The following is a 114,614-nucleotide window of genomic DNA, read 5'->3' on the forward strand; positions in this document are numbered from 1 at the left end:
CATCGGACATCTCGTCAAAACAATCGAGCCCAACGAATGCAACAACTACTTCGTCAACGCTGGATACGCTTCCGTCAAAACCTGAAACGCTCTAGCCTGCCCGTTCAATCGTTGGCGATGAGCAGCCGTCGATAGACATCGCCAATGGCAGTCGCTTCCTTTTCCAGCGCGAATTCGCTGCGCACGTGACGCACGGCGTTTTCGCCCTGACGAAGCGTCTCCTCCGGATTGGCAAGATAGAAGTCGATAGCCCTGGTCAGCGCTTCACCATCGCCGGCGGGGACGACGGCACCGGTTTCGCCCGGAACGATCAGCTCCGCATAGGCGCCGGCATCCGAGGCGACAACCACGGTGCGGGACGCCATGGCTTCGAGCGGCGTCAAGCCGAAACCCTCGTTGCGGGAAGGGGCGACGTAGAGGGTCGCTCGGCGATACCAGGGCTTGATATCGTCGACTTCGCCGAGAAAACGGATGCGATCGGCAAGGCCGGCGTCGCTCACCAGCTTCACCAATTCATCGCCGAAGCCGCGATGTTCGGCAGTTACCCGGCCGCAGATGACGGCGGTCCAATCCGGATAGCGCGGCAGAAGCTCGATCATCGCCTTGACGAAGAGATCGGTACCTTTCTGATGGCGGACGCGGCCGAAGCAGCCGATGAGATAGGTGCCGGGCAGGCCCGTGGCGGCCATGCGGTCGTCAGGAGTTTCCGGTGGATGAAAGCGATTGAGATCGATGCCGTGCTGGATAACTGTGTGCGGCACATGCAGGAAACTGCCGGAGCGGGTGCTGGTGGCGATGACAGCGTCCATGCGGCGGATGAGCCAGCGCGTATAGCCGGTATGGCGGCGCTGGGCCGCCGAGGTGAACACCAGCTTCAACGGCATGCGCAGAACGGAGCGCAGAAGCAGGCCGACCAGCATCTCGTTGTTGCGGCGGGCATGCCAGACACGCACGCGATGTCGGCGCGGCTTGGTCCAGAGGCCGAAAAGCCTGATCCAGCCGAGCTTGGGCAAATCCGCCGGCAGACCGGGGCCAAGCGTTGCGATGTGATAACCTAGCTCGATCTGCTTGGGGATCAGCTGCACGATCGTGGAGGTAACGCCGGAGAGCCGGCGTTTGAAATTCGTCGCGACGATCTCGATCTCGCGGAGATCGCTCGCATGCGTTGAATCGCGATCGCGCACGGGCTGATTAGCCCCAGGTGACGGAGAGGATTCCGTAAGCCTTGGCGCCGCCGGGTGCATTGACCTCGATGGAATCGCCGACTTCCTTGCCGATCAGGGCGCGGGCGATCGGCGAGGATATGGAAATGCGGCCGGCCTTCACGTCGGCTTCCTGGTCGCCGACGATCTGATAGATCTTCTCTTCCTCGGTGTCCTCGTCGACGAGCTTCACCTTGGCGCCGAACTTGATCTTCGAGCCGGACATCTTGGAGAGGTCGATGACTTCGGCGCGTGCCGTCAGGTCTTCAAGCTCGCCGATGCGGCCTTCATTGTGGCTCTGTGCTTCCTTGGCGGCATGGTACTCGGCATTTTCGGAGAGGTCGCCATGGGCGCGCGCTTCCGCAATTGCCTCGATGATTCTCGGGCGCTCTTCCTGCTGACGCCAGCGCAGTTCTTCCTGCAGCTTGACGAACCCGTTCTGTGTCATCGGTACCTTTTCAACCATTTGCCTTGTCCTTCACTCCCTGCGCTGCTCTTCCGCACACACAAAAGAAAACAGGTTCCGAAGCGGTACTTCGGAACCATGTAGAGCCAATATTTTGTCATCTATAGCAGATTGCGACAGCCGATTTCCAGAAAATTCGATGACTTATGGGAGCCTACTCCACGTCTTCGCATGCCAAGGCCGGGTGCCCGGAAATCGGCCATGAGGCTTCTTCACCGATCATCGCGGTGGCCATTCCGCGCCGCGACGAATGTGATCCGGCTACTGTATCCGCATTCGTCGTGACGGAAATTCGTCCTTAGAAATAGCTCTGCAGCGGCCGCACTTCGAGGTTCCCGGCCTTCAGGGCCTTGATCGCCATGGCGGCGGCTTCGGCGCCGGCCATGGTGGTGTAGTAGGGCACCTTCTGCATCAATGTCGCCCGGCGAAGCGATTTCGAATCCGAGATCGCTTTGTTGCTGTCGGTCGTATTGATGACGAGCTGGACCTGACGGTTGCGGATGGCGTCCTCAATATGCGGGCGGCCTTCCAGCACCTTGTTGATCTTGGTTGCTTCAATGCCATTCTCGGCGAGGAAGCGCTGGGTTCCGCCGGTTGCGAGCACCTTGAAGCCCTGTTCCGTCAGCATGCGGATGGCGGGCAGGACGCGCGGCTTGTCGTCGTCGCGGACCGAGACGAATACTGTCCCGTCGCGCGGCAATTCGACGCCGGCGCCGAGCTGGGACTTGGCGAAGGCCAGAGCAAAATCGGTATCCAGGCCGATGACTTCGCCGGTCGAGCGCATTTCCGGTCCGAGCAGGATGTCGACGCCGGGGAAGCGCGCGAAGGGGAAGACGGCTTCCTTGACGGCGATATGCTTCAGCTTGCGCGGATCGGGCTTTTCGCCATAGGCGGCAAACACCGCATCCAGCTTTTCGCCGGCCATGACGCGGGCGGCGATCTTGGCGATCGGCGCGCCGATGGTCTTGGCGACGAAAGGCACCGTGCGCGAGGCGCGTGGGTTGACTTCGAGCACGTAGACCGTGCCGTCCTTGATGGCGAACTGGACGTTCATCAGACCGCCGACATTCAGCGCCTTGGCCATGGCCTTCGCTTGGCGTTCCAATTCGTCGATCATGGCAGGCGACAGCGTGCGTGGCGGCAGCGAGCAGGCACTGTCGCCGGAGTGGATGCCGGCTTCTTCGATATGTTCCATGATGCCGGCGACGTAGACGTCGGTGCCGTCGGACAGGCAGTCGACGTCGACTTCGATGGCGTTGGCAAGATAGCTGTCGAACAGGAGCGGGTTCTTGCCGAGCAGCGTGTTGATCTGGCCGGTCTTGTCGTTCGGATAGCGCTGCTTAATGTCTTCCGGCACCAGTTCGGGGACCGTGTCGAGAAGATAGGTTTGCAGCATGCCTTCCGAATGAATGATCTGCATGGCGCGGCCGCCGAGAACGTATGATGGGCGCACGACCAGCGGGAAGCCGATTTCCGACGCGACGAGGCGGGCCTGCTCGACCGAATAGGCGATGCCGTTGTTCGGTTGGTTGAGATCGAGCTTCATCAGCAGCTTCTGGAAGCGGTCGCGGTCTTCGGCAAGGTCGATGGCGTCAGGCGCCGTGCCGAGGATCGGAATGCCGTTCTTTTCGAGCGCTTCTGCGAGCTTCAGTGGGGTCTGGCCGCCGAACTGGACGATGACGCCGACAACTTCGCCATTTTCCTGCTCCGCCTTCAGGATTTCGATCACGTCTTCGGCCGTCAGCGGCTCGAAATAGAGACGATCCGAGGTGTCATAGTCGGTCGAGACCGTTTCCGGATTGCAGTTGATCATGATCGCTTCATAGCCGGCATCCTTCAGGGCGAAGGCGGCGTGGCAGCAGCAATAGTCGAACTCGATACCCTGGCCGATACGGTTCGGGCCGCCGCCGAGAATGACGACCTTCTTGCGGTCGGAGACCTGTGCTTCCGAGCGCGCGGTACCGACGAAAGGCGTCTCATAGGTCGAATACATGTAAGCAGTGGGCGACGCAAACTCGGCGGCGCAGGTATCGATGCGCTTGAAGACCGGGCGCACGTTCAGCTTGTTGCGAAGCTCCGCCACTTCCTTCGGCCGCTTGCCGGTCAGCGTTGCGAGACGCGCGTCCGAGAAGCCCATCGCCTTCAGCATGCGCAGATTGGTCGCATCTTCCGGCATGCCATGCTCGCGGATGCGGGCTTCCATGTCGACGATGCTTTTGAACTGCGCGATGAACCAGGGGTCGATCTTGCAGCCTTCGTGCACTTCTTCCGGCGTCAGGCCGAGGCGCAGCGCCTGAGCAACCATGCGCAGACGGTCCGGTGTCGGCGTGCCGATGGCGGCGCGGATGGCGTTGCGGTTTCCTTCACCCTCTTCGGTGCCGGGGATTTCGATCTCGTCAAGGCCGGTCAGGCCGGTTTCGAGGCCGCGCAGCGCCTTCTGCAGCGATTCGGCAAAGGTGCGGCCGATCGCCATGACTTCGCCGACCGACTTCATCGCTGTGGTCAGAACCGGCGAGGCGCCTGGGAACTTCTCGAAGGCAAAACGCGGGATCTTGGTGACGACATAGTCGATCGAGGGCTCGAAGGATGCCGGGGTTGCACCGCCGGTAATGTCGTTTTCCAGTTCGTCGAGCGTATAGCCGATGGCCAGCTTGGCTGCGATCTTGGCGATCGGGAAGCCGGTCGCCTTCGATGCGAGGGCGGAAGAGCGCGACACGCGCGGGTTCATTTCGATGACGACGAGGCGCCCGTCCTTCGGATTGACCGCGAACTGCACGTTCGAGCCGCCGGTTTCGACGCCGATCTCGCGCAGGACCGCGATCGAGGCGTTGCGCATGATCTGATATTCTTTGTCCGTCAGCGTCAGCGCCGGAGCAACCGTGATCGAATCGCCGGTGTGGACGCCCATGGGATCGATGTTTTCGATCGAGCAGATGATGATGCAGTTGTCCGCCGTGTCGCGGACCACTTCCATCTCGAATTCCTTCCAGCCGAGCACAGATTCTTCGACCAGCACTTCGGTGGTCGGGGAGGCATCAAGGCCACCGCCGACGATTTCGAAGAATTCCGAGCGGTTATAGGCAATGCCGCCGCCGGTGCCGCCCAACGTGAACGAAGGACGGATGATGGCGGGCAGGCCGACATGGTCGATCGCCTGGGCGGCGATTGCCATGGCATGGCTCATGTAACGCTGCTTGCGGTCGCTTTCGCCGAGGTTCCACTGGTTTTCCAGTTCGTCGAGCGCCTTGTCGAGCTCGGCACCGGAAAGCTGTGCCTTCAGCTTAGTGCGCTCGGCTTCATGCGTCTTGCGGTCGGTATCCTTGATGTCGGTGGCGTTCGCCAGCATCGAGCGCGGCGTTTCGAGACCGATGCGGGCCATGGCTTCGCGGAAGAGGGCGCGGTCTTCGGCCATGTCGATCGCGGCCGGCTTGGCGCCGATCATCTCGACATTATAGCGGTCGAGCACGCCCATGCGCTTCAGCGACAGCGCTGTGTTGAGCGCGGTCTGGCCGCCCATGGTCGGCAGCAGGGCGTCCGGGCGCTCCTTGGCGATGATCTTGGCGACGACTTCCGGCGTGATCGGCTCGACATAAGTGGCATCCGCCAAGCCCGGGTCGGTCATGATCGTCGCGGGATTGGAGTTGACGAGGATGACGCGGTAGCCTTCCTCCTTCAGCGCCTTGCAGGCCTGTGTACCGGAATAGTCGAATTCGCAAGCTTGGCCGATAACAATCGGTCCTGCGCCGATGATGAGGATCGATTTGATATCTTGGCGCTTCGGCATGGGCTCACATCCGTTTTTTTGTTGCGCGAAAAACCGGCCAGGGTGGGAGATCACCGGCCGGGGGCGCATGGCATGTCTTTTCAGGCTAGAAGCGGCTTATAGGCAAATGTATTTGCAAACGGAACCCCATAAATCGCGGAATCGACAGGAATTCGGCATGCGCTCCTCATGGAGCGGTGAATTAGCAGGCGGTTCCGCTCATCATCACTAGTCCTCTATATAATGAGGGACGAAGCGCGAGGTATCGCGCGTAATGGGCGTATCGTCCTCGCGAATACCGATACCCGCCGGTTGGCCTGCGACGATCCAGGATCCGATCACGGTCCAATCGTCTCCGAAGCGGGGAAGCAGATGCAGTGCCTGCCTTATATATCCCTCTTCTCCGTAGGGGCCCTCGACGTGATACAAACCGCCACCAGCTTCGTAATTGACGAGCGTCACATTCGCGCCCTCGCGGGATAGCAACGGTTTACGGACATAGCGGTCCCCAAGATGGCTGCTGCGCAGATCGTCCTCGAAATAGGCGGGCAGCAAATTTTCGTGGCCGGGGAACATTTCCCACAGCACGGGCAGTAGCCCCTTGTTGGACAGCGTCAGTTTCCAAAGCGGCTCGACTATTCGCGTCGGTGTCAACGGCAGATGGCGACCGAAAGGCTCGCGTACCATGTCTTCTAGCGGATAAAGCTTGAATATGCAGTCGATGCGCTCGTCTTGAAGATCAATTAGCCAATGTTTGTCGTCGACGCCGATATCGGGCATGGCGATCAGCTTTGTCTTGCAGCCAGCCTGTGCAGCGCAATCGACAAGATAGTTCAACGTCACGAGGTCTTCCTCGGATTCCAACATGCCGGCGAAGTGCATGCGCTGCGACGGTCCAGCAAGGACGCGTATCGCGTCGATCAGACGTTCATGCACGGAATTGAACTGGTCGGCTGAGGACGGAAGTTCGCCGCGTTGCTTCATGTCTTCCAGCCAGCGCCATTGGAAGACCGCGCTTTCGAACAGGCTGGTCGGCGTGTCCGCATTGAATTCGAGCAGCTTTGCCGGATCGTTTCCGTCGTAAGAGAGGTCGAATCGGCCGTAGAGATCATGTTCGCGATTGCGCCAGGAGCGTAATATTGCATCGTGGTAGGCGGGCGGAATGGCCATGCGGTGCATCAACTCACCGTCCGAGGCAATTTTCTCGACGGCAGCGTAACACATTTCCAGCAATTCGGCGGAAGGATCCTCCAGCCTCGTCTCTACTTCCTCAAGGGTAAAGGCATAGGCGTGCCGTTCGTCCCAATAGCGTTGGCCATACATGGAATGAATGGTGAAGCCACAAGCCTCGGCGTCGGCCTTCCAATCCAGTCGCTCGTTCATGACGACGCGTTTCATCCGCTCACCCGTTAACCCGAAAGATGGAAGCCGCGAAAGCCCCAGCCGCCACGCTCTACCATGCCGGCCGAGCGCGTCGAACGTTCGGAAGACGACCCCCAGAAACTATGGCCGCCACCGCCGCCACCCGAAGATGACGATTGTATATCGTCGTCCTTTTTCTTTGCTGCATAGTTTGTTTTTCCAAGCAGCATGCCGTTTGCGAGGCTGCGACCGGTCGCCGTTCGAAAGTCGCTGCTTCCACGCGGCTGGTAGAGCGCTTTGGTGCCAAGCGTTCCTGCAGCACTGCCGACGAGATAGCCGGCCAGCAATGGAATGAAGTGGCCCGTACCTGCCTGATGGGCGCCGGTTGTTGGTTGGCACTTGTCGGCACCATACTCCTTCTCGCAGTTCGCCATCGTCTCGTAGGCGGGCGCATTCTGCTTGCGCTCGGTTTCGGCTGCGGCAAACTGGGATCGACATTCGTCGGCAGAAAAGGCTTCGCTCGCGATGCAGGCGTCGGCGTCCTTGTATATTTGTGCGGTATCTTCCTTTTGGCCACAGCCCGTCAACGCTGCTGTTCCCATTAGCAGCAGAGACACACTCATCGATCGCTTCATTAGACCCTCGGCGCCTTCGCGTTCATACCCGGATATTCCGGACGTTGCCCGCACAAGTCTACCAGCCGCCACACACGCAGGTGCGGTTGTCTACATGTGCAAAGATTGCAACGTAAAGAATATGGGCGAGAGAATAATTAGGTGTAAATCGGCCATATTTAAAGAACGTAGACGTGCGTTCTGTTGATTTTTTGACCAAAGGTTGCGACCGCAAAAAGAGGTCTTTCCAATTTTCCTAAGTTTTGGTGACCCCGATATATCCGGGAGAAGGCGGGACTCATTTATCTCTGGCCCACGGGGGGGTACCAGGAGATAGACTATGGATTGGCGGAGCGTCGGCAATCCGACAATTGCTAGCCAAAACGGTGCCGGACTGCATCGGCATAAGGGCGGCTCACGGGCATTTCCATGCCGTCGCGCGTCACGATGAAAAGTTTGCCGTTGTCGCGTTTCAAACCGGCGACATGGTCGGCGGCAATCCAATGGGATCGATGCAGGCGCATGCCCTCGGTATCGCCGATTTCCCTCAGCGCATCGCCGAAGCGCAGCAGGACGAGCTCGCGGCCGCGGCTGGTGACGACCTCGGTATAGTGATCCCGCACGGCAAGCCGTATGAGCGCTCCCCGATTTTCCGGTTTCAGGCGCGACAGGATCGGTGCCTGCGAGGGCAGGTCGCGAATCTCCGATGTCTTTATAGAGGTGGTTGCCGGCTCGTCGTTGCTTGGTCGCTCGGCGGCCACCGCGATTTGCCGATGCATGGTCAGGTAGCTCAAAAAGCAAAAGAGCAGGCAAAGCGGTATCGAAGTCAGCGATTGGCGCAGGCTGCCTGCCACGGTGGGTAAGGTGCCGAAGAATGCCAGATCGATCAGCCCGATGCCGAAGCCGATCGGAAGTGCTGCAATGATCGAGCCCGTCATCATCCGGGCAAACATGCTGGCCACCCGTTTGCGCAGGAGGATTTCGGCGACGACGGAGAAGACGATGGCTATCGACCAGGCCATGGCATGAAGGGCCAGCCAATAGCCGAGCCGAGCGCCCGGCATCAGCCGTGCGAATGTGTCGTAGGGACCGGTCAGGGCAAAGATCAGGACGACCGTGACGAAGGTTGCCCAGAATCGCGGCGAACGCTGGAAGACTTGCAATTCACGAAGCGTGGATTGCAGAAAGGTGTGATCCACGAAATTTTCCCGTTCTTTCGCGCAATTTCAATTGAGAGAACAACAATATCGCGGAAAGGCTCGACAAACTCAACCGGATCCCGCCATGACCTTCGAGCCGCTTCTTCATGCTTCGATCGCAATCCAGATTCACGTTGCGGCAGTCATCCCGGCCGCCGTGCTCGGCGCCTATCTTCTGCTGAAGCCAAAGGGGACTTCGAGGCATCGATTGCTCGGCAAGATATGGCTGAGCCTCATGCTGGTCACGGCGCTATCGAGCTTCTTCATTCACCAGATCAACATGGTCTATGGCTTCAGCCCCATTCATCTACTCTCCCTATTGGTTCTCTTTGGCTGTTGGGGAGCGATCGCCAATGCTCGCAATCACAATATTGGGGCGCATAAGCGCATCGTCAGAAGCCTCTACTTCGGCGGCATCGTCGGTGCGGGGGCGTTTACGTTCCTTCCGGGCCGTATCATGCACATGATGGCCTTCGGCGGCGACGAAATTGTGCCGCTCGTCGTCGTCGCAGCTATTGCGATCGTTCTTCTATGGCTGCTGTCGAAAGAAATATGGCGTCGCCGAGGTTTAACTTGACGTTCTGTCGCTCGCCAACTGGTGTTGCCCGTCTTCCTGGATATATAAGTGCTTTAAGGGACATTGGTTTAAGGCATCGCCAGGAGGTGCAATCATGGATTGGAAGGGGCGTCGGCAATCCGACAATATCGAGGATGAACGCGGCTCATCGCCCATGGGCGGCGGCGGCGGCTTCCGCTTCCCCGGCGGCGGGATAGGCGGCGGCGGTTTGAGCCTGCGCACCATCATCGTTCTGGTGGTGATCTTCCTCGTGCTGAGAGCCATGGGCGTCGATGTCATGGGCCTGCTGCAGCAGAGTGGCGTGCTGGGCGGCGGCTCGGGATATCAGCAGAGCACATCAACCGGGAATAGTGGTCGGCCCGCCAATGACGAGATGAAGCAATTCGTCGCGACTGTTCTTGCCGATACAGAGGATACCTGGACCGGCATTTTCAAATCGATGGGCCAGACCTATACCGATCCGAAGCTCGTGCTGTTCTCGGGCAGCTTCCCTTCGGCTTGTGGACAGGCTTCGGCCGCGACCGGGCCCTTCTATTGCCCGAGCGATCAGAAGGTCTATCTCGATATGGCCTTCTTCCAGCAGATGAAGGATCAATTCGGTGCATCCGGCGATTTCGCTCAGGCCTATGTCATTGCGCATGAGGTCGGCCATCATGTTCAGGATCTGCTCGGCATCCTGCCGAAGTTCAACCAGGCCCGCCGGACCATGAACGAGGTGGATGCCAACAAGATGTCGGTGCGTATTGAGTTGCAGGCCGATTGCTTTGCCGGCATCTGGGGCAAGTTCACACAGCAGAAGGGCATCTTGCAGGCAGGCGACCTTGAGGAGGCACTGAACGCCGCCCAGCAGATCGGCGACGACACGCTGCAAAAGCGCACACAGGGCTATGTCGTTCCGGATAGCTTCAACCACGGTACTTCCGCGCAGCGCATGAAGTGGTTCAAGCAGGGTTTCGATTCCGGCAAGCTCAGTGATTGCGATACGCTGAACAATCCCGTTTGATCTCCTTCGCCCGCTCTCCGGCAGGAAGCGGGCGAAGTGCCAATTCCTTTTCCTTATTTCTCGCTATCCAGATGCGTCAATTGCGCTTCCGGATAGCGCCCGCCCGCGGCGGCGTCCTTTGGCACGGCGCGTTCGATCGCCGCCATATCGGCTTCCGACAACTTCACCGAGAGCGCGCCTAAAGCTTCCGTCAGGCGATCGCGGCGGCGGGCGCCGACAACCGGCACGATGTCCTGGCCTCGGGCCGCGACCCAGGCGATGGCGACCTGGGCGACGCTGGCATCCTTGGCTTCGGCGATCCCTCGCAATGCTTCCACCAATTCCAGGTTCTTTTCGAGATTTCCGGCCTGGAAACGCGGGCTCATGGAGCGGAAATCGCCTTTCTGGGCGTTGTCCTTCTGCCAATGGCCGCTGATGAGGCCACGCGAGAGGACGCCATAGGCCGTGATGCCGATACCGAGTTCGCGGCAGGTCGGCAGGATACTGTCCTCGATGCCGCGCGAGATCAGCGAATATTCGATCTGGAGGTCGACGATCGGATGCACGGCGGCGGCGCGGCGGATGGTCTCAGCACCGACCTCGGACAGGCCGATATGCCTGATGTAGCCGGCCTTGATGAGATCGGCCATGGCACCGACCTGCTCCTCGATCGGCACGTTCGGATCGAGACGCGCCGGGCGGTAGATGTCGATGTGGTCGACTCCGAGACGTTGCAGCGAATAAGCGACGAAATTCGTGATCGCGGCCGGTCGGGCATCATAGCCGAGCCAGCCGCCGGCCGGATCGCGCAATGCACCGAATTTCACGCTGAGCAGGAAATCGTCCCGCTTCAGCCCCTTGATGGCCTCGCCGATCAGCATTTCATTGTGGCCCATGCCGTAGAAGTCGCCGGTATCCAGCAGGTTTATGCCGGCATCGAGAGCGGCATGGATTGTCGCGATGCTCTCGGCGCGGTCGGACGGCCCGTACATGCCGGACATGCCCATGCAGCCGAGGCCGAGGGCGGATACCTGGGGGCCTGTCTTGCCCAATTGGTGGTTTTGCATTGCAGTTCTCCTTCGGTCGGAAGCGCGCTCTCATCTCCAGAGCCATCTACGCAGCTTGTTTTACTCGATCGGCCTTTGTGCGATAATCCGTGTAAATCGAAACGGGCTGTTTGGAATTTCGCACAATGGATGACTTGCCGCTGGCCGATCTTGTCGCCTTCACCGCTGTTGCCCGCGAGCGTAGCTTTCGCGTGGCCGCGCGCAAGCGCGCTGTTTCCGCCTCATCACTGAGCGAGGCGATCCGGCGGCTGGAGGAGCGGCTTGGCGTGCGCCTGCTGAACCGTACCACGCGTAGCGTGACGCCGACCGAAGCGGGTGAGCGGCTGATGGAGCGGCTGACCCCCGCGATGAGCGAGATCGCCGTTGCGCTCGACGACATCAATAGCTTTCGCGACCGTGTGGGCGGGACTTTGCGGCTGAATGTGCCGACAGTCGCTGCCATGGTGGTGATGCCTGATATCGTCAATCGCTTTTTGAAGAACTATCCGGGGATATCGGTCGAAATCGTTGCCGAAGACAGCTTCATCGATGTGCTCGCGGCCGGGTTTGACGCCGGCATTCGCTATGACGAGAGGTTGGAAAAGGATATGATCGCCGTGCCCATCGGGCCACGGCAGCAATCTTATGTGACCGCCGCGGCGCCCGCCTACCTGGCGGCAAACGGTACACCGCGCCACCCGCGCGATATACTCGAGCATCGCTGCATCGGTCATCGGTTCCTCAGCCGCTCCAACGCTCCCTGGGATTTTGAAAAGGATGGCGAAACGATCGTCATTTCGCCTTCAATGGTGATTGCCACGAATTCGATCGATATCGAACGCAGTGCCGCGGTTGCCGGTCTCGGCATCATCAGGACGTTTCGGGAATTCCTCGCGCCGCAGCTTGCGACAGGCGAGCTGGTACCCATTCTCGAAGAATGGGAAACGGCCTTTTCCGGTCCGTTTCTCTATTATGCGAGCCGCCGCCATATGCCGGGTCCGCTCCGGGCCTTCGTCGACTTCCTTAATATCGAGCAGCGACGGACCCGGGAAAAATAAGTGTCATTATAGCCCGCAGATCAAAAAAAGCGGTCGATAAATCGATAAGATTGAAGCGTTCACGGATTGTTTCCGCCAAAATCTTTAGGTATGGGGAACACTCCGGTTTTTCGTTCACGTTCTGTCTCTTCATGGAGGCGGGGCCGCCAAAAGGCAACTCCATGATCGATCAGAAATTTGCACGGCGCGGTCTGTTCCTCGTCTTTCTCATCCTCTTCCTCGATGTCATGGGCATTGCGATCATCATGCCCGTGATGCCGAAATACCTGGAAGAGTTGACGGGTGCCGCAGTCAGCGAAGCTGCCACCGAAGGCGGCTGGCTGCTGCTGGCCTATGCCGCGATGCAGTTCCTGTTCTCGCCGCTGATCGGCAATTTGAGCGATCGGTTCGGACGCCGTCCACTCCTGCTCGCCTCGGTGCTGACATTCGCGATCGACAATTTCATCTGCGCGATCGCGGGTACCTACTGGATGCTGTTCGTCGGCCGTATCCTCGCCGGTATCAGTGGTGCGAGCTTCTCGACCTGCTCGGCCTATATCGCCGACATCAGCAATGACGAGAACCGTGCGAAGAATTTCGGCCTGATCGGCATGGCCTTCGGTGTCGGCTTCGTGCTCGGTCCGGTCATCGGCGGTTTTCTGGGCGAATTCGGTCCGCGGGTGCCGTTCTATGGAGCGGCTGCCCTCGCATTCCTGAATTTCGTCGGAGCCTATTTCCTCCTGCCGGAAACATTGGACGCCAGGCATCGCCGGCCGTTCGAGATCTGGCGGGCCAATCCATTCGGCGCGCTAAGGCAGATACGACGCTATCAGGGCATCGGCTGGGTCTGCGTCGTCATGTTCCTGAACTGGCTGGCGCATGGCGTCTATCCGGCCGTCTGGTCCTTCGTCACCTCCTATCGCTATGATTGGAGCGAGGGGCAGATCGGCTTTTCCCTTGGCGTTTATGGTATCGGCGCGGCCCTCGTCATAGGGCTTGTCCTGCCTCGGCTGGTGCCCATGCTCGGGGAGTGGAAGACCGCATTGCTCGGGCTGGCGTTTTCCTGCCTCGGCCTGATGGGCTATGCTTTCGCGTGGCAAGGCTGGATGGTCTATGGGGTCGTCGTCGCAACGGTCATCGAAAACGTCGCCGATGCGCCCTTACGTTCCATCGCCGCGAGCAAGGTTCCGCCTTCGGCGCAGGGTGAGCTGCAGGGCGCGCTCGGCAGCCTGACGAGTATCACCGCGATCATCGGGCCTCTGCTGTTCCCGTATCTGTTCCGCTATTATACCGCGCCGACGGCGCCCGTGACCTTTGCCGGAGCACCATTCGTCATGGGTGCCATTCTGGTCGCGACAGCGCTCATTGTGCTTCTTACCAAGGTTCGCAAAGATCAGCCGAAGGCGGCCGTGCAATCGCAAGCCGGAGAGGCGGCCTAAAAATTCATCAGATATTTTGATGGTATGATGAATTCTTTAGCATCGTTACCTTGTCGGCTGGCTTTTCCGCCTAAGTTGCGGTATTGCGACAGGCTCGCGCACCCAGGGGTGGGGCGGTTCGCGCGATTCTGGAAATCGAGTTTTCATGATGGATATGCCGCTAGCTGCGCGCCCGTACGCGCACGACAACAATAATTCGTGGTCTGCGCATCTACGTGCCACCCTTGCGCTCGGGATACCGCTGATCGGCGCACAATTGGCGCAGCTTGGCATCAATACCACGGACGTGATGATCGTCGGTCGCCTCGGCGCCGAGCAGCTGGCCGCGATGGTACTCTCAGCGCAGTTCCTGTTCACGATCCTGATTTTCGGTTCGGGCTTTTCCATCGCCGTCGTGCCGCTGGTGGCGCAGGCCTACGGCCAGGGCGATGTCGTGTCCGTGCGACGGGCGCTGCGCATGGGCCTGTGGGTCGTGACCATCTATTGGCTGATGGCACAGCCTGCCTTTCTATATTCCGAGGAGATCCTTCTGGCGGCGGGACAAAAGCCCGATGTGGCAAAGCTGGCCAGCGACTACATCGCCATCGGCCATTTCGCCCTGTTGCCGGGATTGCTCTACAACGTCATTCGCGCCCTCGTGAGTGCTATCGGCCGTGCCGGCGTCATTCTCAATGTGACCATCGCCATGCTTGTCATGAACGCTGTGCTTGCCTATGCCTTGGTGCTCGGTCATTTCGGCATGCCGGCGCTCGGTCTTCATGGTGCGGCCATCGTCTCCGTTGCCGTACAGACGGCCGGCTTCATCTTCATCGTCGGCTATGTTCAGAGCCGGGAAGAAATGCGTCGCTACGAGATCTTCGTCCATCTGTGGCGGCCGGATTGGCATGCCTTGTGGGATGTCGTCCGCCTGGGCTTCCCGATCAGCATCACCGTTCTCGCCGAGGTCAGCCTGTTCACGGCGGCGTCGTTGCTTATGGGGCGGATCGGCACGATCGAGCTTGCTGCCCATGGCATCGCGCTTCAATGGGCATCGATTGCCTTCATGATCCCGCTCGGCCTCAGCCAAGCGGCGACGGTGCGGGTGGGCGTCGCGCACGGGCAAGGCGATCATCTCGGCCTGAAGCGCGCGGCGATCGTCGTGCTCATCGTTTCGAGCTGCATTTCGCTGTGTGGCAGCATCCTGTTCGCCACCTTGCCGGCATGGTTCGGAAGCTGGTTCCTCGACATTACGTCGGCCGATGCCCCGAAAGTGCTTGCCTATGCAACGCCGCTGATCGTGGTCGCCGGCCTGTTCCAGCTCGTCGACGGCTTGCAGGCGATTGCGAGCGGCCTGTTGCGCGGCCTGAAGGATGCGCGCGTGCCGATGATCCTGGCGCTGATCGCCTATTGGCCGATCGGCTTCTTCCTAGCATGGCTGCTGGCCTTCCCGTTCGATTTCGGCGGGATCGGCATATGGCTCGGTTTCCTGCTTGGCCTTGCTTCGGCGGCGGCCATGCTTTGCGCGCGATTCTACATTCTCGTGCGTTCGGAAAGAGAACCCGCATAATATCTGCGGCGGCGATCGTCGAGCGGTAAGACTACTGACAAATACTGTCAGCATGGTCGCGTATATTCCCTTCATACCAATGACGGGAGACGACCATGACACTCAGAGCCAGCGATCGTAACGATGCCGCGCTTTTGCCGCGGGAAGACTCCATCAACGAGGGCACGACAGTGCGCCTTTTTCCGCACGCCAATACATCGTGCCGGCGGCCCGAACCGGCGCAGAAGTCCTATTGGCTGGCGGTGGCTAGCGCAGAGCACGTACGCCACGGACGCGAGCACGGCTTCATGCAGGTGAACCACGGCAAGCAGGGGCCAGTGAAGCGCATCAAGCCGGGCGACGGCATCGTTTATTATTCGCCGTCTGTAAAGATGGGCGAGAAAGACAGCTTTCAGAGCTTTACCGCCATCGGCTTTGTCCGTGAAGGAGAGCCCTACCTTGCGCAGATGGGTTGCGGAAAAGCCTATCGCCGGGATGTCGACTGGCTGGATGCGCCCGAGCAGCCGCTCCGCCCCTTGCTGGGTTGGCTTGATTTCACCCAGGACAAGAACTGGGGCTACAGGCTGAGATTCGGCCTTGTCGCCTTCGGACAGTCGGACTTCGAGTTCCTGGAGGAAATCATGATGAGTGAGCTTGAGGTGGTAAAGCAGCGCCGCCTGCAGGCTTGACCGGGCATGGAGCATTTGGGCGCTTCACATCCCGACGCAAACGAGAAAGGCCTCGGATTGATAGTCAATCCGAGGCCTTTCGCATCATGAATGGTTGTGGAGCAGCTTAGGCGCGCTCGGCCAGTGCAGGCTCGCCCTTCTTCTCGCGTACCAGGTTGATGAAGCGGCGGAAAAGGTAGTGGCTGTCTTGAGGGCCGGGCGAGGCTTCCGGATGGTGCTGCACCGAGAAGACGGGCTTGCCGGAGACACGCAGGCCGCAATTGCTGCCGTCGAAGAGAGAAATATGTGTCTCCTCAATGCCTTCCGGCAGCGAACTCGAGTCGACTGCAAAGCCATGGTTCATCGAGACGATCTCGACCTTGCCTGTCGTGTGGTCCTTGACCGGATGGTTGGCGCCGTGATGGCCCTGGTGCATCTTCGCTGTCTTGGCGCCGAGTGCGAGGCCGAGCATCTGGTGACCGAGGCAGATGCCGAACAGCGGGATTTCCGACTTCAGAAGGTCCTTGATGACGGGCACGGCATATTCGCCTGTCGCGGCCGGATCGCCCGGGCCGTTGGAAAGGAAGATGCCGTCCGGATTGAGGCCGAGTACGTCTTCGGTCGAAGCGGTTGCCGGCAAGACGGTGACCTTGCAATCGAGACCGGCAAAAAGGCGCAGGATGTTGCGCTTGACGCCGTAGTCGAGGCAGGCGATGTGGTACTTGGCTTCGTCGGCGCCCAGCTCGCCATAGCCCTCGTTCCAGACCCACGGGGTCTGCGACCAGTGCGAAGACTGGCCGGATGAGGCGACCTTGGCGAGGTCGAGACCTTCGAGGCCACTCCAGGCCTTCGCATCCGCCTTCAACTGTTCGATGTCGAAGATGCCGTTCGGGTCGTGCGCAATCACGCCGTTCGGCATGCCGTTCTCGCGGATCCAGGCGGTCAGCGCGCGGGTGTCGATGCCGCAGAGGCCGATGATGCCGCGGGCCTTCAGCCATTGGTCGAGATGCTTGGCGGCGCGGTAGTTCGACGGATCGGTGATGTCGGCTTTGAAGATGACGCCGACGGCGCCGTGCCGGGCGGCCGGCGTCAGGTCCTCGATGTCTTCCTCGTTCGTGCCGACATTGCCGATGTGAGGGAAGGTGAAGGTGACGATCTGGCCGAGATAGGAAGGGTCTGTCAGGATTTCCTCGTAACCCGTCAGCGCCGTGTTGAAGCAGACTTCGGCCTGGACCTTGCCGGTCGCGCCGATGCCTTTGCCTTCGATCACGGTGCCATCGGCAAGAACGAGAAGAGCAGTCGGCTTTTCAATGGTCCATGGGGCTGTGGCGGTCATAGTCATCCCGTTTCCGGCGTCGTGCGCGACCTTGAAGAGGCCGTAGGCTTCCGCCATGTTTGTAGCAAGGTACCGCCGGCGGCACTGGCCGCGGCTTGAGATCTTCATATCGATCTAATGTGCAGGTGATGGACATAGCCAAACAAGGCGAGCCGGTCAATGCGCGCTTTTCGTTTCCTGCCGGGGAATTCGTCCTGTTTCGGCCGGTTTGACGCAATTGCATTGATCGGCGCTGATGGTCTATGAGACAGGCAACATGAAATGAGAGGCCGGGCGATCGTCGCCTGCCTGCTTGAGGAGTTACAGACATGATCCGCGAGACCCTTTCCAATGCCCAGAAGGATGCGATGAAGGCAAGGGATACGGCGAAGCTTTCAACCGTGCGTCTTATCCTTGCCGCTATCAAGGACAAGGACATCGCCAATCGTGGCCAGGCCAAGGAGCAGGCAAGCGATGACGAAATCCTCCAGCTGCTTGCCAAGATGATCAAGCAGCGCGAGGAGTCGGTGAAGATCTACGTCGACGGTGGTCGCCCTGAGCTCGCCGACAAGGAACGCGCGGAAATCACCGTCATCCAGGGATTCATGCCGGAGCAGCTCTCCGACGAGAAGGTGCGTGAGATATGCGCCGGCGTCGTTGCGGAACTCGGCGCCCAAGGCTTGAAGGACATGGGCAAGTGCGTGGCGGCTTTGCGCGAGCGCTATGCGGGGCAGATGGACTTCGCGAAGGCTTCGGCTATCCTGAAGGAGTTGTTGAAGTAAAGACCAGTCTCGGCTTCGGCATACGGGCCTGCCGTATGCCGAGGGCTCGCTGCCAGGCGGCGTCCATGATGGCAAACTTTTCGGCCTGATAGTTCCGATATTCCTGAATGAAGCCGCTGGACAGCCACAGCTCGCTTTTTCCCGAGCGGCCTGTCCAGCCAACGCTTCGCATGTTTACGGCTTTGCGCATGAGCCGCTTTGCGTGCGTTCTTGAGATGTGGAAACGGCGACAGATGTCCGTGAACGCGACCGGCCCGACAATTGCTCTTTGTGTTTTCGGATCGATCATACCGACACGCGAGATCAGGTAATCCATGATTTTGCCGCCGGAATTTGCCCAGGTGAACAGATCGAATGTATCGCCTGGATGGCGGACGGCGTCGCTGGCAATGATGCTGACCGAGATTGCAGGCTGCAATGCCGCAACGAGTTCCAGTCTCCCGGCGAGCAGGCTGCTTCGTTTGCCTCCGTCCAATTTGTCGAGCGCCGCCAAGTGAATGCCGAGCCATCTTGCAAGCTGTCTGACGGCTTCTTCTGTCGGCTCCATCGGTCGTACCCGGCGATCTGGCATGACTGTCTGGTAGCGCAGAAAATGATGGTCGAGCATTTCCTGAATGAAGCTCAATGCCGTGTTGTGACTGGCGATTTCGTGCTCGACGACAAAGTCGGCAAAGCGGTTGGCATGGATACCGGGCGGCTTCCCATCTACGCCGCCGTAATATAAAGCGAAGCCGGCGAGGGCCATCAACCAGCGCTGCTGTGAAGAAAAAACGGAGCCTATCCGGCGATTTTCTTCGTAAACCAATACAATTTCTCGGGTATAGTCGAGAAGTATAGCGAAAAAATCAGGATTATCGGCAAGTTCCTTCGCGGATAAAGACATGCAGCCATCCCCCGATGAGCTGAGCAATTCTCTACGCTGTCTTAGGAAATCATCATCTAGATTATTGATATATGAAATATCAATTGTGGCCTTCACGTCAAGATACTGGCCTCATTTGAACTCTAAATGTTCTGCCGCGGAGGTTCGGTGCTTCCGTCATCGGAAAAATTGGGATCGTAAAATTAGAGAAGGCAGGAGCTGGGGGAGCTCCTGCCTTCTTGCGCTTTGCAGCCGTTTGATGACGCAGGGTGGGGCCCAAAAATCAAACGTCTATTGCAAAGGCACTCAGGTGGGGCGGCGCCGGGGGTAGGGATGGTGCCCCACCTGAGTATCCCGTAAAACTTATCTGAGAATCCTGACTTGCTGCGGCAAAGCCAACGCTTGCGGCGTCAATCCGGACATTTGAACTTTAACGCCTGCGGTGAGAGCAGGGATCTTCATATCCACCGGCAGCTGATAATGCGCGCCAGCGTAGAGCACGTTCCGATCGTCAGCGCTGCCGGTCGTCGTTGCCGAGCTATAGGTAGCTGTGGCGAAGATAGCCGCGGCGGCTAGGGGTACGATCAGAACCCGCATTTCCTCTCCTAAACTGAAAGCCCTGTACCTGATGGCTTCCCGTTCGTGGGGCGTCTCGGCATGTCGCGTCGCGAAGCAATTTTCTTCGCCGGCTTGTCTCGCCCCGTGAGAAGAACGCTATTGCGCCGCACATCAACAATCAAATTACAAAAAAATAATGTTTGGCTTACGAACCATGCCGTAAATGCGCCACCAAACAGATGGGTCGCAGGCATCGAGCATTGCAGCTACTGATTGTTCGAGATGCGTCCGACGCACTGTTCCATCCACTTCAAGGTGTGCAAGTCTTTGCTTTTTCGCGTCTTTTCCGCAAAGGCCGATGCTCGTCAGGTCGGCCGAACACTTAATTCCGGCTAAGTGAGGTCAATATCGATCGTGTTTTTGGTGACTCGGAAACGACGCCTCAAGCCGGTGCGCGCGGCCTGATCCTGATAATAACCTCACGAAGTTGTGATCAAGACGATGAAATTGCAATTGCCTGCAAAGGGCTGTGAATACCGTGTGTGCCGGTCGTGTCGTCGTGGCAATGCGCGCCATTCCTGTTTATATGGGATAAGCCAGAGGTAGCCATGCGATTTTCCAATACGTTTCTCGATGAGATTCGCGACCGCGTTCTGATTTCGGACGTGATCGGTCGTCGCGTGAGCTGGGACCGCCGCAAGACCAACGTGCCGCGTGGAGATTTTTGGGCCTGCTGCCCTTTCCATGGCGAGAAGTCGCCGAGTTTCCACTGTGAGGATCGCAAGGGCCGCTATCACTGCTTCGGCTGCGGCGTGACGGGCGATCATTTCCGTTTCCTCACCGAGCTGGAGGGACTGAGCTTTCCCGAGGCGGTGCAGCAGATCGCCGACATGGCGGGCGTCCCCATGCCTGTGGCCGATCCCGTGGAGGCAAAGCGGGAGAAGGAGCGCACGTCGCTGCTCGACGTCATGGAGATGGCGACTCAGTTCTTTCAGGATCAGCTGCAGACTGCCAACGGCGCCCGTGCTCGCGCCTATCTGCGCGATCGTGGTCTGACCGGCCGCACCATCGAGACTTTCCGTCTCGGCTATTCCCCTGACAGCCGCAATGCGCTGAAGGAGTTTCTTGCCGGCAAGGGCGTATTGAAGGAGCAGATGGAAGCCTGCGGCCTGGTCGTGCACGAGAACGTGCCGGTCTCATACGATCGCTTCCGGGATCGCATCATGTTTCCGATCCTGTCGTCGCGCGAGAAGGTGATCGCCTTCGGCGGCCGCGCCATGTCATCGGACGCGCCGGCGAAATATCTCAATTCCAACGAGACCGAGCTCTTCCACAAGGGCAATGTGCTTTATAATTTCACACGCGCGCGCCGCGCTGCCCAGGGTGCCGACGGCGCAGGCACTATCATTGCCGTCGAAGGCTATATGGATGTCATAGCCCTGCATCAGGCGGGCATCGAGAATGCCGTTGCGCCCCTCGGCACGGCGTTGACCGAGAATCAGCTGGATCTCCTGTGGAAAATGACGCCGGAGCCGGTACTCTGCTTTGATGGCGATGGCGCGGGATTTCGCGCCGCCAACCGCGCCGCCGACCTGGCGCTGCCGCATATCAAGCCGGGCCGCACCGTCCGTTTCGCACTGCTGCCCGATGGTAAGGATCCGGACGATCTCGTCCGTCACGACGGTCGTGCGCCTTTCGACAAGGTTCTCGCACAGGCGAAGCCGCTGGCCGATCTGATCTGGGTCAGAGAGGCCGGTAGCGGCACGTTCGAAACGCCTGAGGCGCGGGCGGAACTCGAAGCCCGGCTGAGGCGCATCGTGTCTGTTATCGTGGACGAGGATGTCCGCCGACACTATCAGCAGAATATGCGCGAGCGGTTGAACAGTCTCTTCCAGCCGCAGTTCCAGCGTGGCGGCAATCAGCAGGGGCGAGGCTTTTCCCGTGATGGCAATGGCCGCAATTTCACAGGTCGCGGCGGGCAGCAGGGCCGCGATCGGCCGGTCAGTACGACAGCGTCCGATCGCTTGACGCGTTCGGCCATGATCAAGGGGCATCAGGACATTCCGAGCCTGCGCGAAAGCGTTCTGGCGCTGACCATCGTCAATCATCCGCTGCTGTTGCAGGACGAATATGACGAGATCGCCGCTATCGACTACGAGAGCCGCGAATTGCAGCGTCTCTGGTCGGCGGTTCTCGGGATCGCCGCAGCCATGGCCGCGCCGCAGCTCATCCGCGAGCGGCTGGTCGAGCAGTTGGAGGAGCAGGACTTCGGCTCATTGCTGAAGAATCTCGACCAGCAGGTCCGCAACGCCAGGCTATGGACGGCAACCGAGGAAGCCGCGATGGAAGACGCGCGCGAAGGCTATCGCCAGGCGTTGGCGCTTCACAAGCGTTCCAAGGCACTGCGCTGGCACAAGATCGAATTGGAAGGCGCGATTGCCGAGGCAACGGAAGATAGTGACGGCGAGCTTATCGAGCAGTTGATGCGCGCCTTGCAGGAAGTGCAGCTCGAAGCGGTGCGGCTGGAAAACCAGGAGGCGATCATCGATGGCTTTGGCGTGCTTTCCGGCAGAGTCAAAAGCGCTGCGGGAAAGTAGGGAATAGATGTCACTGCCGGATAGACTGGAACCGCGATTTTCCGCCGATGATGCCTTGTTCGGCGATCGTGCCGGGGCGCCCGCGCCGCTCGATGTGTTGAAGCGTGTCTATGGTTATACCGCGTTTCGCGGCAAGCAGCAGCAGGTGGTCGAGCATGTCGTCTCCGGCGGCGATGCCGTCGTGCTGTTTCCGACCGGGGCCGGCAAGTCGCTGTGTTTCCAGATTCCCGCACTTTGCCGTGACGGTATCGGCATCGTCGTTTCGCCGCTGATCGCCTTGATGCGGGATCAGGTGGAGGCGATGAAACAGCTCGGCATCCGCGCGGCCGCCTTGAATTCATCCCTGTCGCGCGATGAGGCGAGCGATGTCTATCGCGCCGTCTCCAGTGGCACGCTCGACATGCTCTATGTGACGCCCGAGCGCATTCTTACCGATGGCTTCCAGCAGATGATCGCCAGGGCGAAGATCGCGCTGTTTGCGATAGACGAAGCGCATTGCGTGTCTCAATGGGGGCATGATTTCAGGCCGGAATATCGGGATCTGGGCAAGCTTGCGGAACTTTTTCCCCGCGTGCCGCGCATCGCGCTGACGGCGACGGCCGATCCGCATACCCGCGACGATATCATCGAGCGGCTTGCTCTCGGCGGTGCCAAGGTTTTCACCACCAGTTTCGACCGGCCGAATATTGCCTATGAAATTGTCGAGCGCGATCAGCCGCGCCAGCAATTGCTGCGCTTTCTCGATGGCCACCGCGGCGACAGCGGCATCGTCTACTGCCTGTCGCGGGCAAAGGTCGAGGACACGGCTGAATGGCTGAATGGGCAGGGCATCCGGGCGCTCGCCTACCATGCCGGGATGGACCGATCGCTTCGCGATGCCAATCAGGATGCCTTCCTGAAAGAAGAAGACCTTTGCCTTGTCGCGACGGTCGCCTTCGGCATGGGCATCGACAAGCCGAACGTGCGCTATGTCGCCCATCTCGATCTGCCGGGTTCGGTCGAGGCCTATTATCAGGAGACAGGTCGTGCCGGGCGTGACGGCCTACCGTCCGAGGTGTGGATGGCCTACGGCATGGCCGATGTCATCCAGCGGCGGCGCATGATCGATGAGGGCAATGCAGCCGATGAGATCAAGCGCGTGGAGCGAGGAAAGCTCAATGCGCTGCTCGCCATCTGCGAAACTGCCGGCTGCCGGCGACAGGCCATTCTTGCGCATTTCGGCGAGGCGCATGGCGGCCGTTGCGGCAATTGCGATACCTGCCTGAAACCTGTGGAGACCTGGGACGGCACGGAAGCGGCAATCAAGGCGCTGGCGGCGGTCTATCGCACCGGTGAGCGTTTCGGCACCGGTCATGTGATCGATGTGCTGATGGGCACGGTCAATGACAAGACGGAGCGGTTCGGCCATGTCGATATGCCCGTTTTCGGCGCCGGAAAGGATATTCCGTCTCGCACCTGGCAGTCGATCTTCCGGCAATTGCTGGCGAACGGCTTCATCACCGTCGATCATACGGCTTTTGGCGCGATGAAACTCGAAGACCAGGCGAGGGCGGTTTTCAAACGCGAGCGACAGGTCTTCTTTCGCAAGGATCGGCCGGAAGCGGGTCGCCGGAGCAAGAAGGCGGGACGGTCGGAGAAACCGGCACATGGTCTTGCCGGCGAGGCGCAGGCTCTGTTCGATGCGCTGCGCGCCGAGCGGACCAGGATCGCCGAAGAACTGGGCGTGCCGCCCTATGTCGTCTTTCCGGACACGACCCTTATCGCCTTTGCGACGGAGCGGCCGAAGAGCCATAAGGCACTCCTCGGGATTTCGGGCGTTGGGCAGTCGAAGCTCGAACGCTACGGGGATGCGTTTCTCGCAGTGATTTCAGATTTCACCGGCCGGTGACATTTCGCATCTAAATGTGAAATCGAGACAATCTCACGCTACATGCGTACGGTCATGCCACCGTCGACGGTCAAGACATGGCCGTTGACGAAGGAGGCAGCGTCGCTGGCGAGGAACAATGCAGCGCCCGCGATCTCGTCCGGCCGTCCCCAGCGCTGAACCGGGATGCGCTGGCGCACGAAAGGGACCAGTTCCTCATTCGAGGCCATCGCGGCATTCGTTTCCGTCGCGAACCAGCCTGGAGCGATGGCATTGCTGGTGATGCCGTAGGGGCCGAATTCCACCGCCATGCCGCGCATAAGGCCGGTCAGCCCCTGTTTGGCTGCGGGGTAGACGCAGTCGCCAGGCATGACGACTTGGCCGCTGATCGAGGTGACCGAGATCAGCCGCCCATGATTGTGCCGTTTCATCAGGCGGGCGGCATCGCGCGAGAGCGTGATCGAGGCGGCCAGATCCGTGTTGAGGAGGGCGAGAATCGCTTCGTCGTCGAAGTCGGCCAAGGGCCGCCTGTCGCGGGCGCCGACATTGTTGATCAATATGTCGAGCCGGCTATGATTTTTCTCGATATCCGCCATCGCCGCGCGCTGCGCTTCGCGGTCGGCAATGTCGAAAGCTGCTGCTTCCGCGGAGCCGCCAGCTGCTTGAATGGCTTTCACGGCGCTGTCTACCGTTGCGATCGTGCGCCCATTGACGATGACATGCGCTCCCGCGTCGGCAAGTGCTTTCGCCATTTCGAACCCAAGGCCTCGTCCGCCGCCGGTGACGAGCACGACCCGTCCCGCGAGGGAGAATCTGTGAAATATGCTCATTGCTCTCCCTCTATCATGCGATCAAGATCGATCTGCAGCAAGATAATGGACTCAGTCAAGTAATTTTTGCAATAGCAACCGATGAACCCTGCCCAAGAACTTGCGTATATCCGGGTCAGTTTGACAGATAATATCGAACCTGCTCCCTATCGCGCTGACGTCACGGCGCTACGCATTTTTGCCGCTGCTGGATGCAGCAAGGGGCCGAATCCTGTGTTATTTCTTGAATAGTTAGGCACTGTGACCAGCATCGGAATGCGACAATGACCTCAGAATTTCTATCACATCTGCGCAAAGAACTTCTCGGCTTGAAAGAAGCTGGTCTCTACAAGCCCGAGCGCGTCATCACCTCCAAGCAAGCCGGTGAAATCGCTGTCGTCGGCGGCGCCCGCGTGCTCAATTTCTGCGCCAACAATTACCTTGGCCTCGCCGACAACGAGGAGCTTGCCGAGGCGGCAAAAAAGGGGCTCGATCGCTACGGCTACGGCATGGCCTCGGTTCGCTTCATCTGCGGCACGCAGGAAGAGCACAAGCAGCTGGAAGCGCGGATTTCGGCGTTTCTCGGCATGGAGGATACCATCCTCTACTCCTCCTGCTTCGATGCCAATGGCGGGCTGTTCGAGACGCTGCTGTCGGAGGAAGACGCCATTATCTCGGATGCGCTCAACCATGCCTCGATCATCGATGGCGTGCGGCTTTCCAAGGCCAAGCGCTTCCGCTACGCCAACAACGACATGGCGGCGCTGGAGGAAGAGCTGAAGAAGGCCGAAGGCAGCCGCTTCAAGCTGATCGCGACCGACGGCGTCTTCTCCATGGACGGTATCATCGCCAATCTCGGCGGCGTGTGCGATCTGGCCGAGAAATACGGTGCCATGGTCATGGTCGATGACAGCCATGCCGTCGGCTTTGTCGGCGCTCATGGTCGGGGATCGCCGGAGCATTGCGGCGTCGAGGGGCGGATCGATATCATCACCGGCACGCTCGGCAAGGCGCTTGGCGGTGCTTCGGGTGGCTATACCTCGGCCAGAGGCGAAATCGTCGATTGGCTGCGGCAGCGGTCGCGCCCCTATCTCTTTTCCAACACGCTGGCGCCGGTCATCGCCGCTGCCTCGCTGAAAGTCTTCGACCTGATCGACAACGGCGACGCTCTTCGCGATCGTCTCCGTGGCAATGCCGAACTCTTCCGCAGCGAAATGACCAAGCTCGGTTTCACGCTCGCAGGCGCCGATCACCCGATCATCCCTGTCATGCTTGGCGATGCCAAGCTGGCGCAGGAGATGGCGGCGCTGATGCTGCAAAAGGGCGTCTACGTCATCGGCTTTTCCTTCCCCGTCGTACCGAAGGGACAGGCGCGCATCCGCACGCAGATGTCGGCCGCGCACTCGAAGGCTGATGTCGAAAAGGCGATCGCCGCCTTTGCGGAAGCCGGACGAGAACTCGGAATTATTTGAATTGGTTGGAGAGAACCGATCATGTCGAACATGATGAAAGCGCTGGTCAAATCCAAGCCGGAAGTCGGGTTGTGGATGGAGCATGTTCCGGTTCCCGAGGTCGGGCCGAATGATGTCCTGATTCGGGTCAAGAAGTCGGCGATCTGCGGGACCGATGTCCACATTTGGAACTGGGACCAATGGGCGCAGAAGACCATTCCGGTGCCGATGGTCGTTGGGCACGAATTCTGTGGCGAGATCGCCGAGGTCGGTTCGGCGGTGACGAAGTATCACGTCGGCGAGCGCGTCTCCGGCGAGGGGCACATCGTCTGCGGCAAATGCCGCAACTGCCGCGCGGGCAGAGGCCACCTCTGCCGCAACACGCTTGGCGTCGGCGTCAATCGACCCGGCTCCTTCGGCGAATTCGTCTGCATTCCCGAATCCAACGTCGTTCCGATCCCCGACGATATTCCGGATGAAGTCGCCGCGATTTTCGACCCGTTCGGCAACGCGGTGCACACGGCACTTTCCTTCGATCTGGTCGGCGAGGACGTGCTCGTGACGGGCGCAGGCCCGATCGGCATCATGGGTGCCATGGTCGCCAAGCGCTCCGGCGCGCGCAAGGTCGTCATCACCGATATCAATCCCACCCGGCTGGCACTTGCCCGCAAGGTCGGCATCGAGCATGTCGTCGACGCTTCGAAGGAGAACCTCGCCGATGTGATGAAGGCCATCGGCATGACCGAAGGCTTCGACGTCGGTCTGGAAATGTCGGGCGCGGCACCGGCCTTTCGCGATATGATCGACAAGATGAACAATGGCGGCAAGATCGCCATTCTCGGCATCGCGCCGGCCGGCTTCGAGATCGACTGGAACAAAGTCATCTTCAAGATGCTGAACCTGAAAGGCATCTACGGTCGCGAGATGTTCGAGACCTGGTACAAGATGATCGCCTTCGTGCAAGGTGGTCTCGATGTATCGCCCGTCATCACCCATCGTATCGGCATAGATGATTTTCGCGAGGGCTTCGAAGCTATGCGCTCCGGCAACTCCGGCAAGGTGGTCATGGACTGGAATTGACCCCCAACTGTCGCTTTTCTACATCGGTAGCAGGTCTCGATGCAGGAAATGCGAGCGTTTGGTTCGCATGCTCTTGTCATCGCGCGGGGACTTCCTAAATACCGAAAGCAATCGTTTATGGCGCACCGAGCCTGTGGATAAGGCTTTTTCGGGTATTTAACGGGCTTTTTTGCTGGAAAAGCTTGACGAGAACAAAAAATCTAGGAATCACCGTTTGACTTCGGAAAGAACGGTATACTGGATCAAGCGGATCACCTAATAACATGGCCGGAAATCCAAACGCAATCCAGCTTTGCCATCCGGTAGCGGTGATCGTGGTTAATCGGGCATTAAAGGTCATTCCGTTAGGTGTTTGTCGGTGAGTCGAGGCTGGCGCAGGGCGTGCCGGCCAGATTGAAATGTTCTACCGCGTGTAAGTTTGCAGCGTCAGGGAAAGCGACGATATAGAGATGGCAACCAAGGTCAAAGAGAACGAAGAAGCTGAAGTCGAACGCGACGGCACCTCCGACGGCCCGCTTCTCGATCTTTCCGATGACGCGGTCAAGAAGATGATCAAGGCCGCGAAGAAGCGCGGCTATGTGACGATGGACGAGCTCAATGCCGTCCTGCCGTCCGAAGAAGTGACATCGGAACAGATCGAAGACACGATGGCCATGCTTTCAGACATGGGCATCAACGTCATCGAGGACGAGGACGTCGAAGAGGCGGGTGCCCCGTCGAACGACGATGACGATGCCGGTGGCGACGAGGACGGAGAAGGCGGCGAGCTGGCGCCTTCGACGGGTTCGGCGCTCGCCACCGCCAAGAAGAAAGAGCCGACAGACCGCACGGACGACCCGGTGCGCATGTACCTGCGCGAAATGGGTTCAGTCGAGCTGCTGTCGCGCGAAGGCGAAATTGCGATCGCCAAGCGCATCGAGGCCGGCCGCGAAACCATGATCGGTGGCCTCTGTGAAAGCCCGTTGACGTTCCAGGCGCTTATTATCTGGCGCGACGAACTCAACGAAGGCACCACGCTGCTGCGTGAGATCATCGATCTCGAAACCACCTATTCCGGTCCCGAAGCCAAGGCTGCGCCGCAGTTCCAGAGCCCCGAGAAGATCGAAGCCGACCGCAAGGCGGCCGAGGAAAAGGAAAAGGCACGCCGTGGCCGTTCGCCGAATGGCGACGACGACATTACCAATGTCGGCGGCGAAGGCATGCCGATCGAGGAGGAAGAAGAGGACGAGGACGAATCCAGCCTCTCTCTCGCCGCGATGGAAGCCGAGCTGCGTCCGCAGGTCATGCTGACGCTCGACACGATCGCCGAGACCTACAAGAAGCTGCGCAAGCTGCAGGACCAGCAGGTCGAACAGCGCCTGTCGGCCTCGGGCACGTTGTCGTCGGCGCAGGAGCGCCGTTACAAGGAGCTGAAGGACGAGTTGATCAAGTCGGTCAAGTCGCTGTCGCTGAACCAGAACCGCATCGACGCCCTCGTCGAGCAGCTCTATGACATCAACAAGCGCCTCGTGCAGAACGAAGGTCGTCTGTTGCGTCTTGCCGAATCTCATGGCGTCAAGCGCGATAGCTTCCTCGAGCAGTATCAGGGTGCCGAGCTCGATCCGAACTGGATGAAGTCGATCGGCAATCTGGCCGCACGCGGCTGGAAAGAATTCGCCCGGAACGAAAACACGACGATCCGCGACATTCGCCAGGAAATTCAGAATCTTGCGACTGAAACCGGAATCTCTATCTCAGAATTCCGCCGGATCGTGCACATGGTGCAGAAGGGCGAGCGCGAAGCCCGCATCGCCAAGAAGGAAATGGTCGAAGCGAACCTGCGCCTCGTCATCTCCATCGCCAAGAAATACACCAACCGCGGCCTGCAGTTCCTCGACCTCATTCAGGAAGGCAATATCGGCCTGATGAAGGCGGTCGATAAGTTCGAATATCGCCGCGGCTACAAGTTCTCGACCTACGCCACCTGGTGGATCAGGCAGGCGATCACCCGCTCGATCGCCGACCAGGCCCGCACGATCCGTATTCCGGTGCATATGATCGAGACGATCAACAAGATCGTTCGCACCTCGCGCCAGATGCTACACGAGATCGGCCGCGAGCCGACGCCGGAAGAACTGGCCGAAAAGCTCGCCATGCCGCTCGAAAAGGTGCGCAAGGTGCTGAAGATCGCCAAGGAGCCGATTTCGCTCGAAACGCCTGTCGGTGACGAAGAGGATTCGCACCTCGGCGATTTCATCGAGGACAAGAACGCGCTTCTGCCGATCGACGCCGCCATCCAGGCGAACCTGCGCGAGACGACGACCCGCGTTCTGGCATCGCTGACGCCGCGCGAAGAGCGCGTGCTGCGCATGCGCTTCGGCATCGGCATGAACACCGACCACACGCTTGAGGAAGTCGGCCAGCAGTTCTCGGTTACGCGCGAACGTATCCGTCAGATCGAGGCCAAGGCATTGCGCAAGCTCAAGCATCCGAGCCGCAGCCGCAAGCTCAGAAGCTTCCTCGACAGCTAGGGCCGGGCGCAAGCCGGCATCGGCGTTGTTATGAAATCGAACCCGGTTTGCGAAAGCGAGCCGGGTTTTCCATTGATAACGGATCGGGATCAGGGTTCGGGCCATGGCGAACAAGCCGCAGACTATCGAAATGTCTCTGCCGGCACGGCTGCGCGATCTGCTCGCGGGATATGATTGGCGACCGGCCGAGCTCGGCCGCTCCCCGGCCCATGTCTTTCGGCTCGAAGCTGTTGGCCGAGCGCCCATCTATCTCAAGACGGAGATCATTCATCCGCTGGGCGAGCTAGCGGGTGAGGTTTCCAGGCTTCGATGGCTCGCATCGAAGGGACTTGCGTGCCCCGAGGTGATTGCCCACGAGACAGACGGTGGGCGAGAGTGGCTGTTGATGAGTGCGCTTCCGGGCACTGATCTAGTCAGTAATGATCGATTGCCGCCGATCGAAAGAGTGCGGATCTTGGCCGCTGCACTGCGGCGGCTGCACGGACTGGATATTGCTACCTGTCCTTTTGATCATCGCCTGGAGAACAGGATTGCGGATGCAAAAGCGCGGTTGCTCGCAGGCTGTGTGGACGAAGACGATTTCGATGACGCAAGGCTGGGGAGATCGGCGCAGGATCTGTTCCGGGAGCTTGAAGAGCGCAGGCCGAAGACGGAGGATCTGGTGGTGACCCACGGCGATGCCTGCCTCCCGAATTTTGTCGCTCACGAAGGCAGCATCAGTGGCTACATCGATTGCGGCCGCCTCGGCGTTGCCGATCGCCATCAGGATATTGCACTGGCCTGCGGCAGCATCGCGCGCAATTTCGGGGAAGATCTTGTTGCCGACTTTTTGAAGGCATATGGAAACTTTGAGATGCACTCTGAAAAGGCGGCTTACTATCGGCTGCTGGATGAGTTCTTTTGACGATGGATGAATGGATTCTCAGGTCACCCGATCACGCAGGTGTGTTTTTGAGCCATTGCGGATAGAACGGTGGCCTGACAAGTTCGATTTCGGCAATTGCCTCTTTCGTGTCGTGTTGTTGCATACCATATGTCTGCGGGCCGGCGAGGTCCGATCTGTTTGCCGCTAAGGATCGAATGAATCGATGCGCAATTTCCTCTTGATTGCTTTTTCTTCGCGAGTCATCCGCTGAACGATGGAAAAGGTTGCGGAAAAACGGGACAAAGAGATGAGGCCGGGCTTTGTCCTGTCGATCCTCCTGCATGTCCTGTTTGTTGCTATTTTTCTGCTGCCGCTGCTGCCCGCACCGCCACAGGCGAAGCCTGAGCAGAGCGTCAACGTCGAGCTCGTGCCGCAGCAGGAGGAAAAGCAGGAGCTTGCGACAAAGGCGAACGAGAAGCCCGACCAGCCTCCGAAGCCGACGCCTAAGCCCGACGAGAAGCCGCAGCAGCAGACCGCTGAAGCTCAAGAGCAGCCACAGCAGCCCGAGGGAAAAAAGGCGGACGAACAGCCGCCAAAGCAATCCGATCCCAAGGGCAAGGAGCAGGCAGAGAAGCCTGCAGCCAAGCCTGACGACGCCAAGGCCGACAAGCCGGTAGAGCAGGCGAAGCCAGAGCCCAAACCTGATGATCCGGGTGCTGACAAGCCCGTCGATAAGGCAGAACAGCAGCCCTCGGCTACCGAGACGCCTCTTCCTGACATGAAGGGCGATCAGAAGGATCCGACGACCACGCAGCAGGCTGCTGATGCCGCCGAGCAACCGAACGACACACCCCCAACGCCGCCGAACGACGCAGCCGCCGAGCAACAGGCGCGGGCCGCTGCCGATCAGGCTCAGGCGCAAGCACAAGCCGCGCGGGAGGCGCAGGAAGCCCAACAGCAGGCAGAAGCCAAGGATCAGCAGGCAAATGCTGCTCAGTCGCCGGCAAGCGACTCGACCGCCAAGGCATCCTCTGCGGCACCCGATGTGTTGGCGACCAACGAGCCTTCGGATTCGCAGGTGCAGCAACCGCAGGCGCCGTCGGCCGATCCAAATGATCCACAGGCGCAAGCCGATCCGCAGCAGCAGTCTCCCGCCGCGCAGGCAAAGGATGAGGCGAAAGACCCGCCGCAGATCGTCGTTCCCGCGGTCAGGCCATCTCCCGCGCAGCAAAGCGCTGACAGTCAATCTGCTTCGAACAGCCAGGGCAATCCGGCTGAAGGCGGTACAGCATTGGTTGCGGAGCCACCGCGGCCTAAATCTCTCATGCCGAAGCGGGCTGTTCAGGCCAAGAAGCTCTATTCGGGTGCCGAGATGGCCCGCCTTTCGAAGAGTGACTACGACGCTTGGAAGAAACTGCCGCGGCGCGATCGGGTAAAGTATCTCTGCAATTCCGAAGAGAAAATACAGTTTGGTCGTGATTTTCGCGCAGTTGGATACGTCTATGCTAATTCAGCTCTATCGCAGGCGATGCTTTCTGATATCAGCCTATTCGGTGACGGTGCTGCAGTGCAGACTCCCAATGGTTGGCGGAGAGTGGCATTCACTTGCGAGGTGGATAGCGATGCCCTCAAGGTTATAGCTTTTTCTTATACGGACAGGGGCCCCGTTTCGCCAGATCAATTCGACAGGCTGGGTTCTGTTGGAAATTGATGTGGCTCCTTTAGCGCATCCACCTGAAACAATAGTTTATTAGCATCCCCATCGAAATTCGGCCTATTTCATCATACAATTGGCTGTATCTACCTGATTCAATTCTCCTCCCGTCGCATTGTACGATTCCGATGTCCTCGATTACTGCCGATTCAAGTTCCGCAGCCGCCGGCCGCTCCGCCTTGCGTGGCGTCCTCGTGGCGTTCGCGTCTTATGCCGTCTTTGCCTTCAGCGATGCCTCGATCAAGATCCTGCATGGTGTGGTTCCCTCCTATCAGGTGGCCTTCATCGGCGCTCTGTTCGGCTTTGCCGCCGTGCCCTTTCTGAAGCGGCGGGAGGATGGCTGGATCGATATGGTGAAGACGTCGAACCGGCCCCTGTGGCTGTTGCGCTTCATCTGCGGTGCTACGGGCGCGATCTGCTCCGTCGTCGCCTTTACCAAGCTGCCTATGGCGGAAGCCTTTGCGCTGCTCTTCCTGCTGCCGTCCTTCGTTACGATCCTCTCCGTTGTCTTCCTCAAGGAAGATGTGCGCTGGCAGCGCTGGACGGCCGTCATCCTGGGGTTCGTCGGCGTACTCATCGTCTTGCGGCCAGGTTTTCGCGAGCTCTCGATCGGCCATCTCTGCGCCGCGATCGGTGGGCTTGCTGCCGCGATTTCGATCGTCATCAACCGCGCGCTCGGATCGAAAGAGAAGCGTATCTCGCTCTATGGGGCGGGCCTGTTCGGCACGCTGATCGTCAGCGGCTTCCTCATGCTCTCGGAGGTCACCACGCCGACGGCGACGCAGTGGATTTTCCTGGCGAGCTATGGCCTGCTGGGCGCCTTCGGCAACGTGTTGTTGATGAATGCCGCCCGTATGGCGCCGGCCAATCTTGTCGCTCCGCCGCAATACAGCCAGATGCTGTGGGCCATCGTGTTCGGTTATCTGCTGTTCAATGACAGCATCGATACGCCCATGGCCTTCGGCATCGTCCTCATCATCTTTTCCGGCCTGCTGACGCTGGCGCGCGAGCGCAAGCGTGGCACGCCGCTGCCGGCGGCCGTTGCGGGTAATACCCAGACGGCATTGGCGACGGCGCAGGATGAACGGACGGAAGCACCCGGCAGGTGACGCGCATCTGCCGATGGGGCACGCATTGCATGCGATAGCGCCGCCGCGCTAATCTTTGCCGAAGTTTTCGGGGCAGGAAGCCTGTCCGTTTGGAAAAGGATCATCATGAGATCCGGCCAGTTCAGGATATTCCGCTCCCGTGCGGCAGGTATCGAGGTCGTGAAGGCCGAGGCCAGTCACTGTTTTCCCAAGCATACGCATGACCAATTCGGCATCGGCATCATCGAATCCGGCGCGCAGGCGTCGCTCAGCGGGCGCGGAATGGTGCGGGCCGAGGCAGGGGATATCATCAGCGTCAATCCGAACGAAGTGCATGACGGCACGCCCATCGGCGAAAGCCGGGCATGGTCGATGCTCTATTTCGATCCGAGGCTGATCGGCGATCTGCTTGACGATATCGGCGAGGGGAGCCTTGGCGGCGCTGAATTTCCGTCGCCAGTCATTCGCAACGGCCAAGTGGCGTCGTGTTTCAAAACCCTGTTCCCGCTTCTGGCTGGCAACGCCGCGCCACAGGATGCACTGTTGCAGGATGGGTTGTTGTTATCGCTGGTCGCTGCTGTGATGAGCGAGGGAGTGCCGGCGCCGCGCGATACAGCTGTTCCTGCAGCCATCGGTCGTGCGCGCGATCTGATCGAGCATGATCCCGCGGCACCCCTGACGCTTGCCGAACTCGCGGATGCCTGCGGGCTAAGCCATTTCCGGTTTCTGCGGGCTTTCACCAAGGCGACGGGGCTCACACCGCATGCCTATCTGCTGCAGCGTCGCATCCATGAGGCTCGGCGATTGATCGCGGCGGGCACGCCATTGGCCGAGGCGGCCTTTGCCAGCGGCTTTGCGGATCAAAGCCACATGACGCGGCTCTTCGTGCGCAATTTCGGCATATCGCCGGGCGCATACGCAGCAGCGGCCGGCTAGAGCCTCTGCAATTTTGTTCAAGACCGGGCGATGACAACGGGGTTTTCTGCGGCACCAAGCCCGAGATGCAGAAGGAGAAGCCATGTATTTCCGCCATTCGAACGAGATGTGGAGCGAGTTTCCCGAATTGGTTCCCGGCGTTTTGTTTGCCGAAGGGATCAGCGCGGATGCTATCGTTACAGATCGCATCGCCAGCTATCATGCGACCGCCGCGGAGCGATTGGCGCAAGGCTCCGAAAGTGAGATGCCCGAAATTCAGGCCTGGCGGCGCAGCTTTTCAAAAATGGGGTTGAAGCCCACTCAATATCGCTGCGCCTCGGAGGCTCTGCTGCGCCGTTTTCGTCAGGAGGGTTCCTTGCCGCAGTTGCATCCGCTCGTCGACCTCTGCAACGCCGTGTCGATCGCGTTCGCCATTCCCGTCGCTGTTTTCGATCTTGCGAAGATAACAGGTGATCTCGAGGTGCGGCATGCAGGCGGCAGCGAGTCTTACCTCACCTTTTCCGGCGAGACGGAGCATCCGGAGCCTGGAGAGGTGATCTTTGCGGATACTATCGGGCAGGCGCACGCCCGGCGCTGGACCAACCGGCAAAGCGGCCGTTCCGCCGTGCGCGAGGATACCAAGTCCGTGCTGATCGTCGCCGAGGCGCTGCATGACTCGGCAAGCGCCGATGTCCCGCATCTGATCGGCATGATCGCGGCGGAGCTGGCGAGCGTTTGGTCGGTAGAGGCGCGGTCGGGGCTTCTTAGCCGTTCATCACCGCGATTTGATCTGTCGTCCGCGATGAATTTGCAACCTGAGCAAAAACGCGGTTGACAACCGGCGTGTTCGGGCAGAGCAGGGGCTTCGACAGAATTTCGAACGATTGAGAAAACATGTCTCCGCGCAGCCGCGCCGGGAGACGAAGAAAGCCCATGGATACGCTGCAGAATCAAGACCGGCCGGGTGTGCTCGGTCACCCCGGCTACCGTTCTTTTGCGGCGTCGCGCGTTTTTTCTTCGATAGGCTTTCAGTCGGTGACCGTCGCCATGGGCTGGATGATCTATGATCAGACCCATAGCGCCTTTTTCCTCGGCCTGGTCGGCTTCTGCCAGTTTCTTCCCATGGTCATCCTGACCTTCGTCGTCGGCCATGTCGCCGACCGGTTCGACCGGCGCCGCATCGGTCTCGCCTGCCAACTGGTCGAGGCCTTGACCGCTCTCGTGCTGGCCGTGGCGGTCTGGCAGCAGTGGATCGGTCCCGCCGGCATTCTCGCCGCCGTTGCCGTCATGGGTGCGGCCACAGCCTTCGAACGTCCGACAATGGCGGCATTGCTGCCGAATATCGTGCCGCCGTCGTTGCTTCAGGTCGCCATTGCCACCTCGACCTCGATGATGCAGACCGCCTTCATCATCGGCCCGTCGCTCGGCGGCCTGCTTTATGGCGTCAGCCCTGTCGCACCGTTTGCCGTTTCCGCGGTGCTCTACATCATTGCGAGCATCAACGTCATTTCGATACGTGTCGAGCGGCAACAGCCGTCGTCACGGGAGCCGATGACGCTGAGTTCTGTTTTTGCCGGCGTTTCGTTCATCAGAAGCCGGCCTGTGATGCTGGGAACGATCTCGCTCGATCTCTTCGCCGTCCTGCTTGGCGGCGCGACGGCACTCCTCCCGATGTTCGCCCGCGATATCCTGCATGCCGGCCCCTGGGGACTCGGCTTATTGCGCGCCGCCCCGGCGGTCGGTGCATTGGTGATGTCGATCTGGCTGGCTCGGCGACCACTGCAGAGCGATGTCGGCAAGAAGATGCTGTTTGCGGTGCTGATTTTCGGCGTCGCCACCATCGTGTTCGCGCTGTCGAGCAATATCATCCTTTCCGTGGCGGCACTGTTCGTCGTCGGTGCGTCGGATACCGTCAGCGTTGTCGTGCGCAGCTCGCTCGTGCAGCTTCTGACGCCGGATACCATGCGTGGCCGCGTCAATGCCGTGAACTCCCTGTTCATCGGCACATCCAACCAGCTCGGCGAATTCGAGTCCGGCATGCTCGCCAGCGTTCTTGGGCCGGTATTGACCGGCATCGTCGGCGGCGTCGGCACCATAGCCGTGGTGCTGCTGTGGATGCGGATCTTTCCGGATCTGACCAAGGTCAAGACGCTCAGGGGCTAGGTGCTCCGATAATCGGACTGATCTGCCGCGCCGTTGTGCAATCCCACATCCCGCAGCAGATGTTCGTTTGCTACGCAAAGCGTATCGCGTTTGCCATTCATTTTTATCGGCGGCTTTCTTTCACGACGACGCCAGCGGATTGATCGAGCCAGGTGCTCGGCAATCCGATGCCTCCAACCATATACATGAGATTTTCTCATCTATTGCAAACCCGGTGGCTTCCCTAGATAGGACAGATGCACTGGAAACCTTGTCGTGTATAATGAAGCCTCCGATGATTAAACATGCGAGATTTTCATGGGAAAGAGGCCGCTTCCACCCCTGTCGGTGCTGCAGGCATTTTGCGCGATCGTCGAAACCGGCGGCTTTGGTCGCGCGGCTGATAGAATCGGCCAGACGCAGACCGCCGTCAGCCATCAACTTGCGCAGCTGGAGGGGTGGATCGGAGGCAGACTGTTCGATCGGGGCCGGGCCGGGGCGAGGCTGACGCCGTTGGGCGCGCGCCTGCATCCCGCAATTGCGGGGACGATCTCCGAGCTGGAGACGGCGCTCTATCAGGCGAGGGCGAGCGTCTCGGTTCGCAGCGTTGCCGTTTTCGTCTCGCCGGAGTTTTCAAGCCAATGGCTCGCTTCGCGACTGCCGGATTTCTGCCAGCGGCATCCGGATATCGAATTGAAGATGGCAGTCGGTTATCAGCGCCCGGATTTCAAGCCCGGCGGCGCCGATCTGGCGATCTGGCTCGGACGTGCCGAAGCCGGACTTATCGAGGAGGAATTGCTGACGGATGAGGAATTCGTCGTCAGTTCGCCGGCGCTTTCCAAACAATTGCCGCCGCGTAACGCCATAAGGGCCGCCCCGCTGCTGCGCTATACCGGCATGCGCCACACGATATTGGACTGGCAGCGCTGGTATGAGCAGATCACCGGCGGGAGCGGCGAGGCAGATACGCAGTTTGATATTGTGGCTGCTGTGGAGGATGGGCTTCTGTTCGAGAGCTTTGCGGATATGCTTGACGCATGCCGGGAAGGGCGCGGTTTCGCCCTCGTTCGCAGCTCGCTTGTCGCGCGTGACATCGCCGACGGTAAACTGGTGCGGTGTTTTATCGAGGCCCAGCCCGCCGCAGTCAGCTACAATCTTGTCTATCCGCAGAATGCCCTGCAAAATCCATCGGCGGCGTTGTTTCGTAACTGGCTGCTTTCGCAAGTCCGTTCGGTCGCCTGAGCCGGGGACAACGCGGTCCCGTGTCAATCGCGCAACCTTATCAGACCCGCTTCCGTGGCGGCAAAGCCGAGCTTTCGATAAAAGCCGGTGAGATGCGGTTCGAAATCGACATGAAGCCACTCGGCGCCGCGTTGTCTGGCCAGCATCTTGGCCCTCTCGACCAGGTTGATCGCGACGCCCCGCCGGCGGAATTCGGGATCGACGCAGGTGTCGAGAATAAAGGCGTGGATGCCGCCATCCCAGGCGACATTGACGAAGCCCACCAGTCTCATGCCTGCGAACGCGCCGACATGAGCGAGGCTTCTTGCGAGGATCGGCGAGAAATTGCGTGAGGAAGGATCGTTCCACGCGTTCGCCCAGAGCGCGTTGAGCGCTTCGTTTCCGGGATTTGGGTCATCCCTGTATTCTATGTCCATAGGCATCTCTGAGGCGGACGCTCGATTGGGCAATGGTCGGAAAAACTGCGCGCCCTATGTCGGATATAGTCGTGGCCGATCGTCATTCTAACGTGAGCATAGAACAGAGGAGGCTGACATGTCCTATGTGGATGGTTTTATCGTTGCCGTGCCGAAAGACAAGATGGAGGCATACAAGGTGCTGGCGCGCATGGCCGGCGAGGTCTGGAAGGAATATGGGGCTCTCAGCTATGTCGAGGCCTTCGGAGACGATGTGCCCTATGGCGAACTGACATCCTTCCCCCGCGCGGTGCAGGCAGCCGAGGATGAGGTCGTCGTCTTTTCGTGGATCACCTATGAATCCCGGCAGAGCCGAGACGAAATACTGGAAAAGGTCATGGCCGACCCACGCTTGAAGAATGGGATGGAGAACATGCCGTTCGATGGCAAACGCATGATCTACGGCGGCTTCAACATCTTCCTCGAGATGTAGCCTGTCGGCCGCCGGACTTGACTTTCCGGCTGTTGCGGCCGACCTGATGCGGATCGCTGCCATTCTTGCCGGAAGAAGCCATGCCGCAAACCGTTATCACGCTGTCCACCCGTGGCCAGGGACTTTACGAATTCACCGACCCCGCGGCGGATTTCGTCCGTGCGTCTGCGTCGGGTAGCGGCGAAGGGCTTTTGACTGTCTTTGTGCGCCACACATCCTGCTCGTTGCTGATCCAGGAAAATGCCGACCCCGATGTGAAGACCGACCTCAATGCGTTTTTCCGCCGGCTGGTGCCGCCGTCCTCCGATCCCTCTATGCGCTGGATCGTGCATACGACGGAGGGACCTGATGATATGCCCGCGCATATCAAGGCGGCGCTGACCCAGGTGTCGATCGGCATTCCCGTGATGAACGGCCGTCTGACGCTTGGTACTTGGCAGGGCATCTATCTCTTCGAGCATCGCGACCGGCCGCACCGGCGCGAGGTCGTGCTGCATCTTTCCGCCTGAGCTGCCGCGATTTTCGCGTCAGCCGATCGGTAGCCGCCATGAATACAACCTGAATGGTCAATTCGCGTTCGGTTCAGCTTGGCTGACATAACGTGAGTTCAATCCCAAGGGCATCGAGCCGGATATCGGGATTGCAACGATCCGCAGCAAGGATTTGAAGGAGAAACACCCATGACCAATCTTTTCGCCAAGGCAGGCATCGCAGCTCTCATCGCACTCGGCGGCATTTCCGCAACGGCCGCCACCGCATCGGCCAATGATTTCCATCCCGGCATCCAGCAGGTGCGTTACGATCACCACCGCGGCCGTGCGTGCTCGCCGGTGCTAGCAGTTCGCAAGGCCCGCGACATGGGTCTGCACCGCGCCCGTATCAACAACGTCACGCCGCGCCGGGTTGTCGTCGAAGGCTTCGGCCGCCGTGGCCATGATCGTGTCGTTTTCGCCAATGTGCCCGGTTGCCCGTTGATCCGCCGTTAACGGCAGCCAGGTGGGAAAGGCCGCGTTTTCCACATCTATTCGATAGTTTCGAAGTCGCCTCCGCTCGGGAGGCGGCTTTATTTTTTTACATTGTGCTATGATGAGGCATCTGGCGTCGTTTTAGCGTTCATTGTACCTGATTAGCGGATGAACGGCTGATTCTGAGCTTGTTCAGCATCGCGCCGTTACTTCTCGGGCACTCGCTCAGCACATGTTGCAGGCATGAGGGGGAAGCCCTTTGCTCTATGGAGGACACAATGAGACAATTGCTGGCAAAGTTGGGGGTAGCCGTCGCCATCGCAGTTACCGCGCTGTCGGTCACGGCGGATTTTGCCGCCGCACAGGGGGTGGATATCTATGTCGGCCCCGGCCGTCATCGGCCGCCTCCGCCGGAATACGACAATCCGCCGCCGCGCTTCGACCGCCGTCGTGGCTGCGATCCGCGTGAAGCGTTGGATGTCGCCCGCAGTTATGGCCTGCGCCGTGCCCGCGTCGTGGATGTGACGCCGCGTCGCGTCATCGTCGATGGCTTCGGTCGTCGCGGTCCGGATACGATGATGTTTGCCAATGTTCGCGGCTGCCCGATGCTGGGCCGCTGATCGGAAAAGCGGGCGCATATTGCGCCTGCCATTCCATATTTGACCTTTTCGCCTTTTGGCGGGGGCCGCGGAACCGCCCTTTGCTCGATTCTGATGAAGCCGAGCGAAGGGCGGTTCTGTTTTCAACTACTGCTGGATCGCGTAGGTGATGCTGACCGAAGCATTGTACTCGTTCTCGCCGGTTGCGACGGGAACGGCCTTGTCCATCGGGGCCGCGGCCATTGCCTGGCGCATATATGGCTGAGGCGGAGCGGCAATGCCGCCTTCGTGGATCGCGATGACCCGGCCGAGCTTGACGCCGGCGGCATCCGTCAAGGTCTTTGCCTTGGCGGCAGCATCGGCCACTGCCTTCTTGCGGGCTTCCTCAAGCGCGGCATCCGGCTTGTCGTTGGTGAACTGGATGTCGCCGCCCTGGTTGATGCCGAGCTTGATCGCCTGGTCGAGCAGCGCACCGAGCTTGGAAAGATCGCGCACGCGAACGGTGAGGCCGTTCGTCACCTGGTAGCCGTTTAGAACCGGCGGCTGCGCACGGCCGTCCTTGTCGTTCGGATAGGTATATTGCGGCTGAATGGAAAAACCTGACGTCTGAAGGTCACGCTCGGCGATGCCGATATCCTTCAGCGTTGCAAGCACAGCGCCCATAGCCTTGTTGTTCAGGTCGAGCGCGTCCTGAGCGGCCTTCGCCTGCTGAACGACCGCCAGCGTGATCACGGCCATATCCGGCGCGACTGCCGCATGTCCCTCACCGGTGACGGTGATGACGGCTTCGTGCGGCTTTGCATCCTCTGCGAAGGCGCCGGCGGCGGGCACGAAGAAGGCAGCGCTGACAAGAGCGGCAAAAACAAAATCTCTGGTTTTCGTCAGTGGCATGGTTCGTTCCTTGGTTGGTGTTTCCTCGGGATTCGCTTTTGCGGATTGATTGTGAAGGTATTGCGGCAGTCCCTTGTGGGAAAAGAGAAATTGGGCTAGAGCCAAGTCGGCTTCCGGGGAACCATTGCTCCGGCGCTGTAAGCGCGACGATTTTCTCTCGTGCCGGGCCTGTAGCTCAATGGTTAGAGCCGGCGGCTCATAACCGCTTGGTTGGGGGTTCGAGTCCCTCCGGGCCCACCATTTTATTGTCGCGCGCCATCAACGTCTGAACTCCCCGCCATCAACGTCTGAACCCTTTGGCCGAAAAAAAGACCGCCGCGGATTGATCCAGGGCGGTCCAGAGAGTGCTTCGCAAAGCGAATTTGGAGAAATTCCGGCTAATTCACGAAGATGTGATAGTCCTTACGGGCGGCGCGCTCGGCACAGGTTAGGACCTATGTCAACTCCTTGAAATTTTTGCCGAAATGTGCATGCAAGCCGCGTGCGAGCGGCTTCGAACAGCGCGTTTTGCAAGCCCGCGGAATCCGCATTCGAGGGAATGGAAAGCGGCGACTGACGGGAAATCCAAGACGCCGAATCCGGGCGGGGACTTAAAATAGCTTTCGAAGAGTCTACGCCGCTGGGGTGGTGAATTCCAAGCGCCCTCGACCCGGCTTTCGTCCGCACTCGCCCTCCATGTCAATAATTCCGTCATGAGTTTGACCTGGCGGCACCGAAGCAAAGCATTGCCGCAAACGAAGAACTCGCATTGCGCCACCTGCCTCGATGTCATGAATTTCCAGCGCCCAATAAAAACCGACTTCGAACCTTTTCCGGCGAACCCCACGGCACCCGGTACTGACGTATGCAGACAAACGCCATCCTTGCACCTGCTATTATTTCCCGCGCCACCGTCACCGGCCGACCACTGCCGTCGACGTCTTCCGAAAAGAGGTGACATCGGCGATTGAAGTCTTCCCCGAAGACTCCAGGTGCCGCCTCCGAGACAATGGGTGCTAGTTGGGCTGGTATGGATGGCGGCGCGTGTAAGAACCGCGGAGCAGCGACGCATCAGATATAAATGCGAGGCCAATTGCGACATGGCCCAGATGATCACCTGACCGACGTATTGACCTGTCTGTTGTGAAAATAAAGACTTCCGAACCGCGTCACCCGCGACGGTGAGAACGAAAGCAAGAATCTCGATGAAGAGCATATTGAAGGACCTCGGCAACACGAATCTGAAACGCGGCCTTGGGGTGGCCAGCGGCGCTCAGGCTATTCGTGCGACTGTCTTTGGGGTCCGTCTTTCCATAGGAACAAACATAGAACAAACTTAAAGGTTGTCTAGAGGGCTCACAATGATTTTTTTCCGAGAGGGTGTCGTCTGCACGATTAAAAATCGAAGACACCCGGTCACGGCGTAAGTCATGGATGGATTTTGTAACAGCTAGGGCTATCCGGGTGACTTTCGCGACCGTGCCATAAAAAAATTTTTGTCGGCTCGCCTTATAGACCCACGGCGGTCACTTCATGGGTGAGGGGAGGGTTGCCAACTTTTGGACGCCCGGCTTCAATAGATGGGTGATCAACGTGACCAAGGAGACATTCATGCAAGATCGCGTGCGACCTTACAACGACGGGCCGCCTTTTTAGGGGCGGCCCGTCGTAGAAATCCAAAGTGTTCCTGACTCGCTGTCGGGACTGCGGAGCAGAACGAAAACCAACCAAAAACCCAAAACGTTAGCAGTTTTGAGCTTTGCGGGTTGCCCCAGTTCTGTCAACGGATTTCTGCGCCGGCTCGACCCTTTTCTCGAAATTTCTGCAGTCTTCTAGGCCTGGCCCGGTTGACTCTTCGCGTTCGTCCGGTACAAACCATGAACGAAACGATGAGTTATGCCGTTTCGCCACACGGGACCGAACCCATGACCCACGGACTGCAGATAGCCACGCGAATATGACTGCCTTCGGCAGTTCGTAGTCGTTTGCTTGCAGTTCGGGCGGTTCGCCACCTCTCCGAACTTTGACCTCCTGGAACGCGCCAAGCCCGTGCGTCCCTCTTCCCCAATGTTCATCGTAGCCCGCTCGGCCAGCCGCCGGCGGCAAAGGAGAAGTGCGCCATGTTTTTCATCGACTCCACCATTACCACAGCGCGTCCGATCAGGGTTGCCGAACTGGACTCTCTCGGAGGTGAATGCATCTCGATCGCCGATCTGATGCGCGAATGGCAAGGACATTTGTTCGAGGACGATCAGTCCATCGACATCTGAAGCATTTAGCCAATTTCGAACCTGCTCCGCCGGTCGTGAAGATCAGCGACGGCGGAGCCATGTCTGGAGACATGAAATGAACGAACTCGAACTCATGAAGTTTTTCGGCTTCGGCGACGACCACGTTCCCCTCGTCAAGGTGGCGAAAAGCCAGAAGCGCCAGGAAATCCCGGTTACGTTTCCAACACACAAGGCGGCCCAGAAGTCGATCAGGGCGCGCTCCGCGCTTATGCGGGATGCGCTCATCCACTTCGAGACGAACCCCGACGTCGTAAGGATCAGCGCATATCCGATCCAGATCGAGTACGAGGTGAGTGATCGGTATGGGCCTGTCGAATCCTTGAAGCACATCCCGATGGTTGGGGTCTGGAGCAAACAGAAGCAGGCTTCCTATTTCGACATCATCCCCGTTGCGATCCAAAGCGAGCAGAAGTGGATCGCTTCGAGAACTCAAAGGCTCAAGAGCGAGTTCTGGGAGCAGTACCGCGCGACCTACGCGGTCTTGGACGAGGACATCCTCCATATCCAGCCGCGTATGATGAACCTGGCGACCATCTACTATCACGCATATCGCCACGAAGAGGCCGCTGTCATTCAAGTTCGCCGAGCGTTGGCGACGCTCCCCGAACGCACGACCATCCAGTCCGTCATCGACGTCGCGGCTTTGCCTCAAAGGGTCCATGTCTTCTACGAGGAGGACGGAAGTATCGCGCAGCGCCGGGTCCTTAGTGAAGTGGAGCGGGCCTTCTCGGCCGTAATGTGGCTCGCCGTCCAGGGCGAGCTGAAGGTCGATATCTCCGCACCCATTTCGCCGGCGTCCTTCGTGACGAAAACCTTTCGCGCAACCGATGCACAGGAAAGGGCTGCCTAATGTTCATGCAAAACAAGAGCGAGTTCCTGACGAGTGGGGCGCTCATCCCCGCATCCAGTTTCTCGGAGCTAGACATTCCGCCTCATCCAATCGGGGGAGGTAACCACCAGGCCCAGCGATATAATTTCGGTTTGGGGTCGCAGTTTATGATCTTCGACCCCGACAGACACAGAGTGGCCAACTGTGCGGTTCTCTCACGCAATTCGTATGGCGTGGGCGGCGAGAAGTTCATGGTCCAAAACACGGACACGAATGAAACTGCCTTTCTCTCGGATTGGCAGATCAGCATCCTCGAACGTGAGTGGCGGCTTGTTCCTATCAACTCCGCGGCGAAGCGCGAAACGAGCGGGCAGTCGCGCCCCAAGATCAGGAACTACCTATCCATCCCGCCAGAAAGGAGAAAGGAGGCGATCCGGCGATGGTGGTACGCCCGCAAGCTCGTGCTCGCTCGCAACGCGGGTAACGTTCGACTGACCAAGAAGATGGTCCTCAAAGTCGCTGAAGAACACGCCAGGGAAAAAGGGCATGCCAAGGTCCCCTGTTACAACTCATTACAAGCCTGGCTGAAAAAGTACGATTCTAATCCCTTCAACCGCATCCTGGCGCTGGCGTTCGAGCACTCGAGCGGCAATACAGTCAGGAAGTTCGATCCCCGTGTCGAAGACATCCTCGACGACTGCGTGCAGTGGGGCTGGGAGCTTCCGGCCGGGACGGCTCTCAACGTCGAAGCGCAGTTCAAACTTGAACTGGCCAAGCGGGAGAATCGCAAGCTTATCGCAGAGATCACGCTTCCCGACGGTACCCTTAACGTTCCGAGTTTCCGCACGATCGAGCGGCGTTTCGCGGCTCCGGACCGATACTCGAAGGACCTCTGGCGTTATGGCGTCGAACATGCGCGCCGAAAGCACACCCTCCATACCCACAGGCAGTTGCCGGATCATAGTCTCAGTGTGGTCGAGGTGGACTACACGACCGCGGATGTCTGCGTCTACGACGCTGAACATCTGTGCCTGTTCGGACGACCGAGCGTGTTGTTTTTCGTCTCGAAGAAGAGCGGCTGCATTCTCGGCTTTGCCGTTCACTTCGACAACCAGAGCTACGAGGCATTCCTGTACGGGATGCGGATGGCACTCTATCCGAAGGACATGAGCCGATTCCCTGGTGCTGAGTGGAACCAGTACGGCGACTTCATGGCGATGCCCTCAGACAACGCCACCTTTCTCAGGGGCGAGGACATCACCCGTGCCGCCGAGGAAATTGGCTTCCAAATCATCGAGACCCTGCCGGGCGAGCCAACCGGAAAAGGCTTGGTTGAGCGTATGTTCCGTACGCTCAACACACAGGTCCTTCACGTTCTACCCGGCACGACGATGTCGAACGTTCAGCGCCGCAAGATGTTCGACGAGTCGAAAGGTCTGGGCCTGCCGTTCATTAGCCTCCAGCAACTGGAGGACTTCATCACGCTCTGGATCGTCCAATATCATCGCACGCCCAGGCGCGGCATCGGCATTACGCCTCGCCTGAAGGCCATCCCTCAGGATGTGTGGGACGCCGACCTCGATAAGATGCCGCCGCGCGACCCTATTGATCCCGAAATCTTCGTCTCGCTTGGCGGGCATCGCGAATTGGTCACGATCCAGAATGACGGTGTTACCTGCGAGCACATTACCTGGTATTCGCCAGACCTGCTCGAGATCACGGCCCATCCCGACCATCGTCCCGGCAAGAAGTACGAGTTGACGATGGACACGTCGGACCTTTCGAACGCGTTCATCACCAATCCGTACCGCCCAGATCGCTCCATCAGGCTCCGCCCGAACGGACGTTGCGCCCGTTATGCGGACGGCCTTAGGCTCTTCGTGCACCGAAAAATTGTTGAACATCACAACAAGATGTTCAAGCGACGACCCATCACGATCGAGTCGCTGGAGCTTTCAGAGCGGACCTATCCCGAGGAACTCGCCAAGTTGCTCGACAAGAAGAAGCTTCAGCGTACGGCGCAGGAACTGGCGAAGTTCCAAAGCCAGGTTACCAGGAAGCTCAAGCGCAGCGCGATCGTGAACTCTCTCGAAAGTGCAGCCGCCAGTGCGGACCACATCGATTTCGCCGCCCCGTTCACGCCGGCACCCGCCCGTTCGAAGTCTCCAAACAACCCCGGTCGCGGGCGTAACGGAACTCCGAAGAAGGTTGTCACCCAAACGGCAGACGGTGAAATCATCGAACACGATCCGCTTGAGGTCGCCGTGGCCGAACACAGGCGTCGCGGAACGCCCCGCACCGAACCCTCGGGTCCGGTTTCCGAGACCCCCAAGCCCGTTGAATCTCCCGTGATCACACCGGCCGACAGACGTGCTTCCCTCCGCGATCGCCTTGCCAAGAAAGGATTCACCGAATGATCATCCTTCCCGATTTCCACGAAGTTTCCTACGCCAACGACGACAAGGCGCGCGAGGAGATGCTGCGACTTCCTCCGGCGGACCGCCAGCGGTTGGCAGAAAACCTTCTCTATCGTTACCCGCGTTTCAACGAAACATATCACAGGCTCAGCAGACTTTGCCGACCCGGCCCCCAAGCCGCGCCGATCACGGGACAGATTGCCGGGTTCCTCGGAAATTCCCGAGCAGGCAAAAGCTTTATGTTGAAGGCCCTGCTGCGCGAAAACAGACCTTTCCGTCCAGACGAGAACGCTGGATACGTCTTTCCGATGGCCTATATCCCCGTCATGGAACGCTGGGGTGCGCCAGATGCGGCCTCAGCTCTCTTCCTCGCCACCGGAGCGTCGTCTGTACCCTATATCGGCGGGAAGTCGCTGGAATCCAAATGCGTGCGACGAGTTGCTACCCACGGCACGCATACCGTCGTCTTTGATGACGCTCATTACATTTTTTCGGCTCCGCCCGCAAAGCGACGGTCCATTCTTTCTCTGATCAAGGCTCTGGCCGACAGCGGCGCTTGTTCGGTTTGGTTGGCAGGCCTTTACACAATCGAGGCTTGTATGCTGGACGAGTCCCAGCATCTTAATCGCGGTTCCTTTCCGACCGCCCATCTTGCCGAACACGACCTGTCCATCCCGGACGAGCAGGACGACTACCTCGGGTTCCTGATGGGTATCTCCAACAGGCTACCGTTCATGGAGAACTCCATGTTGGACCGGGAGGAGTGGGAGCAGGAGTGGAAAATGGTCGCGAACGGATCGGTCGGCCTGACCATGAACATCGTGATCGACGCAGCGCGCCAGGCGATCAACGATGGGTCCCCTTGCATCCAAACCCATCACCTCCGCGAGGCTTGCTTCATGCGCAAGCGTATCGGCGACCTCACCTATCCCTTCGAAAAGGCGGCGTGACATGGTGTTCATCCAGACCTTTGTTTTTTCGCGATGGGATGCCGCTCCGGCAGAGGACGAACCCGCTCACGGTTTCTTCATGCGGTTGGCCGAGCTGGAAGGCTCGGTCAGCATGACGACCTTCGCCAACTGGAACGACCTGGAAGTGAACCGGGTTGCGACCAACCAGCTTATGGAGACGTTAGAACGGCATCCGATGCCGCCGCAATGGTTCGAGCGGTTGCGCTTCAACACGCCACTTCGCGACGGCGACGGCTATATCCTCCGTGGACATAGGCTGCCTTACCATCAGATTCGCTTCGGGCCGCGGCGCTGGTGTCCTGGCTGCATCCACGAGTCCCCCCACCACCGAGGATGGTGGGAGGTCGAATCCATCCGTCATTGCCCGATCCACGGTGTCGAATTGGAGACACGCGACGAAGGTGGGACGCTTGTGCCTTGGTCGTGGCTTGGCTTCGGATATTCCCGCGACGGCTACGCGCTGGGTCGCCAGCTTCCCAGCCGAGACGACGCTGCCCCGTTTGCCTGTTATCTTCTCGGCCGCTTCGGCTGGCTCGAGCCGACCAGCGCGCCGCTGCTCGACGCCATCAGCATTCCCGACGTCATCGATTACTGCGAGTTCGTCGGCCGATTTCTCGAAAATCCACCTGTGAGGAAACACCCCGCAATCGGCCAACAGTCTGCGGACATCGGATTCCGTGCCTTATGCGGTGATAGGGGAGACTTGGCCGAAGCATTCCGAGCCTGGCACCGCAGGTATCGTAGCGGCTACAAGGCGCGGGGTGTGATGCCGCATTTCAGCTGGGGCTATCCCAAGCTCTCCTTTCTTTCGAAAAGTCTTAGAGCGACGGTTCAGCGTGCATTCCAAGAGGCTGCCGTCTTCGAGGCGGAGGGATATGATAGGCGTGTCAGGGACGAAGACTTTGACGTCGAGTTTATGCCGCGGCGGGAGATTGCGAAGAAGCTCAACATCGAGCCACGCGCGGTCGAGCTTCTGGCGCGCGAGATCGGTGTCCTTCAGAAGGCGAGGGAGCGCCGCACCGTTGCGGCGGATGCCCTGGATACCATCGCCGAATATAAAAAACGGCTTATCGGAATCCGTGAGGTTGCAAAGCGGCTAGGTGTTCATCAGGACGCGATCCGTCATCTGGTTCATGCGGGCTACCTGACGGTCTTTACGGGATTGAACCCCGGACGGCGAGCAGGCGGACGGTATTCGCCTGAGCAAGTGGATGCCGTTCTCAAACGGATCGACGAATTACCTGTCACCGGCTCGCCCGCATATGGCCTGACACTCCACACCTATCGGATGCGCAATGGACTCGTCCCAGGTGAGGTGGCTGTCGCCTGTCTGAAGGGGGACATCGTGATCTGCGAGAAACGCAGCGACGTCCCCGGATTCAAGCGGCTCATGGTCCACACGGACGCTAAACGGAAACGGCATTCGTTCACTCGTTCTGATGAGACGATGACCATGGGCGAGGCCCAGGCAATCCTGAACCTGACGTACGAAACCGTGTTCATCCTGGTGAAGCAGGGCCATCTCGTGGAGGTGGAGCGCAGTCCCCGTCAGGTCCTGATTTCCCGCTCTGCAGTCGAGACCTTCGCGGCCGGTCATGCCAAGGCATCCGATTTCGGTCATGGCATCGGTGTCTCCGGTCATGCGGTCACCTGGAGGATGCAGCGAGAAGGCGTCCAGCCCGTCGTCAAGTTCGTGAAGGGCGGCAAGCATGTTGACACTGTTTTCAGACGCAGTGACGTGATGCGGGTTTACGGGCTTGCAAACGATCCAACGGCTTTGGAGGACGCCAGGGTTGATCGTTTCTGGGAAATCATCGTTCCAGAGGCGGCCAAGGTTTGCCCATACCTGACCTTCCCGCCGAAGCTACCACCGTCGGGGCAAAGGGTATGGAATTCGAGCAGGGGTATGTCGGCGCACTTTCAATATGATCCGAGCCTCGGCGAAATCCACATCAAACTGAGCGCCAGGGGCGAACGACGGAATTTCTGGTTCGACCTCAATACGGAGGATTATGTCGTCTCAATAAAGGAAATGCTCGGCGTCTTCGACCAGATCGTGAAGGAGGCCACGGAGCGGCAAAATGCGAAGACACGGGAATGGTGGTCAAGACGGAAGGGGTAAGGTGATAGAGAGCATCATCACCGCAAGCGCAAAGCAACGATTGAGAAATGCGAGGACACTTGGTTTTTCGATCGTTGAGTGCCTAGATCGCGCGAAGAACAGGGAAATCAACTTTAACGGAAAAATTTGAAGCCTTCTTACACGTGACCCTTGAATTCCTGTCTGTATGTGCTCAAACAGCGCTCGGGTCTGCAATTGGGAGGAGATTCGATGGTCGATAAGGTTCTTCAAGTCGCCATTCACGATTTGCGGCGCAAGGGCGTTGGCGATTTCGAAATAATTCTCGGAAAGGCCCAGCTTAAAATCTCCGAAACCGTGGAGCGCGTGGTCAATGAACTCCATGCACTCTATGCTAGCAAGGCGACCAAAGCGCACGGGAAGTTTTCTGACCAGGTCGTGAATTATCCGGCTCAGACCTTTATTGGGGACTTCCAAAAGAGCGGATACAAGGATTTTGCCGACCTCACTAAAAAGCTCATGGACACCCTGGCGTTTCAGGCGAAGCAAAAGGCTGGCGCGACGGGCGGCCACGTCCTGTTCGCGCACATCGAGAAGGACAATCAGGTCTTCCTCATGGTGGCGATCATAAATGACAAGCTAAGTGCCGCACTGACCAACGATCTGGATATGGCCGACATCACACATCTCGATCTCGATGGCTTCCGTTTTGCCGGTCGGGTCAACATCTCCGCATGGCTTGCCGATGCGGACAGGTACATTGGCTTCCTGAAAGGGAAGGGGGATGTCGCCGAGTACTTCAAGGAATTCCTTGGCTGCGACACGACCGTCCAAGACAAGGAAGACACGAAAAAGCTTATCGGCATCCTTGAAGCCTTCGCCGATCCGGCAAAAGGAAAGGTCAAGGACAAGCAGGCTTTCTTGCGGAAGGCATTTGATATTTGCGAGCGCCATGTTCGCGATGGTGTGCCCCTGGATTTCGACGCGTTCTCCAACGAGCTTTTCCCCGATGATCCCAAGACGCTAGCCGCGGCGCTTGGGCAGGATCAGGCGCTCGGTGACGGCTTCGTCCCGAACAAACGGTCGCTACGAGCACTTGTCAGGTTTAGAGCAAAGACGCCACAATGGACCATGGAGTTCGAACGCAGCGCTTTGAACGACGGCAAGATCGTCTACGACAACGAAAAGAAGACGATTACATTCAAAGACCTGCCGCAGGAGCTTATCGAGGAACTCGATCGCGATCGGGAGTAGAATGGCACGAATCACGTTCGATCAACTGATTCCGATCTATCGGAATACGGCGTTCGAACCCGCCGGCGACGGCGGGCGGCTTCGTGTAGCCGATACGGCGATACTAGAAACCTTGAATCTGATCCATACCGACGATGTCGCATTCGAAGACGCGGCTATCAAGATCATCGGTGCTGCCGACAAAATGGAAGTCGGCGACATAATAGATGTCGAGGTATCGGCTCCTCGCCTCGGCCTTGGACAGCTTTCCCGCGATGTGGACGGTTTGATTGCGGCACCCGCGAACCGCATCAAGGAAGCGCTGCGATACTACGTAATTGGCGACCGTTATGCGTACAACGATTCCGCTATCCCGGAATCGATCACCCGATACCGAAATGCCCTTCGGTTCGTGAAGGCGCTGTCCGAAGCCGCCGCATTCGTCGATCCCCATCAAGCAGAGGCAACCTTTCTCGGTCCTGGCAGGCTGCGCATTCCGATTGCTTACAAAATTGCGGACCTCGGTTCCCTCACTTCCGGCCTTCTGGATGAACTCGAAGCTTTTGTGTTCGACAAAATTCATAAAGACCAGAAGATGGCGATCCTGGCATCCAATGTAATCGAGCTATGCCGTCAGCAACCGGAGGGCGACCGCTTCAAATACCTCGCCGCCCATGCCCGCGAACTAGTCGCGAAAACGCAGGAGGGGTACAAGCTCTTTGCTTCAGAATTCTCATACGAGAAAATCAAAGGGAAAACCGAGGAAGCGATTAGCGAATACGCGAACAAAATCCATAAGACCTTCCATGATATCCAGAATCAGGTGATGGGCGTTCCAGTCGCCACGGTGATCGTGGCCTTTCAGATGAAGGATGCAGCAAATTGCGGCGTGGCGTTCTGGGGCAACCTCGCGGTTTCGGTTGGAGCTACGCTCTTCGTCTTCCTGCTGACCATGGCGGTGTGGAACCAATTGATGACGTTGTCATCCATCAGCGCCGATCTTACGCGGCAGAAGGACAAGCTGTCTAAGGACTATGCGGCGGTTTCCGCGCAATTCGTACCGCTCTACGATCGCCTAGCTCGTCGCGTCTGTATTCACCGCCTCATCCTTTTTGCGATCCTCATCGTATGCTGGGCTGGCGTCTACATGACCTGGTATATTTACGGCCGTGTCACGGTCCCTGAGTTCTCCGCATGCCTGCGGTAGGCTTGGTTAGACGTGTTAGATCAGGTCCCCGCGGAAGTAAAAGTTGTCTACCATCCGCTCACTCACGGGTCGGAAAAGATCGCCGCCCGACAGCACGTTCTCGATCTTGCTGTCGTGTTCATACGAACCGTCAACAAGGCACCAGTCGAGATTGATGTGTTCACCGTCCTTCGAGATCAACAATCCGACCCCCTTTGTGGACTTGGCATCGTATTTCGCCGCCGCGGTGAACATCGCAAGAGCGCCCATTCGCATCCGTTCTCCGTCCGGACCAGTCGATGGCCAATCAGGGTCCATTGCGGTGACCATGAACGTGCAATCGTTTTCCGGCCAGGTAAAGCGGAACGGCTTGATAGGTTCTGCCGCCCTTGAAGCTTCCAAAGCCTTGACGAGCCGTATCTTGAATTCGCGCCACACCAAACGTGACGATCGGGCGAATTCGAGTAGAATACAATAATAGTTGTTGTCGTCATTGGGCTTCTGGATATGGGCTGCCAGATCGCCGAGGATGGGACTCAAATCGAAAGCGTCCAGGTCCTGTACAAAAGCGCGGAGCCTCTCTTTCGACCCCGGTTCGGGAAGATCGCGCTCGGTCAAAAAAGCCACCATGATGTCCGGCTCTTCCACTTTGGTTCCCTGCTCGCGCAAGCGGGGCAGCACGGACTGCCGGTACTCGAAATACAGACGGATGTCGTTCGGAACGCGGAGCTTGTCGAGGATGCCGAGGTAGTCGTGCGCGGCCAGTACGTGGATGAAGCCCGCCGTGTTGCTGACGTAAAACTGGGTCTGCCAGCAATCCGCCGGAAGCGCCTCGGCCGCAGAGAAGATGATGATCTTATGGATGTCGGTGAGCTCCGGGCCTTTCACATCTACGGTATGGCCCTGGGCATTCCTCAAGGTGATGCTATCGTTGTCCGCAAGATACCCGAGAGAATCCCGGATTTGCTTCGTCGCCTTCCCGAGGACCTTGTTGTTGAACCAGCGGCGCTCTGTTTCCGGATCGTCGGTAGCGTCCGTACGCTCCTTCAGCTGGTATACAAACGCCAGCGGGCCGATCAGAACGATGCCGTCGGCCAGTTCGACTTTGTCCTTGGGGCGGGGATAAAACCATGTCTCAGAATAGGTGAATTCCTTCCAGAACGTGGCGCTATTCAGCTGCGCAGTAAACTCCTCGAGCGTCATAGAATCTCCACAGGCGGATCGATTACCCTTGTTCCATGTAGAGGAACGCGGCTCTTTCCGAAAGGCATCCGCGTCCCCGCTTTCAATGCTGAAGCAAACACTTGAGATCGCGTTCTCTGTTCATTGCGATGGTGTCTCGAATGGTCTCCGCCGACAATTCACGGTCCCTGACAAGCCTTCCGTGGAGTTCAATGAGTGCGGCCCGGTTCTCCTCGAGCAGGGCCTTAGCCCTCTGAAACTGGGTTTTCAACGTGTTGTCGACGATCCGATGCAAACCTTTGCGCTTTGTTCTCAACGTTTCCAACTCTTTCGGGGAACCCGCCAGTTCCACAGCAAGACTTCCCCCGAACCCCCATTTGATTTCCATCATGGTGGCCAACTCGGTCGCGAGGTTGAGGTCGGCTACCGGGTGTCCTGCCGCTCCGCTCCCGAAGTCGCCGAACAGGAGTTCCTCTGCCGCGATCCCGCCGAGCAGAATTGCGATCTTGTCCAGGAAGTAGGTTGAGGTCTTCCTGTTAAACATACGTTCCCTAAACTTTGCACGTCCTAGAGACTGCACTTGGCCGTCTTCTCTGCATGTCTCGCTGATGGATACCGAGATCAGAGGGTCGGCTTCCACCAAAACTCCCACGATAGCGTGTCCCAGTTCGTGGGCGGCGATCTGCCGCTGCATGGCCATCGGAATTTTCCGCGTTGGCGGCAGTGCTTCCTTGACATCAGAAATGATGATTTCGCGACCGTGGCGGCGAGCGCTACGTCGGGCCTGCCGGACACCCTTTTCGATATCCGCTCCAGACCACCCTTCCGACGCCGAAGCGACGATCCGGATTTCCTCGTCCGAAAGGCGGTCGCCCAGGTAAAAGCGGAAGATGCCCGCACGGGTTTCCTCGTCGGGAAGACCGATTTCGAAATGGCGTTCGAGGCGGCCCGAGCGCAGCAATGCGGCGTCGATCAGATGAGGATAGTTCGTCGCGCCGATGACGATGACGCCGTCACGTGCCTGCCCACCATCCAAAAGTTCAAGGAGGCCGTTGATCACCTGACGAGCATAGGACGAGTTGCGACCCGCGTCCTCGGTCCGGCTCCCGATGGAATCAAGCTCGTCGATCAACAGGATGCTTGGCTTCGCAGCTTCGGCGTCTGCGAAGCTCTTCCGCATAGCCGTCAGCATGTCGCCAAGGTAGCCGGAACCCGAGGATTGCCACTGAGCCGCCGATGCGTAGACGAACTTCGCTCCGCAGGTGCGCGCCAATGCGGACCCGAACGAGGTTTTGCCCGAACCCGGCGGACCATACAGGAGGATGCCGCGATCAATGTCATCCCAGGTGATCTTTCCGTCACGCCACGCTTCCACGTCGTCAGAGAGTTCCAGGCCCCAAGACTTCGCGTCACCGTAACCCGACAGTTCTTGCAGGGTCGGCCCGGAAGGGACGTCCGTCGAAACACCCGTATTGGGATACAGACGCAGCCTCCGAAGAGCAGCAGGCAACGGACGCCCGTGTCGAACGGCGATCGCTGCGTGGATCGGGGGCTGACTGGCGAGGAGAGCAGCGTCTTCGTCGGTGAGATTCCCGAAGCCCATGTTGCGTGCTGCGATGCGGTGATCATCGGCCGAAGGAGGTGGTAGCTCCGCGACGACGTCTGCCGCGAGCCGGATTTCGTTGGCCAAGAGTTTCTTGTCGGCTACCAGAATGATAGCGCGTCTGAGTCTCTTGAGTTTCCTGAATTCCATGAACCCTTCATCCACGTCGGTCTCGTCAAGGACCGGGACGACGTAGTTGTAGCCTTCCACTTTGCTCAGTGGCAGGGTTCCCTCGAGCAGAAATCTGGCCGCGCGTTGATACGCATTGAAGTTGCCGCCTGGTGGCAACGCGAATGCCACGACGAACCCCGATCGCTTCTTGAGGAAGTGCCGGAGAACCCGGGACATGGTGATGACTGCCAGATGGGTGGGCAGCGAGAGGGCATCGCTCTCTTCGTCGCCATAAGGGTCGATGTATGTTTTAGGGAAGCGTCTGTTTTTCTTGGTGGTCATTGTTGCCTCGGTGTTCGGAATTGGAGCGCGGACTAAAGGTCACGCGCATATCCGTCTCACCGTGGTCTCAGGACCGATTAGGCCAGCATCGAGGTCCACCGAGATGAAGCCCTGAATGATCAGGCTTGCAAAACCGGCCACCGCTTTCGTTTCCGTGAACGCGGCCAGGCTTTCCGCAACGGTCAGGGTACCGTTTTCGTCGAGCCCGGCGAGCAAACGTAGCCGATCTCCGAGCGGCACCTGGCAGTTGGCATACCTTAGGAGGTCCTTTGCGTTTCGAAGTCTCGGCCCACCATAGATTTCATCCCGCCGAAGCTGGCGGTAGGACATCCCCATTTTGCGTGCGGAAGCCGCCAGCAGGTCGATGTCGACATCCCTGTCCGGTGCGTCAACGAGTTCGAGGCAGCCATCGGTGTCGAGGAGTTCGAAATCCGGCATGTGCGCCTCGTCCCCGTAAGGAAGCGAGAAGGGCAGGCATTTCCAATGAATGATGGTTGGCTCGAAATCGAAAATACATGCGGCGTCACGCGACACCTGCGATCTGTAGATGGTGACACCGTCACATTTGATGGTGCCAGCGGGATAATAGGTTCGGATCGACGCGGTTTTTCTATTGGCGCGCAACGTCAACGCGCGGGACGCAATACCCATAAGAGCACCTCGATAGCCATGGATGATCAGAACCGCCGACGGGCGGTTTCGGTGATCAACGTATTCGTATGAGGGCGGCGCGCTGGTTCATGGCGTGAACATTTAGAGAACATCGCGTGCACCGTCAAGAGGCCACACGCGGGAAAGTTGAATTTTTGGAAGTTGCTCCAGGACTGACCTACGTGGCGATCTAGGAGGCTGCAACGCTGGCGCTGGTGCTCTCTAGCGTCACGTTCGTCTGGACGATCTCCAGGATTTCTGGACTCTACGCCTCATGCGTCTGGCCTCGAAGCTCGCGCGGCTTCCGTGCGCTCCATGACCGCCACGATGGACGCAAATGCGCGCGGCCTCTGTCGGTGCCGGCCGATGCTGTGATTGGGCCAAGCCTCTACTTCAAATGGTGAATTGTAGCACGATAAGAAGCTGCTAAAGTAGAATGTTTCAATACAAGCAGTGAGGTGTGTAATGAAACCGCTTCAGCTACTGGCATTGGCAGTTCCTTTCCTTTTGACTGTAGACCTCGGTGAGGCATCGGCATGCCCATCCGGACAATATGAATCCTGCGTATTAGGAGCATGCGTGTGCCTGCCCGAGATTGGCGGGGACGTCGGCAGGGGTGCCGAGCACCTGAAGAACGAACTCAAGGGGCAGATCGGAGGCCCAGTTCTTGCGCCGTATATCCAGCAGTCGCGCAACGATGCAATGAACGGTGCGATGCCCATACCGCCGTACGTTCGTCAAAGACTGACCGGATACGCTTCAGAAGACTCAATGAACCGGGCCAGGTACAAGATTGGCGACAATGGCGCTCTCAATCTTGGGCATCTGACGATGCAGATGGGATGGGGCGACCCTCAAGCCATCACGCTGATCGACGTTATCGTTTTCAGAGGGCCGTCGGAAGCAAACGACATCGCGCTGTGGGCGCACGAACTCGTCCATGTCGACCAGTATCGAGACTGGGGCTTGCAGGGATTCGCACTTCGCTACGCCAGAAACTCCAACGAGGTCGAGGCACCGGCCTATGCGAAAGGCGGCGGGTACAACGCCTGGGCGGCAAGTCATAATGTGTATGCTGGAAGCAACGGCGGAAATCAGTTCGGCGCATTCTGCTACACTCCATTCGGCCGCTTTGGACCCGGACCAGTCCAGCCATTGGGCGCTCCGTGCTTCGCATTTGGGCCGAACGGGCCGATCCGTGGCAACATCGGTCAGTGATTTCGATTTCGAACCGTTCATAACGTGCCTCCGATAGGTGCCGCCGTCGGTTCGACGATGCAGTTATTTCGTCTGGTTCGCCCGACCTGGAGTGAACGCCATACAATTCCGTGGATCAAGCGGCGATGCCTAACGTTTAACGAAACTTCCCTCGGCGAATCTGTGCTGATCAAGGCGCGTACCGACCCTCTTCCCACCGTAAGCCCTTTATCAAATCATCACCCAATGGCCATCCGAGGGTAGTTTCCCCCTCCGTTTTGAGCGTATTCGGCAACAACGAACTCATACCTTCCCGCCGTGCGGCGATTCTGCCAATGCGAGGGCGATATGGTGTTTTGCAATGTATGTGGAAGCTCGGATTTAAGGGATTTCAACGGTCGCCCGTCGGCAATCTGTGCCTCGTGCGGGGCCGTCGAGCGAACGCGAATTCTCAAAACTATTCTCGACGCCACCGGTTGGATTCAACCCGGCCAGCGGGTCATGCATCTCGCGCCCGAGCTCGGCATCGGTCGGTTCATCAAAGGCATCGTCGGCAGCGGTTATGAGGCTTTCGACATCAGCCCGGAGCGATATCCGCCGGAACTCAATACCCGGCAGCTCGACTTGGTGACTGACGCGGAAAAACTGCCATCGCAGCATTATGATATCGTCCTGCACTCCCATGTCATGGAACATCTGCCATGCAATGAGACGGCGGTGCTTTATCACCTGCACAGAAGCCTGAAGCCTGGCGGAAAGCATATTTTCTGCATTCCGATCCACGACGGGCACTATGAAAGCGACCTCGGGAACCTCTCAGGCGAAGAGCGGACCAGACGGTTCCACCAGCATGATCACATCCGCCGCTTCGGACGTGCCGATTTCCAGAACACCATCGGCATGATTTTCGATCTGAAACTTTTCGATTTGGAGCGGCTCGTCGGTGCCAACCAACTTCGGGCGAACGCGATACCCGAGGAAGGATGGCGCGGTGTCTCCGGGCATATGTACTACTTCGCCGAAAAGGACGACATCAAATTGAAGGAATAGCGGGTCGGGAAACAAGTTTTCCCTCCGGGTATTTTAGGCCGTGGCGCAGGTGCCGATCACTTCGTCGTCAACCGTGTCCCCCGAGATGTATCACAATTCACCGCCGCGGGGCCAAGGCACTCAGAATGGCGGCGGCGCGAGCGAGTGATGCCTGGGCCGCGTTCAACTCGATAGAAATCTCGAATATATCTCGCTCGGCCATCGTCAAAAAAGCATGGAGTACCGCATCAGAATTCCTTGCCAGTTGAATCAAATGCCAGCCGCCAGGGCCTCGTTCTCCAGCAAGCCAATATTTCGCTGCGCGATTACTTGCTCCCGTCCATCGCATTATCGTTTTGATGGCCGGCGCGTTTGACCCAAGTTCATGTCGTAACGCCTCCGAAATTGTAGCGACATAACCATTGCGTAGCTTCGCGTCGCCACCGTGAACAATTGTGCCCTTAATCGGAACCATCTTTCCTGCCTCCTCGATATATACTCCTGCCGCCACAGTCTTGCCGTAACGAGAATTGTTGACATGTGATGGTTATAGAATGGAGCCAGAAGAACGGCGATACGACCTCATCCGACCGGCCAAGAGTTCCGGCCGCGACTTACGTTCGGATGTCCACTGAGCATCAAAAATATTCGACCGACAACCAGCTCGCCGTCATTCGGCAGTATGCCGACAAAAATGGCTTCGAAATTGTCCGCTCGTACGCGGACGAGGGGAAGAGTGGGTTGCGCCTGGTTGGGCGTGACGCTCTGCAGAATTTGCTCTCCGATGTTGAAGGAGGTCGAGCGGACTACAAGGCGGTCCTTGTGTATGACGTCAGCCGCTGGGGTAGATTTCAGGACCCTGACGAGGCTGCAGAAATCGAGCTTCGCTGCAAGCGACAAGGAATTCTCGTACATTATTGCGCCGAACAGTTTGCAAATGACGGGAGCATGGGCTCCTCGATTATCAAGACCATGAAACGGGCAATGGCTGGCGAGTATAGTCGCGATTTGTCAGTCAAGGTTTCTACCGGCCAGGCCAATCTCATCCGGCTGGGTTACCGGCAGGGCGGCGCTCCCGGCATCGGTTTGCGTCGCCAACTCGTCGACCAAAATGGTACTCCCAAAGGGGAGCTGGCACGCGGCGAACATAAGAGTATTGCGACCGACAGGGTCATCCTAATACCCGGTCCGGAGGAAGAAATCCGAATTGTGAGAAGGATTTATGACCTCTTTGTCGTCAAGGGCCAGATCGAGGTCGAAATCGCAGCGATCCTGAACGCGGAAGGAATTTTGACGGATTGGGATCGACCATGGACTCGTGGCACTGTTCATCAGGTCTTGATTAACGAGAAATATGTCGGAAATAACGTCTGGGGTCGCACGTCATTCAAACTCAAGCAATCGCACGTAAGGAATCCCGAGGGTGAATGGGTTCGCGCCAACGGAGCATTCGTCGGTATTGTACCCGTCGAGACGTTCGATAGAGCCCGTGAAATCATTGCTGCCCGGGCGGAGCGTTTATCCGATGACACGATGCTGGAGAAGCTTGCTGCCGTCCTCGAAAAGCGGGGTTATCTGTCCGGCCTGATTATTGATGAGATGGAAGACTGCCCATCCAGCAGCTCCTACTCACATCGTTTTGGCAGCCTATTGCGTGCCTACGCGTTGGTCGGATTCGTCCCGGACCATGATTACCGATATTTGGAGATCAATCGGGCGCTCCGCCGCATGTATCCCGATCTTCTCGCCGAAATAATTGAAGGGCTCCAATCATCAGGCGGTTCGGTTTCGCAGGATCGGGAGACGGACTTACTGACCATAAATCAGGAATTTAGTGCTTCGGTCGTCATCGTTCGCTGCCTGCAAACAACGACGGGATCGCTCAGGTGGAAGGTGCGTCTGGATACCGTCCTGAGGCCTGACATCACGGTCGTGGTCCGAATGGGGCCAGGCAACCTCGAGCCATATGACTACTATCTATTGCCGTTACTCGACATGCATCAGGCTGTGTTGCGGCTTTGCGAGTTCAGCGGTTTGTCCCTGGATGCGTATCGCTGTGAGACGCTCGCGCGCTTTTATGCGATGGCGGCCCGCAGGCCATTCTCGGAGGTGGCGTAGTGGTTGCGGTTCCTGCACAAAAAGTCGAGATGATTCCAATCAACAGGATTACGGTGGTCAATCCGCGTATTCGTAACAAGAAACACTTCAAGGAAATCATTGCGAATATCGGGCAGATTGGACTGAAGCGTCCGATCACGGTGACGCGTCGGATGGAAGCCAGCGGACCTTTCTATGATCTAGTGTGCGGACAGGGACGTCTTGAGGCGTTCAGAGCGCTGGGACAACAGGAAGTTCCGGCTCTTGTCGTCAATGCGAATAAGGAGGATTGCCTGGTCGCCAGCCTCGTTGAAAACTGCGCTCGTAGACAACATCGAGCGGTCGATCTCCTCCAGGACATCGGTGCGATGCATGAGCGGGGCCACGGCGTTCCGGAAATTGCCCGTATGACCGGTCTTTCCGCTGAATATGTCTACGCCGTTGTGCGTCTGATCCAGAAGGGTGAGGAACGGCTACTAAGATCGGTGGAATCCGGCCAAATTCCATTCAGCGTCGCTGTGGAGATCGCCGACGCCGAAGATCACGATATTCAAGCAGCGCTTCAGTCTGCGTATGAGAAAAAGCTCTTGCGCGGTAAGAAATTAATGATTGCCAAGCGGATCGTCGAGATACGACGTCGGCGTGGTAAAACGTTGAAATACGATACCTCCAACCCCCGCCCGCGCCCAATCTCGTCGGAGGCCTTGCTCAAGGCATTTGAAGACGACGTTGATCGCAAGCGTATGCTGATCCGCCGGGCGGAAACTGCCAAAGCCCGTCTTACCTTTATCACAGAAGCCATCCGCAAGCTGATGGCGGACGCTCAATTCAATGCCCTCTTATCCGAGGAGGGATTTGCCTCACTTCCCGAAGCGCTGGCAGCGAAGCTCCAGAGCGGAGGAGGATCATCCCGATGAAATCCCCTGTGTTCGGTTCATCTATTCCGTTAGCGTTCGAAAACATGAGCCTGCGAATACCGATTGCCGAAATTCTGCCTCTGAAGCTACTGTCGCCTGCTGCATTGAAGTCTGTGAAATATGGGCAAATAGCGGCTTCGATTGCCGAGGTAGGCATCATCGAGCCGCCAGTCGTTATTCGGGACAGACGCCAACCTGATAAATTCCATCTTTTGGACGGTCATATCCGTCTGGATGTCCTCGCCAAGCGAGGTGAGACCGAAGTCGTTTGTCTGGTTGCCACCGAGGACGAGGCTTTCACGTATAATCGCCGTATAAGCCGCCTAGCCACGATCCAGGAACACAAGATGATCCTGAAGGCGATTGAAAAAGGCGTTCCTGAGGAGCGTCTGGCGCGGGCACTCAATGTAAATATTTCCAGCATCCGCCATAAGAAGAATTTGCTGGACGGAATGTGCGACGAGGCCATCGACCTGCTGAAAGAAAAGCATGTCCCAATCAACACAATCGGTGAGTTGCGGAAAATGAAACCCATGCGGCAAATCGAGGCTGCTGGATTGATGGTGGTAATGAACAAGTTCTCGGTCAGCTATGCCAAGTCATTGGTTGCTGCCAGTCCCGACTCCATGCTTGTGTCTCCTAAGAAAAAGATTGCTGGACTTAGCGAGGACCAAATCCTGCTTATGGAGCGGGAGTCGGCGACGCTCGATCGTGAGTTTAGAGCCATCGAGCATGATTACGGCGCGGATCACCTCGATCTCGTGCTGGCGATTGGCTATGTGACGCGAATAATGAGCAATGCGAGGGTCGTGCGCCATCTCGCGGAGTTTTATCCAGAGATATTGTCCGAGTTCACCAAGATGACTACAGTCCGTAGAGCAGCCTAATCGCCGTTCGCGCTCCGCAGGGCGTTGGAACCATCAGCTCCTCCTTGATTGCCGCACGCATCTTCAGCAATTCGGCCATCATTATTTCCATGAAATCCATGGGTTATTTCTCAGAGCCTGATAGCCAGAGATCGGTCGCGGCCTTCTCTATGATCTTCCGTACCGTTGATCGATCAAGGCCTGGAAACAATGTTTCCGCCAGTGCCTCTCGCTTGACCGAGAGCGCCTTTAAGGGGGCAGTCCCGAAAACCGTCCCCCGCACGGCCGGTTAGCCTATTTCTCGCGCAGATACCCTGTTTTGGCGTAATTCCGCCAATCACGAACCCACTCCGTGTCAGCGCAGCTTGGCTTGTATAGACCGCGCCCGCTTAGCAGCGGCTGCTTGAGAACGCCAAGTTTATTGGAGGAAGCGAGGTCGTGGAGCGTCTCATCGACTTTCTTACGCTCCTTGACGGAAAGCACGTGACACTTGTCATCGATTTTTGCGGTATGGAAGGCTAGGTTGAATATCAACCCATATCGCGCAGTGTCGTCGCTGGCGTTTGCGCTTCGGCCGCCAAGGAACTGCCCCGAAGTAGATAGGAACGTGATCGCCATGAGCACGGTGCTTAGTCTTTTGAGGTGCTGCATTATTCTCTCTGCTAGATGCAATGTGTGATGCGGCCGGTAGCAATGGCCATCAATGGGGCGTGGCGCGCGGAAGCTTCCTCGCTTTGTTAGGAAGTCCCGCGAGAAAATCGTGTGGGAGGCACTTGGCGGTTCGCCCGGCCTTGCGAAACCACGATGCGCATCAACGCGCCCGCGAACATAAACAGGAGCAACCAAAGCACCGTCGTGAGGGTGATGAATTGTGTGCCGATCCGGACGTAGAGGGAATTTTGGATGATCATGATTGCGCTTTGCGGGTTGATCAACCTCAATCCGCCAATCCACGCAAGTGTCACGAATAGGGAGATGGACATCACGGCACTGATGATCGCAGACGATGCCGCGCTCGCCTGAGCCATCTTCCAGCTCCTTGGCGTTGGGTCACTTCCGTTCTCGTCGGAGCCTTTCCACAGCGAGAGGAACGTAACAAAGGCGAAGAGGAAGATCAGCGTTGTCGGCCATCGGAACGACAGGATTCCCAAGGAAAAGCCCACGGCCCAAAAATTCAAGCCTGCCATCAAAGCGTCGCGGGCGGCTAGCAGCCAGAAAAGCGACGCAACAACCCACCAGGAACTCAATCCGGCACGTCTGCAGCGAGCAAATATGGCCGCGAGCATCGCGGTGCCGAATATTAGAACACCGAGCATTCGACCATACAATCCGAATACGAGCCCAACTGCTCCACAGGTATCCGGAGCGCAATGGGTCGCACTTACCGCCGCCTTTAGCAGAAAAGGGGTGCCAATGATGAATGCGATCAGTGCCACCGTAAGGAGACAGACGTAAGTGGCAAACTTTCCGCGTGACATGGGAAATCTCCTCATTTCGCGCGAACATAGCATCGGGGAATTAAGCTACTGAAAAGGCGAAGGCTTCACATTTAGGAAACCGATTGGGACAGCGTTCACCATGCTAATCATCGAAATGTACGACCGCACTTATAGATGAAGACGAGCTTCAGCTCTGTGTGAGCAGCTCCGCGAGGCCGCCTTTAAAATCGTATGAATGATCGCCGCGTGCGATGCTGCGATACCGTCAACCTGAAGGTAACCGATCCAAGGCAATAGATGGGAGCTGGTTACACATTCAAGATTTCTACAGGCTGTCTTCACATCCAAATGAACCGGCAGTGTTAGCGACAGGTAAAGATTCGAATATCCGGCGGATTGCTTCGGACTGATCGAGGGTGAAATCGAAATTTTCGTGGGAAGCTCGCTCCTTGATCACACTAAAAAATATGCATCTGAGTTTCCCATAACCATAACGGGAATGACCTATAGCTGATTTCTCAACGTTTGGTAATCGGACGGCTGCTCGGATGAACAAGCCCCGGGTTTTGAGCCTGCAATCGGTGAAATACAGCGACTTCACCATTAGCGCATCGATATGGCCGTCTGGTATACATCTCGAACCGTATACCAAGCCTTGCGGCCCCTTTAAGGAAGGAGACTTTCGCCCGACGAGACTCACAAAATCACGATAAGTGTCTTGTACAGGGAGATTCTTACCCGTCGTTGCAGGATACGCGCACCAATAAAAAAGCCCGCACGATCGATTGATCAGGCGAGCTTTTCTACTTAGATGCTGGTTTCATTGCTCTTTTTCATTACCATTTCCCCAAAATCTGGGAGCTCCACATACAGGAGCGTCCTTTACAGGAGCCTTCATGGCTCTCTGAGAGAGCAGATTAAGGAGATTTTCCGGGACTTTCAAGGGGTTGCTCCGATTTTACTGTGGGAGCAAGGAATTTAAACAAGGATTGCTTTGTGTCCGGTTCGGCATCGAACAACTCGAACACCTGCCAGCTTTCACCATAGGCCAGTTCGCGTTTTTCTCCAACACCGCCAGCCGGCATCTGAAATCCGTGCACCGGGACCAACTTGCCACCGCCGTCCCGCATCCGATTGACGGCAGTGATCACGATGTGTCGGCAGTATCTCTTAGGCGTGAAGTAAGCGATCTCACCTTCCTCGAACCAGCACCAATATTTGAACGTAAACTCTTCGGTTTCCTGGCCGACAGAAAAATCCTTTGGAAAGACTACACCACCATCCCGCTTGATATCCATCGGCGCGCCTATGATCTGCTCTTTGCCACCCATAACGAGAGAGACCACTTGCCCGACCACATCTGGCACGTTCGCGCCACCTTTGAAGGGGTCCGGCGAGACAGAGAAATTCATGACATCAGACGCCTCGACGTCACCGAACAGATTGACCACGCTGGTCTTTACGGTAACAAAGGCTCTGTATGCCTTGTATTCTGGATTATACTCCTCAATCGTAACCTTTCGCTCGATCTTCGCGTTGACGAAGCCGAGCCTCTTTATGGAGGCCGCCGAATGCCTCAAAGCAGCTTCGCGGAAATCGGTATCTCCGCCGAAGTTGGCTGCAAAAAGGAACGCAAGCCGGCTTTGAAATTGCTCGTTTTGAGGAGCCCTAATTCCGATGAGGGCGGCAGCCAGCCCGATGGCGGTAAAAAACAGGACATTGACGGACCATGACGTATAGAAATCGTTGCTCACCACGTGAACCTGCTGTCGCAGGAGTAAGCCGATGTTCGACGTGGCCACGATCGTAAAATACCACATCCTGAATATTAGCAAGACTTTTAAATCATCGAATTTGAGACCAAGAAGATCAAATTTCATCTTTGAAATCCAATCCATGAATTCTTTATGTATAAAAGACCTAAGGTATATTGATAAATTGAATATTATCAGAAGAAATATGCAATACGGGAAAGATATATGATCGATATTTTTATCAATACCAAAAAATAGGCAAGCGCTTTTTATCGCGAGAAAATATATCGTAAAGATCACCATTGATGTGATGCGACTCTTAGTGAGCATCATGAAGAAAATGCAACTAAGCAATAGGTTCAAGAAATCTAGTACGTTTTCCACGACTTACCTCCACGAGACTGCTGAAATAAGTCTTAAAGGTTGTGACGTGTCAACATGATATACAGTCTTGATTGTCGCAACGGAGGCATCTGGACTGAGCCCCCTCGCGTCCAGGGCTTGGTATCGCACAGCAAGGCCTAGCGCGATACATGGAGTGCTGGGCACAGCGTAGAGCTCACCCGATGATATACCCAACATCGAGGATTTAGTTGGGCGTCTGGCCGCAGGTTATTTGAGCGTGGTTTCGGAGATTTACTAAGGCGAAGCACAGGGAATTGCCTGAAGGTCGACAAGCAGTCTCTGATTGGGTTTAGTCTACGGGACCCGGAGCCTTGAAATACCGCTCGAATTTCAATCGAAGTTCCTCCGGTCGCTTGCAATACTCTTCGGCGATCGATTTGGCATCCGGGAAGCTCGTAAAGACATGATGCAGATCGATGGCCTCCCGGTCCTCGATACCCAGGATTATCGCATAAGCCTGCCAGGAGAATTCATCCGGATCAAAACGTTGGTCTTCTCGGAGCAGTCCCCTCAGCGTTCGCTGTGATAGCCTCAAACCCGTTGCATCCCGCATATCTTCCCAAGCCTCGGCCTTCCATACAAGCTTACCGATTGCGCTCGTCACATCGTCGATTTTCTGGCCAACTTTACGTATGGCATCAACTATAGGCGGCTCTACAATGGACGTGTAGAGATAATCGGAGAGGTGGAACTCCGCCGCCTCCCGCTCGATGACGTCGCCGCGACGGTAAACTGACGAGACGAGAATTGCGGCCTCCTCGTTTGCCTTAAGGAAGCCCGAGATTGCCCCCAGCAGGAAGACGTGTTCGGTGCCGGGCCTCATCTGCTTTATCCCTCGGCTCTTGAGCCGTCTCAGCAGCCCTTCGTCGTTCGGGAAATTTGTCTCCACGTCTATCTTAAGATCGTCGATAATCTCGGCCTGCGAGCAATTGCGGAACTTGATCGACAGCAGAGTTCGCTCGAAATGAAGGCTGACCTCGAGAGGTAAAAGCTTGGCCTTCGGCCTGTTTCTCACGTCTTCGATTTCGTAGTGTTCCATTGGATCGCTATGCGACCCGCGCCGCTTGTAATACTTGTGGTCCTGGCTCTGATGCGGCGCTCGCGGACTGACCTTGACGTTGACGATGTAATACCGTCCGGTCTCTGCCACGATCTCGATAACGCTCGCTGTTTCCACCGACGGGAACGTACCGTCATTGATGGTACGGTAAAGCCAATCCAGTTTCGATGCCTGTGTCCATCCGCCATCCAGCCGTAACCTGCCGCCCGAAGCATCCACTCCGATGATAAACCTGCCGCCAGCGGAGTTGGCGAATGCACTGACCGCCTTGCATATGGCCTGATGCTCACCCTTCGACAGAATTTTCGAGCTTTTGTACTCCAACAAAACACTCTCTGCCGGCTCGTCGGCGATGAAGGCCTCCAGTTCGTGGAACGTGGTCAAAGGCGATTGCATGCCGACTTTCGAATCCTTCTTGTTCCAGAATGTTGATATCGACTTCTACTATCCAGCGTCTAAACTTTGAAACAGTAGTTCACGTAAAAATCCATGTCGGATCGATTCTCGGCACTTTAGGGGGTAGATTTTGTCACAACGCCTTTCCGTACAGGCTATCGATCTTCGCGTCCGAGCCGATTACCCCTTGGTGAGGACGGAAATCTACGAACTTACGCCATCTCATCATCTGATCTACGCCGCGTCGGAAACGCTTAACGAAGCGGATTTCGCGAAGCCTTTTGAGGATCACTATCGAACGTTGGGAACCAGGGTGAGTTTCACCAACAAGCGACCCGAGCAGTCGTTGATTGTGCCACCCATCGCCGACCGCGAAATTGGAGACTTCATTGCCGCCCTGCCATTGACCAGATCGGAACTTCAAACCGTCCTCGCAGGCAAATTTCCTGGTCTTCCTGACCTCCTGACGACGGCTGACGGCCCTGGGCACGTCTTGACCTTCTCGTTCGAGAACCCGATCCCCGAGGAACTGCTACCCAAGGTCATGGCATTCCTTACAGACTGCTTGAATGGTCGAGATTTCGCCATTGTCGTCGCACCCGTTCCATCAGGGGCAGAGAGAGGTGCGGATACACAATACGATCCGTTGGGTATCGAGGTAACAAGCTTCAAGCGTCTTTCACAAAGGCCGAAGCTACCCCAGTTTGTGGAAGCTGAGGAAACCTGGTGGTTTGAAAACCTCCGCGGACTTTTCGAAGGAAGCATTCCACCGTTGTCATTCGATTTCAGGGACGATGCCGGGATCGCCTGCTACGTGAACGCCGCCATGCCTCTCCCGATGGATATCAGGCAGGCGCTGCTGGCATACGACACGATATACATCGAGCCGCCAATCACCGACGTATCCCGCACGGCTTTCTGGGAAGGACAGTCTATCACCCAAAGCGAAGTCTTGAGACTGGTCGAACTGGACCGGGTCCGCATACTGCACAGCCAGCCGGAAGAACGTTCCGATCTCGGATTTCTTCAAGAAGCTCATTCGGCAAACCCCAAAGGTGTTATAGGCCGAAGGAAATCCGCTGCGATGATGGTTGCGGATATAGTCGAGACCGCCGACGAGTACCTTCTATGTAAACCACATATAGTCAGCCAACTTCCGGAGTTGATTTCGCGGCTTGCCGAGCAAGCCAAGATGCCTGCTGACAAGATAGCCCAGGCGGTCCTATACCCCACGAAGGCCCGACGGGAGTCTCTTCGCCCCCTTCTGAGCAGCGGTCTCCTTGGCTATGCCGGTATCGGACAGGGCCCTATGTTCGCCGACATCGTCCAAGAGACGGCAGGAAAAGACATCGCCCTCGAGGCGGGCCTCTTCGGACGCGAAGTTCATGTCGCACACATGCTTGATGCGACCCTCATCCCAGCTGCTCCATCCGGCAAGCTGATCAATAGCTGGGCTCCGGCCATGCAATTCATGGGGGATAGACTGAATTTCTACAGGCATTACAACTCTCGCATAAGCGCCAAGTGGGCTGAGAATGAGCGTCGGAAAGAAAATCGGCAGATCGTGCTGGCCCCAATCCCCCTCTTCGAGTTCTACAAAAACGCATCGATCGGGGATATTGCGAGTCTGACCTCGTCATCTGTCGCAAGACGCAAAGGCCGCGCACTGCTGTCCAGGCTGGCCGGTCTCAGCATTGAGGGTCAGGTAGCCGAGATGACGAAATTGTGCGACGGCTTGGAAAGGCAAAAGAAGACTTCTCACATCGTTGACGCCATACTCGCGCTGGACAGCGCGGTCGGCGTCGCGACCTACTTCACGAACACCAGCGTCTTTCCGTTAGTGGCGTCATTCGCAATGCTCCAGCTAGCGCTGAAATGCGCGAAAATGGCACCAGTGTTGGATGTGGTCGTCGACGAAATCGAGAGCTCGTTGCGTGAAGCCGTGGGCCTGAATCAAGATTTAACATTTGTCTCGAAGATGTCTCGCGTCGCATTCCTCTCACCGCCTCCGAAATAGCGTCAACGACGGAGCTGGTTGCCTGATGTTACAGACTTCAGACAACCGGCTCCGGGAACGCACCGCCCTCATAATCGATCGGAAAGTACTGCCGCAATGCAGCAAGCCCTGCGGCGAGAGGTGACCCCGATTGCCGCAGGGTTTCAGGCGATTTGCGTTAGAGTTTCGGGGCGGGTACCGCCCCGTTTGCGTTTTTTGTTCTTGCCGCCTCGATCCGTTTCCGGGCGTCAGAATTGTCCGCCTCGAAATCCTGGACGAGATGCAACTGGTCCATCATCTTCATGTCGAATTCGCTCGCTAGGCCCGTCGGGTCGCCCCGAACGACGAAGTCGATGTAGATGCCGCACATGCTCGCGGACTGCTTCGCCTTTCTTGCGGTAAAGTCGTCAAGACCCACGGGGAAATCGCTCGTACCAATACAGGCCATCGGTGACTTGAGCTTTTCGGCGCGCACGTCATCTGCGCCGAATTTCCATGCGGCCCAGATGTCGGTGGCGCTCTTCCCCGTGACCGAAGGCTCTCCGTATTTCTGGACTGCCGCCGCATAGACGGATTCGGTCGTCGGGCGTTGCGCCGGCCGGAATTTCAGTTCGCGTGATGCCGCGAAGAGCTTATTGCCGGACCCCAGGCCCGTGAAGGCGAACTGCATGCGCTCGTGTTCCATATCATTCGGGTTGGCAAGGTCGTTGTATAGGGTCCTGCCATTTGCGACCCATTCGGTGCCTTCCGGCAGCTTCCACTTCACGAACTCATATCGCGCGTCTGGCCGTACTTCCTGGAATTTCGCGATGACCTGGTCGGCGCTCATACCGAGAGCCATTCCGTTGATGTCAAATTCGGCTGCCTGCGAACCGGCGGCTCCTCCAAGAAGAAGCGCGGTTAGCGCGGTTAGTAGGGAGGTCTTCATTTTCCCCGATGTCTCCGTTGAGTGTCCAAGATGCGGCCGCTCTGGTATGCAACCGGATGCGGAGACCATCCGTGAGGAAAATTGTGTTTTCGGCAATTTTCGAAGGGGATTTCACCCTCTGCGCGAATTCAGGACGCCACAGCAGGTAGCAAGGTTATCAATCGTTAAATAGGGTCAACTTCCAGACTCGAAAATCGGGAGGACTGCGATGGCCGTCGTCAATATCAGTATGGATACTGGGAAGTCGCTAACCAGGGCGCTGCTGCCTCAGGATATCGAATTAAACATTCTGGCAATCGAGCTTTTCTACTATGCCTGCGCATCTTGGCATTCGAAGGGCTTCCCGAGGGCGGCTGACGACATAGGTGTATCGGTCGAAGTAGACCAGATTACATTCTCCAATCCGTTCGATATCTGGGCGTTCTTCAAAAGCATTCCGGCAGGCTTGGCCACCGAGGTTCTCGATCGGACGGTGTATTACCAGACTGAAGTCGAGCGCCGGGCGGCGGAGGCGGCAAAGGTGCGCCAGAGTGTCATCTCGGACAAACTCGATAACCTGCGGAAGGCAAATGAACTCCGTACCGAACTGCTCTCCTCCGGCACCGATCCCGACGAGGTTACCCGTCTCTTGGCGCAGATTTTGTCGGACCAGGGAGCGACGCTTGAGGTGCATGACGTTAGCCAACGGAAGAGACTGCCGCCGTCGCGTTGAATCTCCTCCGCCGAGACCTTCATTTAAAGCGATCGGGCGACGAGACCGTGGAGCGTTCTCGCGCCTGCCAGCGTCTTGAGGCGTTCGATGCGGTGTTCGATGGTGCGTGGCGATAATTCGATCCGATGGCCGATCTCCCTCATCTGAAGGCCTTCTCGCAGCAATTGGAGAATGGCGAGATCGACGTCGTCGAGGTCCTTCGGTATTGCCGACGACCGAAGGATATGGTTCACGACACCATAGACAAAGCACCAGTCGTCGCCCGGCTTTGCGGCTTTCCGAGGAAGCGACAGCATCTCAAAGTCGGTTTGCACGCTGTCGTGGCGGACGGTTTCAGAGACGAGCGAAGGCCGACGGACGGCGAGCGCCTTCTGGATGGAAGGATGGAGACGTCCGCCTGGCAGCATCGGAAGTCGTGATTTCAGGACGTCAGGGACGTCCGCGTAGGTGGTTGGAATGCTGTAATCGCGGACGACATGGACATCGAACTCGATAGCACCGCCCGCGGGCACCGTGATTACGGCGAGTACCATATTGGCGGCGAGCTGCTCGCCGACTACACGCGAAAGCCCGGACGGATGATCGACTTCATCTCGTGAAATCCAGACGTCAATCAATTGCTGCGCCAAGGCGGCGAAACCTCTGGGCCTCACCGGCAGATCGCTTCCGCAAAAATGCCAACAGACGTCGTCAGATTCGACCGTTTTTGTCATCGGTCGCCTGTGTTTTTGTCCCTTGTCTAAACCATTGCAACTATACCCGGATTGTAATCATGCAGTTCCGCGCCCCCGCCCGTCGAAAACGGTCGTTTCTGTCAACGCGCGGGGAATGGAATTCGATGACGAAAGTCGGTTATGCCCGGGTATCGACGCAGGATCAGCGCCTTGATCTTCAGCTCGCAGCGTTACATCTGGTATGCGACCGGGTCGTCGTGGATGAAGGCATTTCTGGATCGACTATCAAAAGACCTGGACTGATCTCCGCGATGCGATCATTGAAATCCGGCGACACCTTGGTCGTCTGGAGACTCGACCGTCTAGGGCGCTCGATTCAAGACCTTATCGGGATCATCGAAAAGCTCGGCAAACGACAGATCGATTTCCAGAGCCTGACGGAAAACATAGACACTACTTCTGCGGGCGGTCGCCTCGTCTTCCACGTTTTGGCCTCGATGGCGGAATTTGAAAGGTGTTTGATCAGAGAACGAACCTGCGCGGGACTTGAAGCTGCCCGTGCACGAGGGCAGCGCCTCGGCCGGCGGCCATCCTTGAGCGACACCGAGCGTCAGTCGGCGTGCAATGCTGTCGTTCGGGGAGAGGACGTCCTCGAAGTTGCCAGGCGGTACGGTGTACATCCGCGAACACTGGCCAGATATATCGATCGTATGCGCTGATTACTGGAACAACTGAATGATGTTTCCAGGCGCTGCATTGGCAATCCCGAGGCTCTGGACGGCGAGTTGCTGCTGCGTTTGCAACGCCCGCATCTTGCTCGCGGTGACCTCCATGTCCGCATCCACGAGGCGGCCGATTCCCCTCGTCGTCGCGTCGATCATATTGTTGTTGATCTCGTCGTACATCTCGAGGGATTTCTGGACCGTCCCGACGTACGACATTTTGGAGGTCAACTGCTGGATTTTCTGGTCGATGCCGGCGACGACGTTGCTGTAGAGCCCCTCGCGATCCGAGCCGAAGCGGACGACGTTGTTTTCGATGGACTGGAGGATATGGGTCTGATCGACAGGATAGGCCTCTGGCTCGCCGGTCGTCGGATTTTGAAGAGGAATATTGTACCAGTAAATCGACGCCGGGGTGAACGACCCGGGTGCGTCGATGATGTCGCTTCCGTCGAACAACGTCTTCTCCGGATTGAACTCCCCCGGGTAACTGGTCGGATAGCTGCCGAAGTCGTCGTTCAAAAGCAGTGTGTCCATGGCCTTGATGTTCAACGTCTGAACATTTCCGTTGGAATAGCCGACAGTGAACGAGAAGACCTGTTGGCTGGCTTTCTCGTCTTCGTTCTTGCCGTGATAGAGGAGGTTCACGCCTGAGAACGACGCGGACAATATGGCCGACTTCGCCTGATCTTGGAGTTGCTGTATCTGCTGGTCGATCTTATAGACGTCGGATTTCGCATATTCCGGGTCGAGATCGAATGTCGACTTAACCACGTCCTTCATGCCGGGTTGTGGCATGCCGCTCGCCGTGATGACCAGGTTTTTGATCTCCACGAAACTATCGAGCACCGTTTTCATCGCGGCGTAGGCCGTATCGACCACGCCCTGCGCCAGGCCCATGCTTTCCTTGACCATGTTCATGGTTCTCACGTCCGAGCGCATCGACGTGGAGATGGACCAATATGCCGCATTGTCGGCGGCCGACTTCACCCTGAGCCCCGAAGACATCTGTTGCGAAGTGTCGGTGAGGCGGTCGTTGATCGAACGCAGCGTGCCGAGCGCGGCCATCGCGACATTGTTGGTTATAATGCTGCTCATGGTACCCGTAGCGTTAACCGGGCTCCTCATGAGCCAATCTCAGATTTCTGAATTCGAAAAATTCACGAGGACAGTTAACAGCGGAGCGAAGATCGTAGGGGGAAACTACCCTGTCGCCAAAATATTGTAGCCGTGGCTGGTGCCGGTTCTGACGGAGGCATGGACTTGTGGCCGGCGTGCTTGGACGCCAAGCTCAATAAAGGAACTTCAGCCAAAGCGGTGATCAATGGTAAATGAGACAGGCAACCATGAGGCAGTGTTGCTAGCGCTAAAATTGGGAAATGTTTCCGCCGCTCGTATCTTGTTCGAGGAACTCGCCCCGGAGGGTCCTCATAGGTCTGGCCAATGGCTGGAACTGCTCGACATACTGAACGCATCCGAACTCGTCGAAGCGAAATACGGTCGAGGGTCGCTTCTCGATATCGATCACCCGTTTGTCGCCTACTGCGTCAAATCGAAGTATATCGATTCCGAGATGGTCGAAGCCGCCGAGCGTTTCAAAGCAAGTGAACTCACCGCTTCCAAGCTTGGTGATTTTGTGCCAGGGCTAGAGCGCCATGAGGGCCGTCGACTGCGGAAATGAACGTCGGGTCACCGGTCGGGGCGGCGTAATAGGCAGGCGGTTCGACGTCCACTAACAGAGATATGAAGCCTTCTGCATGCGGAACCGTTTTGGTTACGCCTGATTTAGCATCGATGACTGTGAGCTCTTCTCGAATAAAGCCTTTGGTATGAAAAAGAGCACCCGGCGTCCCAAGTTCAGGCTCCTTTTCCAGTTCTTCTTTTTGGAGGGTGGACAATTCTACTGAAACAGCGACATAGGAGAGCGAACACGATGTCATCGCACCGCCAAGTGTGATGCCGAAAAAATACCGTTTACCGTCATAGTCAAAGAATACGATATACACTTAAAAACTGGCTCCATGAGTTTGCGGCAGACATAACTCTCGAACCTTTCCATTTGATTGCTACTCCACGCAGTGCATTGACTCTTACTACCATCCGGCGAAGATGTGCCGACTACAGTGCCAGGCCATCGAGCCTTCGAGAAGATTTATAGGTTTTCGAGCATGTCGGACTGGGATTTCACCGGACTATCGGCTGATGAGGCCAGGGTCTTTCGGCAAGCCATCAAAGTCGGTGACGATTTGCACTGGCGTTTTGGGGAGCGATCCACCGATTTCATCTTACGGAATTACCTGACGCTGGCGGAGATAGGGCGGCTCGAAGTTTCCTGGCTGACTACCTACCTCCACACTTCCCATTTCGAGCATATCGGTTTTGAAAAGCTCAAGTCAATCTTCGACACGTGTGACCGCACCAGGCTGCAGGAGCTTTCTGTGCCAGTCCGAAATGGTATCTCGACCGAAAGGATTTCGCTGTTTCGCGGATGCGCCGGCCCAGCGCATACCCGGGGTATGTCGTGGACAACCTCACTCGACAAGGCAATCTACTACGCCACATGGCATAGGGAATGGCATTTGGAGCACGGACAGGCAGGCGAAGTCACGGTTTACGCCGCGACGGTTTGTCTTGGCGATGTCTACTGTCGGCTCGATCACAATGAAGATGAGTTCTTGGTCGTCCCCGATAGTGTGTGGCGTATCGAGGTTCCGGCATCGGAGTTCAGGCTTAATCGGCCACGGCATTAAGCTTTGAGAAACTGCTGACCGTCCCGCGGGGAACAATCTTTATCAAGCTGGCTTCCGCTTCAACTTCATGTCGCCAGTGGATTTCCTCGCGGTGTAGTAGGTTCCGAGGAGTTCATTGCGGTTCTTGTCCCAATCGAGGTCCAAATAGGCTACCCCTTCGTGAGGTGAGCTTCGGTGTCTATAAGCGGCCTGCGGCTCGTTATTATAGCTATACCAGATGCGGTATCGACGGTTCACATAGTCTGGTTCGAGGAAGGCCCGCGTCGATTGCGAACGCGACTCGCCAGTTTGGAGAGCGATGCTGGTCGAGAAGAACGACTGTCGGATCGTTACGGTCGTCGCGATCGACGGCGGCGTCTGTCCGGTTTCAGGGTTTATCCACGTCGAATAGAGATGGCCTTTCCACTCGCCGTTCAGGTCGGGAAACAGCTTTCTCTGGAGGATCGGAAACCTGCGCGCAACGGGAAACCACAGAAGATCGGCCGCAGCGACCAGAAGCACGCCGACGATGAACACCGCGAGCGAAAGCCACTTCCACCAGTTGGTTTGCTCGCCCATCAACCAGAGCCAGAGCGCCTGCAAACCTAGAGTGGAAACAACCGACGCAAAGACAATGATCGTCACCTGCGTCTTTCGCTGGAGAAGCGACCACATCAGCAGTCTCCGAGATGGCGGATTGCACTGGCAAGGAACCAGCGTGCCTTCTCGACCGTCCAAGCTTGCCTGGTACCGAAGAGTGGCTTGATGCCATTGATCTCCGGGTAGTAGTTAAGGTTCAGCCCTGGCTGCGAGATGATTTCAAGGCTGCGTTTCAGGATACGCTTCACGCGGTCGTAGCGATCCTCGTTCATAACGAAGTGATGATCCTCAACGAGATAGACAAGGCATTCCACCAGGAACGAGGGAACGCGCTCGGTGATGACGCCGTGGTCGATCATGTCCGACTGCATGCGCTTGACGATGCGGACGATCCGCTTGAACTGATGGTTGGTCGTCGTCCGCTTCAAACGACCGTTGGTGATATGCTGGTCTGGATAGTTCAGCGTCCAGCTTCCGTCCGATCCGAGAATGGCGACGCCTTCGATGCGCTCGTACTGGAAGCTCCCCTGAGGGATATAGATATGGTGCAGGGTGAAACAGGGCACGACATCGACTTCGCCGCGGCTGCCTGTCACGCCTTTGACCCGGATCGCCTTCTTGCCCGAATCGTCAACGTTGGTCTTGCCGAGCGACGCCTTCAATTCGGTCGCGATCGTCGAGCGCATGTCGCCGGCGATCTGAGCGTAAGTGCGCCCGGCGTCGTAGTATCCGTATGCGTTGCTCGCCGACGCCGGATCGACGCCCGCTTCATGTTCGATCCGAAGCAAAGGGTGCTGGACGCGCAGGTCAATGTCGGCTTCGTTGCGGACATTCGTGCGGTTGGTGAAGCTGCCCTGCGGAACGAACCTGACACCCTCTGACGCAAGACTCCGATTGTTCTCGAGAATGCCCTGAACGACGGAACGGCCACGCTCGATGGCGATTGTTTCCGTTGTGCTTTCGGCCTTTTCCCAGTGGGTGAAGCGGTCGTTCCACGAATTCCGTCGGCGAACCGATTCGTTCAGGGAGTCGAGGATGGAGCCAAGCCCGATAAGGTCATTCGCGCTTTCGGCAGGCTGCGGAATGCCGAGCCCAAGGCCGAAAATGCCGCCATTCCATTTGTCGAAGTCACCCATTCAGCAGCCTCCAGTAAAAATTGAGTAAAAATGTAGGTTCGCGCGCGGAGTCTTGCAATGGGTGGTGCCGAGTTGCTCGCAGACTACTTGGAAACTACTCGCGAGCCGCATCGGTCGCTCAAACGCAACCGAAATAATCCAAGTCGGAAGAAATGGTTTTGAGATTTCCCCAACGAAATCAAAGGCCATCAGCGCAAACCGCATGGCGAAAAATCATGTTGTTGGCGAGTAGAAGGAGTAAAGCTCGCCACATACGTGGGCGAAAGCGGTCGTCGATTTTATTGCGGTTCGCTTATACGCGATACATATGATCCGGTCACCGCCGCCGCTTCTGCTCATTGGCCGCGAACTCCTCCAGGACCTCAAGACACCGGGCCAGAGTCTTCTCGTCTTTGCAGTACTCGACGGGCTTGACGCCGCCGAGTTCCTTCCACTGCGCTGTCAGCCAGAGATCGGCGATTTCCCGGCGCAAGACGCGGCTGTAGACCCGGTCATAGAGCTTGTCGACCATGGCCTTGCGGACGCGTTCGGTCCGTTCTGCTGCCATCTTGTCGTCCCGTATTCTCCATAGGATGCCCTGGACCTTCTTCAGGCCGTCCGTGCTTTCGGCCGCCAACTCTCCGGGTGTCTTGCCTTCATGCTCGGGGAGGGGTGTCTCCATGAAGGCCGCGACGTCATCTACGTCGAATAATGCCGCCTCCTCGGCCTTGTGGACCCGATCTGCTGCCTCCTGCTTCAGGCGGGCGGCAGTCTCGATCGTTTCGCGCCGACGACGGGCGACCAGTTCGGCTTCTGCGCGCTCCTCGGCTTCGAGACGGGCCAGCCCAAGGCGGTTGATCAGGCGATCCATCGGCAAGCCGGCCATCTCGTCGGGCGGATCGACGCCTTTGAGGCGCTGCATTTCCTCTATCATCGTTCTGACTGCTAAGACCTGATCCAACAACTCTTCGTAGTCTCCGTCCTCGTCAGCTAGGAGTTCGGCCACCGACAGATCGAAGTGTTCCGCCCGGCTTTTCAGCCAGACATCGTAATCAGGAAGGCCGCCGTCCTCGGGAAGCATGAGCGAACCAACACCCTGGAAGGCGATCCGCAGCTGCTTGCTCTGGCGCTCGGGCAACATCCGCTTCTGGATCGCCGTGTCGATCCGAACTTGGATATCATGTCCCATGACAAAGCGTTTGCCAGGGACCTCGTACACCACCCCCGCTTGGCGTAGACGTGTCAGGTACGCATAGACTTCTTCGTAAGGTGACTTGAAATCTTCGTCGACGTTTGCGGCGATCCACCGGGAGTGCTCGGACTTCGTATAAGCGAGGACTGACTTCGGCCAGTCCCCCTTCGAAAAGCTTTCGATGAAAGCCATCGCGCCGAGCGCCGATTTCGCCTTCAACAGTCGGTCGAAGATGGCGGCCTGCCATTGGCGGCGATAGACGATAAACGCCGACGGCCGGTTGTCATCCATGTCAAGGAACTCCGAGAGACCAAGTTGGACCAGGTCGTCGACAAGCTTCTGCGCCTTCGTGTGGTTCCAGATTTCGGGATCGCGGTAGATGGCGACCAACCGCTTCGCTTCCGCAATCTTCGCACCCTCTTGCTGATGCCTCTCCTCTGCAATATTCGCCGCCATGGCCTTCACCTCGGCGCTGTGGATCAGCTTGCGCGGGGCGATGTCCAGGATGATATCGTCGAGTTCGTCAAGCGGGTGGCTTTGATATCTTGAGACGGTGATCTCCAGAACTTCCACGCCCATAGCATCCAGCTTCTCGATTTTCTCGGGAGGGCAGGGATGGGTGTTCGCGATCTCGATGAACAGTCGCCGGCCGTCAGGCATGGTGGCGATGACGTCCGGAATGACTTCTCCCGCCGCCGTTTCCAAGTGGACGTCCGTCAGGTGGATGGACCGCTCGGGAAACACCTCGACTAGCTTTCCGTCGAGGCCCGGCGTGAAAGCTGGCGGTAGGGTCACCCGGCAATGCTTGGCTATGATTTCCTTCGCGCGGATATGGAGGGCTGTTTCCCCCGACGACACGCAGTCGACGGCGTTGTCCTCCGGGCGGTGGGCGAAGGAGTACGCTCGGACGTTAGGGTCGCCGCCGTTCCTGGCGATCAACCGCCTGCCGCACCCGAAGCAGACGCATCCGCAACTCCCACCATTGGCGACCTCGGTGATATGGCGTGATGATCCGTCGTTCACATCCTTGGCGACGAGGATCATGCCCTCGTCGTCGGGAAACAGGTGGGCGATGGTGATCTTCGTTGCCATCTGGGTCTTGATTCGCTGTGAGTGCGAGAGGCTAGCCCGGTTTCCCTGGTTTCGGAAGCTTACATGTGGTGACGGTGACGCGGTTACGCGCAGTTGCCTATTGTCGTTTCGGGCGGGACTACCTCATCTCGGGTGGGAGTGTATGCGGGAGCCTATACCGAAGGTATTTGAGTCATTCTGTGGCAAACCATCGTCCACCGATTGCTAGCGGGTCATTAGCGCGAGTGAATCCAAAATTGCCAAAGGCTTTTGTCCAGGCTTTCCATCTTCGTTGATAACCACATACCTGTTTTTGGTCTTCGACAATTCGGAGAGGTAGACGCTAATCGATTCTTTTCGAGATACGATCGGGGGTGCGGCCGTCGCGGCAAGTACCTGATCCAATGAGACTTCGGTTAGATCAACAATTCCATCGGCCGCTTTCGTAGCAAGCCATCGACCAATTTCGTTGCCGCTTAGAATTCGAATATTTCCACCGATCTGCGCCACGAGAAATTCCGCACCCGTGCTATTCAGGAGCTTGAGCGCGTCACTCAGCGCCATGTCGTGCGGGCATTCGGTGAAGTCTTTTGTCGCCGTCCTGAAAGGAATTGTTTCCCGGACCACCGAGCTTGGGCCATCACGCAGCACGGAGGCAAGCGTGCTGTGGTGTTTCATCCAGTGTGCGGTGGACTTGCAGGCGAAGGATACTAGCTTCACGAGGTCGGCATGTTCTTGCGATAGATTCCGTTTGAAAATAGGTTCTAAATGGCTGACTCTGTTTCGAAGAAAATGTGCTGTCGCGAGCAGATGTCTGATCAAAGCGATTTTTCCATCAAAGTCCAAAGTCTGAGGAAGATTCGGAAACGACTGATCCAGTCTGGTCTGCCACACCTCTGCCACAAAACCTCCGTTGAACATCGCCGGCCAAAACCCAAACGACAGCGCCGCTACCAATCGATCAGGCGAGTTGTTCGGCAGGATTTTCGAATTCGCCTCGTTGATTTTCTGTTTTGTCTTGGGCGCAGCGTGGGCGAGAAAACCCGATTTTGTTGACCAACCGACTCCCCATCGATCCGTGAGTGCGTTGTGTACCTTGTTGCGAATGACGATTTCTGTCGTCTCAAGCGGGAACCTCAGCGCTTTGGATAGTCGGGAATTCCACAGCTGGAGAAAGATCGCATCCTCCTGCACGTGACCGACGTGATGTAGATAGGTTTTTAAGCGGCGCTCTGAGAAGCTGTCCTTCAGAGAGGCCAATCCCTCGGCGGAATACACGTAGATGTCTTGACTTTCGGCCACTGTGTTTATACATTCCCAATGTAATCACGATAACCGGGTCGGAGACGAAAGCTTCCGGACGGCCGTGAAAGAGATAGAGCCCTGGGACAAGCGTGAGATACCGCTCCTCCCAGGGTTTCGCTTTTTATGCCATATAATCGGCAGTTTCTTCCAATTCAACCGATAGATGTTCTCGCAGCTTAATTTGAACCGTGATCGCGCTGCCGCCGCGGCTAGCATGGCTTTCAGCTCTGGGGCATGCTCTACAAGGCGCTCTCAAGGCTGATGTCGAGAAACCTATCCGGCTATTGGCAAGGAAACCCGTCCACCTGACCTGGTCTGGGAGGCGGGGAGAGGGGCCGCTAGGCCCCAGGGCGTGGGGAATCTAAATTAGTATCGCGGGTCTCGTTCCTTTCAGTTGAAGAAGGGCATAATCTCCTCCGCGCGGCCGACGCGATCTCCATTCCGGCGGTCCTGGGGATTGGTAAAGGGATGGCGGTTGCTTGCGACGGCGGACGCGATCAGGCAGTCCGTTACCGATGACAACGACGTAGTCTCAATGCGCGGAATAGAGCGCGGGTGACCCAGAGAAAGTCTACCCACCGGTCATCTTGGAGAAAGACCCGGGTGCCTCGGAAGCCTGCGGGTCATCTCGGCCTGATCATCATTTCGTAGTGTCCGGGGTGGCCGCTTTTCTCGAAAATTTCCTTGAATACGCGTAGATACCGCTGAACGGTCTGGTCATCGCACACCAGATACAGGTCCTCGTGAATGCTATGCGATCCGTCATTGATCCAGGAGAATAGCGAATTGCAGATCAGCTGGTCCTCGCCTTCGAACATCGCGACGATGGTATCTTTATTCACGTTGCCCATGATCATGAAGTAGTTCTCGATGATCCGCCGAAGGGTGTTCTGAATGGTCAAGCTGGACCGTGTCTCATCGCGGACGTCATGCCACAGCATCTCGTACGACGATTTTATCGGATTGTTTGGGTGCCCGACGACAATCGAATGGTCGCCCATTTTCTTGACGATCCAGAAGGTTTCGAAGTTCCTTCGATCGGTCGCACGGGAAGGGTCGAAGGCCACTTCCTTGTGGAAGTAGATGTTGTGGGTGAGGACAAAGACCTGCTTGATCGAGCTGGTCGGCTCCCTGGCCCTGTCGAAGACCTTTTTTATCAGACTGCTCACGATAAACAGGATGTCACTGTCAAGGCTCGAGACCGGGTCGTCGAAGACGACCACTCGCGGAGACGTCGTGCCTGTTTCGGAGATGCTGCCGCTGATGAGATGGTAGAAATATAGGAACGTGATGAACGTCTTCTCGCCTTCGCTCAGCGTGTCGCCGGCCTCGGTGCCATCGGACCGGATTACTCGGTAATGCAGCTGATCCGATCCTGCCGTAGCCAGACGGAAATTCCTAAAGCCGAAGGACATCAGCAACTGGTTGATCGCGTTCACTGTGGGCTGGACGCTGGTGATCGTTCTCTCCAGTTCAGTCAGCTCCGTCTGCTTCGCGGTTTTGGCTGCCATCTTCGTGTTGATACCGTTGCGAAGACCTTCGATAGCTGCCCTCAAATCTGAGCTTCCATTGCGGTATGTGCCGATTGCCAGCGAGCTTTCTTCGACGACATAGCGCCAAATATCGCTCACGAGAGCGGCGCGCTCCGCCACAATGTTATCGACAAGGTCATTGTGGGCAGCGATTTTCTCGTTTGCCTCCGAGATCACCGTCGATATCTCGTGGTAGATATCGACAAAGCTTTCGAGGGAGATTTTCTCGCTGGGTTCCTTCTTTTTCCGCTCGAGATACTGACGATTGAGACTCAAGACACTCTGAAGTCTTGACCGCAACTGACCGAGCGCTGTGGCGTCCAGATATTGGGAAGGGGCAGAGAGAATGGCGTCGAGCTGCGCGACCAGCTCGCGGGACCTGGCGACATACGTGTCGGCAAGACGTTCAATATCTTCGATGTCCTTGTTGAACTGCTCGTCGAAATATTCGGCGATTTCCCTCTTGAAGTGCTCATCCGTCGCTTGCTGACAAAAGGGGCATTGGTCGTCGTGGAAATATTTGAGACCCTGTTTGACCCAGTCGCTGTTCCCGAGCCTTCTGATAAGCCCCGCGATGTTCACGTCTTCCTTGCCGACAACACTCCTGCCGAGGATCGATGAAGTCTCCATTGCGGCGAAATGGGTCGCCTTGAACTCGGGAATGAGGTTTTCCCTCTGCTTGGTTTCTCCGAATAGAGTCGCCGCTCTGCGCTCGAGATTTTCGAGTTCCTGCAGGTCGCGGGTATTTTCATTTGCCTCCCGGAACATCCGGTCGGCGAAGTTGGCTTTGGCATTTAGAACACCCTGGAAAGCCTCTTTGAACCTGCCCTCGAACTTGAGCTTGGACTTCCAGCATTCTTCGCGGAAGACCTCGTCCAAGGCATCGAGTTCGGATTGTTTCAGTTTCCGTGTCGTTTCCCGACCTTCGATGGACCTCTGAAGGTCCTCGATTTCAAGCCGAGCCGCTTCAATGGCTGCGACGACGGCGGCGTCGTGCTGACCAAGCGTGAAGATACCTCGCATTCTTGAACTGAAATTGTCGGCCACGAAGTCGCGATTGTAGACCAGGGTCTCCAATGCCGAGTTTCGTGCCCAGGCGAGTCCGCAGGTTGCGTGGTCATCAGGGGCGGCGATGACGCGCGATATCGTTGTTTTGCCAGACCCGTTCGCACCATAAATGAAATTGATCGCTCGAAGGCCCGCGAGCGACTGCGGCGCGCCGGTATAACTCGCCACGCCATGTAGGTTGATTGTCTCAAGCATCCAACGATTCCCACTTCGCCGCGTGTTGACCGTACACGCGATTGCAACCAATGCAAGTGCGCGGCGACGCCCAGCCGCGAGCGTGGGAATGATCACGCAAGCATACAGCGCAAGTCGCGGACATCGTGTCGGACGACCGACCAGGATTGTTCGCCGAAGTCTTGATTTGCCGTCGCTGGCGGTCTGCTTTGCTATGGGTGTACTAGGAAGAAGCTTGTCTGGACAAAATCTCCCGTTCGAGATCATCGGAATGGTCCAGTTCCGCTCCAGCTCCTTCGGTTACTCCGTGGAGAAATTGTGTCTCTGAATCAATGTCTTACTGAGCGGTTCAGAGGAACGCGGCGCAAATGACTGAATTGGTCAGAGGTATGTGGCGTCGCGTCCAAATGGATATGGCGCAGATCGAGCTAACTTGTTGATTTTCGGTGATAGCCAGTTCAGAGGTTCGTGGCGGGCCACATTTATTTGATAATTTTTCGCTGGCTGCGTTTTATCGGAGTTTTGTTGATGGTCTCTCCGTTTCAGGGATGAGGGCCGGGTATCGCTTCTCCAAGGGCAACATGATCTCGAAGTATAATGTGCCCATTACCTCTCCCACCGCCTTTTTGAACTGGCTGCGCAGCGTTTCATCCTCGACCGCGTCAGCAGATTCAAATAATTCGTTTATCAGCGGATCGAGCGCGATCACACGCGCGTAGATTACCCTTGCGGTCTCTTCCCTCATCGGTCGCAGCTCCCCAGCCTCGTGCAAAATTCTCGCATTTTGCTCGACATATTGGAAGCTACCGCTATTCGAACTGACAAACAGCATTGAGGTGCCGATTGCCTCGGCACCTCCTTTATCTACGGTAACTTAGCCGTCCAGATGACCGGAAAAAGCCTTGTCGGCCGATTTTACCAGGACGGCGACATCCACGCCCTTGGTGATTACTGCGCCGCTTGCCCGTAGATCGACGACCGGCTTCAGCGTGCCGGTGACGTGCGTGGTCAGTTGCACGACCGTTCCTTTGTCGAGATCTGCAACCCATAGGCCTTTTTCACCGGCCACTCCAATTATAACAACTCTAGCCATGCAGATTAGTCCCTTTCTCTACCTGGTTTGATGTCAAAATCCTGCTTTCTTAAGGCCTTCGCGATAGATGTCCTTTTGCCATTGCTCTTGCAGAGGCACGACGGCCAGCCATCTATCCACATCGAAATCAGGATTCGTTTCGAGAGCCCGGCTGACGAAGAAGCGTGCCTTCTTGTCGTTGCCAAGCATTGCCCAGCTTGCGGCCGAAAGCCGGTCTGCCAGATCGGCATCGACCATCCGGTCGATATATCCAAGCGCATTCTCGAAGCTGCCCAGGCAATAGCTGGCCCCCGCAGCCGTCCAGAGATATGAGTCCGGATTGATGGGGTTGAGCTCCATGGCCCTCTGGATTTTCTCAAGAGCGAGGCCGGGGCGAGAGAAGTGGACCAGCGTGTCCGCGTGATCGGCAATGACGTCCGCGTAATGCGGGCTCAGCGTCTCCGCCAATTCCAGCGCCTCGACGCTCTCGTCGATGGACCCCTGCAATAACTTGGCGACGCCGAGCTCGCGGTAGCCGTCGGCAAGATCCTCGCGAATCGTGATGGCTTGGGTGGCATAGGTCTCGGCCGATTTCAGCAGCTCGATATCGCCGCGTGCCGTCAGCAGCCATTCCTTGGAATAGGTGCGGGCAATGGAGCTCAGTGCCGGTGCGAAATCGGCGCTTTCGCGCAAGGCAGTCTTCATCTCCTTGCGGGCGCGCCGCATGTTCGGCAGGGTCAAGCGATGGAGATATTGCTGCGCGACAAGATATTGGTGATAGGCAGCGGGGCTCTGTTCGAAATAGGCGCGCGTCATCCCATGCTGTTCGACCTGCCCAGCGACTTCGAGGATGATGTGCCGCGAGATGTCGTGTTTATTGCGGGCCAGATCCAGCTTGCGAAAGCTGAAGCGTTCGGCCCAGACGACCTCGCTGTTCGACAGATAGATGAGCTGCGTAAACAACGAAACGTCATCGCCGAGGCCGCTCAGCCGGGTATCGAGAACATAGTTGATGTCGTATCGCTGCAGGAGCTCGAATTGGTTCTCGCTTTGCCTGCTGATCTGCATGGCGGAGTAGGGGGCGATCACCCGCAGGCTGTTCAAGGCGCAGAAGCCAAGGGTGATATCCTCGACCAACGAGGTGGCCACCATCGCAGCGCCGGGGTCGGGACTGTGGTTGATTGGCGGCAGCAAGGCCAGACGCGGCAGGCGCGGGATGGGCCTTGTCGTCGCATCACGATCCGACAATGCGCCCGATTCGGACTGGTGGACGGGCGCTGGGGTCTGGCCTTGAGGCTGCATCGACAATTTTGCCGGCCACGATGAAATGAGCTCCTTGCGCCGTTCGAATATGCGTTTGAGCTGCTCCAGCCCACCTTCGGCGTCGAACGCCTTCAGCAATATGCGGTGCGTGCTCTCGTCCTGCGGTTCGGCCTCGAAGAGAAGGAGTGCGGCTTCCTTGATGAGCGCGATGCCGTCGGGCGTCGCGGGAGCCGTGACGACGTCATCAAGCGTTTCCTTCAACATGGCGAGATGTCGCCTGCTTTCGCCCGCCCGCCAATCAATGAAAACCCTGCTTTGACAGTTGGCCTTCCCGAGAAACCTTGCGCGCAGGCCTTTTGCAAGGAAAGCAAGCTTATCCAATGGTTTCTTGAGCGTGTCGGCACGCGCGGAAATAATATCGCTGGTTATAGAGTCGCGCTCGAGATGGACGTCCGTCTCGTCAAAGGTCAGGAATGCGGTCTTCAGGTCCGACTGCCGGCTCTTGATGCGGGAAACAAGCTTTCGCAGATTCGTCAGGGAATTGGCGATATCATCCTCGCCCCAGAGGAGCCGCGCCATGCTTGCCCTGCTGGCAGAACTGTTTTCGTTCGCAAGTAGATAGGCAAGTATCAGCAATGCTTTTTCCGGAAACGCGACCGCCTGACCCTCCCTGTCGAGAAGAATGATTTCTCCGAATGTTCTGAGTGAGAATCCCATCGCGCTTTCTATATCGCTTTAAACGTGTAATAGCCGCCGAGGTGCCGTATTTCAGTAATTGTAGGCAGATTGACGCCGGTACGACAACGAAACTGGTCCTATATTTCTGCTGCAACGCGTGATTAATTGCAACTCAAGCCCTCACAATTCTGTGTTTTAGTGAAGGTTGTTGCTCCAAATCCCGAAAATGGTAGTTCTGAATGGGGCGGTGTTTGCTTCCGGACTTGAAATTTCCAACCGTACGTGGCTCCGGGAGGTCGGGATGCGCGCCGAGAAGAGGATTTTGGGTTCACGATGAAAGTTATCTTTGCCGGACCGACCTTCCATGGTGCGACTCTGTTGCCGGCTGCGGGCTATGAGCTGCGCCCGCCAGCCAGGCAAGGCGACTTTTTCCAGGCCGTGGACGATGGTGCCAACGTCATCGGATTGATTGATGGGGTCTATGAGTATGTACCGGCGATCTGGCACAAGGAAATCCTGTTTGGCCTTGCTCAAGGAGTACAGGTCTTCGGCGCCGCGAGCATGGGCGCGTTGAGAGCGGCCGAATGCGCGGCCTTCGGCATGGTCGGCATCGGCAGGATTTATGACGATTACGTCAGCGGCGCCTTGGAGGACGATGCCGAAGTCGCCCAGTCCCATGCGCCCGCGGAACTCGGCTTTCTTCCCTTGAGCGAGCCACTCGTCAATGTCCGGGCAACGATCGCGCATTGCTTGCTGCTGGGGTGCATAACCGGGGCAGAGCACGATCGTCTTCTGGAGACGGCGAAAGCGATCTTCTTCAAGGAGCGTACCTATAAGTTGCTGGTTCAGTCCTGTATTTCGGATGACAAGCGTGCCTCGGGAGTGCTGGCAGCCTTGCGGACAAATTCCGTCAATCAGAAGCTGCTGGACGCCCGGCTGCTCGTCGATGCCGTCGTCAAGGCATCGGATCGGCGCCTTGTTCCCAGCTTCGACTGGACCTTCGAGGCGACAAGTTTCTGGAATGCAGCATTTCCTTCTTCCCGATAGGTCGAAGCCCGACTTCAGGATGCTTCCTAACTCCTTTCGTGGGTATGATCTCATCGCCGCCGCCAAAGCCCGCGGCCTGCGAAATCTCGGGCGCTATACTTTGGTATAATTGCGATGCACCATCGCCTGATTGATCCCCCTCAGTGGTTGTGACAAGACGGCCCTGCCTGCGCGACACAATGCGAAGGCTGACGAAACAACTGATCAAGAGACAAATGGACAGCTACCCTAGTCGCTGTCCGGCTGCGGTTTCGAGCCGCATCCGGACGGTCATCGCAACAACCTGGACCGCTACCGGCATCCGCCGGGCGAGCGCCGGTCGGGCATAGCCTGTCCGGCTCGCCATCCGGATCCGTCGACAAGCGGACCGACGAGGTGAGCCATGAACAATATCGTTCTTTTCCGCGGACGGGCGTCCGCATCCAAATTTTCCGCCTTGCAGATCCTGCCCGCCGTGGTTGGCGCGCCGAGGTCTGATCGGGGTGTGATCGTTCAGCGCCCACGCATGATCGCCGTTTGGCACATCAATCCTCGCAGCGGGAAATTGGAGTGCTTCTGGACGACCGAGCGCGGAGCTGCTCCCGACGAAGACGGCAGTCGTCGAGCGGCATAGGCCCGCTTTCCCGAATTCTTGTTTTACCGCGCATGTCCCTGGCTCCGCGACTGGGGTGCCACGAACATGCGTCATTCGCGACCTCTTGTTTTCAAGGGATTAGACATGGTCTTCCTTCCTAATGATCGGCGGGAGCGCAGCGCCGTTGCCGCGCTTGCGGGCGCCCGTATACTGCCGAACGGCTACGACCTTGCTGCATTCGCCTTCATTGTCGCAGTCGCGTTTCTTGCGCTTCACGGTGTCGCGGAAATGCGGGCGCCGCTGTCGGGGCTTGCTGCCGCGCCGCTCACGCTCGATCCCGCCAATCTGCCTGAATATGCGCTGCGCACGACATTGCGCATGCTGGCCGCGATCGTCGCCTCGCTCGTCTTTACCTTCGTCGTCGCCACGCTTGCCGCGAAGAGCCGCCGCGCCGAAACGATCATCATTCCGGCCCTCGACATATTGCAGTCGGTTCCGGTGCTCGGCTTCCTGACCTTCACCGTCGCATTCTTCATGGGATTGTTTCCCGGAAGCCAGCTCGGTGCCGAGTGCGCCTCGATCTTTGCGATCTTCACCAGCCAAGCTTGGAACATGGCCTTTTCTTTCTATCAGTCGCTACGGACGGTGCCCCGCGACCTCGATGAAGTCAGCCGTGGATTCGGCCTCTCCACCTGGCAACGCTTTTGGCGGCTGGAGGCACCTTTCGCTGCGCCCGGTCTTATATGGAACACGATGATGTCGATGTCCGGCGGCTGGTTCTTCGTGGTTGCTTCGGAGGCGATCACCGTCGGCAATACCACCGTACAGCTTCCGGGACTTGGCTCCTGGCTCGCGCTTGCCATCGACAAGCAGGACTTTGCCGCCGTCGGCTGGGCCGTGCTTGCCATGGGGATCGTGATCCTCCTCTATGATCAGTTGCTCTTCCGGCCGATCGTCGCTTGGGCAGACAAATTCCGCTTCGAGCAGACGGCGGGACAGGAGAAGCCACGGTCCTGGGTCTATTCGTTGGTGCGCCGCACGCGCCTTCTGAAGCACCTAACCGCACCCTTTGCCGCCATCTGGGGCCGCGTGATGCTCATCCGGCTGCGGTCCAGGCCGACAATGGTTGGCCGCAGGCAGGGCGGACGGCGGCCGATTACGCGGGTCATCGATTATGGCTGGCTCGCCCTGATCGCTGTCGTCGGTGCCTGGAGTGTCTGGAGTGCCGTATCGTATCTAGATCAGACGCTGTCGTGGAACGACGTCAGGATCGCTTTTGCCGGCGGATTCGTCACCCTTGTCCGCGTCGTTGTCCTGATCGCGGTGGCCAGCTTGATCTGGGTTCCGCTTGGCGTCTGGATCGGTCTTCGTCCGGCCGTTGCAGAGCGTGTTCAACCCGTGGCTCAGTTCCTGGCCGCATTTCCGGCGAATGTGCTCTTTCCTGTTGTTGTGATCGCAATCGTAGCAACGGGTGCCAACCCCGACATCTGGCTGTCGCCGCTCATGGTGCTGGGCACGCAATGGTACATCCTCTTCAACGTGATCGCCGGTGCAAGTGCCTTCCCCACCGATCTCCGGGAGGCTTCCTCGGTCTACAGGCTGCGCTCATGGACGTGGTGGCGCCGTGCGATACTGCCAGGAATATTTCCCTACTACGTCACCGGAGCGCTGACGGCGTCGGGCGGTTCCTGGAACGCGAGCATCGTCGCTGAACTGGCAAGCTGGGGAAACACGAAGCTCGAAGCTTTCGGGCTTGGTTCATACATCGCGAAGGCGACGGAGGCGGGCGACTTTCCGCGGGTAATTCTCGGCATAGTCGTCATGTCCGTCTTCGTCACCCTCTTCAACAGAACGCTCTGGCGGCCGCTCTACGTCTTCGCTGAACGCCGCCTGCGTCTCGATTAATCACATATCGGAGAACCGAACATGGAAAACGCTGTCATCTCCAACAAGGTCGACATCACAAAGAGCTCGCCGCTGGTGCTGGCCAAACAGGTCTGCCAGACATACGACAAGGGGGCTTCAGGCTCGCTGGTCGTGCTCGAGAATGTCGATCTTCAGCTCTATCCCAATGAAATTGTGGGGCTGCTTGGCCGTTCCGGCTCGGGCAAGTCGACGCTGCTGCGCGCCATTGCCGGTCTCATCCGCCCCAGCAAGGGTGAAATCACTTTCGAAAGCAGGCCGGTGACCGGTCCCAATTCCGGCGTTGCTGTTGTCTTCCAGAGCTTCGCCTTGTTTCCCTGGTTGACCGTCTTGCAGAATGTCGAGCTTGGCCTGGAAGCCCAAGGGGTTGAATCATCGGAGCGCCGCAAGCGAGCGCTGGCGGCCATCGACCTGATCGGTCTCGACGGCTTCGAAAGCGCCTATCCCAAGGAGCTGTCTGGAGGCATGCGTCAGCGTGTCGGTCTTGCCCGGGCGCTTGTCGTTCGTCCCAAGGTGCTGCTGATGGATGAGCCCTTTTCCGCACTCGACGTGTTGACCGCCGAAACGCTTCGCACCGACCTTCTCGACCTGTGGTGCGAGGGTCGGATGCCGATCGAGTCGGTTCTGATGGTGACGCATAATATCGAGGAAGCGGTGCTGATGTGCGACCGCATTCTGATCTTCGGATCGAACCCCGGCCGTGTCATCGCCGAAATCCGGGTGGAGTTGCCGCAGCCGCGCAATCGTCTCGATCCGGCATTTCGTATGCTGGTCGAGGACATCTATGCCAGGATGACGGCAAAAACCGGTGCGCCGACACGTGACGGCTTGTTCCCGGGTACGGGCATAGCCATGGCGCTGCCGCGCGTCTCGACCAACCTGATGTCCGGCCTCATCGAGACGGTTGCAGCAGAGCCCTATCGAGGGCAGGCCGACTTGCCGCCGCTGGCGACACACCTGCATCTCGGCATCGACGATCTCTTTCCGGTGGCGGAAACACTGCAGCTTCTGCGTTTCGCAGATCTCGAAGGAGGCGACATCAAGTTGACGGCGTCCGGCTTGCGTTTCTCCGACAGCGATGTCGACGAGCGCAAGCGGCTCTTCGAGCAACATCTGGCAAGCTATGTGCCGCTTGCTGCTCATATCCGCCGCGTTCTGGACGAGCGGCCGACGCACCGTGCGCCGGCCCGGCGCTTTCGTGACGAGCTCGAGGATTACATGTCGGAGGATTATGCCGATATCACCCTCAAGGCCGTGACGAACTGGGCCCGCTATGCCGAGTACTTCGCCTATGACGAAAATGCTGATCTCTTCACGCTGGAGAACCCAAGTTGATACACGCGATCGGGTTGGATCCAGAAGGGCTGCCGGCGGATGAGGCGGCGGCCAAGCAAGAAGCGTTTTTGAATTTGATAAGCACCCAAGGCACGGCCCAACGCACAGGGCTCCAACGGGATCGCCGATCCATTCGCTCTCGCGGCCTGCTTGGTCGCGGGAAGGATTATCATGCCCGGGGACAATGAAGAATCTGGCCGCCTGCTGGCGGCTCTCAGCAGACAGAATCGGCGCAGCCCCAGCAACAGGGAGGACCAAATCTCCCAAAGTGCGAGGGCATTTCGGCAAGCGAGCGGCGCGCCTGAAGGACTATGCCGGGCTGCCGGGCGCAGATACTTTTTTGAGGCGCGAATCGGCTCATGCAATGGACCACGCGCCTATATTTTCGCGGGTGCTGCCTGCGAGGCAAACGCGCCTGCTGTTCGCGCCGCAGCTCGTCTGAACAGAGCAAGTCTCGCCATCCTTCGACGTCGGCAATGCCGCCGTTTTTGCAACCACTATGCAGGGAACGACAATCATGACCGTCGCACTTGATCAAATGACCCTCAATCTGGCACGGCGAAGGCCGCGGTTGTTTTCGGACTTTGGGTCAGGCAGTTTGCCACTCCCACACGGAATGTGCCGCGAACGCTGAAACGGGGACGAAGGGCATGAGGCGAGAGTTTCTGAAGTATCTTCTCGAAATGCCGTTCCTTTGGCTCGGCATCGCGATCCTTGCCGGCCTTATCTTTATTGGCGACACGATCACCGACTTGGAGATCGCGTTCGCCGTTCTGTACGTGTCTGTGATCCTGATATCGGTGTATTCCGGGCGAACGGGAGCGATCGCGTTCGTGGGCGTCGCCTGTGCCGTCCTGACGGTCGTGAGTTACTTCCTGACGCGTCATGGAGCTTCGCAAGCAGGGCTGGTCAACAGCACGCTCAGCCTGCTCGCTATCGGCGCGACGACCTATCTGGCGATCAGGATCGAGAGGCTTGACGCAAGAGCGAGGCTCGCGCAATCCGAGCTTGCGCGGATGTCGCGCCTCATGATCGTGGGCGAACTCGGCACATCCATCGCGCACGAGGTCAGTCAACCGATTACGGCGATAGCTGCCAACGGCAACGCTGCGCTCCGATGGCTTTCGGCAACGCCTGCCGATCAGGATGAGGCGAGGCGCGCGATCGAGCGGATCGTCATGGATGCCGGGCGGGCAGGCGATGTCATCGGCCGCGTCCGCGGACTTGTGGCGCGGTCGGCTCCTTCGCGCGACAGGATCGACCTGATCGAGGCGATTACGGATGTGTTGGAACTCGTTCGCAGCGAGATCCGGAAGAGCCAGATACTTCTTCGCACCGAGCTTGCGAGCGATCTGCCATTGGTCGCCGGCGATCGTGTGCAGGTCCAGCAGGTCATCCTCAACCTGATCATGAATGCAATCGAGGCTCTGACTGAAGTCGACGCAGAGGCGCGTGAACTGCTTGTCAGTGCCGCTGCCGATGAAAGCAAGATCACAGTCAGCGTGCGTGATTCCGGTATTGGCGTGCCGTTGGCGACGCTCGACACGATATTCGACGCCTTTTATACGACCAAACCGAACGGCATGGGAATGGGATTGGCGATCAGTCGGTCGATCATCGAGGCACATGGTGGTACCGTCTATGCGGCGCCGAACTTCCCGCATGGAACCGTTTTCGGCTTCACCTTGCCGTTGGATGCGAAGGTGAGAGGGTAGGGCATGGAAGAGCAGCGATCAGCCGTTTATGTGATCGATGACGATGCGTCCGTGCGAGACGGGCTCGACAGCCTCCTGCGCTCGATCGGCTACGACACGCGTGGTTTTGCCTCGCCGCGTGACTTCCTGTCGCACCCTCGTTCGGTCGGCCCGGCCTGCATTGTCCTCGACGTCCGGATGCCGGATGCGAGCGGCCTCGATTTTCAGGACGAGCTAGCGAAGGCAGGTTATCTGACGCCTATCATTTTCCTTACCGGACACGGCGATGTGCCGATGTCCGTAAGGGCCATGAAGGCCGGCGCGGTGGAGTTTCTCCTGAAGCCGTTCCGCGAGCAGGATCTTCTCGACGCTATCCGGCAAGCTCTCGAAATCGATCGGACTCGCCTTCGGAAGGAAGCCGCGGCCATCGATCTTCAGGAACGTCTTTCGACGCTCACATCACGTGAACGCGAGGTCATGGCGCTTGTTGCGTGCGGCCTTCTGAACAAGCAGATCGCCGCTGAGATCGGCCTGAGCGAGATCACCGTGAAGGTCCATCGTGGTCAAGCCATGCGCAAGATGCGGGCCGACTCCGTGGCCGACCTCATTCGAATGGCCGATAGTCTCGGATTGACCAAAGCAAGTGTCGACCGTCGGGGAAATGGTGTGGCGCCCGGGCAGCGTTAGTCTCGGTCTCTTCGCTAAGCCGGTGGGGCGGTGACGGTGCCCTGATGAAATATCATCTGCCACCTGCCATCGATGCGCTGCCAGATCGAACTGCGCAAGACATGCCGCGGCGGCTTACCATCTTTTAATGGCCGAATGGCTCGATAAGTCACCAGGACTGCATCGGGTGAAATCGATCGAAACGCGTAATCGCAGGCGGTGACCAACGCTGAAGGTTTATCCGCCGTCTCCTCCGCCAGCCGTGCGATGAGCTCGTCTCTATCGTTATAGATCGTTCCCGAACTGCCGAATTCAACGAATCCCTCCGCCAGGAGCGCCGCCACTGCATCCGGCGACTGGCGGATTTCCGGACGATGCAGTTTCTCCTCGAGCATACGAATTTCTTCACGCTCGCGCAGCGGAACTTCCGTGGCCATGGCAGCATCCGTTTCGGTTTGATTTCGGTGTGAAAGCCTCAATTTCAATGTGCATCAGGCCAGCGACTCCAGGATTCTTTCCCGCTCGACCTTGTAGACGTGGTCATAATCGGTCTCCCTGAATTGTTCCAATTCACTGGCGAAAAGCTCGGCTGCATGATGGCCGGCATGTGTCTTTTCGTCTTCTATGACCGCAGCTATCCGGCGAAACAGTTCGGACTCGAAATTGCCTGTGACGTTCAGTGCGCTCGGCCTTGCCAGTCTCGCCCCGCCATCCAAACGGATTGCAGAGACGTAAAACTCATCTTCATAACCGGCGCCCGCCGATGTCAACTCGGCGCGCCCATAGAGCAGCAATCCGGTTTCCCAGCGATCGCAGAGGCGAATGCTCAGCTCATCGAACGAGTATTCGCAGGAGAACACATCGGTGTGCATTGTCATTCTGCTGCCTTCGCGTTTGACATGGAGTCCACACGTCCTATTTTCCTGTTGTCCATCATCACTGTGTCCGCCAGATCCGTCGCAGTAGTGTTGGGCTTACTGGGCATTAACGGCACTTCCTTTCAGCATGCTTCCGGCTTCCAAATCCATGGCCTGTCCGGTTTCGCTGACTTCGTGCAAGGTTTTAACGCTTGCGCGGGCTCATTCCTTTCAGTGCCAATAGGCTCTTAATGAGAAATTGCCATTCAACACGATACATGTCAACATTATTTGTGTTTATTTAGGTCGAGAAAGACACTAAAAGTGTTTGAGGCTTATGACCGCCGACATATCCAGCGAAAGTCACAGATTTGGTGAGCTATGCGAAAGGAGAAAAGGCGGGCTTGCTACTTCCGCGCAATATGTCCGCAGATGCGGCCGATGATCGTCAGCCGCTCCAGTTCGACAGTGAATGTTTCCAGCGCCGGATTGTCCGAAATGATTTTCACCTGGCTCGGATGCGTGAAGGGCACACGCTGGAGACGCTTGATCTGCGGTTCGGAATAGCCGTCGCTAATGGCGTAAACGGTATCGGTCGTCATCTGGTTTTGGGAGAGATCGACGATGACGCGATCGCCTGGCATATATGTAGACTGCATGGAGTCGCCGATCACCTCCATGATGATGGTATGGTTTGGCGAAGCTTTCGCCTCGTTGCGCAAATACCCCGCGGGAATCAGCCATTCCGCAACGATCTTGTGGCCGGCGACATTCCCGGAGCCGACGGGCAGGTTGATGACTTCGCCGACAACGCCGCTGCCGGCACCTAGCTTGACATCCACTTCCGGCGTTGCGCCTGCGATCTGCGGCTGCCAATGCTCGCGGCTGTAGCTGAGCTCATCGTTATCTTCAGCGAATCCTTCATTGTATTGCTCGTCCGGATCGAAGGAGGTGACCATGTTCGGTACCGAGCGGGCCACTTTGCGCGGCCCTTCGCCGGTCAGGAGATAGGCTGCCGTCGTGCCGAATTTCTTGGCATAGCGGTTAGCGATCTCGGCGTTGAATTCGTTTTGGCCGTTCTCGTGCGCCCGGTAGGTGGAAAGGCTCACGCCGAGCGCTTCTGCCGCCTTCGTGGCTGATGGATAATTTGCGGCTTCGCGCGCGGTCTTCAGTCGTTCGCCCATGGATTTTTGCATCAGGTGACACTCGCAAAATTATTAACATAAATCATGTTGACATCGACATTATTATCAACATAATTTGTGTTTATCAAGGAGCCTGCGGTGCAAATCGCCGTGGCCGGTACGCTGGCTTAACCGGCGTGCGATGGAAGATGTGTTTAGGGGTGATGGCATGATCGCGAGCTGGAGGGGCAGGAAATCATATTTGCAGACGGGATATTTCGACCGCTTCTGGGACTGTCCAGGCTGTCATCGGGCTATGTCGATCGCAGAGATCATCGAACTGCATTGCGAAAACTGCGACGCAGCCGTGGAGCCGGCGGAGATGGACGATGCCGAGCCTGCGACACCGGCGCCGAATCCGGAGGAGATGCCATGAGCGAAATGTTACAAGGCTTTCTGGCGTGTATCGGCGCCGCGCTCTTCTTCGCCAGTACGCTGGCGGCGATAAAATCCGTCTTCTGGAGATCAGAATATTCAGGCGATCAGGATGACGCCTGCGGTGCACCTGAGGGTGACCAGATCCATTTCCGGATGACCGGCGACAAAGATGCCGGCGCGGCAAAGCGGACACGCTTCGCGAAACCGAGCTGAAAATCGGCTTCTGCACGAAAAATCAAACCACAGAATCCAACTCACAGACCTGGCCTCGCCGGCCAGAGGAGGTTGCTATGAATGAATTTCAAATCGGAACAGAAGCGGTTACCGGCGGTCATCTCGGCTGGATTCGCAAGGTTCATCGCGCGACGAACGAGATCCTCAAGGATCGAAGCGGCGAACCGATTGTCTTTGCGACGCAGGACGCAGCAAAGGCCGCCGCTGGCGAGGCCATGGTTGCCTATCTGAACACGCCCATGCTGCGCGATGGCGCGAGAGTGGAGGCAATTTCCAAGGCGGAAGCTTTCTTTAAGCCCAAGCCGATCGGCGTTGCGGCCGGGAACATGGCGTGACCGATATGCCGCGGTGGAACAAGCATACATTTTCTTGCGAAAGGAGCCGCAGGATCGATGACCAAGGGCAAGCTTGATCTTCTTCTCGATGGCCTCGGCATCAAGCTCGTTCCGGTCCATCGCCGCCGCGCACCGGCCCAGAGCCATGCTCGCGGGACCAGGCAGGAAATCCGGGGGCGACATGGCGACGGACATCTGGTCTTCGTTCTGCGCTGCATCCGTCAAACCGGAAATAATCGCGACGAGCTTTGGTCGGATACGATCGGAGCAGTCTCCGATGTTCTTATGCAGCGTCAGGATTGGGCGCTGCAGCGTCCGGGCGACCTGCTTGACGCCTTCGACGACATCGCACTTGCTTCGCTGCGCTTGGATGCCGTGGCGAGGCGGCCTTGGCCGGTTCGCGCGACGCTGCGAACCCTAATCTATTGGGAATTGGAGAGACGACTTGATGCACCGACCCGCCTCGCAGTTTGACGATCTATCCCATCATGCGGCTGAGATCGCCGATTTGAGCCTGATCGTTCGTGCTCGCTTCATCGAGGCGGCCGATACGATGGTTCACCTCGATGTCCGCGGCGTTCGCCCGGACAGAATGCGCACGCTCTGGCCGGATGTCCTGCCCGAGTCGATGGATCATGCCGATCTCCGCATCCGTTATCGCCCGAGCGCTGCCGCCATCAGTCGGGCCGAAGAGGTGTTGCAGGATTGGCTGCGGATCCACGTCCGGGACGAGGAGCGCCGCATCCTGCTTTCGCGCTGGTCCGTTTGCCTTGCTGCACCTCGCGTCGCCGGATCTTTTCGGGATTTCTGCGCCCGAACCGGGCGTGTGCGGCGCACCGCGGAGCGGCGCATTCAGAGCGAATTTCAGAATGTCGCCGGCGCACTTCTCGCCACTTCGCCGATATTGCAGGAGCCTGACTGGTCGCGCATATCGCCGATGATGCCGAATTCGGCCGGCGGTTGCGAGCGGGTTAAACCGCCGATGACCAAACATGCAACGCATTGGTTGCCGGATGACGCCCGGCCGGTGTTCGATGCGGCCAGCCCTGAACTTGCAGAGCTTGCCAAGCGGCTTGAGCGCGGAAATCGCCGGCGTGCCAAGATGAAGGTCTAGATCGCGACGGCATTTCCGGTCCGAATCCGTATTTGCCGCTGTGGTCGACCTTGATCGTTTTTCACCTTATGGTGACATGCTGCTTTCGAATGCAAAGACGCCGCTTAGCCGAGGGCTTGCGGCGTTCTCGCCAAAATCCGGCACGGCATATTCTGCCAGAATCCGAAGTCGCGATGCCGGCAGGTGAGCGCGCCACGGGTCGCCGATTAGAACCACTGTGCCTTTTGCCAGACAGCGATCCAGAAATGCGGTGACGCGTTTTGCGAGGGCCGCTTCATAGAAGAGATCACCGATACAGACGACATCGACGGCGGGAGGTTCGCCTCTTGTCAAATCTGCGAGGACGGGCTGGACAGCCACGTCATTCAGAGCCGCATTGAGCCCGATGGCTGCGATGGCATAGGGATCGATATCAGCGGCATACACGTCTGCCGCTCCGGCCTTTGCGGCTGCAATGCCCACAATTCCTGAGCCAGCACCGAGGTCGAGCACGCGGCAACCGGCGACGGTTTCTGGCCTATTCAGAAGATAGCGTGCTAGTACCAACCCTCCACCCCAGTAATGTGCCCAATAGGGGGAGCCGAATTGCGGATCCCGCTCTGCGAGATGTCGCAAACCACTATGCGGGCCTGCCTTGTGCAGCCGAATCTCGGGAATGCCGGGAACGGGCAGAATCGGAAGATTGGTGGTGATGAACTGCCGTGCCCCGTCGAGGCCTGGGCCGCTTTCCAAGTTGTGGCTCAATGCTTCCTCTTGCTTCGCCTCTTGGGAACTATCATCAGATAGTCGCCGGCGAGAATATTGATCAATTCGTCGGACTGCGGAGCGGGATATTCTCAAGGGATTTCAAATAATTATCCATTGTCTTCGTCAAGATTCGTCAATCCTTGCAGAGCCGTTATCCTTCAAGGGTGTCGCCAACAGCGCCGAATTGGGGTATTGGTTTTGACATGATGAGAACAGTTGCAGCGACGCACTGTTGACCGCAAGCGATGTTTTAAACCGCTTGTTTCCTTTCAAGGCTCCATCGGAATTTCAAGCATGTCCAATGCCGACAAGCCGGTCGTGCAGCGAAAGCCGCGCGCGCGCCGGCGCAAAGCCGTTCCGGCCGGCGATACGCCGCTCGATTATATGTTGAAGGTGATGCGTGATAATGAGGCGGATCAGAAGCGACGCGATGAAATGGCGAAGATCGCAGCATCCTATGTTCACCAGAAGCCAAGCGAGCGCCCAGGAGCTGGGGCCAAGGGAAACCGGGCTTTCACGATCGATTTAACCAATGCCACGGATGAGCAGCTTGCGACACTCGAATCCCTCTTCGGTCCGCTTGCCGGATCCGGTGACGATGATGGCGGCGATCCAAGAGGAGAAAGCGAAGCGGACAGTTGAGCGTGAGCGGGCTCGGCGTAAGAGACAGATCGCCGCGGATGCCGAGCGGATTCGCGCCAATTGCCAGTCGCTGGCCGGCTTCGTCCGAGAAGCCTGGCATGTCGTCGAGCCATCTGCGGACTATGTCCATGGCTGGCACATTGACGCGATCTGCCGGCATCTTGAAGCAGTCACTTCAGGCGAGATCACGCGGCTGCTGATCAATGTGCCGCCGGGCACGATGAAGTCGCTTCTCTGCGGCGTCTTCTGGCCGGCATGGGAATGGGGACCGAAAGACAAACCACAACTGCGCTATCTCGGCGCGTCCTATTCGGAACATTACGCCAAGCGTGACAACAGACGCATGCGCGATCTGGTTGCCTCGGAATGGTATCAGGCGCTGTGGGGGGACCGGGTCAAGCTGACGAGAACCGGCGAGATGGCCTTTGCCAATACCCGCACGGGATCGCGCCAGGGCGTGCCGTTTTCAAGGCTGACCGGAGGTCGCGGTGATCGGGTCATCATCGATGATCCTCATTCAGTCGATGGTGCGGAATCCGAAGCGGAGCGTCTGTCGACGGTTCGGACATTTCGCGAGTCCGTGCCGACGCGGCTCAACGACCCCCAGCGTTCGGCCATCGTCGTGGTGATGCAGCGATTGCATGAGGCGGATGTGTCCGGCACCATTCTGGCGCTTGGGCTCGGTTACGAGCATCTGATGCTGCCCATGGAGTTCGAGCCGGAGCGCTGTTGTCGCACATCGATCGGGTTTGTCGATCCGAGGATGGAAGAGGGCGAACTGCTCTTTCCGCAGCGCTTTCCGCGTGCGGTGGTGGAACGTGACAAGATACCGCTCGGATCCTATGCGGTTGCCGGTCAGTTTCAGCAGCGACCTTCACCGCGCTCAGGCGGGTTGTTTCAACGCGGCGATTTCGAAATCGTCGAGGCGGTGCCTGCCGGCGCGAAACGCTGCCGCGCCTGGGATTTCGCTGCCTCAAAGGAGCGTCCCGGCCGTCAGCCGGACTGGACCGTCGGTCTGCGCATGGCATGGGCTGACGGCGTCTTCTACGTCGAGACTATCGCCCGCGGACGATGGTCGGCCGCCGAGGTGGAACGCAATCTGAAAAACATGGCGTCGCAGGATGGGCCGACGGTGATGATCCGCATGCCGCAAGATCCGGGTGCGGCCGGCAAGGCGGACGCGGAAACGAAGATCAAGCTGCTGGCCGGCTTTCCGATCAGAGTTTTGTCCGCGACCGGTGACAAAGCGACGCGCGCCAAGCCGGCGTCGGCTCAGGCGGAAGCGGGGAACGTCAAGCTGTTGCGTGGAGACTGGAACGAAGCATTTCTGGACGAGATCTGCGCCTTTCCGAACGGGCAGTTTGATGACCAGGTCGATGCCTTTGCAGACGCTCTGAACGAGCTCGCGCTGAGCTCTTCCTTCAGCTTCACGAATTTCTAGGCTCGCTGGCGCGGGTCTTTCATCACATTGATATCAAAGGACAATCCATGGGGCAGATATTCTCGATGGTTCGTGACGGATTGGTGAGCCTTGCATCCCGCATGGGCACCGAAAGAGACAAGGCGGCTTCGGTCTTCTATGCGCAGCCGATCCTGACAGACGAGCAGATTATCGCGGCCTATCGTGGCTCCTGGCTGCCGCGAAAGATCATCGACATCCCGGCACTGGATAGCTGCCGGAAGTGGCGAAACTGGCAGGCCACGGGCGACCAGATCGGATTGATCGAAGCGGAGGAGCGCCGGCTCAATCTGCGCGGCAAGGTGCTTGAAGCGTCCACGAAAGCGCGTCTGTTCGGTGGCGCTGCCTTGTTCATCGGTACCGATGAATCCGATCCGGCACTGCCGCTCGACATGGAGGCAGTTGGAAAAGGCGGCCTCAAGCATCTGACCGTGCTGACACGCCACCAGCTTGCAGCCGGTGACATGGATGGCGATCCGGCGTCCGAGTGGTACGGCAAACCGAAATTCTACACGCTAACCGGCGCCAACGGGACGCAGGTGGTTATCCATCCGTCGCGACTGGTCATTTTCAGAGGTGTCATGACGCCAAATGAAGAGTTCGGCGGCATGGGCAATCATGCTTGGGGCGAAAGCGTGCTGGCCGCGACATTCGACGCGATCAAGAATGCGGATAGCACAGCGGCCAATATCGCCAGCCTCGTCTTCGAAGCGAAGATCGATATCATCAGGGTGCCGCAGTTCTCTGCCAATATCGGCAATCAGGCCTATGAGGACGCCGTGTTGCGCCGCTATACGCTCGCCAATGCCATCAAGGGTGTCAACGGAACGCTGATCCTCGATGCTGAGGAGGAATACGACAGCAAGGGTGCGCCGCTCTCCGGTCTTACCGACATTCTGATGGCTTTCATGCAGATCGTTGCTGGTGCCGCTGATATTCCGGTGACACGCTTGCTGGGCCAATCGCCCGCCGGCCTGAATGCCACCGGCGCTGCCGACATGAAGAACTATCACGACCGGATCCAGGCAATCCAGGAGCTTGACTATACGCCCGCAATGGCGCGGCTCGACGAATGCCTTATTCGTTCTGCCACCGGTGCCCGCGATCCGGCGATCTATTCCAGCTGGGCGCCCTTGGAGCAGATGAGCGAGAAGGAGCGGGCCGATATCTTCAAGACGAAGGCAGAAGCGGCGCGAGCCTTGTTTGGCTCAACTGCCGGCGGGGAGATTATCGCGCGACAGGCGCTCTCCGAAGCGCTGGTGAATGCTTTCGTCGAGGATGGATCGCTGCCCGGATTGGAGGCGGCCATGAAGGCATCCGACCAATCGGAACATGCCGCCCAGCCCAAACTGGCTTCTGACCCGATCGAAGAACGCAACGTCCTGTCGATGTAACCGCCCATGCATCCGGCTTTGTCATAGCCAGAAACTCCTATTCTAAACTCCATTAGGCTCCGACCAGGAGAAATCCCAACATGAATTTCACAGACACTGTCACCGTCGCGGGAACGCGGCGGACCGGAGACGGCTACCTTGTTGCCGACGCCCGGATCGCCCGCACAGGCATTCAAAGCTATAGCGGTGCTGAAATGGGCCGGCCCGAGATGCACGCCGTGCGGATCTATCGGCCGGGCACGGAAGTCTTTTCCGACGATACGCTGAAAAGTGCCGCTCACCGGCCGGTGACAAACGAACATCCGCCGGAAATGGTCACGTCGGAGAACTGGAAGAAATACTCTGTCGGCCAGACCGGTGACGAGATCGCCGGCGAGGGCATCTTCCTCCGCGTGCCGCTGATGGTCAGCGACGAAGCGGCCATTCAGGACATCGAAAGCGGCAAGCAGGAGCTTTCGGCCGGCTACGTCTGCGACGTCGACTTTACCGCGGGCGTAACGCCTGCAGGCGAAGCGTATGACGCCATTCAGCGAAATATTCGCATCAACCATATCGCCATTGTGCGCCGTGGCCGAGCGGGCTCGAAAGTCCGCATCGGCGATGCAGCCGCACCGTGGGGCTGCTCTCCTCTCGCAGCCCCACGTTCGATTTCCGATCATCATCAGAGCAAGGAAGGAATGATGCCCACGAAGACAATGACGATCGACGGCATCGACATCGAGGTCAGCGATCAGGCCGCGGAGATCATCACGACATTGCAGCAACGACTTGCGGATGCGGAGGTTGCGCACCAGAAGGCCATCGCCGTTCGCGATGCGGAACTCGATGGGCTCAAATCCGCACTTCCAAGCGATGCTGAAATCGATCGGAAGGCCGAGACGCGCGCCGACTTGATCGGCCTTGCCAAGACGATTGCCGGCAATATCAAGACATCCGGCCTCACCGATGCGGCGATCCGCAAGGCTGTCGTTATCGCCAAGGCAGGCGAGGGCGCGGTGCAGGGCCGATCGGATGCCTATATCGACGCGCGTTTCGACATGCTGGCCGAGGGGCTGCGCGAAAAGCCGGATCTGTTTGCCGATGCGGTCAAGGGCGGCATCAACTCGACGCAGACGTCCATGTCCTCAGCCTTCACTGCCTATGCCGCCATGGTTCGCGACCTCCAGTCCGCGCATCTGGCCGCCAACCCCACCTAACCAGGTCAACGAAAAGGAGACGCTTCAATGGCGACTTATCAGACCACCTATGGAAACGCTCCTCGGAAGGGCCTGCATGGGCAGATCGCTTCGGAGGAACAGGCCAACAAGATCAGCCGTACGGTGGAGAATGCCGCCGGAATCAAGTTCGGCCAGCCCGTCCAGCGCGGCCTCGCCGACCACGGTGTGGCGCCTTACGCCGCCGGCGGCAAATTCCTCGGCATTGCCGTGCTGACGCCGACCGTGCTGCCGGATGTAGCACCAGCCGGCGGCTTTGCGCAGTTCGTCACGGGCGCATTCCTGACCTCCGGTCAGATGTACGTGCGGGCAGGCGGCGCCGTCGCCGATGGTGACGCTGTCTACTACAGCTCCGCTGCCGACGCCTATGTCAACGCAGCCGGCACCGGCATCGTCGGCCCCATCCCCGATTGTTTCTTCGACACGAGCGGCAGCAACGGCGACATCGTCGAAATCTCGCTCAAGCACAGGAGCGCCTAATCCATGAACCAATTCGTTCGACAGCATTTCGCGGACGCCCAGGCGGCCTATTCCTTCGTTATTGCGCAGGGTCGCAATATCGAGACCCGTATCTACCAGCGGCGCTATCCGACCCTCAACTATGGCCTCCATGTTCCTGTCGTCACTGAAGGTAACGAATGGGCTGCCGGCACGACCTTCTTTACGGTCGACAGCGCCGGCGAGGCGAAGTTCCTCTCCGCCGCCGGCACGGACATGCCGTTCAACCAGTCAACGCGCGACAGCGCCAGCCACGACTTCGCGATGCTTGGCTCGGGCTGGGAATGGAATCTCGAGGAGGTCAACCAGGCCGCGCTCTACAATCTCGATCTCAACGCATCCCACGCCATTTTCGCCGCCGATAAGATCGAGCGCCTGCTGAATTCCGTCGCCATGATCGGCTCGACGGAAAAGGGCTGGACCGGTTTCGTCAACGATCCGAACGTCTCGCGTGTCGATGTCGCTGCCGATGGCACAAGCGGCTCGACGCACTGGTCTGCCAAGACGGCCGACCAGATCTTGCGCGACGTCAACGATCTTATCGGCGGCGTGCGGAAGAGAACGGGCGAGGTCGAGTGGGTCGACAGCCTGCGTCTGCCGCCCGAAGCCTTCCGCCTGATCGCCGCCAAACGGCTTGCCGATGGCGACGGCTACATCACCGTGCTGGAGTTCCTGCGGCGCGGCAATGTTTACACCGCCGAGACCGGGCAGCCGCTGGACATCCAGCCGCTGCGTGAGTTGGCCACAGCATCGCAGGATGGCGGCGGCCGCATGGTGGTCTATCGCCGTGATCCTGAGGTACTGCGTTTCCATCTGCCGATGCCGCGCCGCGTGCTGCAGCCGCGCCAGAAGTCGATCATGAGCTTCGAAACCGGCATCATCGCCCGCACCGGCGGCACCGAGGTGCGTCTGCCGGCCGCCATGGCCTATGGCGACGAGATCACGGCTGCGGCCTGACGCTGATTGCCCTCTTTCCGCCTCGCGCGGGGAGAGGGCGTCTGTCTTCTCAACGATCGATACGGAGCTTTCATGTCCGCATCCTTTTACGGCACGCTCGCTGCCGCCGATGCCTATTTCGCCGATCGTGCCAATGCCGGCTGGGCGCTGGCCAGCGATGGCGATCGCCTGGCGGCGCTGGTGCGCGGATCGCAGGTGGTCGACAGCCTTTACGAGCCCAAATTCAGCGGGCGGCGAACCGGGGGCTATGACCAAGCCTTGTCCTGGCCTCGCAGCGAGGCGACGACGGTGAATGGTGAAGTGATCGCTGACGATGCATTGCCGCTGGCCGTGACTTATGCGGCCTATGAAGCGGCGGCGCTCGAGCTTTCGGAACCCGGCAGCCTGACGCCTGTCATCGTTGCGGCCCGCACGGTGAAGCGCGAGAAGGTGGGGCCGCTTGAGACGGAATATGCCGTTGCCGATACGAGCGACGACATGATCGCCGCCGCAAAGCCGGTGCTGACCATGCTTGACGGGCTTCTCTACCCACTCCTGCGCCCGGTACTCCCCGGCATTCTGGTGGTGTGATGGCCGCTTTCGATTACGACAGAGCACGCGCGACGGCCGAGCGTTTGATCGCAAAATTCGGCCAGAAGGGCAGCGTGCGGCGTATCAGGAGTGCCGGTCCGGATTACGATCCGGTGCAGACGAGCGAAGACTTTCTCTGTTCCTTCGTCGATCTCGACCAGAGCCAGGCGCATATCGCCGACACGCTGATCCAGCGCGGGGATCGCATGGTCTATCTCTCGACCGAGGGGCTTTCGATCACGCCGATATTGGCCGACAAGGTGCTGATCGGCGGCGCCGAGCATGCGATCGTCGATATCCAGCCGCTGTCGCCGGGTGGGACGGTCGTCTTCTGGCAGATGCAGGTGCGGCGATGACGGCGCTCGTGCGTTTCAAGACCATCCTGACGCTTTGGCTGCTGTCACGAGTGATCCTGCTGCTCAATCGGGTTTCACCGTTGCCGGGAATTGAGAGGAGTGGCGGAGCGAAGGCCGAATCCCAAACCGCCAGACCTGCGGTTCGCGCCCGCTACGGTCATCTCACCCTTTTGAATTTCGAGCGGCGTGGCTCTTCACCGGGCGACGCCGCCGATGATCCATAACGCTATCAAGGGGCAATCGACATGGCTTCCTCCAATTTCTCCGCCGATATCGCCGCCTGGGCCGAGCGGACCAAGAGGCGCATGGAAGAGGTGGCGAACCTCTCCGCGCAGCGGCTGGCCGGGGCGATCGTCGAGGCAACGCCTGTGGCCTCCTGCGAACTTGTCAATTCCTTCCGGGTCTCCGCCCCGCCACGGCAAAGCAGGGACGCGGAGGGATCCAATGAAGGCCAGCCGGTCGATCTGGCCGGCCTCGGCGTGCCATTAGGCGGGATGATCCATATGGGGTTCACCGCGCCGCACGCCGCTGCCGTCGAATACGGCAAGGATGGGCAGGCGGGGCAGGGCATGGTGCGGCTTGCGGCGCGCCAATGGCCTGACATCGTCGAGCGCGCCGCACGCGACTCGGCGGACTGATCTCTCTAAATTTCAACATCATAGACATGGGTGACGCATGGCGACGGGGACGGACGCTCTCATTCTGGCTGCGCTGCTGGATCATCTGGCGGCGCTCCAATTCCAGCCGCCATTGCCGGTGGCGCAGCCGGGCATTGCCTTCCCCCCGGCGGGGCAAGAAAAGCCGGATAACTATCTGGCCGTCAGCTACCTGCCCAACCGTCCCCGGCAGGTGACGCTCGGCGATGATCCGCAGCAGAAGCTCGGGCTTCTGCAGGTTTCCGTCTATTGGAAGGCCGGCGGCGGGCTGATCAAGCCACTCGATGCCGCCGGCCAGGTCATCGATCATTTCAACAACAAGACGCTGTTCGCCTCTGGCGTGAAGATCACGATCAGCGGCGAGCCGTGGGCCGCAGGCCCGATCCAAGAGGATGACCGGGTGCAGATACCGGTCACCATTCCCTACACCGCCTTTGAACCGGAGACATGATCCATGGCGAACAAAAGCACGAAGAAGGGCTCGAAAGTCTACGTATGCGAGACGCCCCAGAATACCGACCTGACGGCCAGCGCCTATGCCGCGCTGACCTGGGTGCAGGTGGGGAAGGTCGGCAAGGTCGGCGATTTCGGCTCGGAATCCACCATCAACAACTACAATACGCTGGATGAGCCGGTGCAGCAGAAGCAGAAGGGCGTTTCCAACGCCGGCGATCCGGAGCTCGAAGTCGCCTCCATCGCCGACGATCCCGGCCAGGACATCCTGCGCGTCTTCGGCGATCCGCTTAACATCAACAACATGGCGATCAAGGTCGAGCGCAACGACGCGCCGCAGGGCAAGACCAACACGGTGTTCTATTCGCGCGGCGTCGTTTCCGGCCCGCTCTATCCCGGCGGCGGCTCCGATGATTTCGATCTGGAGAAGTTCAAGGTCGGCCTCAACCAGCTGCCGATCCGCGTCGATCCCGTCTCCACGCCGTAAGCGCGATCTTACGGAATCTTGCCCGCGTCGCTCTCCTGCGGCGCGCGGCTACCTTCACATGTCCCAACCGATAAGGTGTTTCCTTGGATATCTCCAGTCTCGTCAATTCCGAAGATCTCTTCGAGCTGCAGCTCCTGCATCCGGCCACCGAGGAGCCGCTCGGCATTTCCTTCATGATCCGCTCGGCCGAGAGCAACGAGGTGAAGAAGATCGTTCGCCAGCATAGCGATCGTTTCCTCGCCAGCCGCAAGAAGAAGCTGACCACCAGCAAGGTCGAGGCCGAATATCTCGACAAGGCCGCCGCCGCCATCGCTTCCTGGAGTTGGGACGAGCAGCAGTGGAAGGGCGAGCAGCCGGCGCTCTCCTTCGAGAAGGCTCGTGAAGTGGTCGAGGAAGCCGGCTGGATCTACGATCAGGTGGCCGCCGCCTCGGAGGACCGCGCAAATTTTATGAAGAGCTTGCCGAAGGGCTTTCAGAAGCCGTAGGGGTCGTTGCGCGCTATGATTGCGTGCGCGATACAAACGGCGAGACCCGGCGCGAGCGCAACGAGGCCTTCGAGCTTTTAAGCCCGGAGGCCGAGGTGCCGGAGGCCGGCCATGCGCTCTGGGACTGGTTCTGGGACCTGCGCTCGACGCAGGCTTCCGGATTTTCCGGCCCGGCGCCGCTCTCACACCAGGAAATGCTGGGCTGGCTGCAGCTGACCGGCAACCTCCTGCGCCGCGAGGACATCGCCGTGCTGAAGGCGATGGACGGGCGCTATTGCCAAGCGGTGGAGGAGGAGACAGAGGCGATCAGGGCGCGGGAGGCGGGGTGAGGTGCGCAGTTGCTCCATTATAAATGGATCTAGTTTGGCTTTATTTTGCTGAAACTCCACTCAAGTTCATTTAGCCCATCGACCGACGTATTAACTTCCCAACTGAGAGGCGCATCGCTCCTCTTGCCGACATACACGCATTTTGCGGCGTGCCTCACCGGCTCTTGAAGATCATTGAGCGTCTCATAAACTATCGATGCGCTGAAAAAAGAAGATCTTGAGATGCCACTATCAAACGCCTTCAGCTCGGTTTGGATCCATGCATCGTCTATAGCTAGCGGGTAGCCCGACGCTCTGGATCGCTGTTGTCTCGTGACGAGATAGCTTTCAAGCAATTTTCTATCTAATTCTAATTCGTCGAGTTCGGAAACCTTTATGCGTTTATATTCCGACGACGAGGGTAGGCGTTCTTTGAGAACTGTTTCGCAGGCCGTGACAAGTTTCGAATCAAACAAGTCGCAGCTGTTTAAGAACAATGCGCTAGCCACCAGGCACATAGTACTCGCTATAGGCTTCGTTCGGTGAAGATGCATTATAATTCCGCTGGGTGGTGCTTTTTGACAAAATGTCGACCGCGTCGGGATGACGCTGCGGCGCGACAATGATGAGCCATGAAATGGCGACGAGGCGCATAGTCATCATCGCAAAAGAAGGTTTGCGCCCGCCCGTTGCCGCGTTGGGTGACGTGATGTGGAATATCAGGGGCGACGATGCGAGCGAGACGGGCCATTGGTTGCTTTGGTCAGATCTGAAATCTATTGAGTGCACTGTCACCGTAATTTCGGATTGCTACCCCAAAGCTATTGGGTGCGTCATATTTGATGAAAATATTGATTTGCGCGGGCTTCACTTTGCGAAGAAATCGCAGCCGCTTAAAAGTGGCAGCAAAAACGACATGGCCACAACATTTGAAATTAGCTTCATGGAATCCCCCGAGTACCCCCAACGGTTGATTTTGCCATCTACTCAAAAGGCATGCCAGTGACCCATGCTGCAACTTTCGATTTATTCTCATATTAACGCTGCTTGTTCCGCCATTCCATCTCGGTATCGCCATCGATACTCACGACGAACTCGTTAACCGTCGAATCGCCCCCAAATGCACTTGCGTATTCGCACCTGGAGACGCCACGAATTGGTGTACCGTAGGCGTTTGGTGCGTCGTAACTTATCTGAAGAACATACCGCATAGGCTTTGCCGCACCGCTGTCAAAATCGTCCATCGTGACTGCCTGGAGCGCAGGAGAACCTTTGCTGCCGAAGAGGTGTTTGTACTCTGCGCGGCCAATGGCTTCCTCCGACCGCGTGATTTCGATCCGTTTGTATTCGGACGGTGACCGAAGCCTATTCTTGAGGACACTTTCACATACTGTGACGATCTTGGCGTCAAAGAGATCACAGCTAGCCAACAGCGATAGCAAAAGAGCCACGCCGGCCAATCTCCACAATCTAATCACGAAATCCCCCATTCAAAGCGCAGGGTTGTATTTCGCATGGTTTTGAAAGGGATACCAGTGGCAGATGTTGCGATATTGATTACCGAACCGGTCGCAAACTGTCAGTTAACGACGAGCGGCTATTCGGAATTTTGATATTGACAGATCTAACTGTCTTTGGGCCGCTTGCAACTCTTGGAGGCAACGCTCTGCCGCTCTTGCGGGAAGCTTCTTCTGCTCACGACGAAAATTCTTCATTTGTTCGTCGACAATATTCGCCGCTCTATCTCGTGAATTGCGAATAGCTTGGGGATTATCCATCGGGCCTAGAGAGGAAAATGCTTGTACTGTTCTTTCCCGCGCAAGATCATAAAAAGAGGCGCCGATGGCGTCTTGGCAAATATACGCAACACCCAAGTAAATTATGCCCTGCGTACCAACCTCCTCAGCTGCTTTGCTTGCTGCTGTTCGGTCAGCGTCCTCCGCATAGACACTACTCGCGACCATGAATGCCGCTATAAATAAAAACACGCGCATAAAATACCCCCGGTTGAATCAACCATAAGACGATAGCGTACAATTCAAACAAAAGGAAAGCCTGTGACGGACGTTGCTACGTTAAGTCTTGTGGTTGCTATTTCTAGCGTTTCCCAAGCGATTGTCGAAGTTGACAATCTGTCCGGAGCCTCGAAACGAGCGCAGGGAATTACGGTGACAGTGCACTAATTCCCAACGACGACCTTGGCTTTGCGGCCGCGAGGAGCCGGCTTGAGGGTGGCATCGGTGAGGTCTTCGAGCCGGTCTAAAAAGTCGGTGTTGCCGATGGGGCGGCCGATGCTTTCTGCTCGGCGAAGCGCAGCAAACGCCATCTCTTCTTCTCCGGCAGTGAGGAGGGCGGCGAAATCGGGAAAGCGAGCGCGAACCGGTGCTGTGGTCGTGACGCCGTCATCCTCAATCAGTCCAAGTTGGGCCGCGACACTCGACCATCGCCAATCGGCAGCCCCGCCGACTTGAGCCCTAACCCCGGAAAATTCCAGCGCCCGCTGGCCCAAATTCGGGGAGCACTTCAATAAGTGGAAAATTCCAGGTCTGAATGGCCTAATTTAACGGGGGCACGTCAATCGTAATTCTCCACGTAGTTTAGTGTGATTCAATGGATGAGCCATCTGAAAATATCGCGAAACCAACCCTGATAAGGTGCAATTGGTCTCTGGGATATTTGCTTCTTCTCAGGAGAAAGAGCTGCTTCGGATTGAATGATGCGGTATAAATCGGAGGAATCTGCCTTAAGTAGAGATATGTCTCCTGCCGCCATATCAGATGTCTTTCCGTCGTTAGAGTAATATTCGCATTCTACTAACGTATTTAATGGTTTATTTTCATCGTCTGCCGCGTTGAATTTTATAATTGCACCATAGATCGTCGGATTTAAGGAGCCATTGTCGAAAGATTTAAGAGATTCAAGCTGAAAACCCTTAATATCCTGCTTTATGTTGGCAAGTCTATCGGCACTTAAATTTTTGAAGTCATAATCAAGACGAGAATACGTGCGCGCGTAGCGATCCTCAAGTTCAGATCTGGTCAGCGGCTTTTCTGATAGAATGTAGCCGTCGCGCTTATAACTCGATGGCCTTATGAGATAGTTTTTCAGATTTGCCTCACAAGCCTTTACGATTGGCGGATCAAAGACGCCAAAGCTGTAGAGTAACAACAACGCGGCAAGCACCGCAATCACGCCTGAAATTAGCTTCATCTAAACTCTCGTAGCTAGCTCAGTCGCATTTTTTGCATGAAATCCAAAATGTGATCCAGTGATAGATACTGCAACTCTCGATATATTCTCGCTTTGAAGTAGGCAGCCAATGTGTTCAGCCGCAGATCTATGGATTTCTAGGCTGCGTAAAATCGATATAGTTCTTTTGTGCGGTCTGCAGGTCGTGGTTTACGGTTGAAATATTCCACACGCATCCCTCGATATCCTCCTTCCGGCCAGGTTTCTTTTCGCTCTCGATAAACTTTTCAAGTCTGTTGACTCGTTGTGCCGCCATTTCCGGTGACAAGCCGATTTGCTGAAAAGCCTTCTCGGCATACGTCCGAATTGCGTTGTAATATGTCGTGCCAAGCACATCTCGGCATTGATAAGCAATCACGAAACTCACGTTCACACCATCGATGACTTTACCGGTCAGCTGAAGACGCTTGTGCTCGTCGTCAGCTAAAACTTGCGTGGCGATTGTGCATACGAAGAATGCAGCCATAAGTAGTTGAGGCTTCATTGTCGCTACCGCTCTTATTAACGCTGTGTTTCTAACCAGTCCGCGTTCGTTTTGCCGTCAACCATTACGTAGAGACGGTCCGCTCTGGAGGTGTCTTCATTGTCGGTTGGATACTGACATCTGGAGGTGCCGCGAATTGGTGTGCCATAAGCGTTAGGAGCATCGTAAGTTATAAGAACCTCAAACATCAGAGGTTTTACACGGCCTTGGTCAAAATCCTTCATCCTGGCTCCCTGGATGAGTGGTCCATATTCGTCTCCCGCCAAATAGCGTTGGTAGTCGGCGCGGTTGAGAGGCTCGTTGGATTCTTTGATTTCGACCCGCTTGTATCCTGCCGGTGCTAAAAGTCTCAATTTCAAAACTTCTTCGCACACGGTCACCAATTTCGATTCAGAAGAGCTACAGCCGCCAATGGCTGGCAGCAAAAAAGCCACGCTGACCAATCTCCACAATCTAATCACGAAATCCCCCGTTCAAAGCGCAGGGTTGTATTTCGCATGTTTTGAAAAGGTACGCTAGTGACAGATGTTGCAACTTTGGGTGTGAAATTCACAATCGTTGGTGCCGATCAGGTCGCCACGGGGATGAATCGTGTTGCCGTTGCGGCCAACAAAGTGGAGTCGGAAATTGGGGCCGCGGCGCGCGCGACTGGCACGTTAGGTGGCAAGGCGGAATTACGGTGACAGTGCACTAATTCCCAACGACGACCTTGGCTTTGCGACCGCGAGGAGCCGGCTTGAGGGTGGCGTCGGTGAGGTCTTCGAGCCGGTCTAAAAAGTCGGTGTTGCCGATGGGGCGGCCGATGCTTTCTGCTCGGCGAAGCGCGGTAAACGCCATCTCTTCTTCTCCGGCAATGAGGAGGGCGGCGAAATCGGGAAAGCGAGCGCGAACCGGTGCTGTGGTCGTGACGCCGTCATCCTCAATCAGTCCAAGTTGGGCCGCGACACTCGACCATCGCCAATCGGCAGCCCGCTCGACAAGGCGAGCGCGCACCGGATTGAGGGCGACGTAGCGGAGCGCTGCCGCCAGATGCTCTTCATCCATGGCGACACAACCGAAGCGGCCCTGCCAGAAATGGCCGGTCCGGCGTAGCCTTGCATGGATATGGCCGGCATAGGTGCGATGAACGCGAGATAGTGCGCGGCGAATACCGTCAGCATCCGCTGGAATAAGGATGAGGTGAACATGATTGGGCATCAACACCCAGCCCCAGACTTCTACGCCGGCGGCACTACAATGATGAGCGAGGAGATCGCGATAGAGCGCATAGTCATCATCGCAAAAGAAGGTTTGTGCCCGCCCGTTGCCGCGTTGGGTAACATGATGTGGGATATCAGGGATGACGATACGAGCGAGGCGGGCCATCGATTGCGTTGGTCAGATCTGAAAGCTTATTGAGTGCACTGTCACCGTAATTCACGCCGTAAGCGCCATCTTACGAAATCTTGCGCGCGTCGCTCTTCCGCGGCGCGCGGCCACTTTCAAATGTCCCAACCGATAGGGTGTTTCCTTGGATATCTCCAGTCTCGTCAATTCCGAAGATCTCTTCGAGCTGCAGCTCCTGCATCCGGCCACCGAGGAGCCGCTCGGCATCTCCTTCATGATCCGCTCGGCCGAAAGCAACGAGGTGAAGAAGATCGTTCGCCAGCATAGCGACCGCTTCCTCGCCAGTTGCAAGAAGAAGCTGACCACCAGCAAGGTCGAGGCCGAATATCTCGATAAGGCAGCCGCCGCCATCGCCTCCTGGAAATGGGGCGAGCAGCAGTGGAAGGGCGAGCAGCCCGCGCTCTCCTTCGAGAAGGCCCGCGAAGTCGTCGAGGAAGCCGGCTGGATCTACGATCAGGTGGCCGGCGCCTCGGAGGACCGCGCAAATTTTATGAAGAGCTTGCCGAAGGGCTTTCAGAAGCCGTAGGGGTCGTTGCGCGCTATGATTGCGTGCGCGATACAAACGGCGAGACCCGGCGCGAGCGCAACGAGGCCTTCGAGCTTTTAAGCCCGGAGGCCGAGGTGCCGGAGGCCGGCCATGCGCTCTGGGACTGGTTCTGGGACCTGCGCTCGACGCAGGCCCCCGGCTTTTCCGGCCCGGCGCCGCTCTCACACCAGGAAATGCTGGGCTGGCTGCAGCTGACCGGCAACCTCCTGCGCCGCGAGGACATCGCCGTGCTGAAGGCCATGGACGCGCGCTATTGCCAAGCGGTGGAGGAGGAGACAGAGGCGATTAGGGCGCGGGAGGCGGGGTAGGTTTTAGGAAGCGACTTCAAATGCATCAACCAAAGAGCCACCTGAATGTATCGCGAACCCATCCCGCATAAGGGGCAATTGGTTTCAATTCTCTCCGCAATTCTTCCACAGTTCGGGAAGGGGCATAGCTAAAGTCCCTAAGTATCTCAGAATCACTGGCGGAATCAGTTTTAAAGATGGAAACCCCGCCCGCTGATACTTTGGAAATGCTGCCATCAATGGAAAGATATTGACAATTAATTGCTCTGGTAACCTTTTCCGCTCTCGTATTCAGCACGTTAAAGTTTATGGTTGCGGTATAGAGCATAGGCTTTATCGAGCCTTCATCAAATCTCTCCAGAAAAAAGCTTCGTATGTCGGGGCTTTGTTTGTACTCTTCTTCCAGGTCACCTCTGGTACCCGGCCTCTCGTTAAAGAAGAACCTGTTGCGCTCATAGGTGGAAGGTGCCGCGAGATACCCTTTGAGACGGGCCTCGCAAGCGGTCACGATCGGCGGATCAAAGATGCCAAAGCTGTAGATCAACAGCAACGCGGCAAGCACTGCAATCACGCTAACAATCAATTTCATTAAAATTCCCGCGAAATAGCTTTGCAGCATTCAGCCGAAGACACGACGAAGCTGGTCGCGAATCCAACCAGCATAAGGGGCGATTGGCTTTGAGTATCGCAACTCCTCTGCCGGTGTCGGAGGCGGATCGTTGCCGATGTCTCGTATTATCTGGGAAAATGCGGAAGCATCCACTGGCGAAGGGACGACCGACCAAATCGCAATTTGGGACGTGCTGCCGTCGGTGGAGAAGTATCGGCAAGTAACCGTTGTCGTGACGTGATCAGCATTCCTGTTCAATGCGCTGAAGTTCAGTATTCCGGTATAAATTACTGGCTTCAGCGCTCCCCTATCAAACTCCTTCAGGTAGAATTTTTTCAGATCGGGATGCCGAAATGCCTCGTCAAGTTCGGCTCTGGTGGCGGGCCTCTCACCGGGGATAAAGCTGTTACGCTCATAGCTTGACGGTACCACGAGTGCCGGTTTCAGATTTTCCTCACAAGCCGTCACGATCGGCGGGTCGAAGGCGCCGCAACTGCTCAGCAGCGCCAACAGAAACGACGTGATCGCAATATTTGAAAACAACTTCATGAAATCCCCCGAATGCGCTGGGTGATTTCTGCCATCTATTCGAAAGGTA

Annotated in this window: 113 protein-coding genes and 1 tRNA gene (1 of these 114 running past the window's edge); 68 read left to right on the forward strand and 46 right to left on the reverse strand. The window is 57.8% G+C overall.

The window, feature by feature from the left end; translation table 11 throughout:
* Positions 1-104: 104 nt before the first annotated feature.
* The 6 genes from FHT28_RS26660 to FHT28_RS26685 all read right to left on the reverse strand — a co-directional run bounded on the left by FHT28_RS26660 (position 105) and on the right by FHT28_RS26685 (position 8,606).
* Entirely contained in the window at positions 105-1,184 is a 1,080-nt protein-coding gene (locus FHT28_RS26660; protein ID WP_047562744.1) for a glycosyltransferase family 4 protein, read from the reverse strand.
* 7 nt (positions 1,185-1,191) lie between these two features.
* The gene (greA, locus tag FHT28_RS26665; protein ID WP_034504116.1) at positions 1,192-1,668 is read right to left on the reverse strand and encodes a transcription elongation factor GreA; all 477 of its coding nucleotides are present in this window, start codon (positions 1,666-1,668) and stop codon (positions 1,192-1,194) included.
* A gap of 298 nt (positions 1,669-1,966) precedes the next feature.
* Positions 1,967-5,452: a carbamoyl-phosphate synthase large subunit gene (carB, locus tag FHT28_RS26670; protein WP_047562747.1), complete on the reverse strand. Its 3,486-nt coding sequence runs from the start codon at positions 5,450-5,452 to the stop codon at positions 1,967-1,969.
* A 207-nt stretch (positions 5,453-5,659) separates the two neighbouring features.
* The gene (locus tag FHT28_RS26675; protein WP_092577277.1) at positions 5,660-6,829 is read right to left on the reverse strand and encodes a glutathionylspermidine synthase family protein; all 1,170 of its coding nucleotides are present in this window, start codon (positions 6,827-6,829) and stop codon (positions 5,660-5,662) included.
* Positions 6,830-6,840: 11 nt separating this feature from the next.
* Positions 6,841-7,416, reverse strand: a complete 576-nt coding sequence (locus FHT28_RS26680) for a DUF1190 domain-containing protein (RefSeq protein ID WP_162693675.1) — start codon at positions 7,414-7,416, stop codon at positions 6,841-6,843.
* Between the two features lie 365 nt (positions 7,417-7,781).
* Positions 7,782-8,606, reverse strand: coding sequence for a LytTR family transcriptional regulator DNA-binding domain-containing protein (locus FHT28_RS26685; RefSeq protein ID WP_168597854.1), 825 nt, complete (start codon positions 8,604-8,606; stop codon positions 7,782-7,784).
* An 85-nt stretch (positions 8,607-8,691) separates the two neighbouring features.
* Between FHT28_RS26685 and FHT28_RS26690 the strand changes: the two genes are divergently transcribed.
* Both FHT28_RS26690 and FHT28_RS26695 read left to right on the forward strand, forming a co-directional pair.
* On the forward strand, positions 8,692-9,183 hold the full coding sequence (locus FHT28_RS26690) for a DUF2306 domain-containing protein (protein ID WP_168597855.1): 492 nt from the start codon (positions 8,692-8,694) through the stop codon (positions 9,181-9,183).
* Positions 9,184-9,277: 94 nt separating this feature from the next.
* Positions 9,278-10,186 (forward strand): neutral zinc metallopeptidase, encoded by a 909-nt coding sequence (locus tag FHT28_RS26695; protein WP_168597856.1) that lies wholly within the window; start codon positions 9,278-9,280, stop codon positions 10,184-10,186.
* Between the two features lie 53 nt (positions 10,187-10,239).
* Here FHT28_RS26695 and FHT28_RS26700 read toward each other — a convergent pair whose 3' ends face one another.
* Positions 10,240-11,232: an aldo/keto reductase gene (locus tag FHT28_RS26700; protein WP_168597857.1), complete on the reverse strand. Its 993-nt coding sequence runs from the start codon at positions 11,230-11,232 to the stop codon at positions 10,240-10,242.
* 125 nt (positions 11,233-11,357) lie between these two features.
* Between FHT28_RS26700 and FHT28_RS26705 the strand changes: the two genes are divergently transcribed.
* The 4 genes from FHT28_RS26705 to FHT28_RS26720 all read left to right on the forward strand — a co-directional run bounded on the left by FHT28_RS26705 (position 11,358) and on the right by FHT28_RS26720 (position 15,901).
* Entirely contained in the window at positions 11,358-12,269 is a 912-nt protein-coding gene (locus FHT28_RS26705) for a LysR family transcriptional regulator (RefSeq protein WP_168597858.1), read from the forward strand.
* Positions 12,270-12,430: 161 nt separating this feature from the next.
* Entirely contained in the window at positions 12,431-13,687 is a 1,257-nt protein-coding gene (locus FHT28_RS26710; protein ID WP_037194597.1) for a tetracycline resistance MFS efflux pump, read from the forward strand.
* A gap of 148 nt (positions 13,688-13,835) precedes the next feature.
* Positions 13,836-15,233, forward strand: coding sequence for an MATE family efflux transporter (locus tag FHT28_RS26715; protein WP_092577284.1), 1,398 nt, complete (start codon positions 13,836-13,838; stop codon positions 15,231-15,233).
* A 95-nt stretch (positions 15,234-15,328) separates the two neighbouring features.
* Positions 15,329-15,901 carry an EVE domain-containing protein gene (locus tag FHT28_RS26720; protein WP_168597859.1) on the forward strand — a complete coding sequence of 191 codons (573 nt, stop codon included), beginning with the start codon at positions 15,329-15,331 and terminating at the stop codon, positions 15,899-15,901.
* Between the two features lie 106 nt (positions 15,902-16,007).
* On the opposite strand, the gene carA is transcribed toward FHT28_RS26720, so the two are convergent.
* Complete coding sequence (gene carA, locus FHT28_RS26725) at positions 16,008-17,216, reverse strand: glutamine-hydrolyzing carbamoyl-phosphate synthase small subunit (RefSeq protein ID WP_092577281.1); 1,209 nt, start codon at positions 17,214-17,216, stop codon at positions 16,008-16,010.
* A 308-nt stretch (positions 17,217-17,524) separates the two neighbouring features.
* On the opposite strand from carA, the gene FHT28_RS26730 reads away from it, so the two are divergent.
* The gene (locus tag FHT28_RS26730; protein ID WP_037194592.1) at positions 17,525-17,977 is read left to right on the forward strand and encodes a GatB/YqeY domain-containing protein; all 453 of its coding nucleotides are present in this window, start codon (positions 17,525-17,527) and stop codon (positions 17,975-17,977) included.
* On the opposite strand, the gene FHT28_RS26735 is transcribed toward FHT28_RS26730, so the two are convergent.
* Both FHT28_RS26735 and FHT28_RS26740 read right to left on the reverse strand, forming a co-directional pair.
* Entirely contained in the window at positions 17,952-18,956 is a 1,005-nt protein-coding gene (locus FHT28_RS26735) for a hypothetical protein (protein WP_348645027.1), read from the reverse strand. The two genes, FHT28_RS26730 and FHT28_RS26735, sit on opposite strands and share 26 nt — an antisense overlap.
* Positions 18,957-19,202: 246 nt before the next feature.
* On the reverse strand, positions 19,203-19,436 hold the full coding sequence (locus tag FHT28_RS26740; RefSeq protein WP_037194588.1) for a hypothetical protein: 234 nt from the start codon (positions 19,434-19,436) through the stop codon (positions 19,203-19,205).
* Between the two features lie 569 nt (positions 19,437-20,005).
* Here FHT28_RS26740 and dnaG point away from each other — a divergent pair.
* Together dnaG and recQ are read left to right on the forward strand one after the other, a co-directional pair.
* Positions 20,006-21,994: a DNA primase gene (dnaG, locus tag FHT28_RS26745; RefSeq protein ID WP_112440438.1), complete on the forward strand. Its 1,989-nt coding sequence runs from the start codon at positions 20,006-20,008 to the stop codon at positions 21,992-21,994.
* Between the two features lie 7 nt (positions 21,995-22,001).
* Positions 22,002-23,882, forward strand: coding sequence for a DNA helicase RecQ (gene recQ, locus FHT28_RS26750; protein ID WP_168597860.1), 1,881 nt, complete (start codon positions 22,002-22,004; stop codon positions 23,880-23,882).
* Positions 23,883-23,920: 38 nt separating this feature from the next.
* Here recQ and FHT28_RS26755 read toward each other — a convergent pair whose 3' ends face one another.
* Complete coding sequence (locus FHT28_RS26755; protein WP_168597861.1) at positions 23,921-24,691, reverse strand: SDR family oxidoreductase; 771 nt, start codon at positions 24,689-24,691, stop codon at positions 23,921-23,923.
* A gap of 263 nt (positions 24,692-24,954) precedes the next feature.
* Here FHT28_RS26755 and FHT28_RS26760 point away from each other — a divergent pair, with 263 nt between their 5' ends.
* From FHT28_RS26760 to FHT28_RS26805, 10 genes are all read left to right on the forward strand, one after another.
* Positions 24,955-26,142: a glycine C-acetyltransferase gene (locus FHT28_RS26760; RefSeq protein ID WP_047638625.1), complete on the forward strand. Its 1,188-nt coding sequence runs from the start codon at positions 24,955-24,957 to the stop codon at positions 26,140-26,142.
* A gap of 21 nt (positions 26,143-26,163) precedes the next feature.
* Positions 26,164-27,201, forward strand: coding sequence for an L-threonine 3-dehydrogenase (tdh, locus tag FHT28_RS26765; RefSeq protein ID WP_037194576.1), 1,038 nt, complete (start codon positions 26,164-26,166; stop codon positions 27,199-27,201).
* Between the two features lie 449 nt (positions 27,202-27,650).
* A complete protein-coding gene (gene rpoD / locus FHT28_RS26770) occupies positions 27,651-29,711 on the forward strand; it encodes an RNA polymerase sigma factor RpoD (protein WP_037194574.1) in 2,061 nt (686 codons plus the stop codon).
* 103 nt (positions 29,712-29,814) lie between these two features.
* The gene (locus FHT28_RS26775) at positions 29,815-30,615 is read left to right on the forward strand and encodes an APH(3')-II family aminoglycoside O-phosphotransferase (RefSeq protein ID WP_037194572.1); all 801 of its coding nucleotides are present in this window, start codon (positions 29,815-29,817) and stop codon (positions 30,613-30,615) included.
* Positions 30,616-30,883: 268 nt separating this feature from the next.
* Entirely contained in the window at positions 30,884-32,287 is a 1,404-nt protein-coding gene (locus tag FHT28_RS26780) for a DUF930 domain-containing protein (protein ID WP_246704961.1), read from the forward strand.
* A gap of 131 nt (positions 32,288-32,418) precedes the next feature.
* Complete coding sequence (locus tag FHT28_RS26785; protein WP_037194568.1) at positions 32,419-33,399, forward strand: DMT family transporter; 981 nt, start codon at positions 32,419-32,421, stop codon at positions 33,397-33,399.
* 105 nt (positions 33,400-33,504) lie between these two features.
* On the forward strand, positions 33,505-34,314 hold the full coding sequence (locus FHT28_RS26790) for an AraC family transcriptional regulator (protein WP_168597863.1): 810 nt from the start codon (positions 33,505-33,507) through the stop codon (positions 34,312-34,314).
* Positions 34,315-34,396: 82 nt separating this feature from the next.
* Positions 34,397-35,128, forward strand: coding sequence for a phenylalanine--tRNA ligase beta subunit-related protein (locus tag FHT28_RS26795; RefSeq protein ID WP_168597864.1), 732 nt, complete (start codon positions 34,397-34,399; stop codon positions 35,126-35,128).
* 98 nt (positions 35,129-35,226) lie between these two features.
* On the forward strand, positions 35,227-36,456 hold the full coding sequence (locus tag FHT28_RS26800; protein WP_168597865.1) for an MFS transporter: 1,230 nt from the start codon (positions 35,227-35,229) through the stop codon (positions 36,454-36,456).
* Between the two features lie 297 nt (positions 36,457-36,753).
* Positions 36,754-37,677: a LysR substrate-binding domain-containing protein gene (locus FHT28_RS26805; RefSeq protein ID WP_168597866.1), complete on the forward strand. Its 924-nt coding sequence runs from the start codon at positions 36,754-36,756 to the stop codon at positions 37,675-37,677.
* Positions 37,678-37,700: 23 nt separating this feature from the next.
* Here FHT28_RS26805 and FHT28_RS26810 read toward each other — a convergent pair whose 3' ends face one another.
* The gene (locus tag FHT28_RS26810) at positions 37,701-38,099 is read right to left on the reverse strand and encodes a GNAT family N-acetyltransferase (protein ID WP_168597867.1); all 399 of its coding nucleotides are present in this window, start codon (positions 38,097-38,099) and stop codon (positions 37,701-37,703) included.
* A 112-nt stretch (positions 38,100-38,211) separates the two neighbouring features.
* On the opposite strand from FHT28_RS26810, the gene FHT28_RS26815 reads away from it, so the two are divergent.
* From FHT28_RS26815 to FHT28_RS26830, 4 genes are all read left to right on the forward strand, one after another.
* Positions 38,212-38,565 (forward strand): DUF1428 family protein, encoded by a 354-nt coding sequence (locus FHT28_RS26815; protein ID WP_037194555.1) that lies wholly within the window; start codon positions 38,212-38,214, stop codon positions 38,563-38,565.
* An 80-nt stretch (positions 38,566-38,645) separates the two neighbouring features.
* On the forward strand, positions 38,646-39,074 hold the full coding sequence (locus tag FHT28_RS26820) for a secondary thiamine-phosphate synthase enzyme YjbQ (RefSeq protein ID WP_037194553.1): 429 nt from the start codon (positions 38,646-38,648) through the stop codon (positions 39,072-39,074).
* A gap of 171 nt (positions 39,075-39,245) precedes the next feature.
* The gene (locus tag FHT28_RS26825; protein WP_168597868.1) at positions 39,246-39,551 is read left to right on the forward strand and encodes a hypothetical protein; all 306 of its coding nucleotides are present in this window, start codon (positions 39,246-39,248) and stop codon (positions 39,549-39,551) included.
* Between the two features lie 257 nt (positions 39,552-39,808).
* Positions 39,809-40,150, forward strand: a complete 342-nt coding sequence (locus tag FHT28_RS26830; protein WP_037194548.1) for a hypothetical protein — start codon at positions 39,809-39,811, stop codon at positions 40,148-40,150.
* Between the two features lie 126 nt (positions 40,151-40,276).
* On the opposite strand, the gene FHT28_RS26835 is transcribed toward FHT28_RS26830, so the two are convergent.
* Positions 40,277-41,020 (reverse strand): SIMPL domain-containing protein, encoded by a 744-nt coding sequence (locus FHT28_RS26835; RefSeq protein ID WP_047638623.1) that lies wholly within the window; start codon positions 41,018-41,020, stop codon positions 40,277-40,279.
* A gap of 164 nt (positions 41,021-41,184) precedes the next feature.
* Between FHT28_RS26835 and FHT28_RS26840 the strand changes: the two genes are divergently transcribed.
* From FHT28_RS26840 to FHT28_RS26875, 8 genes are all read left to right on the forward strand, one after another.
* Positions 41,185-41,260, forward strand: a tRNA-Ile gene (locus FHT28_RS26840).
* A gap of 1,859 nt (positions 41,261-43,119) precedes the next feature.
* A complete protein-coding gene (locus FHT28_RS26845) occupies positions 43,120-43,269 on the forward strand; it encodes a hypothetical protein (RefSeq protein ID WP_168597869.1) in 150 nt (49 codons plus the stop codon).
* A gap of 76 nt (positions 43,270-43,345) precedes the next feature.
* Positions 43,346-44,140 (forward strand): hypothetical protein, encoded by a 795-nt coding sequence (locus tag FHT28_RS26850; RefSeq protein ID WP_168597870.1) that lies wholly within the window; start codon positions 43,346-43,348, stop codon positions 44,138-44,140.
* The gene (locus FHT28_RS26855; protein WP_210255882.1) at positions 44,140-46,536 is read left to right on the forward strand and encodes a hypothetical protein; all 2,397 of its coding nucleotides are present in this window, start codon (positions 44,140-44,142) and stop codon (positions 46,534-46,536) included. The genes FHT28_RS26850 and FHT28_RS26855 overlap by 1 nt, the downstream gene beginning before the upstream one ends.
* Complete coding sequence (locus tag FHT28_RS26860; protein WP_168597871.1) at positions 46,533-47,486, forward strand: TniB family NTP-binding protein; 954 nt, start codon at positions 46,533-46,535, stop codon at positions 47,484-47,486. The genes FHT28_RS26855 and FHT28_RS26860 overlap by 4 nt, the downstream gene beginning before the upstream one ends.
* Before the next feature lies 1 nt (position 47,487).
* Positions 47,488-49,629 (forward strand): TniQ family protein, encoded by a 2,142-nt coding sequence (locus tag FHT28_RS26865; RefSeq protein WP_168597872.1) that lies wholly within the window; start codon positions 47,488-47,490, stop codon positions 49,627-49,629.
* Between the two features lie 210 nt (positions 49,630-49,839).
* Entirely contained in the window at positions 49,840-50,841 is a 1,002-nt protein-coding gene (locus FHT28_RS26870; RefSeq protein ID WP_168597873.1) for a nucleoid-associated protein, read from the forward strand.
* Between the two features lies 1 nt (position 50,842).
* Positions 50,843-52,027, forward strand: coding sequence for a hypothetical protein (locus FHT28_RS26875; protein WP_168597874.1), 1,185 nt, complete (start codon positions 50,843-50,845; stop codon positions 52,025-52,027).
* Positions 52,028-52,042: 15 nt separating this feature from the next.
* Here FHT28_RS26875 and FHT28_RS26880 read toward each other — a convergent pair whose 3' ends face one another.
* The 3 genes from FHT28_RS26880 to FHT28_RS26890 all read right to left on the reverse strand — a co-directional run bounded on the left by FHT28_RS26880 (position 52,043) and on the right by FHT28_RS26890 (position 55,895).
* Positions 52,043-53,209 carry a hypothetical protein gene (locus tag FHT28_RS26880; protein ID WP_168597875.1) on the reverse strand — a complete coding sequence of 389 codons (1,167 nt, stop codon included), beginning with the start codon at positions 53,207-53,209 and terminating at the stop codon, positions 52,043-52,045.
* 82 nt (positions 53,210-53,291) lie between these two features.
* Positions 53,292-55,244: an AAA family ATPase gene (locus FHT28_RS26885; protein WP_210255883.1), complete on the reverse strand. Its 1,953-nt coding sequence runs from the start codon at positions 55,242-55,244 to the stop codon at positions 53,292-53,294.
* A gap of 39 nt (positions 55,245-55,283) precedes the next feature.
* Positions 55,284-55,895 carry a hypothetical protein gene (locus FHT28_RS26890; protein ID WP_168597876.1) on the reverse strand — a complete coding sequence of 204 codons (612 nt, stop codon included), beginning with the start codon at positions 55,893-55,895 and terminating at the stop codon, positions 55,284-55,286.
* A 465-nt stretch (positions 55,896-56,360) separates the two neighbouring features.
* Between FHT28_RS26890 and FHT28_RS26895 the strand changes: the two genes are divergently transcribed.
* Together FHT28_RS26895 and FHT28_RS26900 are read left to right on the forward strand one after the other, a co-directional pair.
* Positions 56,361-57,113 carry a DUF4157 domain-containing protein gene (locus FHT28_RS26895; RefSeq protein ID WP_168597877.1) on the forward strand — a complete coding sequence of 251 codons (753 nt, stop codon included), beginning with the start codon at positions 56,361-56,363 and terminating at the stop codon, positions 57,111-57,113.
* Between the two features lie 480 nt (positions 57,114-57,593).
* The gene (locus FHT28_RS26900; RefSeq protein WP_168597878.1) at positions 57,594-58,142 is read left to right on the forward strand and encodes a methyltransferase domain-containing protein; all 549 of its coding nucleotides are present in this window, start codon (positions 57,594-57,596) and stop codon (positions 58,140-58,142) included.
* Positions 58,143-58,239: 97 nt separating this feature from the next.
* On the opposite strand, the gene FHT28_RS26905 is transcribed toward FHT28_RS26900, so the two are convergent.
* Positions 58,240-58,596, reverse strand: coding sequence for a hypothetical protein (locus FHT28_RS26905; protein ID WP_168597879.1), 357 nt, complete (start codon positions 58,594-58,596; stop codon positions 58,240-58,242).
* A 68-nt stretch (positions 58,597-58,664) separates the two neighbouring features.
* Between FHT28_RS26905 and FHT28_RS26910 the strand changes: the two genes are divergently transcribed.
* From FHT28_RS26910 to FHT28_RS26920, 3 genes are read left to right on the forward strand one after another with little or no spacing between them, the layout of a single operon-like run.
* On the forward strand, positions 58,665-60,239 hold the full coding sequence (locus FHT28_RS26910) for a recombinase family protein (protein ID WP_168597935.1): 1,575 nt from the start codon (positions 58,665-58,667) through the stop codon (positions 60,237-60,239).
* Entirely contained in the window at positions 60,239-61,135 is an 897-nt protein-coding gene (locus FHT28_RS26915) for a plasmid partitioning protein RepB C-terminal domain-containing protein (RefSeq protein WP_168597880.1), read from the forward strand. The genes FHT28_RS26910 and FHT28_RS26915 overlap by 1 nt, the downstream gene beginning before the upstream one ends.
* On the forward strand, positions 61,132-62,022 hold the full coding sequence (locus FHT28_RS26920; protein ID WP_168597881.1) for a plasmid partitioning protein RepB C-terminal domain-containing protein: 891 nt from the start codon (positions 61,132-61,134) through the stop codon (positions 62,020-62,022). The genes FHT28_RS26915 and FHT28_RS26920 overlap by 4 nt, the downstream gene beginning before the upstream one ends.
* 273 nt (positions 62,023-62,295) lie before the next feature.
* Here the strand turns inward: FHT28_RS26920 and FHT28_RS26925 are convergent, their stop codons facing one another.
* The 4 genes from FHT28_RS26925 to FHT28_RS26940 all read right to left on the reverse strand — a co-directional run bounded on the left by FHT28_RS26925 (position 62,296) and on the right by FHT28_RS26940 (position 67,043).
* Positions 62,296-62,652, reverse strand: a complete 357-nt coding sequence (locus FHT28_RS26925; RefSeq protein WP_168597882.1) for a hypothetical protein — start codon at positions 62,650-62,652, stop codon at positions 62,296-62,298.
* 86 nt (positions 62,653-62,738) lie between these two features.
* Positions 62,739-63,479, reverse strand: coding sequence for a hypothetical protein (locus FHT28_RS26930; protein ID WP_168597883.1), 741 nt, complete (start codon positions 63,477-63,479; stop codon positions 62,739-62,741).
* An 878-nt stretch (positions 63,480-64,357) separates the two neighbouring features.
* Positions 64,358-65,320 (reverse strand): hypothetical protein, encoded by a 963-nt coding sequence (locus FHT28_RS26935; protein WP_168597884.1) that lies wholly within the window; start codon positions 65,318-65,320, stop codon positions 64,358-64,360.
* Between the two features lie 568 nt (positions 65,321-65,888).
* Complete coding sequence (locus FHT28_RS26940; protein WP_168597885.1) at positions 65,889-67,043, reverse strand: ATP-binding protein; 1,155 nt, start codon at positions 67,041-67,043, stop codon at positions 65,889-65,891.
* A gap of 142 nt (positions 67,044-67,185) precedes the next feature.
* Between FHT28_RS26940 and FHT28_RS26945 the strand changes: the two genes are divergently transcribed.
* Positions 67,186-69,072 carry a hypothetical protein gene (locus tag FHT28_RS26945; RefSeq protein WP_168597886.1) on the forward strand — a complete coding sequence of 629 codons (1,887 nt, stop codon included), beginning with the start codon at positions 67,186-67,188 and terminating at the stop codon, positions 69,070-69,072.
* Positions 69,073-69,229: 157 nt separating this feature from the next.
* Here FHT28_RS26945 and FHT28_RS26950 read toward each other — a convergent pair whose 3' ends face one another.
* The gene (locus FHT28_RS26950; protein ID WP_168597887.1) at positions 69,230-69,979 is read right to left on the reverse strand and encodes a hypothetical protein; all 750 of its coding nucleotides are present in this window, start codon (positions 69,977-69,979) and stop codon (positions 69,230-69,232) included.
* A 208-nt stretch (positions 69,980-70,187) separates the two neighbouring features.
* Here FHT28_RS26950 and FHT28_RS26955 point away from each other — a divergent pair, with 208 nt between their 5' ends.
* Positions 70,188-70,691 carry a hypothetical protein gene (locus FHT28_RS26955; RefSeq protein WP_168597888.1) on the forward strand — a complete coding sequence of 168 codons (504 nt, stop codon included), beginning with the start codon at positions 70,188-70,190 and terminating at the stop codon, positions 70,689-70,691.
* Between the two features lie 23 nt (positions 70,692-70,714).
* On the opposite strand, the gene FHT28_RS26960 is transcribed toward FHT28_RS26955, so the two are convergent.
* Positions 70,715-71,344 carry a winged helix-turn-helix transcriptional regulator gene (locus FHT28_RS26960; RefSeq protein WP_348645029.1) on the reverse strand — a complete coding sequence of 210 codons (630 nt, stop codon included), beginning with the start codon at positions 71,342-71,344 and terminating at the stop codon, positions 70,715-70,717.
* 185 nt (positions 71,345-71,529) lie between these two features.
* Here FHT28_RS26960 and FHT28_RS26965 point away from each other — a divergent pair, with 185 nt between their 5' ends.
* Entirely contained in the window at positions 71,530-72,084 is a 555-nt protein-coding gene (locus FHT28_RS26965) for a recombinase family protein (protein ID WP_168597890.1), read from the forward strand.
* Here FHT28_RS26965 and FHT28_RS26970 read toward each other — a convergent pair whose 3' ends face one another.
* Positions 72,085-73,185: a flagellin gene (locus FHT28_RS26970; RefSeq protein WP_168597891.1), complete on the reverse strand. Its 1,101-nt coding sequence runs from the start codon at positions 73,183-73,185 to the stop codon at positions 72,085-72,087.
* 512 nt (positions 73,186-73,697) lie between these two features.
* On the reverse strand, positions 73,698-74,093 hold the full coding sequence (locus FHT28_RS26975; protein ID WP_168597892.1) for a hypothetical protein: 396 nt from the start codon (positions 74,091-74,093) through the stop codon (positions 73,698-73,700).
* 162 nt (positions 74,094-74,255) lie between these two features.
* Between FHT28_RS26975 and FHT28_RS26980 the strand changes: the two genes are divergently transcribed.
* Positions 74,256-74,837: a hypothetical protein gene (locus FHT28_RS26980; protein ID WP_168597893.1), complete on the forward strand. Its 582-nt coding sequence runs from the start codon at positions 74,256-74,258 to the stop codon at positions 74,835-74,837.
* 42 nt (positions 74,838-74,879) lie between these two features.
* Here FHT28_RS26980 and FHT28_RS26985 read toward each other — a convergent pair whose 3' ends face one another.
* The 8 genes from FHT28_RS26985 to FHT28_RS27020 form a co-directional block, all read right to left on the reverse strand.
* Positions 74,880-75,491 (reverse strand): hypothetical protein, encoded by a 612-nt coding sequence (locus tag FHT28_RS26985; protein ID WP_168597894.1) that lies wholly within the window; start codon positions 75,489-75,491, stop codon positions 74,880-74,882.
* The gene (locus tag FHT28_RS26990) at positions 75,491-76,552 is read right to left on the reverse strand and encodes a hypothetical protein (protein ID WP_168597895.1); all 1,062 of its coding nucleotides are present in this window, start codon (positions 76,550-76,552) and stop codon (positions 75,491-75,493) included. The genes FHT28_RS26985 and FHT28_RS26990 overlap by 1 nt, the downstream gene beginning before the upstream one ends.
* Before the next feature lie 316 nt (positions 76,553-76,868).
* Complete coding sequence (locus FHT28_RS26995) at positions 76,869-78,815, reverse strand: DUF2384 domain-containing protein (protein WP_168597896.1); 1,947 nt, start codon at positions 78,813-78,815, stop codon at positions 76,869-76,871.
* A 204-nt stretch (positions 78,816-79,019) separates the two neighbouring features.
* Positions 79,020-80,096 (reverse strand): hypothetical protein, encoded by a 1,077-nt coding sequence (locus FHT28_RS27000; protein WP_168597897.1) that lies wholly within the window; start codon positions 80,094-80,096, stop codon positions 79,020-79,022.
* Between the two features lie 626 nt (positions 80,097-80,722).
* A complete protein-coding gene (locus tag FHT28_RS27005; protein WP_246704962.1) occupies positions 80,723-83,140 on the reverse strand; it encodes an AAA family ATPase in 2,418 nt (805 codons plus the stop codon).
* 244 nt (positions 83,141-83,384) lie between these two features.
* Positions 83,385-83,618, reverse strand: a complete 234-nt coding sequence (locus FHT28_RS27010; RefSeq protein WP_168597898.1) for a hypothetical protein — start codon at positions 83,616-83,618, stop codon at positions 83,385-83,387.
* A 129-nt stretch (positions 83,619-83,747) separates the two neighbouring features.
* Positions 83,748-83,966 (reverse strand): hypothetical protein, encoded by a 219-nt coding sequence (locus FHT28_RS27015; RefSeq protein WP_037194543.1) that lies wholly within the window; start codon positions 83,964-83,966, stop codon positions 83,748-83,750.
* A gap of 33 nt (positions 83,967-83,999) precedes the next feature.
* Positions 84,000-85,925: a hypothetical protein gene (locus FHT28_RS27020; protein WP_168597899.1), complete on the reverse strand. Its 1,926-nt coding sequence runs from the start codon at positions 85,923-85,925 to the stop codon at positions 84,000-84,002.
* Positions 85,926-86,219: 294 nt separating this feature from the next.
* On the opposite strand from FHT28_RS27020, the gene FHT28_RS27025 reads away from it, so the two are divergent.
* The 6 genes from FHT28_RS27025 to FHT28_RS27050 all read left to right on the forward strand — a co-directional run bounded on the left by FHT28_RS27025 (position 86,220) and on the right by FHT28_RS27050 (position 93,146).
* Positions 86,220-86,933, forward strand: a complete 714-nt coding sequence (locus FHT28_RS27025) for a TfuA-like protein (RefSeq protein WP_168597900.1) — start codon at positions 86,220-86,222, stop codon at positions 86,931-86,933.
* Between the two features lie 382 nt (positions 86,934-87,315).
* Positions 87,316-87,546: a hypothetical protein gene (locus tag FHT28_RS27030; RefSeq protein WP_092577565.1), complete on the forward strand. Its 231-nt coding sequence runs from the start codon at positions 87,316-87,318 to the stop codon at positions 87,544-87,546.
* 105 nt (positions 87,547-87,651) lie between these two features.
* Positions 87,652-89,412 carry an ABC transporter permease subunit gene (locus FHT28_RS27035; protein ID WP_168597901.1) on the forward strand — a complete coding sequence of 587 codons (1,761 nt, stop codon included), beginning with the start codon at positions 87,652-87,654 and terminating at the stop codon, positions 89,410-89,412.
* A gap of 21 nt (positions 89,413-89,433) precedes the next feature.
* The gene (locus tag FHT28_RS27040) at positions 89,434-90,765 is read left to right on the forward strand and encodes a nitrate/sulfonate/bicarbonate ABC transporter ATP-binding protein (RefSeq protein WP_168597902.1); all 1,332 of its coding nucleotides are present in this window, start codon (positions 89,434-89,436) and stop codon (positions 90,763-90,765) included.
* Between the two features lie 650 nt (positions 90,766-91,415).
* Positions 91,416-92,480 (forward strand): ATP-binding protein, encoded by a 1,065-nt coding sequence (locus tag FHT28_RS27045; RefSeq protein WP_168597903.1) that lies wholly within the window; start codon positions 91,416-91,418, stop codon positions 92,478-92,480.
* Positions 92,481-92,483: 3 nt separating this feature from the next.
* Complete coding sequence (locus FHT28_RS27050) at positions 92,484-93,146, forward strand: response regulator transcription factor (RefSeq protein ID WP_037194527.1); 663 nt, start codon at positions 92,484-92,486, stop codon at positions 93,144-93,146.
* Between the two features lie 14 nt (positions 93,147-93,160).
* Here the strand turns inward: FHT28_RS27050 and FHT28_RS27055 are convergent, their stop codons facing one another.
* From FHT28_RS27055 to FHT28_RS27065, 3 genes are all read right to left on the reverse strand, one after another.
* Positions 93,161-93,562, reverse strand: a complete 402-nt coding sequence (locus FHT28_RS27055) for a DUF4440 domain-containing protein (protein ID WP_037194524.1) — start codon at positions 93,560-93,562, stop codon at positions 93,161-93,163.
* A 54-nt stretch (positions 93,563-93,616) separates the two neighbouring features.
* Entirely contained in the window at positions 93,617-94,003 is a 387-nt protein-coding gene (locus FHT28_RS27060) for a hypothetical protein (protein ID WP_037194522.1), read from the reverse strand.
* A gap of 386 nt (positions 94,004-94,389) precedes the next feature.
* On the reverse strand, positions 94,390-95,178 hold the full coding sequence (locus FHT28_RS27065) for a LexA family transcriptional regulator (RefSeq protein WP_037194520.1): 789 nt from the start codon (positions 95,176-95,178) through the stop codon (positions 94,390-94,392).
* Between the two features lie 360 nt (positions 95,179-95,538).
* On the opposite strand from FHT28_RS27065, the gene FHT28_RS27070 reads away from it, so the two are divergent.
* The 4 genes from FHT28_RS27070 to FHT28_RS27085 all read left to right on the forward strand — a co-directional run bounded on the left by FHT28_RS27070 (position 95,539) and on the right by FHT28_RS27085 (position 97,227).
* A complete protein-coding gene (locus tag FHT28_RS27070) occupies positions 95,539-95,757 on the forward strand; it encodes a hypothetical protein (RefSeq protein ID WP_168597904.1) in 219 nt (72 codons plus the stop codon).
* A 77-nt stretch (positions 95,758-95,834) separates the two neighbouring features.
* On the forward strand, positions 95,835-96,113 hold the full coding sequence (locus FHT28_RS27075; protein ID WP_092577543.1) for a hypothetical protein: 279 nt from the start codon (positions 95,835-95,837) through the stop codon (positions 96,111-96,113).
* 57 nt (positions 96,114-96,170) lie between these two features.
* Complete coding sequence (locus FHT28_RS27080; RefSeq protein WP_168597905.1) at positions 96,171-96,587, forward strand: hypothetical protein; 417 nt, start codon at positions 96,171-96,173, stop codon at positions 96,585-96,587.
* Positions 96,562-97,227 (forward strand): DUF6362 family protein, encoded by a 666-nt coding sequence (locus FHT28_RS27085; RefSeq protein WP_037194513.1) that lies wholly within the window; start codon positions 96,562-96,564, stop codon positions 97,225-97,227. Before FHT28_RS27080 ends, FHT28_RS27085 begins: the two co-directional genes overlap by 26 nt.
* A gap of 66 nt (positions 97,228-97,293) precedes the next feature.
* On the opposite strand, the gene FHT28_RS27090 is transcribed toward FHT28_RS27085, so the two are convergent.
* Positions 97,294-97,971, reverse strand: a complete 678-nt coding sequence (locus FHT28_RS27090; RefSeq protein ID WP_246704963.1) for a 50S ribosomal protein L11 methyltransferase — start codon at positions 97,969-97,971, stop codon at positions 97,294-97,296.
* A 297-nt stretch (positions 97,972-98,268) separates the two neighbouring features.
* Here FHT28_RS27090 and FHT28_RS27095 point away from each other — a divergent pair, with 297 nt between their 5' ends.
* The 15 genes from FHT28_RS27095 (at position 98,269) to FHT28_RS27165 (ending at position 108,459) form a co-directional block, all read left to right on the forward strand.
* Positions 98,269-98,616 carry a hypothetical protein gene (locus FHT28_RS27095; protein WP_092577535.1) on the forward strand — a complete coding sequence of 116 codons (348 nt, stop codon included), beginning with the start codon at positions 98,269-98,271 and terminating at the stop codon, positions 98,614-98,616.
* On the forward strand, positions 98,573-100,057 hold the full coding sequence (terL, locus tag FHT28_RS27100; RefSeq protein ID WP_210255884.1) for a phage terminase large subunit: 1,485 nt from the start codon (positions 98,573-98,575) through the stop codon (positions 100,055-100,057). Before FHT28_RS27095 ends, terL begins: the two co-directional genes overlap by 44 nt.
* 47 nt (positions 100,058-100,104) lie before the next feature.
* Complete coding sequence (locus FHT28_RS27105; RefSeq protein WP_168597906.1) at positions 100,105-101,469, forward strand: phage portal protein; 1,365 nt, start codon at positions 100,105-100,107, stop codon at positions 101,467-101,469.
* 80 nt (positions 101,470-101,549) lie between these two features.
* Positions 101,550-102,665 (forward strand): DUF2213 domain-containing protein, encoded by a 1,116-nt coding sequence (locus FHT28_RS27110; RefSeq protein ID WP_168597907.1) that lies wholly within the window; start codon positions 101,550-101,552, stop codon positions 102,663-102,665.
* Positions 102,666-102,692: 27 nt separating this feature from the next.
* On the forward strand, positions 102,693-103,163 hold the full coding sequence (locus tag FHT28_RS27115) for a DUF2190 family protein (RefSeq protein WP_168597908.1): 471 nt from the start codon (positions 102,693-102,695) through the stop codon (positions 103,161-103,163).
* A 3-nt stretch (positions 103,164-103,166) separates the two neighbouring features.
* On the forward strand, positions 103,167-104,138 hold the full coding sequence (locus FHT28_RS27120; protein ID WP_168597909.1) for a DUF2184 domain-containing protein: 972 nt from the start codon (positions 103,167-103,169) through the stop codon (positions 104,136-104,138).
* 72 nt (positions 104,139-104,210) lie between these two features.
* Positions 104,211-104,708 (forward strand): DnaT-like ssDNA-binding protein, encoded by a 498-nt coding sequence (locus FHT28_RS27125; protein ID WP_092577525.1) that lies wholly within the window; start codon positions 104,211-104,213, stop codon positions 104,706-104,708.
* Positions 104,708-105,064 carry a hypothetical protein gene (locus tag FHT28_RS27130; protein ID WP_168597910.1) on the forward strand — a complete coding sequence of 119 codons (357 nt, stop codon included), beginning with the start codon at positions 104,708-104,710 and terminating at the stop codon, positions 105,062-105,064. The genes FHT28_RS27125 and FHT28_RS27130 overlap by 1 nt, the downstream gene beginning before the upstream one ends.
* Entirely contained in the window at positions 105,061-105,288 is a 228-nt protein-coding gene (locus FHT28_RS27135; RefSeq protein WP_168597911.1) for a hypothetical protein, read from the forward strand. Before FHT28_RS27130 ends, FHT28_RS27135 begins: the two co-directional genes overlap by 4 nt.
* A 21-nt stretch (positions 105,289-105,309) precedes the next feature.
* Positions 105,310-105,702, forward strand: coding sequence for an HK97 gp10 family phage protein (locus tag FHT28_RS27140; protein ID WP_168597912.1), 393 nt, complete (start codon positions 105,310-105,312; stop codon positions 105,700-105,702).
* Between the two features lie 37 nt (positions 105,703-105,739).
* A complete protein-coding gene (locus FHT28_RS27145; RefSeq protein ID WP_015340443.1) occupies positions 105,740-106,171 on the forward strand; it encodes a phage tail terminator-like protein in 432 nt (143 codons plus the stop codon).
* Positions 106,172-106,174: 3 nt separating this feature from the next.
* A complete protein-coding gene (locus FHT28_RS27150) occupies positions 106,175-106,660 on the forward strand; it encodes a hypothetical protein (RefSeq protein WP_168597913.1) in 486 nt (161 codons plus the stop codon).
* 83 nt (positions 106,661-106,743) lie between these two features.
* Complete coding sequence (locus FHT28_RS27155) at positions 106,744-107,145, forward strand: hypothetical protein (protein WP_168597914.1); 402 nt, start codon at positions 106,744-106,746, stop codon at positions 107,143-107,145.
* A 23-nt stretch (positions 107,146-107,168) separates the two neighbouring features.
* Positions 107,169-107,474: a hypothetical protein gene (locus FHT28_RS36395; protein ID WP_168597915.1), complete on the forward strand. Its 306-nt coding sequence runs from the start codon at positions 107,169-107,171 to the stop codon at positions 107,472-107,474.
* Between the two features lie 601 nt (positions 107,475-108,075).
* Positions 108,076-108,459, forward strand: a complete 384-nt coding sequence (locus FHT28_RS27165; protein WP_047562828.1) for a hypothetical protein — start codon at positions 108,076-108,078, stop codon at positions 108,457-108,459.
* Positions 108,460-108,490: 31 nt separating this feature from the next.
* Here the strand turns inward: FHT28_RS27165 and FHT28_RS27170 are convergent, their stop codons facing one another.
* The 7 genes from FHT28_RS27170 to FHT28_RS27200 all read right to left on the reverse strand — a co-directional run bounded on the left by FHT28_RS27170 (position 108,491) and on the right by FHT28_RS27200 (position 112,551).
* Positions 108,491-108,904: a hypothetical protein gene (locus tag FHT28_RS27170; RefSeq protein WP_131512300.1), complete on the reverse strand. Its 414-nt coding sequence runs from the start codon at positions 108,902-108,904 to the stop codon at positions 108,491-108,493.
* Between the two features lie 132 nt (positions 108,905-109,036).
* Positions 109,037-109,447: a hypothetical protein gene (locus FHT28_RS27175; protein ID WP_047562833.1), complete on the reverse strand. Its 411-nt coding sequence runs from the start codon at positions 109,445-109,447 to the stop codon at positions 109,037-109,039.
* Between the two features lie 185 nt (positions 109,448-109,632).
* On the reverse strand, positions 109,633-109,779 hold the full coding sequence (locus FHT28_RS35910; RefSeq protein ID WP_210255885.1) for a hypothetical protein: 147 nt from the start codon (positions 109,777-109,779) through the stop codon (positions 109,633-109,635).
* Positions 109,780-110,060: 281 nt separating this feature from the next.
* On the reverse strand, positions 110,061-110,663 hold the full coding sequence (locus FHT28_RS27185) for a hypothetical protein (RefSeq protein WP_047562838.1): 603 nt from the start codon (positions 110,661-110,663) through the stop codon (positions 110,061-110,063).
* 127 nt (positions 110,664-110,790) lie between these two features.
* Complete coding sequence (locus FHT28_RS27190; protein WP_131512302.1) at positions 110,791-111,186, reverse strand: hypothetical protein; 396 nt, start codon at positions 111,184-111,186, stop codon at positions 110,791-110,793.
* 17 nt (positions 111,187-111,203) lie between these two features.
* Entirely contained in the window at positions 111,204-111,620 is a 417-nt protein-coding gene (locus FHT28_RS27195; protein WP_131512304.1) for a hypothetical protein, read from the reverse strand.
* A gap of 256 nt (positions 111,621-111,876) precedes the next feature.
* A complete protein-coding gene (locus FHT28_RS27200; protein WP_168597917.1) occupies positions 111,877-112,551 on the reverse strand; it encodes a transposase in 675 nt (224 codons plus the stop codon).
* A gap of 145 nt (positions 112,552-112,696) precedes the next feature.
* Here FHT28_RS27200 and FHT28_RS27205 point away from each other — a divergent pair, with 145 nt between their 5' ends.
* Positions 112,697-113,098: a hypothetical protein gene (locus tag FHT28_RS27205; protein WP_047562844.1), complete on the forward strand. Its 402-nt coding sequence runs from the start codon at positions 112,697-112,699 to the stop codon at positions 113,096-113,098.
* A gap of 23 nt (positions 113,099-113,121) precedes the next feature.
* Positions 113,122-113,427: a hypothetical protein gene (locus FHT28_RS36400; protein WP_047562847.1), complete on the forward strand. Its 306-nt coding sequence runs from the start codon at positions 113,122-113,124 to the stop codon at positions 113,425-113,427.
* Positions 113,428-113,452: 25 nt separating this feature from the next.
* Here FHT28_RS36400 and FHT28_RS27215 read toward each other — a convergent pair whose 3' ends face one another.
* Positions 113,453-113,995 carry a hypothetical protein gene (locus FHT28_RS27215; protein ID WP_131512306.1) on the reverse strand — a complete coding sequence of 181 codons (543 nt, stop codon included), beginning with the start codon at positions 113,993-113,995 and terminating at the stop codon, positions 113,453-113,455.
* 30 nt (positions 113,996-114,025) lie between these two features.
* On the reverse strand, positions 114,026-114,565 hold the full coding sequence (locus tag FHT28_RS27220) for a hypothetical protein (RefSeq protein ID WP_047562850.1): 540 nt from the start codon (positions 114,563-114,565) through the stop codon (positions 114,026-114,028).
* A 12-nt stretch (positions 114,566-114,577) separates the two neighbouring features.
* Here FHT28_RS27220 and FHT28_RS27225 point away from each other — a divergent pair, with 12 nt between their 5' ends.
* A protein-coding gene (locus FHT28_RS27225) for a hypothetical protein (protein WP_168597918.1) crosses the window boundary here: on the forward strand, positions 114,578-114,614 show its 5' portion. The gene runs 2,375 nt beyond the window's last position; 37 of the gene's 2,412 nt are visible here — the first part of the coding sequence; its start codon is at positions 114,578-114,580; the stop codon falls past the right edge of the window.

It is taken from the genome of Rhizobium sp. SG570 (assembly GCF_012275345.1).
In the GTDB taxonomy this organism is placed as follows: Bacteria; Pseudomonadota; Alphaproteobacteria; order Rhizobiales; family Rhizobiaceae; genus Rhizobium; species Rhizobium lusitanum.

Coding starts and splice junctions, on each gene's coding strand:
- FHT28_RS26680 (WP_162693675.1), bottom strand. CDS start 7,416: ATGAGTGTGTCTCTGCTGCTAATGGGAACAGCAGCGTTGACGGGCTGT.
- FHT28_RS26995 (WP_168597896.1), bottom strand. CDS start 78,815: ATGGCAACGAAGATCACCATCGCCCACCTGTTTCCCGACGACGAGGGC.
- FHT28_RS26700 (WP_168597857.1), bottom strand. CDS start 11,232: ATGCAAAACCACCAATTGGGCAAGACAGGCCCCCAGGTATCCGCCCTC.
- FHT28_RS26845 (WP_168597869.1), top strand. CDS start 43,120: ATGTTTTTCATCGACTCCACCATTACCACAGCGCGTCCGATCAGGGTT.
- FHT28_RS26695 (WP_168597856.1), top strand. CDS start 9,278: ATGGATTGGAAGGGGCGTCGGCAATCCGACAATATCGAGGATGAACGC.
- FHT28_RS27070 (WP_168597904.1), top strand. CDS start 95,539: ATGAGCGAAATGTTACAAGGCTTTCTGGCGTGTATCGGCGCCGCGCTC.
- FHT28_RS27215 (WP_131512306.1), bottom strand. CDS start 113,995: ATGAAATTGATTGTTAGCGTGATTGCAGTGCTTGCCGCGTTGCTGTTG.
- greA (WP_034504116.1), bottom strand. CDS start 1,668: ATGGTTGAAAAGGTACCGATGACACAGAACGGGTTCGTCAAGCTGCAG.
- FHT28_RS27220 (WP_047562850.1), bottom strand. CDS start 114,565: ATGAAGTTGTTTTCAAATATTGCGATCACGTCGTTTCTGTTGGCGCTG.
- FHT28_RS27125 (WP_092577525.1), top strand. CDS start 104,211: ATGTCCGCATCCTTTTACGGCACGCTCGCTGCCGCCGATGCCTATTTC.
- FHT28_RS27200 (WP_168597917.1), bottom strand. CDS start 112,551: ATGGCCCGCCTCGCTCGTATCGTCATCCCTGATATCCCACATCATGTT.
- FHT28_RS26800 (WP_168597865.1), top strand. CDS start 35,227: ATGGATACGCTGCAGAATCAAGACCGGCCGGGTGTGCTCGGTCACCCC.
- FHT28_RS26920 (WP_168597881.1), top strand. CDS start 61,132: ATGAAATCCCCTGTGTTCGGTTCATCTATTCCGTTAGCGTTCGAAAAC.
- FHT28_RS26790 (WP_168597863.1), top strand. CDS start 33,505: ATGAGATCCGGCCAGTTCAGGATATTCCGCTCCCGTGCGGCAGGTATC.
- FHT28_RS26980 (WP_168597893.1), top strand. CDS start 74,256: ATGTCGGACTGGGATTTCACCGGACTATCGGCTGATGAGGCCAGGGTC.
- FHT28_RS26820 (WP_037194553.1), top strand. CDS start 38,646: ATGCCGCAAACCGTTATCACGCTGTCCACCCGTGGCCAGGGACTTTAC.
- FHT28_RS27190 (WP_131512302.1), bottom strand. CDS start 111,186: ATGAAGCCTCAACTACTTATGGCTGCATTCTTCGTATGCACAATCGCC.
- FHT28_RS26875 (WP_168597874.1), top strand. CDS start 50,843: ATGGCACGAATCACGTTCGATCAACTGATTCCGATCTATCGGAATACG.
- FHT28_RS27145 (WP_015340443.1), top strand. CDS start 105,740: ATGGCGACGGGGACGGACGCTCTCATTCTGGCTGCGCTGCTGGATCAT.
- FHT28_RS26925 (WP_168597882.1), bottom strand. CDS start 62,652: ATGCAGCACCTCAAAAGACTAAGCACCGTGCTCATGGCGATCACGTTC.
- FHT28_RS27185 (WP_047562838.1), bottom strand. CDS start 110,663: ATGAAGCTAATTTCAGGCGTGATTGCGGTGCTTGCCGCGTTGTTGTTA.
- FHT28_RS27060 (WP_037194522.1), bottom strand. CDS start 94,003: ATGACAATGCACACCGATGTGTTCTCCTGCGAATACTCGTTCGATGAG.
- FHT28_RS26740 (WP_037194588.1), bottom strand. CDS start 19,436: ATGCGGGTTCTGATCGTACCCCTAGCCGCCGCGGCTATCTTCGCCACA.
- FHT28_RS26880 (WP_168597875.1), bottom strand. CDS start 53,209: ATGACGCTCGAGGAGTTTACTGCGCAGCTGAATAGCGCCACGTTCTGG.
- FHT28_RS27035 (WP_168597901.1), top strand. CDS start 87,652: ATGGTCTTCCTTCCTAATGATCGGCGGGAGCGCAGCGCCGTTGCCGCG.
- FHT28_RS27010 (WP_168597898.1), bottom strand. CDS start 83,618: ATGAGGGAAGAGACCGCAAGGGTAATCTACGCGCGTGTGATCGCGCTC.
- FHT28_RS27030 (WP_092577565.1), top strand. CDS start 87,316: ATGAACAATATCGTTCTTTTCCGCGGACGGGCGTCCGCATCCAAATTT.
- FHT28_RS26900 (WP_168597878.1), top strand. CDS start 57,594: ATGCATCTCGCGCCCGAGCTCGGCATCGGTCGGTTCATCAAAGGCATC.
- FHT28_RS26965 (WP_168597890.1), top strand. CDS start 71,530: ATGACGAAAGTCGGTTATGCCCGGGTATCGACGCAGGATCAGCGCCTT.
- FHT28_RS26720 (WP_168597859.1), top strand. CDS start 15,329: ATGACACTCAGAGCCAGCGATCGTAACGATGCCGCGCTTTTGCCGCGG.
- FHT28_RS27135 (WP_168597911.1), top strand. CDS start 105,061: ATGACGGCGCTCGTGCGTTTCAAGACCATCCTGACGCTTTGGCTGCTG.
- FHT28_RS26730 (WP_037194592.1), top strand. CDS start 17,525: ATGATCCGCGAGACCCTTTCCAATGCCCAGAAGGATGCGATGAAGGCA.
- FHT28_RS27025 (WP_168597900.1), top strand. CDS start 86,220: ATGAAAGTTATCTTTGCCGGACCGACCTTCCATGGTGCGACTCTGTTG.
- FHT28_RS26760 (WP_047638625.1), top strand. CDS start 24,955: ATGACCTCAGAATTTCTATCACATCTGCGCAAAGAACTTCTCGGCTTG.
- FHT28_RS26870 (WP_168597873.1), top strand. CDS start 49,840: ATGGTCGATAAGGTTCTTCAAGTCGCCATTCACGATTTGCGGCGCAAG.
- FHT28_RS27130 (WP_168597910.1), top strand. CDS start 104,708: ATGGCCGCTTTCGATTACGACAGAGCACGCGCGACGGCCGAGCGTTTG.
- FHT28_RS26710 (WP_037194597.1), top strand. CDS start 12,431: ATGATCGATCAGAAATTTGCACGGCGCGGTCTGTTCCTCGTCTTTCTC.
- FHT28_RS27055 (WP_037194524.1), bottom strand. CDS start 93,562: ATGGCCACGGAAGTTCCGCTGCGCGAGCGTGAAGAAATTCGTATGCTC.
- FHT28_RS26755 (WP_168597861.1), bottom strand. CDS start 24,691: ATGAGCATATTTCACAGATTCTCCCTCGCGGGACGGGTCGTGCTCGTC.
- rpoD (WP_037194574.1), top strand. CDS start 27,651: ATGGCAACCAAGGTCAAAGAGAACGAAGAAGCTGAAGTCGAACGCGAC.
- FHT28_RS26930 (WP_168597883.1), bottom strand. CDS start 63,479: ATGTCACGCGGAAAGTTTGCCACTTACGTCTGTCTCCTTACGGTGGCA.
- FHT28_RS26775 (WP_037194572.1), top strand. CDS start 29,815: ATGGCGAACAAGCCGCAGACTATCGAAATGTCTCTGCCGGCACGGCTG.
- FHT28_RS26935 (WP_168597884.1), bottom strand. CDS start 65,320: ATGAAATTTGATCTTCTTGGTCTCAAATTCGATGATTTAAAAGTCTTG.
- FHT28_RS27020 (WP_168597899.1), bottom strand. CDS start 85,925: ATGGGATTCTCACTCAGAACATTCGGAGAAATCATTCTTCTCGACAGG.
- FHT28_RS26795 (WP_168597864.1), top strand. CDS start 34,397: ATGTATTTCCGCCATTCGAACGAGATGTGGAGCGAGTTTCCCGAATTG.
- FHT28_RS27115 (WP_168597908.1), top strand. CDS start 102,693: ATGGCGACTTATCAGACCACCTATGGAAACGCTCCTCGGAAGGGCCTG.
- carB (WP_047562747.1), bottom strand. CDS start 5,452: ATGCCGAAGCGCCAAGATATCAAATCGATCCTCATCATCGGCGCAGGA.
- recQ (WP_168597860.1), top strand. CDS start 22,002: ATGTCACTGCCGGATAGACTGGAACCGCGATTTTCCGCCGATGATGCC.
- carA (WP_092577281.1), bottom strand. CDS start 17,216: ATGACCGCCACAGCCCCATGGACCATTGAAAAGCCGACTGCTCTTCTC.
- FHT28_RS27080 (WP_168597905.1), top strand. CDS start 96,171: ATGACCAAGGGCAAGCTTGATCTTCTTCTCGATGGCCTCGGCATCAAG.
- FHT28_RS27105 (WP_168597906.1), top strand. CDS start 100,105: ATGGGGCAGATATTCTCGATGGTTCGTGACGGATTGGTGAGCCTTGCA.
- FHT28_RS27150 (WP_168597913.1), top strand. CDS start 106,175: ATGGCGAACAAAAGCACGAAGAAGGGCTCGAAAGTCTACGTATGCGAG.
- terL (WP_210255884.1), top strand. CDS start 98,573: ATGATGGCGGCGATCCAAGAGGAGAAAGCGAAGCGGACAGTTGAGCGT.
- FHT28_RS26905 (WP_168597879.1), bottom strand. CDS start 58,596: ATGGTTCCGATTAAGGGCACAATTGTTCACGGTGGCGACGCGAAGCTA.
- FHT28_RS26895 (WP_168597877.1), top strand. CDS start 56,361: ATGAAACCGCTTCAGCTACTGGCATTGGCAGTTCCTTTCCTTTTGACT.
- FHT28_RS26805 (WP_168597866.1), top strand. CDS start 36,754: ATGGGAAAGAGGCCGCTTCCACCCCTGTCGGTGCTGCAGGCATTTTGC.
- FHT28_RS26885 (WP_210255883.1), bottom strand. CDS start 55,244: ATGACCACCAAGAAAAACAGACGCTTCCCTAAAACATACATCGACCCT.
- FHT28_RS27005 (WP_246704962.1), bottom strand. CDS start 83,140: ATGATCTCGAACGGGAGATTTTGTCCAGACAAGCTTCTTCCTAGTACA.
- FHT28_RS27140 (WP_168597912.1), top strand. CDS start 105,310: ATGGCTTCCTCCAATTTCTCCGCCGATATCGCCGCCTGGGCCGAGCGG.
- FHT28_RS26850 (WP_168597870.1), top strand. CDS start 43,346: ATGAACGAACTCGAACTCATGAAGTTTTTCGGCTTCGGCGACGACCAC.
- FHT28_RS35910 (WP_210255885.1), bottom strand. CDS start 109,779: ATGGCGTTTGCTGCGCTTCGCCGAGCAGAAAGCATCGGCCGCCCCATC.
- FHT28_RS26950 (WP_168597887.1), bottom strand. CDS start 69,979: ATGAAGACCTCCCTACTAACCGCGCTAACCGCGCTTCTTCTTGGAGGA.
- FHT28_RS27045 (WP_168597903.1), top strand. CDS start 91,416: ATGAGGCGAGAGTTTCTGAAGTATCTTCTCGAAATGCCGTTCCTTTGG.
- dnaG (WP_112440438.1), top strand. CDS start 20,006: ATGCGATTTTCCAATACGTTTCTCGATGAGATTCGCGACCGCGTTCTG.
- FHT28_RS26990 (WP_168597895.1), bottom strand. CDS start 76,552: ATGGGTGACTTCGACAAATGGAATGGCGGCATTTTCGGCCTTGGGCTC.
- tdh (WP_037194576.1), top strand. CDS start 26,164: ATGTCGAACATGATGAAAGCGCTGGTCAAATCCAAGCCGGAAGTCGGG.
- FHT28_RS26910 (WP_168597935.1), top strand. CDS start 58,665: ATGGTTATAGAATGGAGCCAGAAGAACGGCGATACGACCTCATCCGAC.
- FHT28_RS26715 (WP_092577284.1), top strand. CDS start 13,836: ATGGATATGCCGCTAGCTGCGCGCCCGTACGCGCACGACAACAATAAT.
- FHT28_RS27075 (WP_092577543.1), top strand. CDS start 95,835: ATGAATGAATTTCAAATCGGAACAGAAGCGGTTACCGGCGGTCATCTC.
- FHT28_RS26815 (WP_037194555.1), top strand. CDS start 38,212: ATGTCCTATGTGGATGGTTTTATCGTTGCCGTGCCGAAAGACAAGATG.
- FHT28_RS26890 (WP_168597876.1), bottom strand. CDS start 55,895: ATGGGTATTGCGTCCCGCGCGTTGACGTTGCGCGCCAATAGAAAAACC.
- FHT28_RS26825 (WP_168597868.1), top strand. CDS start 39,246: ATGACCAATCTTTTCGCCAAGGCAGGCATCGCAGCTCTCATCGCACTC.
- FHT28_RS27040 (WP_168597902.1), top strand. CDS start 89,434: ATGGAAAACGCTGTCATCTCCAACAAGGTCGACATCACAAAGAGCTCG.
- FHT28_RS27065 (WP_037194520.1), bottom strand. CDS start 95,178: ATGCAAAAATCCATGGGCGAACGACTGAAGACCGCGCGCGAAGCCGCA.
- FHT28_RS27015 (WP_037194543.1), bottom strand. CDS start 83,966: ATGGCTAGAGTTGTTATAATTGGAGTGGCCGGTGAAAAAGGCCTATGG.
- FHT28_RS26955 (WP_168597888.1), top strand. CDS start 70,188: ATGGCCGTCGTCAATATCAGTATGGATACTGGGAAGTCGCTAACCAGG.
- FHT28_RS27175 (WP_047562833.1), bottom strand. CDS start 109,447: ATGCGCGTGTTTTTATTTATAGCGGCATTCATGGTCGCGAGTAGTGTC.
- FHT28_RS26810 (WP_168597867.1), bottom strand. CDS start 38,099: ATGCCTATGGACATAGAATACAGGGATGACCCAAATCCCGGAAACGAA.
- FHT28_RS26865 (WP_168597872.1), top strand. CDS start 47,488: ATGGTGTTCATCCAGACCTTTGTTTTTTCGCGATGGGATGCCGCTCCG.
- FHT28_RS27120 (WP_168597909.1), top strand. CDS start 103,167: ATGAACCAATTCGTTCGACAGCATTTCGCGGACGCCCAGGCGGCCTAT.
- FHT28_RS26690 (WP_168597855.1), top strand. CDS start 8,692: ATGACCTTCGAGCCGCTTCTTCATGCTTCGATCGCAATCCAGATTCAC.
- FHT28_RS27095 (WP_092577535.1), top strand. CDS start 98,269: ATGTCCAATGCCGACAAGCCGGTCGTGCAGCGAAAGCCGCGCGCGCGC.
- FHT28_RS27165 (WP_047562828.1), top strand. CDS start 108,076: ATGATGAGCCATGAAATGGCGACGAGGCGCATAGTCATCATCGCAAAA.
- FHT28_RS26785 (WP_037194568.1), top strand. CDS start 32,419: ATGTCCTCGATTACTGCCGATTCAAGTTCCGCAGCCGCCGGCCGCTCC.
- FHT28_RS26830 (WP_037194548.1), top strand. CDS start 39,809: ATGAGACAATTGCTGGCAAAGTTGGGGGTAGCCGTCGCCATCGCAGTT.
- FHT28_RS27110 (WP_168597907.1), top strand. CDS start 101,550: ATGAATTTCACAGACACTGTCACCGTCGCGGGAACGCGGCGGACCGGA.
- FHT28_RS26985 (WP_168597894.1), bottom strand. CDS start 75,491: ATGTGGTCGCTTCTCCAGCGAAAGACGCAGGTGACGATCATTGTCTTT.
- FHT28_RS26675 (WP_092577277.1), bottom strand. CDS start 6,829: ATGAAACGCGTCGTCATGAACGAGCGACTGGATTGGAAGGCCGACGCC.
- FHT28_RS26835 (WP_047638623.1), bottom strand. CDS start 41,020: ATGCCACTGACGAAAACCAGAGATTTTGTTTTTGCCGCTCTTGTCAGC.
- FHT28_RS26860 (WP_168597871.1), top strand. CDS start 46,533: ATGATCATCCTTCCCGATTTCCACGAAGTTTCCTACGCCAACGACGAC.
- FHT28_RS26855 (WP_210255882.1), top strand. CDS start 44,140: ATGTTCATGCAAAACAAGAGCGAGTTCCTGACGAGTGGGGCGCTCATC.
- FHT28_RS26705 (WP_168597858.1), top strand. CDS start 11,358: ATGGATGACTTGCCGCTGGCCGATCTTGTCGCCTTCACCGCTGTTGCC.
- FHT28_RS27050 (WP_037194527.1), top strand. CDS start 92,484: ATGGAAGAGCAGCGATCAGCCGTTTATGTGATCGATGACGATGCGTCC.
- FHT28_RS26780 (WP_246704961.1), top strand. CDS start 30,884: ATGAGGCCGGGCTTTGTCCTGTCGATCCTCCTGCATGTCCTGTTTGTT.
- FHT28_RS27085 (WP_037194513.1), top strand. CDS start 96,562: ATGCACCGACCCGCCTCGCAGTTTGACGATCTATCCCATCATGCGGCT.
- FHT28_RS26970 (WP_168597891.1), bottom strand. CDS start 73,185: ATGAGCAGCATTATAACCAACAATGTCGCGATGGCCGCGCTCGGCACG.